This window comes from Achromobacter mucicolens (assembly GCF_902859725.1).
GTDB classification, from domain to species: Bacteria; Pseudomonadota; Gammaproteobacteria; order Burkholderiales; family Burkholderiaceae_B; genus Achromobacter; species Achromobacter mucicolens.
In genome coordinates, this window is the sequence record NZ_CADIJP010000011.1 from 113,520 (window position 1) to 226,871 (window position 113,352).

The following is a 113,352-nucleotide window of genomic DNA, read 5'->3' on the forward strand; positions in this document are numbered from 1 at the left end:
GTCGAACGAGGTGCTTTGCGAAGACTGCGTCACCCCTTGCAGCACCCCGCCGTCCTGCGCCGGGAAGAAACCCTTCGGCACCGCGAAATACAAGAGCCCGGTGAGCGCCACGGTCGCCAGCATCGCCAGCAGCGTCAGCCGCTGATGACGCAGCGTCACGTCCAGCCAGCCTGCATAGCGCGCCTGCAGGCGATCCAGCAGTCCGGGCCTGGACGGCGCGTGCGGCGGCAGGAGCCGGGCGCACATCATAGGCGTGAGGGTCAGCGATACGGCCAGGGATATCAGGATGGCAACGGCCAGCGTGATGGCAAATTCGCGGAACAGCCGGCCCACCACGTCTTCCATGAACAGCAGCGGGATCAGCACTGCGATGAGCGATAGCGTCAGCGAAACGAGCGTGAAGCCGATCTGCCCGGCGCCCTTGAGTGCGGCCGCCATCGGGCTGTGCCCCTGTTCCCGGTAGCGTGCGATGTTCTCCAGCATGACGATGGCGTCGTCCACCACGAAGCCCGCGCCTATCGTCAGCGCCATCAGCGTGAGGTTGTTGGTGGAAAAGCCGGCCAGATACATGAAGCCGAAGGTCCCGATCAGCGACAGCGGCACGGCCAGGCTGGGGATCAGCGTGGCGGGCAGGTTGCGCAGAAAGAGGAACGTCACCAGCACCACCAGCCCCACCGCGAACCCCAATTCCCACTGCACGCCGCGGACGGACGCGCGGATGCTTTCGGTGCGGTCGGTCAAGATGCGCACCTCCACGGCGGCGGGCAGGCTGGCGGTCAATTGGGGCAGCAATGCCTTGACCTGGTCGGCCACCGCTATGACGTTGGCGCCGGGCTGGCGCTGGATGTTCACCAGCACGGCGGGCTGCCTGTCGACCCACGCGGCCAGGTAGCGGTCCTCGGCGCCGTCCTCCACCGTCGCGATCTGGCCCAGCCGCACCGGCGCGCCGTTCTTCCAGGCGACGATCAGGTCGCGGTACTCCTGCGCGCTCTGCAATTGGTCATTGGCATCCATGATGACGGACCGCACGGGGCCGTCGAAGCTGCCCTTGGGCTGATTGGAATTGGCCTTGGCGATCGCCTCCTGCACGTCCGACAGCTTCAGGCCGCGCGCGGCAAGCGCCATCGGATTGACCTGTACGCGCACGGCCGGACGCTGTCCGCCGGCCAGGCTGACCATGCCCACGCCCGACAACTGCGACAGCCGTTGCGTCATGCGCGTGTCCACCAGATCGTAGACCTTGGGCAGGGGCAGCGAATTCGACGTGACGGCCAGCGTCAGGATCGGCACGTCGGCGGGGTTGACCTTGCGGTACACGGGCGGAGTGGGCAGATCGCCTGGCAGCAGCGAATCGCTGGCGCTGATCGCGGCCTGCACTTCCTGTTCGGCCACGCCCAGCGGGACGTCCAGGGCGAACTGCAACGTGATGACCGAGATGCCGCTGCCGCTGGTGGACGACATCTGCTTCAGTCCCGGGATCTGTCCAAAGCGCCGCTCCAGCGGCGCGGTGACCGCGCGTGCCGTCACATTGGGGCTGGCGCCCGGATACTGCGTGGTCACCTGGATGATCGGGTAGTCCACCTGCGGCAACGCGGCCACGGGCAGAATGCGCCAGGCCAGGATGCCCGACAGCAGCAGGGCAATCATCAGGAACGACGTCGCGACCGGACGCAGGATGAAGGGGCGTGACAGGCTCATGCGGACTCCTCGTCGTGGCCGGGCGGGTCGACGATCTGCACGTCGCGTCCGTCGTGCAGGCGGTCCACGCCTTCGACGACCACGCGCTCGCTTGCGGCCAGGCCCGTCAGCACCACGATGCGGCCGGCGTTGGCCGGGCCCAGCGTCAGCACGCGGCGGGTGGCGCGGTTGTCGTCGCCGATGACGAACACGAACGCGCCTTGCGAACCGTATTGCACGGCTGCAGCCGGAATGGTCACCACGTCATCTTCCTGCACCACGGCCAGCCGGATGTTCACGAACTGATTGGGAAACAGCGATTCGTCGGCATTGTCGAAACGGGCGCGCAGCCGTACCGTGCCGCTGGCGGCCTGGATTCGGTTGTCCAGCGCCTCGAGCGTGCCTTCGGCAAGCATGTGGCGGTCGTCGGCATCCCAGGCCTGCACGCGCAGCACGGCGGTCTTCGCCTGCGCCTGCCGCAAAAGAGCCAGGCGCGTTTCCGAGATGCTGAAAAGGGCCGAGATGGGGGCCATCTGAACCACGGTGGTCAAGCCCTCCGCGTCCGTCGCGCGTACGTGGTTGCCCGCGTCGACGCGCCGCAATCCCACCCGGCCGGCATGCGGCGCCACGATGCGCGTGTGACCGAGCAGGCGCTGGGCATCCGCGACTTGCGCCTGGTTTCGTTGACGCCGCGCGGCGTAGGCTCGCACCTGGGCCTCGGCGGTATCGAGCTGCTGGCCCGCCACCGCGTCCTGCCGCGCCAGCTTGCGATAGCGCCGCAGGTCGGCTTCGGCGTTGTCCAGCAGTGCCTGTGTCTGCGCCAGTTCGCCCTCGGCCAGCGCCAGCGCGGCCACGAAGGGGCGCGGATCGATCTCGGCCAGCAACTGGCCTTGCGTGACGGCCTGGCCTTCCCGGTAGTGCAGCTTGATCAGTTCGCCATCGACCTGGCTGCGCACGGTCACCTGCGCCAGCGGCGTGATGGTGCCCAGCGCGTGCAGGTCGCGCTGCAGCGGACCGACGCGCGCAGCGGCGACGCTCACCGCGACGGGGAGCTTTCCGTAGTTCGGGGGAGGCGGAGCGGCCGGGCCTTTGTTGCCCGCCAGCCAGAGCGCCACACCAATCAGCAGGGCCAGCGCCAGGGCGGCCGCGATCAGGATCAGGCGTTTGCGTGAGGGGGTGGGGCCCGCAAGGAAGCGCAGGGACATCAGGGCTGCCAGGCAAGGGGATAGCGGACAGCCGAGATTCTATATTAATAATAATGATTAGCGTTATTGACGCCGATATTCAAGAAGGGTTTGCGCGTATCGTTTAGAGTGGCGGCTGTTTTCAATACCCCGGTTTGCAACAGGAGTGGGTCCATGAGCGAAAAATCCCTCGAAAGTCCGCGTGAATTATGCGAACGCCTGCAGGAACGATTGTCGGCCGAACGGGCCCGGCTGGCGCAATGGCAGTCGATCGAGGCCGATTACCACCACAAATACACCGAGACGCTGCGGCCGCTCGAAGATAAGCTCAACCAGCTGCGCTACAAGCTGGTGCTGTGCTTTGACCACGCCTACAAGGAAATGGGTCTGTCCAAGGCCGAACGCGAGTTCGTGTCCGAACTGGTCACGGAGTTCTCGGAAGAACTGCTGGTGCTGTCGGCCAAGTCGGCGCTACCGGCCGGTTGCGACACCGCAAGGCTCAAGACGCTCTACAAGAAGCACCGCGGGGCCGATTACGACGCCAATCTTGCCGAGCTGACCGAAAGCGCGCGGCAAGAGCTGGCCGATGCGCTGGACCTGGATGTTGCCGACCTGGACTCGATGTCGCCCATGCAGTTGCTGCAGGTCATCCAGGATCAGTACGACGACGAAGACGCGGAAGAGCTGCTGGAATACGCTCGCGTGGTCCGCATGCCGACCGTAACGAACGCCGTCGCCTGGGACGCATTGCAAGCGGCCGAGCGGGAGCGGCTGGCCCAGGCCGCCCAGGATCCCAACCTGCGCGCCTCAGTGCAGGCCGCCGCCGACATCCCCGACGATCAGCTGGAAGCGGCCAATGCGGTGCTGGCCGCTCAGCTCGACGAGATCCTTACCCAGGTTCAGTTTGCCGAGGAAAGCTTCACGCTGCGCTATGAGCTGGACCCGTTCGCCACCTTCGATCCGGAAACGGTGATGCAAGAGCTGGATGACGACATCAAGGACATCCAGGAGTACATCCAGGAACTTGAACACGAAGTCATGCAGTTCTCGGACGAATCGCTGCTCAAGGCTTGGCTCAAGGCCATGCGGCGTGAAGTTGCCGCGATGGAGCGGCGCGAAGGCCGGTCCTGAAGCCTCAACCCTTGGGCCGCGACACCGGCATCACCCGCATGACGGGCGCCGCCTGCTTGGCCGCCGCGTCCGCGCGCGGGCGGATCATCATGGGGAAGAACCGCCACAGGTACAGTCCCAGCGCCAGCGCCCACGCGCTGGCCGACGCATGCAGCAGACCCAGCGTTGCAGCGGTCGGTAGCAGGGCCGCCAACCGCAGCAACGCCGCCAGGATCATCAGCGCGTAGCTCAGGACCATGCTGCGGTCCGTGTGCAGAGGACGGCCCAGATGGCCGAGTGCGGTGCGGGTCACCATGCCCAGGATCAATACCGAGAATCCGGCCACGCCGATGACGTGCGCGGGCCAAGCCTGCCGGACCACAATGCCCGCCAGTTGCGCCGCGCCCACCAGCAGGCCGATCCCCAGACCCAGATACCCCGCATAGAGAATCCACAGGAGCGGCACGCGCCGCACGGCCCACGGCTTCCAGGACACCCACTGCACCAGCGCAATCGCGCCGCTTGCCGCAAGCGCCAGCGCGGCAGCCTGCTGCACGTCGGCCAGCAGGCAGGCGATGGCGACGATGCCAAAGCCAAGCTGCCAATGACCGCTCTTGGTATGGGGAGGAATGTCCAGGCCCGCAACTGCGCGCTTGGCGAAGAAGGGCATGACCCGCCGGGCGATCAGCAAGGTCAGCACGGCCATCGACAGCAGCCCGGCATTGAAATAGCGCATCAGCGTCACGTAGTCGCCCTGGACCGTCGCCCACAGGTACAGCCCGTTGGTTGCGCCCAGCGCCAGCAGAAGGAACGGGACGCCATAGTTGCGCTGGTTCCGGGTGACCACGACGGCGCGTCCCAGTGCCCCGGCCGCCCACAGGAAAAACAGCAAGTCCGCCGCCGCCGCGACGGCGAAGGCAGTGCGCCCGGGGACCAGATACCCCACGCGCGCCGCGATCCACAGCCCGCACAGCGCGGCAAGCGGATTGCCTTTCAGGGGATTCTTGCCCGTCCAGTTGGCGCCCGCCGTCAGCAGGAAGCCCACCGCAATCGTGGCTACGAAGCCCCACAGCATTTCATGCGCATGCCAGAACATGCCGTTCAGCACGCCAGTCAGCCGCGCGGGTGCGTGCACCCATAGCAACACCGAAAAAAGCGCCCAGAAGCAGCCCGCCAGATACAGCGGGCGGAAACCCATTTCAGTGAACGCGCCCCACTCGGGCGGGGCGGGGCGTGGCTTCTTTGCGGGTTCGTCGATGGAAAGCAGGGTGGTCATGGTGTGGCCCGTGCGCGCGGGGCGCGCGCCGTTGCGGTTTTGAACGTGTATTTGAAATACATATTACATCTGGCCGCATCGCGACGCGATCCGGGCACTTGATCCAGCGCAAGGCTGTCCGGAACACCCGCATGACTAGGCACTTCGGAAATAGCCCTTTGGTCGGCTGGGGAATGGTTGCAACAGGGAGGGCTGCTTAGGCTACCGACATACGTATTTGTCAGCAAAAAGCGAGACTAACCATGGCAGCACATCAATCCTCGGCCGGTGCGCCGATGCGGGTCCTGATATCCAGCACGTTTGCCTTCACCATCTGTTTTGCGGTGTGGATGATCTTTGCCGTGCTGGGGATTCCAATAAAGGCGCAGCTCGGCCTGTCCGAAACGCAATTCGGCCTGCTGGCCGCCATGCCGGTCCTGACCGGCTCCCTCGTGCGCGTGCCGCTCGGCATCTGGACCGATCGCTACGGCGGCCGTCCCGTGTTCTTCGTGCTGATGCTGCTGGCGGTGGTGCCGATCTGGCTGCTGTCATACGCCACGGAATATTGGCAGTTCCTGGTGCTGGCGCTGTTCGTCGGCCTGACCGGCGGCTCGTTCTCCGTGGGCACGCCCTATGTGGCCCGCTGGTTCCCGCGCAACAAGCAAGGCCTGGCCATGGGCGTCTTCGGCGCCGGCAACTCGGGCTCGGCCATCACCAAGTTCGTGGCCCCCGCGCTCATCGCGGCTGCCGGCGGCGCCTGGGTCATCGTGCCGCAGGTCTACGCCGTGGCGCTGCTGGTCACCGCCATCCTGTTCTGGATGTTCTCGTCGTCCGATCCGTCTCACCGCGTCGCGGGCGGCGCCTCGTTGTCGGCCCAGTTCGCCATGCTGAAGGATCCGCGTGTGTGGCGCTACTGCCAGTATTACTCGGTCGTGTTCGGCGGCTATGTGGCGCTGGCCCTGTGGATGACCAAGTACTACATCGGCGAATACGGCTTCGACATGAAGCTGGCCGCGCTGCTGGCCGCGTGCTTCTCGTTGCCCGGCGGCGTGCTGCGCGCCGTCGGCGGCTGGATCTCCGACCGCTACGGCGCCTACAAGACCACGTGGTGGGTGATGTGGGTGTGCTGGGTTGCGTTCTTCCTCCTGAGCTATCCGCAAACCGAATTCACCGTCATGACCGCCGGCGGCCCGCGTTCCTTCGGCATCGCGCTCGGCCCGGTCACCTTCACCATCCTGCTGTTCGTCGTCGGCATCGCCATGGCGATCGGCAAGGCCTCGGTCTTCAAGTTCATCTCCGATGAATTCAGCGACAACATCGGCGCCGTGTCCGGCATCGTCGGACTGGCTGGCGGCCTGGGCGGCTTCGTGCTTCCCATCATGTTCGGCGTCCTGCTCGACCTGACCGGCATCCGCTCCAGCGCGTTCATGCTGCTGTACGGCACGGTCTGCGTCTCGCTGATCTTCATGCACTTCAGTTTCCGGCCCGAAAGCGCGGCCATCGCCCGGCAGCAAGCCGCCTGACCCACCCACCATCCTGAGAGAACCTCATGTCCACTCAAGTCCTTGCGCGCTGGGAGCCGGATAATCCCGGTTTCTGGAAACAGACGGGCGCGCGCGTCGCCAACCGCAATCTGTGGATCTCGATCCCGGCGCTGATGCTGGCGTTCAGCATCTGGATGCTCTGGAGCGTGGTCGTCGTCAACCTTGACCGCGCCGGCTTCATGCTGTCCAAGAACCAGCTCTTCTGGCTGACGGCGCTGCCCGCGCTGTCGGGCGCGACGCTGCGCATCTTCTACTCGTTCCTAGTGCCCGTGTTCGGCGGGCGCAAATGGACGGCCATCTCCACTGCCTCGCTGCTGATTCCGGCGCTGGGCATGGGTTTCGCGCTGCGCGATCCCACCACCTCGTTTCCGACCCTTCTGGTGCTGGCGCTGCTGTGCGGCCTGGGCGGCGGCAACTTCAGCTCCAGCATGGCCAACATCAGCTTTTTCTTTCCCAAGGAAAAGAAGGGGCTGGCAACGGGCCTGAACGCCGGCATCGGCAACCTGGGCGTGTCGTTGGTGCAGTTCGTCGTGCCCGTCGTCATCACCATGGGCGTCTTCGGCGTTGCCGGCGGCGAGCCGCAGGTCATCAACGCCAATGGCGCGCAGCAAAATCTGTGGCTGCAGAACGCGGGCTTCATCTGGGTGATCCCCATCGCGCTGGCGTCCATCGCCGCGTGGTTCGGCATGAACGACATCGCCGATGCGCGCGCCTCGTTCGCCGACCAGGCCGTCATCTTCAAGCGCAAGCACAACTGGCTGATGTGCTGGCTTTACGTGGGCACGTTCGGGTCGTTCATCGGCTTCTCGGCGGGCTTCGCAATGCTGACCAAGACGCTGTTTCCCACCGTCAACCCCATGGCATACGCCTTTCTGGGACCGCTGGTCGGATCGCTGACGCGTCCCGTGGGCGGCTGGATCTCCGACAAGCTGGGCGGCGCCCGGGTCACGCTCTTCACCTTCGCGGCCATGATCGCCGCGGTGGCCGGCGTCGTGACGTTCCTGCCGGGTGAGGGCCGCCTGGGCGATTTCAACGGCTTTTTGGCCATGTTCATCGTGCTTTTCGCGCTGACCGGCCTGGGCAACGGTTCCACGTTCCGCATGATTCCGGTGATCTTCCTGCGCGAACGCACGCAGGCGGCGCAGGGCAAGGGTCCGGCCGCGCAGAAGCAGGCCATGTCGGAGGCGGCCAAGGAATCGGCCGCGGTGCTGGGCTTTTCCGGCGCCATCGGGGCCTACGGCGGTTTTTTCATCCCGCGCAGCTTCGGCACGTCGCTCGAAATGACGGGCAGCGTCCAGACCGCGCTGTTCTGCTTCATCGCCTTCTATGCCACCTGCATGCTGATCACGTGGTGGTACTACGCACGCCGCAACGCGCCCATTCCCTGCTAAGGAGCGTTCGCCGGGGCCCGGCTGCGCACTCATTGCGTGGCCGGGCCCCGGCGGCCTTGCGCGGCACGACTAGTTCGGCCTACCCGGGTAACTAGTCACTCTGCCGAACCCGGGTTGTGCCACCGGCGAATGGTCGGCCAGACAGCCCAGCCCTAAAGTTGTTTCATCAGCATTGATCGCAGTACGCGCCGGCCAGGCCGGCGTTCTTGGAGAAACACAATGAGTCATTTTCTGGACCGGTTGAAGTTCATGTCGCGGGTGAAGTCCACCTTCGCGAACGGTCACGGCGAAACCGTCAACGAGGACCGCAAGTGGGAGAACGCCTACCGCGCCCGCTGGCAGCACGACAAGGTGGTGCGTTCCACCCACGGCGTGAACTGCACCGGCTCCTGCTCCTGGAAGGTGTATGTCAAGAACGGCCTGATCACCTGGGAAACCCAGCAAACCGACTACCCCCGCACCCGTCCCGACCTGCCCAACCACGAGCCGCGCGGCTGTCCTCGTGGCGCGTCGTACAGCTGGTATGTGTATTCGGCGCAGCGCGTGAAGTACCCCATGATCCGCGGCCGCCTGATCGAAATGTGGCGCGAAGCCCGCAAGACGATGGACCCGATCGCGGCCTGGGAATGGATCAGCCAGGATCCCAAGCGCGCCAAGCGCTACAAGTCGGTGCGCGGCCTGGGCGGCTTCGTCCGCGCCGATTGGGACACCGCCACGGAAATCATTGCTGCGGCCAACGCGCTCACCATCAAGAAGTACGGCCCGGACCGCGTGATCGGGTTCTCGCCGATTCCCGCCATGTCGATGGTCAGCTACGCCGCCGGCGCCCGCTACCTTAGCCTTTTGGGCGGCGCCTGCCTCAGCTTCTACGACTGGTACTGCGATCTTCCCCCCGCCAGCCCCCAGATCTGGGGCGAACAGACCGACGTGCCCGAATCGGCCGACTGGTACAACTCCACCTACCTGATGGTCTGGGGCTCGAACGTCCCGCAGACCCGCACCCCGGACGCGCACTTCTACACCGAAGTCCGCTACAAGGGAACCAAGACCGTGGCCGTGTCCAGCGACTTCGGCGAAATGGTCAAGTTCGGCGACATCTGGCTGGCGCCCAAGCAGGGCACCGACGCCGCGCTCGCCATGGCCATGGGCCACGTCATCCTCAAGGAATTCCACCTGTCGGGCAAGTCGGCCTACTTCACGGACTACGTGCGCCGCTACACCGACATGCCGATGCTGGTGCAGCTCAAGGAACGCGACGGCTTCTACGCCCCTGACCACTTCCTGCGCGCCTCGCAGCTGGACAACGCGCTTGGCGAACAGAACAACCCCGACTGGAAGACGCTGGTGCTGGACGAGTCCACCGGCGATCTGGTGGCGCCCAACGGCAGCATCGGCTTTCGCTGGGGCGAGGGCGCCGTCAACGGCGGCGAAAAGGTCGGCCGCTGGAACCTGGAATCCAAGGATGGCGGCTCGGGCCGCGAAATCCTCCCCACGCTCAGCCTTCTGGACAAGTCCGACGAAGTGGTCGGCGTGGGCTTCCCGTACTTCGGCAGCGAACACGACGAGCTGCTGGTTCGCAACGTGCCCGCCCGCCGCATCCGCCTGGCTGACGGCACCGACGCGCTGGTAGCCACCGTGTACGACCTGCAGATGGCCAACTACGGCCTGGATCGCGGCCTGGGCGGCGGCAACGTCGCGTCCTCGTACGATGACGACGTTCCCTATACGCCCGCCTGGCAGGAAAAGCACACCACCGTGCCGCGCGCGCAGGTCATCCAGGTGGCGCGCGAGTTCGCCCAGAATGCGCACGACACCGAAGGCAAGTCCATGGTCATCGTCGGCGCCGGCCTGAACCACTGGTACCACATGGACATGATCTACCGCGGCATCATCAACATGCTGATGATGTGCGGTTGCGTCGGCAAGAGCGGCGGCGGCTGGGCGCACTACGTGGGCCAGGAAAAGCTGCGCCCGCAGTTCGGCTGGGCCCCGCTGGCGTTTGCCGCCGACTGGGTGCGCCCGCCGCGCCAGATGAACGGCACCTCATTCTTCTACGCGCACACCAGCCAATGGCGCCACGAAAAGCTGAACGTGCAGGAAGTGCTCGGCCCCACCGCCGACCGCGCCAAGTACAGCGAACTCAGCATGATCGACCTGAACGCCCGCGCCGAGCGCATGGGCTGGCTGCCGTCGGCGCCGCAGCTGCGCACCAATCCACTGGACGTCGTGGCGCAGGCCGACAGCCTGGGCAAGGATCCCGTCGCGCACGCCGTCGAACAGATGAAGTCGGGCGAGCTGCGCATGTCCTGCGAAAACCCGGACGATCCCGCCAACTTCCCGCGCAACATGTTCGTGTGGCGCTCCAACATTCTGGGCTCCAGCGGCAAGGGTCACGAGTACTTCCTGAAGTACCTGTTGGGCACCCAGAACGCCGTGTTCGGCGATGAGGCCGACGCCATCAAGCCGTCCGAAGTCACCTTTGAGGACGACGCGGCCGAAGGCAAGCTGGACCTCCTGACCGTGCTGGACTTCCGCATGAGCACCACGTGCCTTTACGGCGACATCGTGCTGCCGACGGCCACCTGGTACGAAAAGGACGACCTCAACACGTCCGACATGCACCCCTTCATCCATCCGCTCAGCGAAGCCGTGCAGCCGCTCTGGGAAAGCAAGACTGACTGGGAAATCTACAAGCTGCTGGCCAAGAAATTCAGCGAAATCGGTGGTCCCTACTTGGGCAAGCGCCGCGACCTGGTGCTGACCCCGCTGATGCACGACACCCCGGGAGAACTGGGCCAGGCCTTCGAACCCAAGGACTGGAAGCTCGGCGAATGCGACCTGATTCCGGGCAAGACGGCCCCGTCCATGACGGTGGTCGAACGTGACTACAACGACATCTACCGCAAGTTCACGTCGGTGGGTCCGTTGCTGGACAAGCTGGGCAACGGCGGCAAGGGCATCAACTGGAACACCCAGCACGAGGTCCACGAGCTGGCCGGCATCAACGAGAGCGTCACGGAATCCGGCGTCAGCCAGGGCCGTCCGCGCCTGGATACGGCGATCGACGCGGCCGAGATGATCCTGACCTTCGCACCTGAGACCAACGGCCATGTGTCGGTCAAGGCTTGGGAAGCGCTGGGCAAGATCACCGGACGCGACCACACGCACCTGGCGGTCGGACGCGAGCACGACAAGATCCGCTTCCGCGACATCCAGGCGCAGCCGCGCAAGATCATTTCGGCGCCCACCTGGTCCGGTCTGGAAAGCGAAGAGGTCAGCTACAACGCCGGCTACACCAACGTCCATGAACTGATCCCATGGCGCACCCTGACCGGCCGCCAGCAGTTCTACCAGGATCACCGCTGGATGCTGGACTTTGGCGAGGGCTCGTGCGTGTACAAGCCCGCCATCGACACCAAGACGGTTGCGCCCATGCTGGGCAAATACCCGAACGGCGAAAAGGAGCTGGTCCTGAACTGGATCACGCCGCACCAGAAGTGGGGCATCCACAGCACGTACTCGGACAACCTGCGCATGCTGACCTTGAGCCGCGGCGGCCCCCACGTGTGGGTGTCCGAAGCCGAGGCCAAGCAGGCCGGACTGGTCGACAACGACTGGGTGGAAGTGTTCAACGTGAACGGCACGCTGACCGCCCGGGTGGTCGTGAGCCAGCGCGTTCCGGTCGGCATGTGCCTGATGTACCACGCACAGGAAAAGATCGTGAACGTGCCGGGCGCTGAAACCAGCGGCAAGCGCGGCGGCATCCATAACTCGGTCACGCGCACGGTGCTCAAGCCCACGCACATGATCGGCGGATACGCGCAGCAGGCCTACGGTTTCAACTACTACGGCACCGTGGGCGCCAACCGCGACGAGTTCGTGGTCGTGCGCAAGATGAAGAAGGTGGACTGGCTGGAAGGCCCGCTCGTCGAAGAACTGCAACAAGAAGAGAAGCAATCATGAGGATACGCGCCCAAATCGGCATGGTGCTGAACCTGGACAAGTGCATTGGCTGCCACACTTGCTCGGTCACCTGCAAGAACGTCTGGACCAGCCGCGACGGTGTCGAGTACGCGTGGTTCAACAACGTCGAAACCAAGCCCGGCATCGGCTATCCGAAGGAATGGGAAAACCAGGAAAAGTGGAAGGGCGGCTGGAGCCGCACGGCCGCCGGCAAGCTGGAGCCGCGCCAAGGCGGCAAGCTGCGCATCCTGGCCAACCTGTTCGCCAACCCGAACCTGCCCGCCATCGACGACTACTACGAGCCGTTCACTTACGACTACGAGCACCTGAAGAACGCGCCGCTGTCGCAGACGCCGCCCACCGCGCGTCCGGTGTCGGTGCTGACGGGCAAGAAGATGGACAAGATCCATTGGGGCCCGAACTGGGAAGACGACCTGGGCGGCGAGTTCAGCTCGCGCAGCCGCGATGCACTCTTCGAAGGCGTGCAGAAAGAGATGTACTCGACGTTCGAGAACACCTTCATGATGTACCTGCCGCGCCTGTGCGAACACTGCCTGAACCCGGCCTGTGTCGCCAGCTGCCCGTCCGGTTCCATCTACAAGCGCGAAGACGACGGCATCGTCCTGGTCGATCAGGACAAGTGCCGCGGATGGCGCATGTGCATCTCGGGTTGCCCGTACAAGAAGATCTACTACAACTGGAACAGCGGCAAGGCCGAGAAGTGCACGTTCTGCTATCCGCGCATCGAGGCCGGCCAGCCGACCGTGTGCTCGGAAACCTGCGTGGGCCGCATCCGCTACCTGGGCGTGCTGCTGTATGACGCCGACCAGATCGAAACTGCCGCCGCCACCGCTAACGAGCAGGATCTGTATCAGTCGCAGCTCGACCTGTTCCTGGACCCGCATTCGCCCGAGGTAATCGCCGCGGCGCGCGAGCAGGGCATCCCGGAATCTTGGCTGGAAGCCGCGCGCAATTCGCCCGTCTACAAGATGGCCGTCGAATGGAAGGTGGCCTTCCCGCTGCACCCGGAATACCGCACGCTGCCCATGGTCTGGTACATCCCGCCGCTGTCGCCCATCCAGACGGCCGCCGAGTCCGGCAAGATGCCCCAGCGCACCGTGGGCAAGAGCGGCATGATTCCCGACGTGTCGACGCTGCGCATCCCCGTGCGCTACCTGGCCAACCTGCTGACCGCCGGCAAGGAAGCGCCGGTGCTGCAAGCTCTGGAACGCATGCTGGCCATGCGCGCGTTCAAGCGGTCCGAGACCGTCCACGGCGAACGCGACACGGCCCTGCTGGATCAGGTGGGCCTGTCCGAGGAAACGGTGCAGGACATGTACCGCATCATGGCCATCGCCAACTACGAAGACCGCTTCGTCGTGCCCAGCAGCCACAAGGAAGTGGTCGAGGACAGCTTCAACGAGAAGGGCAGCTGCGGCTTCACCTTTGGCAACGGCTGCTCGGGCGGCGTGTCGGAAGGCACCTTGTTCGGCCGCAAGCCGCAGGGCAGCGAGATCTTCATTGAAATGCCCAAGTCGCGCAAGAAGGCCGTTTCGGCCTGAGGAAAGGAGAACACCATGAGCCTGTACCGACTGCTTTCCGCCATGCTGTGCTACCCCGAGCCGGAGCTGCTGGACTACCTGGGCGAACTGGAAGAGGCCCTGGCGGCCTATCCGGACGCCGAGGAAACCCTGCAGCCCCTGGTCAGCTACCTGGCCTCGAACGACCTGATTCCCCTGCAAGAGAACTACGTCGCCACCTTTGACCGCAACCGCTCGCATTCGCTGCACCTGTTCGAACACGTCCACGGCGAAAGCCGCGACCGCGGCCAGGCGATGGTGGACCTGCTGGAAACCTACCGCGCGCACGGCTTCGAGCCGATGGTGTCGGAACTGCCGGACCACGTGCCGCTGTTCCTGGAATTCCTGGGGGTCATCGATCCCGACACGGCCCAGGAGCTGCTGGACGAAGCCATCCACGTGCTGGCGGCCATCGGCGCGCGCCTGGCCAAAAGCGAAAGCTCCTACGCCTGCGTCTTTGCTGTGCTGCGCGCCCAGTCCCGCGTGATTCCGCGCGTGCAGACCGAGGCGCCGGTGCGCGACATGGACGAGGCGATGGAGGCCTTCGGCGCCGGGCCCGACGGCGTGGAACCGCTGCTGCGGCCGTTTGCGGGAGGCGGGGTGCAGACCGTGCACTTCCATCCCCGTTCCGCCGCGACTCATTAATGCCCAGGACGACGCATCATGAACTCCCTGAACCAGTTTCTTTTCGGCATCTATCCGTACATCGCACTGACGATCTTTCTGCTCGGCAGCCTGGCGCGTTTTGAGCGCGAGCAGTACACCTGGAAATCCGACAGCTCGCAACTGCTGCATCGCGGCCAGTTGCGGCTGGGGAACATCCTGTTCCACATCGGCATCCTGGGCCTGTTCTTCGGGCATCTGGTCGGCCTGCTCACCCCCGTCATCGTGTGGGACACGCTGGGCGTTTCGCACTCGCTCAAGCAGATGGTTGCGATGGTGGCGGGCGGCGTGATGGGCGGGCTGTGCCTGATCGGCCTCTTGATCCTGATCCACCGCCGCCTGACCGACCCCCGCATCGCCCACGCCACGCGGCCTGGCGACAAGATCCTGTTGCTGTGGATTCTGGTGACGCTGCTGCTGGGGCTGTCCACGATCGTGCTGTCGGCTGGCCACATGGACGGCGAAATGATGGTGCACCTGATGACCTGGGCGCAGCACATCGTCACGTTCCAGGGCGACGCTGCCAGCTACATCGCCGGCGTGCCGCTGCTGTTCAAGGCGCACCTCTTCATGGGCCTCACGCTTTTCGTGATCTTCCCGTTCACCCGTCTGGTGCACGTCTGGAGCGGTTTCGCGTCGGTGGGCTACCTGGGCCGCGCCTGGCAACTGGTCCGTCCGCGCTGATTCCCCGTCTTAGGAGCCGAACATGCCTGTCATCGTCAACGGCGTCGAACTGAACGACGCGGATCTGGAACGTGAACTGCCCTTGCACGCAGAAGCCGGCAACCCCATGCGCGAGGCCGTCACGGCCCTGGTGCTGCGGCGCGTCCTGCTGGACGAGGCCGGCCGGCAGGGCCTGGATGTATCCGACGAGGAAAGCGCCATCGGCGCCTTGCTCGCCAGTCAGGCCCCGGCGCCCGAAGCCGACGACGCCGCTTGCCGGCGCTTCTACCAGATGCACCCCGAGCGCTTCATGGTGGGCGAACTGGTCGAGGCCGACCACATCCTGTTCCAGGTCACGCCCGACGTGAACCTGGACATGCTGAAGGCGCATGCCAACGTGGTGCTGGCCGAGCTGCTGGCCGACCCGTCCCGGTTCGCCGAGGTGGCCCGCGAACAATCCAATTGCCCGTCCGGGGCCGTAGGCGGCAATCTGGGCCAACTGGGGCGCGGCGACACCGTGCCGGAATTCGAACGCGCGGTGTTCGCGCTGCCTTCGGGCGGCTTGCTGCCGCAGTTGCTGCAGACGCGGCACGGCCTGCACATCGTGCGCGTGGTTCGGCGTGTCGAAGGGCGGCTCTTGCCCTACGAACACGTGGCCAAGCAGATTGCCACGGCGCTCACGTCCATGAGCCGCGATACCGCCTGGCGGCAATACACCAAGCTGCTGGTCGGGCGCGCCAAGATCTCGGGCATCGATCTGGACGACGGCGAACCCGAACGGGTCTTCGCCGGGAGCGCCGCATGATGGACGAGCCAGCCCCTGCTGCCCTGGCGGACGGCTTTGGCCGCCGCATCGACTATCTGCGCGTTTCGGTCACCGATCGCTGCGACCTGCGTTGCAGCTATTGCCTGCCCAAGGATTTCAAGGGCTTTGAAACGCCGGCCAACTGGATGACCCACGACGAAATGGTCCGGCTGGTCGGGCTGTTCGTGAGCCTGGGCGTGGCCAAGGTCAGGCTTACGGGCGGCGAGCCGCTGCTGCGCAAGGGCGTTGCCGGGCTGGCCGCCACCATCGCCGCCATGCCCGGGCTGCGCGACCTGTCCGTGTCCACCAACGCCACGCAGCTATCGCGCCATGCGCAGTCGCTGCGCGCGGCGGGGGTGGACCGTCTGAACATCAGCCTGGACACGCTGGACGCGGCAGCGTTCTCGCAGATCACGGGACGCGATTGCCTGGACGCCGTGCTGGCCGGATTGTCGGCCGCGCGGCAGGCTGGCTTTTCCCCAATCAAGCTCAACAGCGTGGTGCATGCGGCCACGCCGGAATCCGAAGTTCGCCGCCTGCTGTCCTATGCGGTGGAGCAGGGCTTCGTGCTGCGGCTGATCGAACCGATGCCGATGGGCGAGTGCGGCCGCGGCTTTACGCACACCGACCTGAACGCGATGGGCGCGCGCCTGGCCGCCGACGCCGGGCTGGTGCCATCGCTGGCCGAATCACGCAACGGCCCGGCGCGCTACTGGACCAGCGGACAGGGCGCGCCCGTGCTGGGCGTCATCACCCCCATGTCGCGTCATTTCTGCGCCACCTGCAACCGCGTGCGGCTGGGCGTGGACGGCACCTTGTATCTGTGCCTGGGCCAGGAAGACCAAGTGCCGCTCGGACGCTTGCTGCGCGCGGGCGCCAGCGACGCCGATCTCATCCAGGCCATCCGGGCGGGCATCGCCGCCAAGCCGGAGCGCCACGAATTCAATGCCCGGCCCGAACGCATCGTGCGCTTCATGTCGCAAACGGGAGGCTGACATGCAGGATCTTGAACGACTGGTGGGCGGCTTCCAGCGCTTTCAGCAACAGTATTACGAAGACGCGCCGTCGCTGTACCGCAACCTGCGCGACGGCCAGCATCCCAGTACATTGCTGATCGGCTGTTGCGATTCCCGCGTGGACCCGGCCATGCTGCTAGGGTGTGATCCCGGCGACATCTTTACCGTGCGCAATGTGGCCAATCTGGTGCCGCCGTGCAGCAAGGACCGCGGCCTTCAAGGCGTTCTGGCGGCAATCCAGTTTGCCGTCGAACAATTGCAGGTCAGCCGCATCATCGTGCTGGGACACGCCCAATGCGGCGGGATCCGCGCACTGATGGAGCGCGGCATCCGCCGCGACGGCGAGACCGACTATCTTGGGCGCTGGATGGACATCGCCGAACCCGCGCGCGAACAGGTGCTGCGGCAGATGCCGGACGCCACCAAGGAAGAGCGCCGGCGCGCCTGCGAGCAGGCCTCCATCCTGATCTCGCTGCGCAACCTGGAGGACCTGCCTTTCGTGCGGCGGGCGGTCGACGCGGGAAGCCTGTCCCTGCATGGGTGGTATTTCGACCTGGTGGCGGGCGCTTTGCTGGCATACTCCCCGCGGGCGGACACGTTTTTGCCCATCGTATGTCCCTTGCTGACGGAACCCGCACTCGTATGACTCCCGTATTCGGTATCGCCGGCCGCTCCGGCAGCGGCAAGACCACCCTGATCGAGGCCATGCTGCCGCTGCTTGGCGCGCGCGGCCTGCGGGTGAACGTCATCAAGCACAGCCATCATGATTTTCAGATGGAGCCCCCCGGCAAGGACAGCGCGCGCTTTCGGACCGCGGGCGCGCAGGAAGTCATGATTGCCTCGCCATACCGGTATGCCATCGTGCATGAACTGCGCGACACGCCGGAACCCACGCTTGAGGCGCAACTGGCGCGCCTGTCGCCCGCCGATCTGGTGCTGGTCGAGGGCTTCAAGCAGGCCGCGATTCCGCGTATCGAGGTCTACCGCCCCGCGCTGGGCAAGCCGCCGCTGCACGCCGAAGATCCTTCATTCCTGGCCGTCGTGACGGATGCGCCGCTTGAAATCGCTTTGCCCTGCCTGCCCCTGAACGACCCTGCCCAGGTTGCCGATTTTCTGTGCCGCACCCTCGGTTTGGCCTGATCGCATGGGGCTAAAACGCGCGCAATCGCGCCGGAAAGCGGGCGGGAAGCGACTACACTGATACCCGATCCGCGCTTTTCGCCCCGACACCCATGAAGTCCTCGAATACCGCCACTCCCTCCGACGCGCTGCCGTCGCCCCGGCACCGCCTGTCCACGCGCATCGTGGCAAGCTCGCTGCTGGCGCTGGTCGTGGTGCTGTCCATGGTGAGCTGGACGCTGTGGCTGTCCTGGCAACTCGAAGGCGCGGGCGCGGCCATCAACGATACTGGCAGCCTGCGGATGCGGGCCAATCGCGTCGCCGTCGAACTGATGCGGCCGCAGGCCGGGCGCGAAGTGCGCACCACCGAACAGATTGCCATTCTGGACGACACCATCGCGCGCCTGGCACGGGGCAACCCCGCGCGGCCGCTCTTCATTCCCAACGACAACGCGATCCGCGCCCAATGGCACGACGTGGCCGCTTACTGGCGCGACATCATGAAGCCGGCGGCGCTGCGCGCCATTGGCCAGCCGGACGCATCAAGCTACCTGGAAACGCTGCCCGAATTCGTGGCGCGCGCCGATACGCTGGTCCGGATGATCGAACAGGACAATGCCGGCAAGACCACGTCCCTGCGGCTGTCGCAGGGCGTGTTGGCGGCAATCGCCAGCGCGGGCACGCTTGCCATGATCTACCTGCTGTATCTGTGGATCATTTCACCGGTGCTGCGTCTACGCGACGGCCTGCAGCGCATGGCCGACCGCGAGTTCAGCAGCCGCCTGCCGGTCGAAAGCCAGGACGAGTTCGGCGTGCTGGCCCGCGGCTACAACCGCATGGCGGACGAACTGCAGGACTTGTACACCAGTCTGGAGCAGCGGGTGGAACAGAAGACGGCGCAGTTGGCCGCGCAGAATCGCGACATCGGGGCGCTGTATGACATGGCGGCGTTCCTGAACCAGCCCAATGAAATCGAGGCCATGTGCGATGGCTTCCTGCGCCGCGTGATGCTGCAGTTCGATGCCGAAGCAGGCAGCATCCGGGCGCTGGATCCCAACAACGAAAAACTGAACCTCGTGGTGTCCGTGGGCCTGTCCGAAGAATTGGTCGAGTCCGAACACTGCATGAAGGTCGACGACTGCTATTGCGGTGTCGCCACCCGCAAGGCGGGTGTGATCGTCATTCAGGACTTCCGCCAGTCGCCGCCCGAACTGGATCTGAACTGCCAGCGCGAGGGCTTTGCCAGCGTGGCGGTGTTTCGCATCGTGACGCGCGACGAAGTGCTGGGTTCGTATTCGCTGCATTTCCGCACGCACCGTCGGCTGGCCGCGTCCGAGTCGCAGTTGCTGGAAACGCTGGGCCAGCACCTGGGCGTGGCGCTGGACAACCGGCGGCTGAGCGCGCAGGCGCGTCAATTGGCTGTGGTCCAGGAGCGCGGACTCGTGGCGCAGGGCCTGCACGACAGCCTTGCCCAAGGCCTGAACTTCCTGAACCTGCAATTGCAGATGCTCGATGCCGCGATCAAGCGCGGCGACGAGGAAGAGGTCAGCGAGATCCTGCCGCTCTTGCGCACCGGCGTGGACGAAAGCTACCAGGACGTGCGCGAACTCCTGACCAACTTCCGCAGCAAGTTGTCGCAAGGCGACCTGCAAGCCGCCATCGAGGACACGGTTTCCCGTTTTCGCCGCCAGACCGCCATCGACACCGACCTGACGTTTACCCAGGGCGAGGGCGCGCCGTTGCAGCCGGAGCAGCAGTTGCAGGTGCTGTTCATCCTGCAGGAAGCGCTGTCCAATGTGCGCAAGCACTCGGAAGCCAGCCGCGTGCGGATCGCCGTTGAGAATGGCCGGGATTTCACCTTGCTGATTTCGGACGACGGCCAGGGCTACGACCCGGCCGACGTCGCCGAACGGGGCGAATCCCATGTCGGCCTGCACATCATGCGCGAGCGCGCCGCCCGCATGCGCGCCGTGATAAAACTCGAATCGCAGCCCGGCGCCGGCACGCGCGTGGCGCTCACCTTGCCTGGCGCCGAACGCCAGGCAGCCTGACATCCTGGCCCATCATGACCATCCGCATCCTGCTCATCGACGACCACACCCTGTTCCGCTCCGGTGTCCGCCTGCTGTTGCAGCGCCAGCCCGACTTCGAGGTCGTGGCCGAGGCGGGCGACGGCGTCGAAGGCTTGAAACGCGCCAAGGAGCTCAAACCCGACGTCGTGCTGCTCGACCTGAACCTGCCCGGCCTGTCGGGGCTGGAAACGCTGCAATTGCTGACGCAGGACCTGCCCAATTGCGCGGTCATCATCCTGACAGTCTCGGAAGAGGCCGATGAGCTTGGCCAGGCGCTTCGCGACGGCGCCCGCGGCTATCTCGTCAAGAACATCGACGCGGACGCGCTGGTGTCCGCCATCCGCCGCGCCGCCAACGGCGAAGCCGTGATTGCTGACAGCATGACGGCCAAGCTCGTCGAACAGTTCCGCGGCCAGGCCAGCCAGACGCCGCCGCCACCCGGCTCGGCCGAGCGCCATCGTCTTACCGCGCGTGAAACCCAGATCGTGCAATGGCTGGCGCGCGGGGCCAGCAACAAGGTCATCGCGCGCGAACTGGACGTGAGCGAAAGCACCGTGAAGATCCATGTGCAGAACGTGCTGAAGAAGCTCAACCTGACGAGCCGTGTGCAGGTCGCTGTCTATGCCGTGGAGCGCGGCCTGTACACCGAGGAATAGGCCGCACAAAAAGGCGCCGCGCGCGCCACGCCGTTTGATTTTCGACAAGGCCCGGGGGACGGGCGGCCCATAGACTGGCCGTCATGCAAACTCGAACCTCTCCCATAGAGCTCGTGGCCCCAGCAGGCAGTCTGGCCGCCTTGAAAGCGGCGATTGAAGCGGGCGCCGACACCGTCTATCTCGGGCTCAAGAACGCCACGAACGCCCGCAATTTCGCCGGGCTCAATTTCACCGAAGCCGACATCCGCGCCGGCGTCGAACTGGCGCATCGCCACAACCGGCATGTGCTCTTTGCCATCAACACCTTCGTGCAGGCGGGCCGCATGGCCGAATGGCAGGCCGCCGTCGATGCCGCCCACGACCTGGGCGCCGACGCCGTCATCATGGCTGACCCGGGACTGCTGGCCTACGCGAGCGACCGTTATCCGGACCTGCGGCTGCATCTGTCGGTGCAGGGCTCGGCCACCCACGCGGACGCCATTGAACTCATGAAAGAGCAGTTCGGCATCCGCCGCGTGGTCCTGCCGCGCGTCCTGACGCTGACGGAGATTGCCCGCATCTGCGCCAACGTCAGCGTCGAGGTCGAGGTCTTTGGCTTCGGCAGCCTGTGCGTGATGGCCGAGGGCCGGTGCCTCTTGTCGTCGTACGCCACCGGCGATTCCCCCAACAACAAGGGTGTCTGTTCGCCCGCGCACGCCGTGCGCTGGGTCGAAGAAGACGGCCGCATGGATGCGCGCCTGTCGGGCATCCTCATCGACCGCTACGAACCGGGCGAGCCCGCCGCGTATCCCACGTTGTGCAAGGGGCGTTTCGAAGTTGACGGGCAAGCCGATCACGCCCTCGAAGAACCCACCAGCCTGAACGCCATCGGCTTGTTGCCCAAGCTGGCGGAGATGGGCGTATCGGCCATCAAGATTGAAGGGCGCCAGCGCAGCCCGGCCTATGTCACGCAGGTGGTGTCCACGCTGCGCGCCGCGCTGGACAGCGTGCACGCGGACGCGTCGCGCTTTTCTCCGCGCCCCGAATGGAACGCCATGCTGGCGCGCCATGCCGAGGGTTCACAAGTCACACAAGGCGCTTTCGAACGTCCATGGAAATGACCCCCATCCCATTCCAGATTTCTGTCGGCCCCTTGCTGTACTACTGGCCGCGCCAACGCACGATGGATTTCTACGCCGCGCTGGCCGAAAGTCCCGCGGACATCATCTACGTGGGCGAGACCGTCTGTAGCCGGCGTCACGAACTGCGCGCCGACGATTGGCTTGAACTGGCGCGCGACCTGCGCGCAGTGGGCAAGACGGTCGTGCTGTCGGGCCGCACCTTGATCGAGACCGGCGCCGAGGCCAACGCCTTGAAGAAGCTCTGCGACCAGCAGGATTTCATGGTCGAGGCGGGCGAGTTGGGCGCGGTGCGCCACCTGAGCGGCCGCGGCTTTGTCGCCGGTCCGCACATCAACGCCTACCACGGGGGCACGCTGACCTGGCTGGCCAATCGCGGCGCCGTGCGCTTCGTCGCGCCGCTTGAAATGGACGGCACCACGCTCGAGCGCCTGCTGCAAGAGCGTCCTTCCGGCATGCAAGCCGAAGTGATGGTGTGGGGCAGGATGGCGCTGGCGTTTTCCGCCCGCTGCTTCACGGCTCGCCACTTCCGCCTGAAAAAGGACGATTGCGGTTTTCGCTGCATCGAGCATCCCGATGGCCTGGACATGCGCACGCGCGAATCGCGCGAGTTCCTGGGTATCAACGGCATCCAGGTTCAGTCGGCCGCCTGCCTGGACCTGCTGGCCGAAGCGCCCGAACTGGCGGGCATGGGCGTCGATGTGCTGCGCGTCAGCCCGCAATCGGCTGGCACGCTTGAGGCCATTGCCGCATTGGATGCGATGCGTCAAGGCTCCAGGCCCGAGCCGGTGTCGCCGCCCGCGGGCATCGGCCGCTGCAACGGTTACTACTACGGCAAGGCCGGCATCGGCCTCGAGGAGGCCGTCGCATGAGCGCCGCCCTGAATTTGCCGCCTGTGCTCGCCAAGCTGGGCCGCCGCGTGCCAGGCCCGTTCGTGTCGCTGCATTTCGTCGCGGGGCTTGAGCTTGCACGCCAGCTCAAGTGGCTTGAGCCACCCGCGGAACTGAACGGCCGCAGCTTTGCCATCACCGTCGAAGACCTGGGTCTGCGCAGCAGCTTTGTCGTGCGCGATGGTGCGTTCCGGCCCCTCTGGAACCGCGGGTCCACCGGCGCCGCGGAGCTTGAACTCGGCGCAAAGCTCGCGGACTTCCTGGCGCTCATGCGCGAGGAAACCGATGCCGACACCTTGTTCTTCCAGCGCCGCCTGCGTATCGCCGGCGACACCGAACTGGGGTTGATCGTCAAGAATTGGCTGGACGCGGCGCCCCGGCCGGCGTGGCTGCAACGCATGACTGCCGCAAACAGCGGCATGGCGGGCGGGGCAGGCGGCTGATCTCCCCGCTGTTCAAGCACGCCGGCCTTCCATGCGGCGTGCCACGCGCGATAGCCCCAGGCTGGCGGCCAGATACAGCAGCGCCACGGCCAGATAAACCTCGACGTGATACGGGCGCCAGTCGGTGCCCGCCACCACTGCCTTGGCCGCGCCCAACACGTCAAACACACCAATAATGCTGACCAGCGACGTGTCCTTGACCGCGCCCACAAACACGCCCAGCGCGGCGGGCGAGGCGATGCGGCGGGCCTGTGGCCAGATCACGCACGCATAGGCCAGCGCGGGCCGCATGCCCAAGGCGCGCGCAGCCATCATCTGGCCGGGCGGAATCGCCTGCAGCGCGCCGCGCAGCACTTCGGCCAGCACACAAGCGGTATGCAGGGTCAGCGCCGCCAGCGCCATGCTGAACTTCGACACGCCACCACCCAGCAGCATGGGCAACACAAAGGACGCGAACAGCAGCTGAGTCACCAGTGGCACGCCGCGTACCGCTTCGATCAGACCGGCGGCGGCCAGTGAACCGGCCGGGCTGCCGGACCGGCGAAGCAAAGCGAGCGCGAAGGCGAGCGGCACGGCCGTAACCAGCGCTGCTATCGCCAGGATCAACGTGACGAGCAGTCCGCCCCAGCGTTGCGGGCCGATGAGGTCGCCGCCCCACGGCCAGCCCGTCAGCGCTGCCACGGTAATGCCTGACAGCGCAGTCAACAGGGCAATCCGCATGCGCGCCGGTACGTGACGTGCGCCCAGGAAGACGGCGATGGCGGCCAAAAGCGCCAGGCACGCGATCAGCGCCGGCCCCCGGTGCGCTTCGGACATGGTGCCGTAGAACAACAGCGGCAGGTTTTCGCCCACGGCGGCCCAGCAGGCGCCCGCCGCATTCGCGCAGGCCGCCGGACCGCCCGACCACACGGCGCGCAGCACTGCCCAGTCGAGCAGTGACCAGGCCACGGCGGCCAGCAGCAATGTCAGAACGGCCGACATCGCTTTGCGTCGAAGCGTCCTGGCCTTACCCCCAGCGCCATCCCAGCACGCCCGGTCACCCAGGCGCGCCCCGTGCGTGTCGCCCGGGTCGTGTCGGGTATTGCGCGCATTCCAGGCGGAGAGCCCGCCGCCCAGGCAGACCGCCAACGTCAGGTAAATGGCCATGGCAAGCGCAATGCCTTCCAGTGCCAGTCCGGTTTGCGTGATGGCGGTGTTGATGACGGCCATCAGCTCCTGGTAGCCGATTGCGATGGCGAGCGTGCTGTTCTTGACGAGCGCCAGGCATTGACTGGCATAGGGCGGGAGCGCGACGCGCGTGGCGTAGGGCGCGATCACCAGCCGCAGCACCTTGTAAGGCGTGAGGCCAATGGCCTGGCCGGCTTCGACCAGGCCAACGGGAACCGCGCGCACCGCACCGCGCACGATGTCGGCGATGTAGGCGGCGTGAAAGACCACGAGGCCGATGGTCAAGGCGGCGAACTCGATGCTGGGTTGCCAGCCGCCGTGCAAGCCGAGCCCGCGCTTGACGGGAAGGTCGATCTGCATGGCCGGCAATAGTGCCCACGCGATTCCGGCGGCGGTCAATATTGCAGTCAACGCGGCGGCCAAGGCAGCATTGGTCCACCGGCGGCGGGCTTGCCATCCCAGCGCCAGCGTGGCCAATGCCACACCCGCATAAGGCAGCCAGCCATGCAGCGCGGGTAAGGCCAAACCGCGATTGGACAGCAGCACGGACGGCAGCGGCGACCATGCCTGCCGCAAGTCAGGCAGGCGCAGCAGCAACCCGTACCAGACGAAGAGCTGCAACAGCACAGGCGTGTTTCGCAAGGGGGCAATGACGAGAGCGGCGACGCGCGCCGCCAGCGGGTTGGACGACAACCCCATGAATCCCAGGCCCGCGCCCAGGACGGTCGCCAGCGGTATCGCCACGAAGGCGACGGTCAGTGTATTGACCAGTCCCGCCGCAAGGGACATCCAGTAAGGATCTTCGGGCGTGACATTGAGCAGGCTTTCCGAGATGCGGAATCCTGCTGGTTGAAGCAGGAAGCCGAACCCGCCCTGGATACCGCGTGCGGCCTGCACCGATTCGATGTGCCGCACCAGCATGGCGGCCATTGCGCCCAGTCCCAAACCCCACGCCAACGCAGGCAGCCAGCGGCGCCAGGGCGCAGTCAACGGGAAGGGGAGCGTGGTGGCGGTCATGGCGGGGCGTGCGGCAAAGGAAAGAACAAGAAGGGCGGACCCGGCGGCCCGCCCGCGAATCATCATGAAGTGCGCATCAAGCAATGCGCATCGAGCGATGTGCATCAAGCGATACGCATCAAGCGACACGCATCACTGGAACGGCGGCGAATACAGCAGGCCGCCCTTGTTCCACTGCGCATTCAGGCCGCGTTCCAGCTTGAGCGGCGTGGCAGCGCCCAGGTTGCGGTCCCACACCTCGCCATAATTGCCCACGGCCTTGATGGCGTTTCGTGCCCAGGTTTCTTCCAGGCCGAAGCTCTTGCCAATGCCGGGATCCACGCCCAGCAGGCGCCGCGCCTGCGCGTCGCTGCTTTGCGCCTGGCTGTCGGCGTTCTTGGCGGTGATGCCCAGCTCTTCGGCGGCGACCAGCGCGTTGACCGTCCAGCGCACGATGGCGGCCCAGTTCGGGTCGTCCTGGCGCACGAAGGGTCCGAGCGGCGACTTGTTGATGCGCTCGGGCAGGATGACGAAGTCGTCCGGCTTGCTGGCGCGCGCGGCGCGGCTGGCGGCTAGCGTGGAGGCATCCGACAGGTAGACGTCGCAGCGGCCGGCGTAGAAGGCCTGCTCCAGTTCGACCAGGTTTTCGATGACGACCGGGCGGTAGGTGAGCTTGTTCTTCTTGAAGTAGTCGACCAGGTTCTGTTCGTTCACCGTGCCGGGCTGCACGCAAACCTGCGCGCCTTCCAGTTCGGTGGCGCTCTTAACGCCCAGTTTGCGCGGCACCAGGAAGCCCTGTCCGTCGTAGAACACGATGCCGGCGGACACGATGCCCAGCCCCGAGTCGCGGCCCGAGGTGATCGTGGTGTTGCGGTTCAGCACGTCGATCTCGCCGGACTGCAGCGCCGGAAAGCGCTGCTGCGAACTCAGCGGCACGAAGCGGGTCTTTTCCGGATCGCCCAGCACGGCGGCCGCCAGCGCGCGGCACAGGTCCGCGTCAAGGCCGGTCCAGCGGCCTTGCTTGTCCGCGATCGACAGGCCTGCCGAGCCCTGGCTGACGCCGCACACCAGTTCACCGCGCTTCTTGATGGTGTCCACCGTGCCGGCTTGCGATGTGCCGGCAAGCGTCATCGCGGCGGCCACGCCCGCGGCCTTGAATAGATGAATCAAACGCATGCTGTTCCCAGGGTTGTTGTGTGCAAGAGAGGCACGAATTCTATGGGCGGGGCGCGGTTTGCCGAGCGACTTAATACGCATATCAATATGAAAACTAAGCCTTATCCAGATTCGCGTCATATACCTAGAATGCCCGCATGCCGGATGGTCTGGCGGAGTAGGTTGCGCATGGCTTGGCAGGACGAATTCAGACAGTTGTTTCCCATCACGCGCGACAAGGCCTACGCCAACATCGCGTACACCAGCCCCTTGTCGCCGCGCGTGTCGGCGGCGGTGGGGGAATTCTTCGACAGCATCACGCATGCCCGCAGCGACAAGCCGCAATGGCTGCGCGACGCCGACGCGTTGCGCGTGCGGTTGGCGCGGCTGATCGGCGGCGACCCGCACCGGCTGGCGTTCACCAAGAACACCACCGAGGGATTGAACACGGTCGCGCAAGGACTGGCCTGGAAGGACGGCGACAACCTGATCGTCGACGACCAGGAGCATCCGTCGAACGCCTTGCCATGGCTGAATCTGCGCCGGCGCGGGGTGCAGGTGCGCGTGGCGCAGGCACGCGCCCATCGCTTTACGGTGGACGACCTGTGGCAGCACGTCGACGGCCGCACGCGTTTGATCGCGGTGTCGTGGGTGCAGTACGGCACCGGACTGCGAACCGACATCCGGGAACTGGGACGCCGCTGCGCCGAACGCGGCATCTGGCTGGTGGTCGACGGCATCCAGGGTGCGGGCCTGCTGCGCGCCCGGGTGGACGAATGGCACGTCGATGCGTTTGCGTGCGGCGCGCACAAGGGCATGCTGGGACCGCTGGGGGTGGGGCTGCTGCACGTGTCGCCGCGGCTGCTGGCGGCGCTGGATCCGCGTTACGTCGGCCCGTCCGGCGTGACCACGCTGGACAAGTCCGGCCTGCAATGGCAGGTGGCGGTGTCTGACGCGACGGATGCCCGCCGGCTGGAAACCGGCAACCTGAACTATCCCGGCCTTGCGGGCTGGGCGGGCGCGCTGGACCTCATCGAACAGGCGCGGCCCGAGCGCATCGAACCCTGGGTGCTGGCGCTGTCGCAGGCTTTGAGCGATGGACTGCGGAGTTTGGGCGCCCAGGTGGTGTCGCCGCCGGGCGACGACGTGCGCAGCACCACCACGGCGCTGCGCGTCGCCAACCCCGCCGCGGCGCTGGCGCACCTGGCGCAGGCAGGTGTCGTGGCGAGCATCGTGGAGTATGGTTACGTGCGCCTGTCTGTCGGCGCTTACAACAACCATGAAGACATCGAACGCATTCTGCGCGCCGCGCGCGCGTTTGCCGCCTGATCTGAATTTTCAATCACTTATTTACCGGAGAGACTGATGACTGAAGCGAAGAAGCCCAACTGGCGCCTGGAAACCGTGGCTGTCCACGGCGGCTACCGCCCCGATCCGACCACGCGCGCGGTAGCCGTGCCCATCTACCAGACGGTGGCCTACGCGTTCGACGACACGCAGCACGGCGCGGACCTCTTCGACCTGAAGGTCGCGGGGAACATCTACACCCGCATCATGAACCCGACCACCGACGTGCTGGAGCAGCGCGTGGCGGCCCTGGAAGGCGGCATCGCCGCGCTGGCGCTGGCCTCGGGCCAGGCCGCCGTGACGTACGCGATCCTGACCATCGCCGAAGCTGGCGACAACATCGTGTCGTCCAGCACGCTGTATGGCGGCACCTACAACCTGTTTGCGCACACGCTGCCGCAGTACGGCATCACCACGCGCTTTGCCGATCCGTCCGACCTGGCCGCCTTCGAGGCGCAGATCGACGACCGCACCAAGGCCATCTTCGCGGAATCGGTCGGCAACCCGCTGGGCAACATCACCGACATCGCCGCGCTGGCTGAGCTGGCGCATCGCCACGGCCTGCCGCTGATTGTCGACAACACCGTGCCGTCGCCGTACCTGCTGCGTCCCATCGAGCATGGCGCCGACATCGTGGTGCAGTCGCTGACCAAGTATCTGGGCGGACACGGCACCAGCCTGGGTGGCGCCATCATCGACTCGGGCAAGTTTCCGTGGGCCGAGCACAAGGCGCGCTTCAAGCGTCTGAACGAGCCGGATGTCAGCTACCACGGGGTGGTGTATACCGAGGCCTTCGGACCGGCCGCTTACATCGGCCGCGCCCGTGTGGTGCCGCTGCGCAACACCGGCGCCGCGATCTCGCCGTTCAACTCGTTCCAGATCCTGCAGGGGATCGAAACGCTGGCCCTGCGCGTGGACCGCATCGTGGAGAACGCGGTCAAGGTCGCCAGCTACCTGCGCGAGCATTCGAAGGTGGAATGGGTGAACTACGCGGGTCTGCCGGACCATCCCGACCATGCGCTCGCCAAGAAGTACCTGGGCGGCAAGGTCCCGGGGCTTTTCACGTTTGGCGTGAAGGGCGGCCGCGAGGCCGGCGCGCGCTTCCAGGATGCGTTGCAGCTGTTCACGCGCCTGGTCAACATTGGCGATTCCAAGTCGCTGGCGACGCATCCGGCGTCCACCACGCACCGCCAGCTCAATGCCGAGGAACTGAAAAAGGCCGGCGTGCGCGAGGAAACCGTGCGCCTGTCCATCGGGATCGAGCACATCGACGACCTGATCGCCGACCTGGACCAGGCGCTGGCGCAGGTGTAAGCAGCATGACGATGATTCCCCGCAGAACCCTTTTGAAGTTGGCGGCCGGGCTGCCGGCCCTGGCGGCAGGGGCCTCGGCCCTTGCCGCCGCGCCCGTCAAGAAAGCAAAGACCTACGTCCTTGCGCACGGATCGTGGCACGGCGGCTGGTGCTGGCGTCCCGTGGCCGACCGCCTGCAGGCGGCGGGCCATCGCGTCTATGCGCCCAGCTACACCGGCATGGGCGACCGCGCGCACCTGCTGAGCAAGGACATCACCATCGACACCTTCGTGGAAGATCTGGTGCAGGTCATCCAGACGCAGGAGCTCTCCGACGTGATCCTGGTCGGCCACAGCTTTGGCGGCATTCCCATCACGGGGGTGGCCGACCGCATTCCGGATCGCCTGGCGCACCTGGTCTATTTCGACGCCATCGTGCTGCAGAACGGCCAGAACGCGTTTTCCGTCTATCCGAAGGCCGATGCTGACGCGCGCATTGCCGCAGCCTCGAAGGCGACGGGCGGCCTGGCCGTGCCCATCCCCGATCCGCTTCCCGCCGCATGGGGCTTTGCCCCGGGCAGCGCGGATTACAACTGGGTCAAGCGCCGCCTGACGACGCATCCGCTGGCCAGCTACACCACACCGCTGAACCTGAAGCACCCCATCGGCAACGGACGGCCGCGCACGTACATCCACTGCACGCAGCCTGAACTGGCGGTGCTGGACGATTCGCGCAAGCTGGTGAAATCGCAGCAGGGTTGGAACTGGGTGGACATCGCCGCGCCGCATGAAGCCCACATCACGCATCCGCAGTTGCTGGCCGATCTGCTGCTCGGCCTGGGTTGAAAGCTGGGGCGGCCATCATGGCAGTCAGGTCCTGCGGTCACGCTCCCGGATTCAAGCTCCGGCGGGCAGGCCGCGGCAATCAGGCGGATGCGGGACGGCGTCGCCGCAAGGCGGACGGCGCCACGCCTTCCGTGCGCTGGAATACCCGGCTGAATGCGGCCTGGGATTGATAACCCACGCGTTCGGCGGCTTCCTGTATGCCCATGCCCTGATCCAGAAGCCGCCGCGCCACGCGCATGCGCAGCAACTGCAATAGCTGCGCTGGCGTCGTGCCGCTTTGCAACGTGAAGCGGCGGTGGAAGGTGGCCTTGGACATATGGACGCGGTCGGCCATGTCCTGCATGCTCCAGGGCGCGGCAGGCTCGGCCAGTATCGCCTGCAGCAATCCAGCCATTGCGGGATCGCGCGACAGCACGAAAAGACCGTGCGCCTGGCGGTCCTGAATGGCCAGGTGGCGCAGCATGAAGAAGATCAGCAGATCAGTCAGGCGCTCCAGCACGACAGGCGAGGCAGATGGCTCACGTGTGGTCTCGTCCAGAATCAGGTCGAACACGCCGCGCGCGGCGCGAAAGCGGTCGTCGTCCGCGCGCAGCAGCAGATAGTCGGGCAGGGTGTCGGCCAGCAAATCGGCAAGCCCCGGGCGGAACTGGAAGAACCCGCACGCAAGGCCGGTGCCGTCAGGCTGACGCGGTGACAGCGGCTGCATCGGGCCACTAGCGACGCTGGCGGGCGGCTGCAAGGGCGTCAGCACGTGGGCGATGTCGCGCAGAAAGAAGATGCCGTCGCCTGCCGCCAGCGTGTGCGATTCCTGGCGCGATGCGATGTCCGCGCGGCAGCGGCCGTGCAGGATCAGGTGGAAACTGGCGCGGGCGCGTCCGCTGGTGCTGGCGGTCCAGTTACCGCAGTACTGGCCCAGATGGTAAAGACTGGATTGCACTTCCAGGCTGGACAGCAGCACGGCGTCCACGGCAGCTTGATCGGTAAGGGCGGGATCGAGGGTCAAGGTAGGCAACAGTTATAAGCGCATAGCTGAAAGTCGATAAGATCGAGCATCAAGTTGCGATCCTCGTGCATTGTCGCTTGCGGGGCGCTGCACGCAAAATGGTGGTTTCAATCGATAGCCCAACGGAGATTTTCATGGCCCGTCTGACCGTGCACACCGCGCAAAGCGCGCCCGAACCCACCCAGGCGGCGTTGGCCGCGGCCGAGAAGGGCGCGGGGTATCTGTCCAACCTGCTTGGCGTGCTGGCCAGCGCGCCCGCCGCGCTCGAGGCCTATCAGACGCTGTCGCAGATCAATGCACGCGCCGGCCTGACGCTACAGGAGCGCGAGGTCGTGCAACTGGTGGCCGGCACGCTGCACGGCTGCACCTTCTGCGTGGCGGGCCACACCGCGCTGGCGCGCAACAAGGCCAAGCTGTCTCCCGAAGTCGTGGACGCGCTGCGTGCCCAGGGCACGCTACCCGACGCGCGGTTGCAGGCGCTGGCGGCATTCACGCAAGCCGTGATCCGCACGCGCGGCCGTGTCGACGACGCGGAACTCAAAGCCTTGCGCGATGCGGGCTACACCGAGGGCAATGCGCTCGAGGTGATCCTGGGCGTGGGCCTGGCCACGATCTGCAACTTCGCCAACAACCTGGCGCAGACGCCCTTGAACGAACAGCTGAGCGAATACGCCTGGAGCGGCGCGCAATGACGGCACAGACCGCGACCCCGCATCATGACGCCACCGACCCGGCCGGTGGTCCGATCCTGCCGCAGGACTTGCGGGACTGGCTTGCGCAACATGCCGAGGCGTTGGATGCGGGCAGCCTTGACGCCGTCACGGTGCTGCCGCGGCTGGCGTCGGCGGGGCTGTTCCGCGTTGGTGTACCCGAGGCGCAGGGCGGCCTGGCCGGCACCGATATCGGCGATGCGATCGAGGCGGTGTCGCAGGTGGCCGAACTGTCGGTCGCCAGCGCATTCGTCGCATGGGGCCAGCGTGTCTTCATCGAATACCTGCTGACCAGCCCCAATGCGGCGCTGGCCGAGCGCTGGCTGGCGCCGTTGCTTGCCGGCGAACTGGCGGGCGCCACGGCGCTGTCGAACGCGATGAAGTTCCTGAGCGGCATCGAATCGTTGCAGATTGCCGCGCAGGGCGATGACGTGCAATGGACGCTGGACGGCCGCATGCCCTGGGTGACGAATCTGCGGCCGCAGGGCTTCCTCGTCGCGGCGGCGGTTACGGCTCCCGATGGCACGCCCGCCGTCGTCGCGTTGCCGCATGACATCGCCGGACTGGAACGTAGTGCGGACCTGTCATTGCTGGCGCTGCAGTCCAGCAACACCGCAGCGCTGGACGTGCGCGGCGTGCGCATCGGACCGGAATGGCTGATCCACCCCGACGCGCGGCAGTATCTGCCGGGCGCGCGTCCCGCATTTGCCGGGTTGCAGTGCGGCCTGTCGATCGGTTTGGCGCGAAGGGCCTTGCAGGCCGCCGGTCAAGTGGGGCAGGGCCACGCGTCGCGCGGCCTCCTTGCCCAACCCTTGCAGGCGCTGTCCGCGCAGCTCGAGGACCTGACAGCCCGCCTTATCTCCGGCGTTCGCAGCCAGCGGTTTGTGGCCGAACCGTGGGCCTTGTTCGAGATTCGCATTGCGCTGGCCGATGCCGCTAACGCGGCGGTACAGCTTGAACTGCAAGCCAGCGGCGGCGCGGCCTACCTTAAGCCCGGGGGCGCAGGCTTTGCGCGGCGCTGGCGCGAAGCGGCGTTCCTGCCCATCGTCACGCCGAGCCTGGTGCAGTTGAAGACCGAACTGGCCAAGCGCCAGGCCCGGCTTGCCGCGCAGGGCGCGTCATGACGGCGGCGCCGCGGCCGGTGCTGCAGGCCCGGGGCCTGGCGTTGCGGTACCCCGGCGCGGAGAGCGCCGTCTTTGACGCCGTCGACCTGGATCTGGCGCGCGGCGAAGTGGTCGCGGTGCTGGGCGCCAGCGGAGCGGGCAAATCCAGCCTGCTGCGCGTCCTGGCCGGCCTGCAGCCCGCCACCGCCGGCACGCTGCTAATGGAAGGCGTGCCGCTCACGGGCGTGCACCCGCGCGTGGCGGTGGCGTTTCAGGATTCCAGCCTGTTGCCCTGGCTGTCGCTGGAACGCAATGTCGCCTTCGGGCTGGACTTCAAGCATCAGCCGGCGCTGACGGATGCACAGCGCCGCGCGCGCGTGACGCAGGCCATCGATGAAGTGGGACTGGCGCACGCGCGGCATCTGCGTCCCGCGCAGTTGTCGGGCGGCATGGCGCAACGGGCGGCGCTGGCGCGCTGCCTGGCGCGCCAGCCGTCGGTGCTGCTGCTGGACGAACCGTTTGGCGCGCTGGATGAGGTCACGCGCGGTGACATGCAGGTGCTGCTGCGCAAATTGGTGGCCGACTTCCAGACGGCGGCCGTCTTGATCACGCACGACATCGACGAAGCGCTGCTGCTGGCCGACCGCATCGTGCTGCTGGGCGGCGCGCCTGGGCGCATTCTGGGCGTGTGGCAGGTCGACCTGCCGCAACCGCGCGCCGACCTGCTGCCGGAAATGGGCGCGCTGCGCCTGGAAATCCTTACCCGCCTGCGCGCCGCGCTGCGGAACGCGCGCGGCGCCGCCGTGCTTGCCTGACCAACTTCGCTAGGAGCTTTCTGATGTGCCTTGAACACATGTCGCGTCGCGACTGGTTGAAACTTTCGGCCCTGCTGACCGCCGGCGGGGCCGCATCCTTGCTGTCGGCCTTCAACGCGCGGGCGCAGTCCGAGCCCGACGCGCCCGTGCGCATCGGCTACCTGCCCATCACCGACGCCGCGCCGCTGCTCGTGGCGCATAACAATGGCCTCTTCGACAAGGCCGGCGTCAAGGCCGAAAAGCCCGTGCTGCTGCGCAGCTGGGCGCAGGTGATCGAAGCCTTCATCTCGGGTCAGGTGAACGTGGTGCATCTGCTATCGCCGATGACGGTGTGGGCGCGCTTTGGCAGCAAGGTGCCCGCCAAGGTGGTGGCCTGGAATCACGTCGGCGGATCCGGGCTGACCGTGGCGCCCGCCGTCAACACCGTGAAGGAACTGGGCGGCAAGACGGTGGCGATCCCGTTCTGGTATTCCATCCACAACGTCATGCTGCAGTACCTGCTGCGCGAAAACGGCCTGACGCCGGTGGCGCGCAAGGACGGCGCGCCGGCCGCCAATGAAGTGAATCTGGTCGTCATGGCGCCCGCGGACATGCCGCCCGCGCTGGCGCAGCAGCGCATCGCGGGCTATATCGTGGCCGAGCCGTTCAACGCGGCAGCAGAAACCCTGGGCGTGGGCAAGGTGTTGCGCTTTACGGGCGACATCTGGCGCAATCATGCGTGCTGCGTCGTCTTCATGCACGAGCGCGACCTGACGCAGCGGCCGGAATGGTCGCAGAAGGTAGTGGACGCCATCGTGCAGGCGCAGCTCTGGATCCGCGACAACCGGGCTGAGACGGCGCGGCTGCTGTCCAAGGAGGGCATCAACCGCTACACCCCGCACACCCTGCCGGCGCTGTCCAAGGTGCTTGCGCCGCCGCCCGAGGACCGCGAGCAGTACCTGGCCAGCGGTGCGATCCGGCATGCCGATTGGGACGAACGCCGCATCGACTTTCAGCCGTATCCGTTTCCCAGCTACACCGAGGAACTGGTGCGGCGGCTGCGCGACACCCTCATCGAGGCGGACCGCGGATTCCTGGATGACCTGGATCCGGCGCGCGCGGCGGCCGAGCTGGTGGACGATCGCTATGTCCGGCGGGCAATCGAATCGGCTGGTGGCCTGACTCGGTTCGGCTTTCCCGACGCGTACAACCGGACCGAGCTGGTGCAGGCGTGACGGAGCGCGAGTTTGTGGTGCAGCAGGCGCCGCCGGAGGCGCAGCGGCAGCCCGCGGCGCCTCTGCGCGCCAAGACGGCCGCGGGAGTGGGCCTGGGCGCGCGCTACGCGCTCGGCCTTGGCGGGTTGGGGCTGCTGCTGGCGCTGTGGTGGCTGGGTACGGAAGTCCTGGCGCCTGCGGGCGGCATGGCGAGGCGTTTTGCGCCCGGGCCCACCTTCGTCAGCCTGGGCGAACTGCTGTCCGGCTCGGACCTGCCTCACCACATCCTGGTCAGCCTGCGGCGGATCGCGGTTGGATTGGGCTTGGCCTTGGCGATCGGCGTGCCGCTGGGCCTGGCGATCGGCAGTTGGCGCCGGCTGGAAGCGGCCGCATCGCCCGCGATGCAATTCCTGCGCATGATCTCGCCGCTGTCGTGGATGCCGATCGCGGTCATGGTGTTTGGCGTGGGCGACGATCCCGTCTACTTCCTGCTGGCGTTCGCGGCGGTCTGGCCGATCGTGCTGAATACGGCTGCTGGCGTGCAGCAGCTTGATCCGCGCTGGCTGCAATTGGCGCAAAGCGTGGCCGCGACCCGCTGGGAGACGCTGCGCAGCGTCATCCTGCCTGGCGTGATGGGCCACATCCTGACCGGCGTGCGGCTGGCGATCGGCATTCTGTGGATCGTCCTGGTCCCGTGCGAAATGCTGGGCGTGTCGGCCGGCATGGGGTACTTCATCCTGGACACCCGCGACCGTCTGGCGTATTCGGAACTGATGGCGATGGTGCTGATGATTGGCGTGCTGGGCTTTTTGCTGGATGCCAGCGCCCGGGCGCTGTACCGGTACTGGCGCGGGCAGTAACGATCCTGGCTACTCCGTTTCGCCAACCGCTACTTGCGCGCGCTCTTCCCGTTGGCCGCGCACACCAGGTCGCGCAGCCGCCGCTGCACCGGGTCGCGCGTGACGGGGGCGTTGCGGATGCCCGCCACCGGAATCGATTCGACGATCGCCCCGGTGGCGTCGTTGCCCGCGTGGTGCAAGACCTCGGTGACGGTATACGTGTTGGCGCTGCAGTTCATCGTCACCGGCTGGGTGACCGAGCCGTAGGGCTGCCCGTTGGCCTCGGAAATCCGGGGCTGGGCGTAGAACCAGGCCACGGTCACTGCCCTGACAGCCGGATTCTCCGACACGGTGCGGATCGAATGGCTGTCATAGAACACCCCCGGCATCGCCTGCGGGTCGACCGGCACCCAGGCCGGATCGTTGGCCGCGGCGCCGTGCGCGATCGGGCTGCCGCTTGCCGCGACAAACAGGGCCAGGGCGAATAGGGCAGAGGGAGGCCTTGCGGTCATGGGCGGTTCCGTGGTGTCGGGGCAGGGGCGCGCGTCCGGCAAGACGTGAGCATGCGTTACGCCAGTATAGAGAACCGGGCGCAACGCGCTATAGTTTCGTCCGTTCGATAAATGGCTGGCGGCGCGGGGGGCTGGCATTATGCCCAGCATGCCTGGACCCAAGACCATCAGACTCGTGGCCGTCGGCCTTGCGGTCATCACCGCCGCCGTGCTGGCCCGGGGCATCTATCAGATCATCCCAATGGGCGATCCGCTGGCGCGCAGCGAGTTCGTGGGAGAGCTGAACGGGCCCGCGCTGGCCTCATACTCGCGGGTTGCCATCCAGCGTTTCGGCGAGCGCCAATTGCTGACCGGCCAACTTCTGGTCACGGCCAAGGACATCGAAGGCCTGGCGCAGGCGCCCGTGCTGGATACGCAGGTTCCGGCCCTGAAGGAACGCCTTCAGAAGCAGCGGATCCGGCTGGCGCAGGCCGGCGCGATCACCACCCTGGCCCACGGCCAGGGCGATCTGGCCCTGACCATGCTGCAGACCGGCCGCACCACCACCGATGCCCGCAACCTCATTTATGGGGGCCACGGCACGGGTGTGTTCGAGCTGCTGGGCTCCATCAGCGGCGATACCGGCGTGACCCTGATTGGCGCGCCGGGCGGCCAGCCGCTGTACCTCATCACCAGCACGCTGCGCAGTTCGGGAGAAGGCGATCAGCCGCCCGCCTGGGACACCCTGCGTTCGGACGACCTGGGCGCGACCTGGACCTATGATCCCGACGTGACGCTGGGCGTGCCGCAGCAGCACACCGCCTTTCTGACCGACCAGCTGGCGATTGCGCTGGAGCACCACGAGACGGGCGTGCGCCTGCTCTACAGCTGCGACGGCGCCAAGCGTTGGGCGGCGACCCGGCTCAAGGAACAGGTCTGGCCGGATTCGGCCGCCTTTGAACGCAAGTTTGCCGAGACGGCGGAGCGGGATCGCAAGGCCTACGGCGTCGAGCAGCTTGGCTATGGCTGGTCGTTGTACCCGCTGGACGAGACGCGCGCAGTGGGCTGGAGCTGGCGCACGCGGGTGCGTCCTGAAGGCCAGGAGGCGCCCCAACTGATCGAAACGCGGCGCTTCGAGGTGCAATTCCAGGAGGGCGCCTCGCCTGCGTTCCGCATTACCCCGGAGGTGCCCCGGGTTCCGTCGCAGGATGCCCATGCGCTTTTGACGCGTGACCAGCCGGTGTTCGAGACCGAGGGCGACAGCATCTACCAGCTCGACAAGTCGGGAATGGCCTGGGTAAAGCGGTCGCGGTCGCCCAATGTGCGCGGCGCCTCGTCCTGGATCGGGCAGGCGTGGTTCGGCCGCAATGCGTGGGTCATCAAGACCTATGCCGAGCACCTATTCTCCGGCGCCGACTACACCAAGACCTACTTCTACAGCCGCGACAAGGGCCGCTCCTGGCGGCCGTTCCAGTTGTCGCATGCGCAGGAGCGCGGGCTGCTGGGCCTGGACCAGACGGGCGACGCGCTGTTGACGCTTGCCGAGCGCGGCGGCAAGACCATCATCCTGCGCTATCCGCTGGACTGAGGCGAAACGCGGGTCCCGCGCCGGCGGCTAGTCGGCCACCACGTACTCGGGATAGCGCTTGCAGATTTCCGCGACCTGGCTGAGCGTGCCGGACAGGTGCTCGCGCAGCACCTGCTGCGCCCGTGGCGGGTCCTGCGCGGCGATGGCATCCAGGAGGCGCTGATGATCGTCCAGGATGCGTTCGGCCTTGCCGGTCTCGGGCAGATGCAGCCGGCGCAACCGGTCCAGATGGCCGCTATAGCGCTGCGCCATCTCCCATAGGCTGGCCACGCCAGCGGCTTCGTGCATGTCGCGGTGAAATGCCTGGTCCGCGTTGATGAACTGCTGGTATTGCCCGCTGGCATGGGCGGCGCGCTGCAGGTCGATGGACGACTGCAGGCGCTGGAGCAGCAGCGGGTCAGTCCGCTGGGCCAGCAGGTGGACGATTTCCAGTTCCAGCGAGCGACGCAGGAAATGCGCCTGGCGCGCGGCGGCGATGTCGATCCTGCTGACCACTGTGGTGTGCTGCGGATAGATTTCGACCAGGGCTTCCTCGGCCAGGCGCATGAGCGCGTCGCGGATGGGCGTCTGGCTCAGGCCGTAGCAGTCAGCCAGCGTGACGCGCGACAGCGGCGCGCCGGGCGCGAGCTCCAGCGAGATGATCTGGCGGCGCAGATGGTCGAAAACCTGGGGCGCCGCATGGCGGGAGCGATCCAGTCTGAGCTTTTGGCTTTGCATCAGGTAAGCGTGTCCGGGTCCCGCGTGGGGAAAGGCTGATAACGAATGTCGCAGTGTAGCGGGTTTTCACCTAGCTGACGCACTAATGTATTAGTGTTTAAATGCCTTGACTCCGACTTCCGCATCCCTCGTATCTCTCATGAAACGCACCTACGAAAGCTTGCGCAGCGCCGCCTGGATGGCCAAGGACGACCTGCGTTCATTCGGCCACCGCTCCCGCATGATGCAGATGGGCTATGGCCCGGACGATTGGGCCGGACGCCCGGTCATCGCCATCATCAACACCTGGTCCGACCTGAATCCCTGTCACAGCCATTTCAAGCAGCGTGTCGAAGACGTCAAACGCGGCGTGTTCCAGGCCGGCGGCTTTCCCGTGGAGCTGCCCGCCATTTCGGTGTCCGAATCCTTCGTCAAGCCCACCACCATGCTGTACCGCAACTTCCTGGCGATGGAGACCGAGGAGTTGCTGCGCAGCCACCCGGTGGACGGCGCGGTGCTGATGGGCGGCTGCGACAAGACGACGCCCGGCCTCATCATGGGCGCCATCAGCGCCGGCCTGCCTTGCGTCTACGTGCCCGCGGGCCCCATGCTGCGCGGCAATTGGAAGGGCAAGATCCTGGGGTCCGGATCGGATGCCTGGAAGCTCTGGGACGAACGCCGCGCCGGCAAGATCACGCAGGAGCAATGGACGGAAGTGGAAGGCGGCATTGCCCGCAGCTACGGCACCTGCATGACGATGGGCACGGCCAGCACCATGACCGCCATCGCCGAGGCCATCGGCATGACGCTGCCCGGCGCCTCGTCGATCCCGGCGGCGGACGTGAACCACATGCGCATGTCGGCCGAATGCGGCCGCCGCGTGGTCGAGATGGTCTGGGACGACCTGACGCCGCAGCGCATCCTGAGCGTGGCCTCGTTCAAGAACGCCATCAACGTCGCCATGGCGATGGGCTGTTCCACCAATGCCATCGTTCACCTGGTCGCCATGTCGCGCCGCGCGGGCTGCGCGGTGGGGCTGGACGACTTCGATGCGGCCAGCCGCAAGGTGCCCGTGATCGCCAACATCCGGCCCAGCGGCGACACCTACCTGATGGAAGATTTCTACTACGCGGGCGGGCTGCCCGCGCTGATGACCCGGCTGCAGGATGATCACCTGGACCTGTCGGCCATGACGGTCACGGGCAAGACGCTGGGCGAAAACATCGCGGGCGCCGAGGTCTACAACGACGACGTGATCCGCAAACTGGACGAGGCGATCTACGACGAGGGCGCGCTGGCTGTGCTGCGCGGCAACATCGCGCCGGACGGCTGCGTCATCAAGCCCAGCGCGTGCGCGCCGCAATACCTGCGCCACACGGGCCCGGCGCTGGTGTTTGACGACTATCCCAGCATGAAGGCCGCCGTCGAGGACGAAAACCTGGACGTGACCGCGGACCACATCATGATCCTGCGCAATGCCGGCCCGCAGGGCGGTCCGGGCATGCCGGAATGGGGCATGCTGCCCATCCCGACCAAGCTGGTCAAGCAGGGCGTGCGCGACATGCTGCGCCTGTCCGATGCGCGCATGAGCGGCACCAGCTACGGCGCCTGCATCCTGCACGTCGCGCCCGAAAGCTACATCGGCGGGCCTTTGGCGCTGGTGAAGACGGGCGACACGATCACCGTCGATGTGCCCGCCCGCAGCATCAACCTGAACATCAGCGACGAGGAACTGGCCGCGCGCCGCGCCGCCTGGACACCGCCGCCCAAGCGCTACGAGCGCGGCTACGGCTGGATGTACTCCCGGCACATCCTGCAGGCCAACGACGGCTGTGACTTCGATTTCCTGGAAACGGAATTCGGCGCGCCCGTGCCCGAGCCCGCGATCTTCTGATTCTTTCGTTACCCAACATCCGCCCCAAACTCCCGGAGCCATCGTGTCCCAAATGAATCCCGAAACCCGCGCGCGGCTGGCCGGCGTCAGCACCGCCACGCTGTGCACGGCGCTGTTCAAGCGCGGCCTGCGCAACCAGTTCATCCAGGACGTGCGGCCGCTGAACGCCAACCTGCCCAACATGGTGGGCCCGGCCTTCACGCTGCGCTACATCCCGGCGCGCGAAGACCTGAACACCATCAAGGTCTTCGAGGATCGCGCGCATCCGCAGCGCGCCGCGGTCGAGACCTGCCCGGAAGGCGCGGTCTTCGTCATCGACAGCCGCAAGGACGCGCGCGCCGCGTCCGCGGGCTCCATCCTGGTCACCCGGCTGATGAAGCGCGGCGTGGCGGGCGTGGTGACGGACGGGGGCTTTCGCGACTCTCCTGAAATCGCCGAGATGGGCTTTCCCGCGTATCACCAGCGTCCGTCCGCGCCCACCAACCTGACCTTGCACCAGGCGCTGGACATCAACGCGCCCATCGGCTGCGGCGACGTGGCGGTGTGGCCGGGCGACATCGTCGTGGGCGACCGAGAGGGCGTGGTGGTCATTCCTGCGCACCTGGCCGACGAGATCGCCATCGAAGCCGTGGAAATGACGGCCTTCGAGGACTTCGTGACCAGTCAGGTGCAAGGCGGCGCTTCCATTCTTGGCCTGTATCCGCCGACCGACCCGGGCACCAAGGACAAGTTCGCCGCCTGGCGCAAAGAACAAGGCCGCTGAGCCTTGCCGCCGGCGCTGCCGGCACCCCCCATACGCATACCTATAAAACAAGGCAGGAGACACATGATGAACACGCATCGACGCGGCGCGCTTGCCGCGCTACTGGCCGGCGCCGTCCTTGGCACGCTGGCCTTGCCCGCCAGCGCCGCCGACTGGCCCACGCAAAAGCCGATTTCCTACGTCGTCCCGTTTACGGTTGGCGGCTCGACCGACGTGGTCGGCCGGGTGCTGGCGCAGAAGCTGGGCGACCGCCTGCATCAGAACGTCATCGTCGAGAACAAGCCGGGGGCCGCGGGCGGCATCGGCGCCACCTACGTGGCCAAGGCGCCGCCCGACGGCTACACCCTGTTCGGCGGCACGATCAGCACGCACGCCATCAACGCCAGCCTCTACAAGAACCTGAAGTACGACCCGGTCAAGGACTTCGAGCCGGTGTCGCTGATCGCGTTCCTGCCCAACGTGCTGCTGGTGGATCCGAACCTGGGCGTCAATTCGGTGGCCGACCTGATCGCGCTGCTCAAGCGCGACCCCACCAAACGCACGTTCGCGTCCTCGGGGGCGGGCACCTCGACGCACCTGGCCGGCGAGCTCTTTTCCGGCATGATCGGCGTGCCCCTCACGCACGTGCCCTACAAGGGCACGCCGCCCGCGATGGTGGACGTATCGTCCGGCGCGGTGACCTTCATGTTCGACCAGATGACGGCGGCGCTGCCGCTCTTGCAGACCGGCAAGCTCAAGCTGCTGGCCGTCACCACCAAGGACCGCATTGCGCTCGCGCCCGAGGTGCCGACCATGCAGGAAGCGGGCGTGCCCGGCTTCCAGATGGCGTCCTGGCAGGCGGTTTACGCGCCCAAGGGCACGCCCAAGCCCATCCTGGACAAACTCGCCGCCGAGATCGCCCTGATCCTGAAAGAGCCCGACGTGCAGGAAAAGCTGGGCAAGACCATGGGCATGGAGCTGGTGGGTAGCACCCCCGAACAGTTGCGCGACCTGATGGCGACCGAGATTCCGCGCTGGGCGGAAGTCGTCAAGAAGTCGGGCGCGTCGGTGGAGTAAGGGGCGCGGCTAGTGTAGGCGAGGCGGGTCGGCGCTAAGCTGGGGGCTGTGGACGTCTGTGCGTCCTTGCTCGACTCGCCTCGTGCTGATGTCGGGCATCGGCAACGCCGTTAAAGGAGCCGCATCATGGCCGACTTCGACAAGGTGTTCGCGGGATCGATTCCGGCGCTTTACGACACGCTCATGGTGCCGCTGATCTTTCAGGGTTACGCCGACCACATGGCGGCGCTTGTCGCAGGGTTTGCGCCCCAGGCCGTGCTGGAGACCGCGGCAGGCAGCGGGGCGGTGACGCGGGCGCTTGCGCCTCTGCTGGACCCCGGGGCGCGTTATGTGGCGACCGACCTGAATCAACCGATGCTCGATTACGCGGCCGCCCGGCAGGGTGCCGGTTGCGCGGTGCAATGGCGCTGGGCGGATGCGCTGGATCTGCCGTTCGACTGCGCGTCGTTTGACGTGGTGTGCTGCCAGTTCGGCGTCATGTTCTTCTCGGACCGGGCCGCGGGCTTTGCCGAAGCGCGCCGGGTGCTGAAGTCCGGGGGGCGCTTCGTCTTCAGCGTGTGGGACCGCATCGAGGAAAATGACTTCGCCCACGACGTGACGCGCTCCATGGCGGCCGTGTTTCCGCAGGACCCGCCACGCTTTCTTGCGCGCACGCCGCACGGCTACCACGACGTGGAAAAGATCCGCGACGACCTTCGCCGGGCAGGCTTTGACGATATTCGGGTGGAAACCCGTGCGGACGTCAGCCGGGCGGCGGGGCCACTGGAGGCGGCGACCGCCTACTGCCAGGGCACGCCGCTGCGCAACGAGATCGAAGCGCGCGACGCGGGCCTCATGCAGCTGGCCACGGAACGGACGGCTGAGGCGTTGGCCGACCGCTACGGCGCGGGCCCGATCACGGGTAGGACCCAGGCGCACGTGATCGTCGCGACAAAGTAAGGCGGACTCCGGACGCTAGCTGGCGGGAGCGCGTTTGACCAGGTCCACGATGATGCGGAACAACTCGGCTCGCGCGGTTTCCTGGGTGATTTCGCCCGCAACGACGGCTTGCGAGAGCGCGTCGGCGGCGCCGAGCATGCCCCACATGCCGGCCAGGGACACGCCTTGCCGGCCGGCGAACGGGGCAAGGATGGCCTGGCATTTCGTGATGAATGCGTGCTGATACTGCCTTTTGACGGCCGCCAGTTCCGGCGAGCCGTTCAGCGCCGCAAGTACCCCGGGAATCTCGCGCCCCTGCACCGACACGCATTCCACGTACTGGGTGGCTATGGCGTCTGCCTTGCCCGCGAGGGTCGGCTTGCTGGCGGCGATGGCGCTGTCGATGATCGCGGTCTGGCGCAGGTCGAAATCCTGGTAAAGCGCCGCCAGCAACCCGTTGCGGGTGCCGAAGTGGTCGTAGACGACGGGCTTTGAGATGCCCGCGTTCTCGGCAAGCCGGCCCAGGGTCAGGGCATCCGTGCCTTCATCGCGGATCAGCGCCCAGGACACCTCGATGAGCTGGCGTTGCCGCGCGTCCTTGGACAGCCGACGGCGGGGGGGAGGGGCAGGGTGGGACGTCATCAGGGCGGCTATCGAGGTCGGTTTCAGGGTTGCGGGGCAAAGATGCGTTGGCCGATGGCCCGGGCGGTGGCCAGGTGCGCTTCGGGATAGCCGGCGTCGGACGCCATCAGCAAGTCGGATGTTGCCACGCGCGCGCCGCAATAGCCGAAGATCCCGTGATCGATCTGGGTTTTCATCGCGCCGAAGTAGCCGTGACGGGCATAGGTGCGCATATCCGCGCCGCCGCTCGCGATCAGGTGCACCTGCAGGCGTTGCAGCCGCTTGATGACCTTGCCGTCGGGATTGGCATCGTAGGCCCAGCCGTTGGTGAACACGCGGTCGATCCACCCCTTGAGCAACGCGGGAAACGACCACCAATGCACGGGATACACCAGCACCAGCGCGTCGGCCCGATCGATGCGCGCGTGTTCGGCGGTGACGTCGGCAGGCGGGTTGGACCGGGTCAGGTGCAGGGCGACGTCGGCCTGAGAGAACCGCGGATCGAAGCCTTCGGCGGCCAGATCCGCAAGCTCGAAGGAATGCCCGTGCCCAGCGGCGGCGACGCCTTTCGCGACATGATGCGCAATGGCGTGCGTGAGGGACGCCGGGTCGGGGTGGGCAACGACGATGAGGGTGTGCATGGCGAGTAGTCCTGTTGGCGCGACAATAACCTACCAATCGTAGACTACGTTTAGTAGGTTACGACCAAAGACCTTTCGCGCCGAGGGGGATCCCCTGCGCGGCGTCGTTGACCAAAACGGGGGCAATACGGTTATCGTGAGCGCCACGGCAGTCCCCTCGGAGGAACCATGACCTCAGGCACGGCATTGTTCGACTTGCGCACGGAGCAGGGCGTGTTGCGGATCTCGATTGCGGTCACGCTTTGCATCGCCGTCATCGGTATCGGTTTTGGGGTGGCTTCCGGTTCGTTCTCGATCGTGTTCGACGGCGTTTATTCGCTGGTGGACGCCAGCATGAGCGCGCTGTCGCTGGTGGTGGTGCGGCTGATCACGTCGTACGCCACGGCCCGTGGGCTGCCGCGCAAGCTTCGCGAACGCTTCACGATGGGCTTCTGGCATCTGGAGCCCATGGTGTTGGCGCTGAACGGGATACTGCTTAGCGGGGTGGCCGTCTACGCCCTCATCAACGCGGTGAGCAGTCTGCTCAAGGGAGGCCGCGAACTGGAGTTCGGCCTGGCGCTGATCTATGCCGTGCTGACCCTGACCGCCTGTGTGGCGATCGCGCTGGCCGAGGCGCGCGCCAATCGCCGGATCCGCTCGGCATTCCTGCACATGGACCTGAAGGGCTGGATCATGTCGGCCAGCATCACGGCCGCGCTGCTGGTGGCCTTTTGCATCGGATACGGCGTGCAGGACACCCGGTGGGAGTGGATTTCGCCCTACATCGACCCGGCCGTGCTGGCGGTCGTGTGCGCGGTGATCATCCCCTTGCCGCTGTCGGTCATCCGCCAGGCGTTGTCCGAGATGCTGCTGGTCACGCCTGCCGACCTGAAACAGCACGTGGACACGGTGGCGCAGGCGTTCGTGGAACGCTATCGCTTCGCGTCCTATCGCGCGTATGTCGCCAAGGTGGGGCGCTCGCAGGAAATCGAACTGTATTTCATCGTTCCTGCCGATATGCCCGCGCGCACCGTCGCGGCATGGGACAGCCTGCGCGACGAGATCGGCAACGCGCTGGGCGCCGACAGCCCGGACCGCTGGTTGACGGTGGTGTTTACCGGCGACCCGGAATGGGCGGAATAGCGTTGCCGCCGGAATATCCGGCGCGCCGTAGTGGCGTCACGCCGGCGGCCTTGTCCAGACCATCGAGTGGTCCGCAGCGGGAGGGCGAACTGGGCTTGCATCGAGTATCGGTGGCCCAGCCAGGAACAGCACTTGCTCGCGCGCTTACTACCCTAGATGTATTGAAGCCGACCCATGAGCAATCGGCGGAGGAAGAGAAATGATCGTCGAAGTCTTTCAACGTGCGGATGGCCATTGGGGCTTTCGGGGCATCGCCTTGCTGGGCGTCCAGGAGGACGCCGGCGCTTATCCGACGCGCGATGCCGCCGCGGCCGCGGCGCGCGTCGCATATCCTGGCGAGACGATCTCCGAGGTCGATGCGTCGATCGACACCCCGCCGCAGCCGCACTCGGATTGACGCACGGTGCGTCAATATCGCCCGACTGGCCGCATCGCTTGCACATGGCCTGCCGGGTCGGGCCGTGACGTCAGCGCGCGCCGCTCCCACGGACCGTGTTTCTTAGCCTCCGCGCGCCCAGCATGATGCCGGTGGCGGATATGGCCAGCCCGCCCAGGCTCAATAGAATGATTGCCAGGTCGCGGCCCACGCCGGCATTCAACAAGACGGGCATATCCCAGCTGTGCAGGAAGTAAAAGAGCCAGCGTCCGGCGCGCTGCGCGCGCGACAGGCTGAGCGCCGGCTCGCCGGTGCGCAGGTCCACGTAGACGCGATCCCCTGCTGCGTTATCGAAGTCCAATTGCAGCACGGGCAGGCCACGCGGCGCGCCGCCGTTCATGGCTTCGGCGTGGCGGGCGTAGTAGTAGGCATCGTAGTGGTCTAGCACCTGCGCCTGCATTGGCGCGCCGGGAAACAGCGCGCGGGCGGCCTCGATGACGGCTTGCGGCTGCCAGTCCGCCTGCACGATGAGCGCGCGGTCCTGCCGGCGGATGATCCGGCTGTCGGCCGATGCGTCGCGCGCCAGCACGTAGGGGTGCCCGGCCATCCACCGCCATTCGAGCTGGACGGCATGAAAGCCCGCGTCATGCAGCGCTTTCAGCACCGTCAATGGCGCCAAGCTTGCCGTGCCTACCGCCGTGCCTACCGCTGCGCCTGCCGCCATGCCTGCCTGCACGCCCGTCATGGCTTGCCGGTCTGGCCCCGCGTGGGGCGCGGAGAAAATCCCGCCGGGATTCATCGACATGAGGCCGCTGAAGATCCATGTGCACACGAACGCGCTGAAGAGCAGGCCCGCGACGTGGTGCCAGCGCATCCAGGCCTCGCGGTATGGCGTGCCTGCGCCGGATTTGTAGCGCCCGCGAAAGCGCCAGCGCCACACGCCGACCACCGCGCCGCTGATAGCCAGCACCGTGCATAGCGCGGACAGCACGATCACTGTCCAGCTCCAGACCGGATCCACGGACCGGTCGCGCGCCATGTACAGCCAATGGAGCCACGCGCCCACGTAGTTCCAGCGTTGCTGCGCAAGGGGCGCGTCCAGGACGACTTCGCCCGTTGCCGACGAGACATACAGCGTGCCGGCCGCGTCCCCCGACATGCTCACCTTATGCAGCGGGCGATGGCGGTCCAGCCCGCGCGAATGCGTCCAGCGGTCCTCATCGACCAGACCCGCATGGCGCGCGGCGCCGGCCGGCCAGAACGCGCTGGCGGCGGCCACCGCCATGTCCGCCGTCACCGTCCCGTCAGGATTGCCTGTCGACGCGGACCATGCGCGCGGACCATCCGGGGTCGGCAGGATGAACGTCGCCTCGCCGCGCACCGACGTCAGCACGGCGGGGCCGGGCGCGGCCTGCGCCGCGTCGGGCATACGGTAAGCGTCCACTGCCAGCACGGGCAGGCTGGCGAAACGCTCTTCAGGCGTCAGCTTCGGGTAGCCGACATACAGCATGACAATCCCGCTGAGAAACCACGCAAACATCAGCAGGCAGCCGGCCACGCCCAGCCAGCGATGAGCCAGGTAGGTCAGCCTGCGCAGGCGCGCCTTGGCGTCCATGGGCGGCGCCCCTTAGAACCGGTGGTTCAACGTCAGCTCGAACCGGCGGCTAGGCCCGTAGAACCACTGCGTATTGGTGTAGTACGCGGTGGTGAAGTAGGCGCGGTCAAAGACGTTGAACCCCCGGGCCGTGATGGCGGTGTCCTTGTTGACGTCCCAGCGCAGCGCGAGGTCGGTGGTCGTATAGGAGGGCAACTCGATGGTGTTGGCGCTGTCCGCATAGCGCTTGCCCACATAACGCAGCCCGCCCATTGCCGTCCAGCCCGGCTGGAAGTTCCAGCTCAGCCACAGGTTTGCCAGGCGTTGCGGCACGTTGGGCGGCACATTGCCCGCGCGCGACACGGCTGCGCCGCCGACGGACTCGGAGAAGTCGTCGTATTTGGCCCGCAGCACGGTGGCATTCGCATCGATCGTCCAGCCGGGCGCCAACGCCAGCGACAGCGACGCCTCCAGCCCCCGAGACGACTGCTCGCCCACCTGCACCCGCAGGCTGGGATCGTCGGCGTCGCGCGACAACAGGTTGGTCTTGCGGATCTCGTAGGCCGCCAGCGTCCACTCGCCGCGTCCGTCCAGGAAATTCTGCTTCAAGCCGATCTCGATCTGCTTGCCGCGCGACATGTCGAACCCCGCGTTGGCCGGGCTGAGCATCAGCAGGCCGCTGACGGGATCGGCCGCTTCCGCGTACTGTGCGTAGACGGCCAGATCCGGCGTCAGGTCGTACACGGTACCCACGCGCCAACCCACGTCGGCATACGTGTTGGACAGGGCGCGTTGGCCGGTGACCAGATCGTCGCGCGTCACTTTCGCATGGTCGTAGCGCAGACCGCCGATGAGGGACCACTTGCTCGTCAGCGCGAGGCGGTCTTCCACGAAGAGGGCGAACTGGTCGGCCTCGTTGCGGTAACGCGGGATGAACGGCACGTTGCTCTGATAGTGGCCATGTGCCGGATCATACGGATCCACGGGGCCCGAACTGCCGGTGTACGTGTTGTTGATGTGCTTGAAGGTGGCGTGGTTGACGTCAAAGCCCACGGATACCGTGTTGTCCAGGCCGGCCAGTTTGCCCTTGAACACGGCGCTGGTTGTCAGGCCGGTCTGGGTCTGGTCGTGCGTGATCTGCGTGTTGTCCGAGCGGTCGATGAGGCTGGTTGCGGGGTTGTACACGTACCGCTCGGCATTGCGCCAGTCGCGGTCGCTTTGCACGTGGTACAGGCGCGCGCGCACTGTGGTCGCGTCGTTGGGCGTCCAGACCGTGTCCAGTTGCGTCCACTGATCGCGAAAGCGCATGAAGCTGTCGGACACGTTGTAGTTCTGCTTGCGCAGCGCGTCGTCCTGCTCGCCGTTGATGAGCGGCGTGCCGAAATACCGCATCGGGCGCTGGTAGCCGTAGGCGTAGCTGAGCGTCATGTTCAGGTCCGGCGTCGCGTCCCAGCGCAGCGCGCCGGAGAACGTGGCATCGCCCGCCTGGCCCCGGTCCACATAGCCGTCCGTGTAGTTTCCGCTCACGTCCAGGCGATACGACAACGTATCGCTGAGCGCGCCGCCGCTGCCCAGGCCCAGCCGCGCCGTGTCCTGCGTGCCGATGGTGGCCTGCACCTCGTTCTGGATGGGCCCGCGCGTCGGACGCTTGGGGATCACGTTGACGACGCCGCCGATTGCGCCGTCGCCATAGATCACGGACGCGGGTCCGCGCAGCACCTCGATGCGCTCGACCGACCACGTATCGAACGGAAACGTCAGGCCGACGCCGCCGTACTGGCGCAGCCCGTCGTACAGGCGCATGACCGACGTGCTGTCGGTAAAGCCGCGCACCGACAGGGCGCTGTTGCCGTTGCCCGGATGGGGCGCGGCCGAAAAGCCTGGCGCGCGGGTGATGGCTTCGATCACGCTGGCGTCGCCGCGGGACTCGATCTGTTCCCGCGAAATGATGTCGACGCTGGCCGGCGTCTGCATGGGTGTCAGGCCCAGATTGGAGCCCGTGGAGGCTTCGGTAGTAAGGGCGGTTTCGGCGCCGCCCACCACGGTGATGGGGGCGAGGGTGGCGGGGGAGGTCTGGGCGGCGGCGTTGAAAGCGGCCAGGAGCAGGGACGTGCCGAGGCACGCGTGCGAACGAGCGATGGTCAAGAGGGGCCCTCTTCTTCAATGTCTTCGACAAGATCTGCCGACAGCGGGAAAGCCGGTCGGCAAGGCGCGGCCGCGCCCGGCGCTAGGCGCGGGCGCGGCGGATCAGGAAGACAGGGAAGGCGGGGCGCGTGAACCGAGAGGCGGCCCCAGGGCGGGCAGGGGCGGCGTGGCACGATGGACGGGAATTGCTGAGGCTGCGTAGGCCGCCTGCGCTGTCAGCACGGGCGCAAGACCCGTCTCAGGCAGAATGGCATGCGCGGCCAGCGCGCCAAAGGCGCAGGCATCGCTTGCCGCATGCTTGGACTTCGGCTCTGCCGGCAGATCGAAGGTCACGTTGATCGCGCCGCCCGCATCGCACAACGACAGCATCAGCGAGGTCGAGGACGGCGCCGCCATGAAGCCGCTCGGGATCAGCGCGCGCAGCACAAAAGCGGCCATTGCCAGGCAGACGAGAAACCGCCAAGGCAGGCCGCGGGGCTTTTGCGCAGAGTCCCGGTGAGTAGGCATGGGCGGGATTCTATTACAGAACCTCACGCATTCTGACGGATTGGAAACGCGTGCGGCGTTCTGTCGCAGGGGCGCGTCGGCGTGCCGTCAACGCTTGCCCGCTGAAAGCCGCTGGCGACACCCGCCCGCTAATCCCGCCGATCGAACACCATGCACGTGGTGCTGGCGTGCGCGTACAGCTTGCCGTTTTCGTCCTCCACGCGCGCCTGCGCCGTCGCGATCTGTTTGCCGTTATGCACCAGCGTGGCCGCCGCGCGAAGCGGACCGGTGGACGGCGATGCCGCGCGCACGATGTTGACGCTGAGTTCGACCGTGGTGTAAGTCCGGCCCTGCGCAAGCGCGCTCTGGATCGCACAACCCAGCGCGGAATCCAGAAGGGCCGAGAACCAGCCGCCATGGATGGTGCCGAACGGGTTGCAATGCCGCAACTCGGGAAGGCCGATAAACACGGCCCAGCCTGCGTCCGCTTCCGCCAACGTCATGTTCATGGTGCCGTTCATGGGCGGGTAGGGCAGCTCGCCGGCCATCATGGCATGCAGGATCTGCAATCCGGTCATGCCGGCGATCTGATCCGGACGGGCGATATCCGGCTTTCCTCCGCCTGCGGCAAGCCGATCGAGTGCAGCCTTGTGCTGGGCCGCCCAGCCCGTCTGTTGATTCCTGTACATGCGAAACCCCTCGTCGTGAAGCCCCCGGCGGGCGGTTGCCACGCCGGATGCGGCGTGAATCAACCGGTCATTACCCGGGAAGCCAGGGGTTCAGGATCATCCTGTTCGCCGGCCGGACGGATCTTGAACCAGATTGCATACATGGCCGGCAGGAAGACCAGCGTGATGATCGTGCCTGCGAACGTGCCACCGATCAGCGTGTAGGCCAGCGTTCCCCAGAACACCGAATGCGTCAATGGGATGAAAGCCAGTATCGCGGCCAGCGCGGTCAGGATGACCGGCCGCGCCCGCTGCACTGTCGCCTCGACCACCGCGTCGAAGGGCGCGAGGCCTTCCTGTTCATTCTGGTGGATCTGGCCGATCAGTATCAGCGTGTTGCGCATCAGGATGCCGGACAGAGCGATCAGTCCGACCAGCGCATTGATGCCGAAGGGCTGCTGGAACAGAAGCAATGTCGGCACGACACCGATCAGGCCAAGCGGGCTGGTCGCAAACACCATCACCATGGCGGCGATGGATCTCACCTGCAGGATGATGATGAGCAAGGTTGCGGCAATCATCAGAGGAAAGAGCGGCAGCAGGGCAGCGTTTGCCTTGGCGGATTCCTCGATGGAACCGGCTTGTTCGATGCGATAGCCCGCGGGCAATTCGTTGATGACCGGTTGCAGCTGCTTGAGGATCGCGGTGGAAACGTCAGGCGGCTGAAGTCCTTCCGCGATGTCGCCGCGCACCGTAATGGCGGGCGTGCGGTCGCGGCGCCGCATGATGGGATCCTCCATGCGGACTTGCACCGTGCCAACCTGCGACAGCGGCACGCGTTGGCCTTCGGCCCCGGCGAGTGTCAGGCCGGCGATCTTGGCGGGGTCCAGACGGACATCGCCTGCCGCTCGCCCGACCACTTCCACCGAGCGGATGTCTTCGCGGACATTCGTCAGGGGCACGCCACTGAGCAGAAATTGCAATTGCAGCGCCACCGAACTGGAGCTCAATCCCACCGCTTGAAGCCGGTCCTGATCCAGCGTGAAATGCAGAGCGGGAACGCGCGCGCCCCAGTCGGTGTTCACGGTGCGCATCATGGGATCCGCTCGCATGATGGACTGGACGCGTGCGACGATCGCACGCAGGGTGTCGGCGTCAGGACCCATGACGCGAAAGGCGACCGGGAACGGAGAGGGCGGCCCAAACACGATTTGCGTGACACGGACCTGCGCCTGCGGGGCCAGGCCGTCCGCGATGGCCTGGCGAAGCCGGACCTTGAGGGCTTCACGTTCCTTGTCGTTGCCCGTCAGGATGACGATCTTGGCGAAGGATGGGTCGGGCAGCTCGGGCGACATGGCGAGAAAGAAGCGCGGCGCGCCTTGGCCAATGTACGCGGTGACGATCCGGGCCTCCGGCTGCGTGGCAAGCCACGCTTCGACTGCCGCTGTGGCCTGGCTCGTCTGTTCGATGGACGTGCCGTAAGGCATTTGCACTTCGACGAGCACCTCGGGGCGATCTGAAGTGGGAAAGAACTGCTTGTTGACCAGTCCCATGCCGGCCACGGCCAGCGCAAAGACCGCGACCACCGTGCCCGCCACCAGCCATTTGCGGCCGATGACGCGCCGGAGCAGGCGCCGGAACCGGTTGTAATGGCGGGTGTCGTAGATGGCGTGGTGCCCGCCTTCGATCCTTTTGATGTCCGGCAGCATCTTCACGCCCAGGTAAGGCGTGAAGACCACCGCCACCACCCACGACGCGATCAGCGCAATGCCGACGATCCAGAACATGTTGCTGGTGTACTCGCCCGCGGTCGAGCGCGCGAAGCCGTTCGGCATGAAACCGACCGCCGTGACCAGCGTGCCCGACAGCATGGGGGCGGCCGTGTGGCTCCACGCATAGGCCGACGCCGCGATACGGCTGTAGCCTTCCTCCATCTTGACCACCATCATTTCGATGGCGATGATGGCGTCATCCACCAGCAGGCCCAAGGCCAGGATCAATGAGCCGAGCGTGATGCGGTCGAAATTCTTGCCGGAGGCCGCCATGATGACGAATACCGCCGCCAGGGTCAGAGGCACGGCGGCGGCCACCACGACGCCCACGCGCCACCCCATGCTGATGAAGCACACCAGCATCACGACCAGCAGCGCGACGAAGAACTTGACCATGAATTCATCCACGGCCGCGCCGATGTTGACCGCCTGGTCGGTGACTTTGGTCAGGCTCATGCCTAGCGGCAATGCGGCATTGATCTTGCCGACTTCCTTCTCGAGCGCGCTGCCCAGGTCCAGCCCATTCCATTCGTCACGCATTACCACGCCCAAGATCAGCGCCGGTTCGCCGTTGTTGCGTACCAGAAAGGTGGCCGGGTATTCATAGCCGCGTTCCACGGTCGCCACGTCGGCCAGCTTCAGCGTGCGACCCTGGGCAACGATGGGCGTCTGGCGGATCTTGTCCAGGCTGTCGAATGCGCCGTCCACGCGCAGGAACACCTGAGGCCCGTTGGTTTCGATGGACCCGGCAGGCGTAAGAACGTTCTGTGCGTTGAGCGCGGCAAAAATGGCTTGCGGATCGACGCCGAGCGTGGCCAGGCGATCGTGGGAGAACGACACGAAGATGCGCTCGGGCTGTTCGCCGATGATGTTCACCTTCTTGACGCCCGGCACGTGAAGCAACTGTTGACGCAGCGCCTCGGCGTCGCGAACCAGCAGGCGCTGGGGCTCGCCCTTTGCCTTGAGGGCATACAGGGCGAACGTGACATCGGCATACTCGTCGTTGACGATGGGACCGATGACGCCGGGCGGCAAGCGCTTGGCTTCGTCGGCGAGCTTCTTGCGCGCTTGATAGAACTCTTCCTGTACGTCTTTGGGCGGCGTGCTGTCCAGCAGCGACACCATGGTGAACGCCAGGCCCGGCCGCGTGAAGGTCTCGGTCCGGTCATACCACCGCAGTTCCTGCAGCCGCTTTTCCAGCGGTTCGGCAACCTGGTCCTGCATTTCCTGCGCGGTCGCGCCGGGCCACGCGGTGACGACGGTCATCTGCTTGATGGTGAAGGGCGGATCTTCGGCACGGCCCAACTGGAAAAACGCCAGGATCCCGGCGACGGAGACGAGAAGAATCAGGAACAGCGTGATCGAGCGCTCGCGCACGGCGATCGCGGACAGGTTGAAGCGGCCTTCGCTCATCAACGCGCTCCCACGACGCCGGTGGCGTGCGGATCGCCGAGCCTGACTTGCTCGCCTTCATGCAGCAGATGCGCGCCCAGGGACACGACGCGATCCCCGGCCTTGAGGTCGCCGGCGACACGCGCCACATCGTCGCTCAGGCTGTGCACCTGGACAGGCCGCCGCGCCACCTGGGCGGGCGCGCCGTCCACGAGCCAGACGCCCGGGCCGCCGCCGTCATCGAACACTGCGCCGATCGGCACCTGCAACATCGGCGCGCCGTCCTGCGATTGCGGGATGTCGATCGTGACGGTGGCCCCCAGTGGCGCGTGGGCCAGCGCGCCTTCCAACAAATACCTGGCCTCGAACGTACGTGTGACGCGGTCCGCGGCATCGGACAATTGCCGCAATGTGGCGGGGGCTGGAGACTGACGGTCGCCGTACAACACCGCCTGGGCCGTAGAACCCACGGCCGGCCGTAATGTCTCGGGCAGATGTACAACGGCCTCCCGCTGGCCGGCGCGCGCCAGGCGCACGACGGACTGCCCGGCGGCCACCACCTGTCCGGGTTCGGCCAGCGTGTCGACGACAACCCCGTCGGCATCGGCCAGCAGCACGGCGTAGCTCGACGCGTTCTTTGCAACGTCGGCACGGGCCTCGGCCGCCTTCAAATCCGCACGAGCGGTATCTGCTGCGGCTTTGATCTGCGCATACGCGGACGCCGACACGGCGCCTTCCGCAACCAGGCCGCGATAGCGGGCCTCGTCGTCGGTTGCCTGTCTGGCGCGGGCCCGCGCAGCCGCCACGGCTTCACGCTGTGCCCGGGCTTGCAGGCCAAGGTCCTCAGGATCCAACCGCATGAGCGCCTGGCCGCGGGTGACCGGCTGACCCGTATCGACCAATCGCTCCAGGACTTTGCCCGACACGCGGAACCCCAGGTCGCTTTGAATGCGCGCCGCCACGACGCCCGAAAAGGAGCGCGCTGACGCTGAGGCGTTTTGCGCCACGCCAACTCTGACGAGCGGGGGATCGACGCGGGGATCTGGCGGGGAAGTATCGCCGCATGCCGCAAGAGCGAGAGGCACTAGGCAGAAGGCAAACGGGACAAGCTGACGCCGAACCATGGAAGACCATCCTCACAAAGAAGGTCCCCATTCTAAACAAGTGACCAAAAAGGTCAATGGTCACAAATAAAATTTATGGCGCCAGACTTCGCAGGATCAGGTTCGACAATTGCACGGTGGCCTGCGCCCCGTTCGCCAGGTTGTGCTGAAGGAGCAGGGGGTTGATGTACGGCCGCATGACGAGATAGATCGCATCGGCCGTTTCATCCAAGGGCGTCTTGCGTTCGAAGTCGCCCGTCTCGCGGCCTTCGCGGATCACTTGCAGGATGAGGCCCTTGATATGCGCTTCGTAGGCCTGTGCCGAAGGCCACGACTCGCTGGCCGAGGTTCGCGCAATGTCGTAGAGCTTGCTGTCTTGGAAGAAGAGCTGGCTGCCGGCTTCCACCAACGCCGTGAACATGCGCCGCAGCCGGTCCGGCGCGGAACGCGCGTCGGCGACGGCGGTGTCCACGGCGACCATGATCGCGTTCAGGCGGTTGGCGCAGATGACCTCGCCGATCGCCTGTTTGGAGTCGAAGAACTTGTAGATGTAGGCCTTGGAGAAGCCAATGGCCTTGGCCAGATCAGACACGGTCGTCTTGTCGAAACCGTAAAGGCCGAAATATTCGGTGGCGGCTTGGACGATCTGATCGCGGACGTCGTGATCGGAGGGGCCGCGCGGCTGAAGGGCGGGGGATGTTGCTTTCGTCATGCGAGGAGCTTAACCCGAGGCAATTTAGTTGACAACGAGTGACTAAACCGTATTATAGTCACACGAAATTGACTGTCCTAAGGACGCCCATGCATGCCCGCCATTCTCTTGTCCTGCTCTGCGCCAGCATGCTGGCCGGGTGCGCGGCAGGTCCTGATTACCACCGCCCCGAGGCGCCGCTTCCCAGCCACTATACGCAGGCTCCAGACCGTCAGTCGGGACCGGGGCCCGTGCAAGGCCTTGATACGTGGTGGCGCCAGTTCGACGACCCGCTGCTTGCACGCTACGTGTCGTTGGCCATCGAGCAGAACCTGGACGTAGCGCAGGCAGCGGCGCGCGTCACGCAAGCCCGTGCGGGGCTGGGCGCGGCGAACGCGGCCTTGTTGCCGTCTGCCTCAGTGCGCGGCACGGCTGCGCGGTTGCACCAGTCGGTGGAGACCCCGCTGGGACAAGTTGCCAGCGCCATGCCGGGGTACGACCGATGGGGCAACCAATACGAAGCCAACCTCGAGGCGAGCTGGGAAATCGACCTGTTCGGCGGCCTGCGGCGTGGCCGTGAGGCGGCCATCTCTGAACTGCAGGCCACGGATGCGGCTGCGATCGCCACGCGGCTTGCCGTGGCGGCGCAAACCGCGGACATCTACATCGCCATTCGCAGCCTGCAGGCGCGGCTGGACATCGCCCAGCGGCAGGTCAAGACGCAGCAGGATCTTGTCGCCAAGGTAGGGCTGCTGCATGAACGAGGGCTGGCGGCCGAATATCAGGTGCGCCAGGCGGATGGCGCGCTGTCGCAGGTGCAGGCCACCATTCCGGTCCTGCAGACGGGGCTCGATGCGGCCATGAACGCGCTGGACGTCATGCTGGGCGTGGTTCCCGGAACCCATCGCGAGGAATTGGCGGCGCACGCGCCGATACCCCCTGCGCCCCGCATCGAGGACATGGGCTCCCCCGCGGATCTGCTGCAACGCCGGCCGGATCTGATCGCGGCGGAACGCCGCCTGGCGGCCTCCAATGCGCGGATCGGTGAAACCATCTCCGAGTTCTACCCGAAGTTTTCGTTGAGTGGCTTGCTGGGCAGCGCAACGACCGTATCCAGCGGCAATCTGTTTTCCGCTGGAGCAAGCCAGTCCGCGGGCGTGCTGGGACTGCGCTGGCGGCTCTTCGACTTTGGCCGCATCAATGCGCAGATCGAAGGGGCAAAGGGCCAGGAGGCCGAGGCGCTGGCGGCATATCGCCTGGCGGTTTTGCGGGCGACGGAAGATGTCGAGAACGCATTTTCGGCGTTGGTTCACCGCACCGAGCAGTCGACGGTGCTGACCCGGGGCGAGGACGCGCTGACCCATGCGCGGGCGTCGTCGTTCGCCGCCTACAAGCGCGGCGCCGCCAGCCTGATCGACGTGCTGTATGCGGATGCCTCGCTCCTGCAGGCCTCGGACGCTCGGGCCCAGGCACAAGCCGAAGCGGCGCGGGCAGCGGTGGCGGCGTACAAGGCGCTTGGCGGCGGATGGCGCCCGGATGCGCCGGCGCAGATAGCCAAGCGGTGAACCCCGGCGAGGATCGCGTCGTTTCAGGTACAGGCATGCCACTTGCTGCGCCGCCCGCCACGGGCAGCAGGTCGTGCCCGCAACCCACGAGGCGATTCCCGTGACCACACTCATCGAAAACCGGTATGCCCTTACCGTGCGCCGCTTCCCCGCGGTGTTCCTTGCCGGGATGTTCCCGTTGTTTCTTGGCGCGGCGCTCGCGGACGCTGCGTATGCGCAGACTTTTCACATCCAATGGAATAATTTCGCGTCCTGGCTGCTCGTTGGCGGACTGATATTTGGGGCGATTGCGCTGCTGGTTGCCATCGTCGACCTGTTCAGGGCCACGCAGCGGGCACGCGGTGTGGTTCCCTATGCCGTGGTGCTGCTGGCGGCCTGGCTGGTGGGGCTGTTCAATGCGTTCATTCATGCGCGCGACGCGTGGGCCAGCATGCCCAACGGCTTGATCCTGTCTGTCGTGGGCGCGGTGCTGGCCCTCGTTGCCCTCTGGCTGGGCTTTCGCACGCCGCAGATCCGGGGGCCGCTATGAAGAAGACGAGAATGCTGGCCGGCGTTTCGATGCTGGTGGTGGCGGGTGTTTGCGGCGCGCAGACCGCAGGCCAGTATGGACCGTCGCCCGATCTGCCCAAGCCCGAACGGGGGCTGTTGCCGGACATGGTGATCGCCAAGCCCGCCAAATGGGGCGACAAATTGCCGACGGTGCCCGAGGGCTACAAGATCTCGGCCATCGCCACGGACCTGAAGATTCCGCGTCAGACGCTTGTGCTGCCCAACGGCGACATTCTGGTCGCCGAGGGCCGTGGCGGCAGTGCCCCCGACCTCAAACCCAAGGACGTGATCGCGGGCATCATCAAGGCCCGGGGCACGAGTCCGGTCAAGGGTGGAAACCGGCTGACGCTGCTGCGCGACACCAAGGGCGATGGCACCTACGAGGCCTCCGTCTTTGCGGAAAACCTCAACGCGCCTTACGGCCTGGCCCTCATTGGCAACCAGCTCTATGTGGCCAATCAGGACGCGCTGGTGCGGTTCGAGTATCAGCCCGGGCAGACCAAGGCGAGCGGACCGCCGGAAACGGTCACGCCGCTGCCCTCCGAGATCAACCACCACTGGACCAAGGCGCTGACCGCCAGCGCCGACGGGCAGTATCTATACGTGGGCATCGGTTCGAACAGCAACATCACCGAACGCGGCATGACGGCCGAAGCGGATCGGGCGCGCATCTGGCGCATCAACGCCAGCACGGGCGAATACAAGACCTACGCCACCGGCCTGCGCAATCCGACCGCGCTCACGATTCAACCGGACACGGGCCAGTTGTGGGCCGTGGTCAACGAACGCGATGAGCTGGGCCCGGACCTGGTGCCCGACTACCTCACGACCGTCAAGGAGGGCGCGTTTTATGGCTGGCCATACAGCTATTGGGGCAAGAACGTGGACGAACGCGTGCGGCCCCAGGATCCCGCAAAGGTTGCATCGGCCATCGCGCCGGATTACAGCCTGGGTTCGCACGTTGCGGCGCTGGGCGTGGACTTCTCGACCGCGACGATGGGCGACCGGTTTGCGAGCGGCGTGTTCGTCGGCGAGCACGGCAGCTGGAATCGCGCTGATCCGGTGGGCTACAAGGTGGTCTTCGTGCCGTTCACGGAGGGGCGCCCGTCCGGTCCGCCCGTTGATTTCGTCGCGGGCTTTCGCGACGACGACGGCACGACGCGCGGCCGTCCAGTGGGCGTGACGGTTGACCCGAAGGGCGCGCTCATCGTGGCCGACGATCTGTCGAACACGATCTGGCGCATCACGCCCGCGCAGGCGCCCAAGCCGGTCGCAGCGGTGCGGCCTTAAATCTTATTTACAGAGGGCCTGCCGAGCGTGCGCGTTGCACTGCGCTGCAGCGTTCGCAGGCCCCGCACAGGAGCAAACATGGCAACACTTCAAGACATCAACATCGCAATTCTGGCCGTCGACGGATTCGAGCAGGTCGAACTCACGGGGCCGCGCGATCGTCTGCACGAAGAAGGCGCCCGCACCGTCGTGGTATCGGCGCGCACTGATCCGATCCAGGGCATGCACCACGACAAGCCCGGTGACAAGTTTCCCGTCGATCTCACGTTTCTGCAGGCTGCATCCGAGCCGGACGTATTTGATGCCTTGCTGCTGCCCGGCGGCGTGGTTAATGCCGACGAGATCCGGATGCAGCCCAAGGCCCAGGAGCTGGTGCGCGCCTGCATTGACGCCGGCAAGCCGGTGGCGGTCATCTGCCACGGCGCCTGGCTGCTGATCTCGGCTGGGATGGTCAAGGGGCGCAAGATGACCAGTTGGCCCTCGCTGCAGGATGACCTGCGCAATGCGGGCGTCCAGTGGGTGGATGAGGAAGTGGTCGTGGACGGTGTGCTGGTGTCCAGCCGCAAGCCGGACGATATTCCCGCGTTCAATGACGCCTTCGTTCAGGTGCTGGGCAAGGCGGTCCAAGGGCGCGCGGCGAAGTAGGGCTGGCCGCATCGAGCAAAGCCGGGGAGCGGCGCACCCCGGCCGCATGCGCTACGCGCGCTTGAGTGCCACGGTCACCAGCACCGACGCGTTTTCCAGCGCGAACAGCGCGTGCGGCGCGCGGCCCGGCAGGTACATCAGGTGGCCGGGGTAGAGGACGTGCGTGGCGCCGTCGGCGGATATCTCGATACTGCCCTCCAGGCACTGAAGGGTGATCTCGCCGGCGACGTCATGCGAGGCCATGGTCTTGCCGGCGAGCAGCACGAGGCGCATGACCTCAAGGTCTTCGGACTTGAAAAGCGCGACCGACTGCTTTTGCGCTAGCGCGGCGCCATAGGGCTTGATGTCGATGACTTGCCCGGGATCCGCATGTTTGAGGGCCATGATGCATCCTTCGCAGGGAGGGGAGCTGTCAACGATACCCCATCCCCCCGGCGGCGCCGCGGCCTGCGGTCAATTGATCTTGATGCCGCGTTCCTTGACCAGATCCTTCCACTGCGCCGTTTCCTTGGCCAGGTGATCGCGCAGCGCGTCCGGCGTGCTGCCGATCGGCTCGGCGCCAATCGAATCCAGCGTCGCCTTCACCTTGGGATCGGCCAGCGCGCTGCGCATGGCTTCATTCAGCTTGGCCACCGCTTCCGGCGGCGTGCCGGCGGGCGCAAAGGCAGCGAACCAGGGCATCAGCTCATAACCGGGCACGCCGGCCTCCTGCATCGTCGGCACGTCGGGCAGGGCAGCCGACCGCTTGGTGGTGGTGACGCCCAGCGCGCGCAGCTTGCCGCTCGCGATGTGGGGCTTGGCGGACGTGATGCTGTCGAACATGTAATCCACCTGGCCGCCCAGCAGGTCGGCGACGGCGGGGCCGCTGCCCTTGTAAGGCACGTGCAGCATGTCCACCCCGGTCATCGACACGAACATCTCACCGGCCAGGTGAATGGAGGTGCCAACGCCCGCGGAGGCGTACGTGTAGTGCTTGGGCTGCGCCTTGGCCTTCGCGATCACGTCCGCGACGCTGGTCGCGCCGGTACGCGCCGGATTCGTGACCAGCACATTGGGCACGACCGCCAGCAGCGAGATGGGCGCGAAGTCCTTGATGGGGTCGTAGTTCAGGTCCTGGTACAGCGCCGGGTTGACGGCCATGCCGTTGGCGACGATCAGGATGGTGTAGCCGTCGGGCTTGGCGCGCGCCACGGCCGCCGCGCCAATATTGCCGCCCGCGCCGGCGCGGTTCTCGACGATGAAGGACGTGTTCAACTGCTTGCCCATCGACTCGCCCAGCGTGCGCGCGATGCTGTCCATCGCGCCACCGGGCGGGAAGGGGACGATCCACTTCACCGGGTGATCCGGATAGGCATCGGCCTGCGCGGCGGTTGCCCCGGCCAGCAGCGAGGCGGCCAGCAATGCGCGGGCAAAGGGTTTGAATACATGGCGCATGCGCATGGTTGTCTCCGTGGCTCTTGAATTATTGGTGGCAAGGTCCGCGCGCGATTAATACTCTGATCGACGGTGACTGCCCGATGCGCGCAGTATCGCTTGCCTTTTTTTCGCGTGTCCAAGACTATATGGGTTTCAATTCATACCTTCAGGGTCTTAATCGGCATGGAGCTCAGGCATTTGCGGTACTTCCAGGCGGTGGCCGAGGCGGGTAGTTTCACGCTGGCAGCCTCGCGGCTGCACATTGCGCAGCCGCCGCTCAGCCGCCAGATCAAGCAGCTGGAGGAAGAGCTGGGCGTGCAGCTGTTCGAGCGCACCACGCGGGCGCTGCGCCTGACAGAGGCGGGCCGCTTCCTGCTGGAGCAATCGCGCCTGTTGACCGCCCGGCTGGACGAAGTGCTGGAAGGCACGCGCCGGTTGGGCCAGACGGAGCGGCGCTGGTTCGGCATCGGCTTCGTGCCGTCGACGCTTTACGGTTTCGTGCCGGAATTGATCCGGCTGCTGCGCGGCGCGGATGAGCGCGTCGAAGTGGGCCTGATGGAAATGAACACGTTGCCGCAGCTCGAGGCGCTCAAGGCAGGGCGCATCGATCTGGGCATTGGCCGCATCCTGCTGGACGACCCCGCGATCGAGCGGCGCGTGCTGATGACCGAGCCCCTGATGGCCGCGGTGCCCTTGCATCATCCGCTGGCCGGCCAGGGCAGCGTCGCCGTCAGCCGCCTGGCGCGCGAGCCCTTCGTGCTGTATCCGGCGCGTCCGCGCCCGAACTACGCCGATCATGTGCTGGGCCTGTTTCGCGCGGCCGGCTACTCGCTGCAGGTGGCGCAAGAGGCCAACGAACTGCAGACCGCGATCGGGCTGGTCGCGGCTGGCTTGGGGGTGACCGTGGTGCCCGCCTCCGTGCAGCGCCTGCAGCGCCAGGATGTGGCCCACGTGCGCATCGAGGCCGATGCCTTCGTGTCGCCCGTGATCGTCAGCTATCGCAAGGACGATGCGTCGGCGTTTCTGGCGCGGGCGCTGGAACTGGCGGGGGAGCTTGCCAGGAACTAGGCGCGGCCACGCCGCAGTCGCCTCGCGCTAGGTGCGGCCCGCGGGCGAATACGGGCCCACCAGCTCGACGATCCAGTCGATGAAGGCGCGCAGCTTGGCGCTGACGTGGCGGTTGGGCGGGAACGCCACGTACATCGGCATCGGGTCCAGGCGCCAGTCCTCGAAGACCGGAACCAGCTCGCCTTTGGCCAGGTGCGGCGCGGACATGTAGTCCGGCAGCCACATCACGCCCATGCCGGCAAGTCCCGCCGCCAGGTAGGCATTGCCGTCGTCCACCGCCAGCACGTAGCGGCCATGCACATTGACGACTTCCTTGCCGCGCCGCATGGCATAAGGCAGCGCGCGCCCGGTGCGTTGCCACAGAAAACCCACGATGCGGTGGTGCGTGTCTTCAAGCTCGCGCGGGTGCGCGGGCTTGCCGGCCAGCTTCAGGTACGAGGGCGCGGCGTAGACGCCCAGTTGCAGGTCGCCAACGCGGCGGGCCATCAGGGACTGGTCGGTCAGCTCGCCGCCCCGCACGACACAATCGATGTTTTCGCCAATCAGGTCGACGATGCGATCGCTGACGCCCATGTCGAGCTGGATGTCGGGATAGCGCGCGTGAAAGTCCGGCAAGGCGGGCACGAGCACCATGCGCGCCAGCGGACTGGGCACGTCCACGCGCAGCCGGCCGCGCGGCGCTTCCGCGGCGCTGGAAAGACTGGTTTCGGCATCGTCCATGTCGGCCAGCAGCTTGATCACGCGCTCGTAGTACGCCGCGCCATCGGCCGTGACATTGACCTTGCGCGTGGTGCGGTTCAACAGGCGCACCCGCAGGCGCGCCTCAAGCTGCTGGACAAGCTGCGTCACGCTCGTCTTGCTCATGTGCAGGGTTTCGGCGGCCTTGGTGAAGCTGCCGGTTTCCACCACGCGCGCAAACGCGGTCATTGCGTCGAATCTGTCCATGGCTGCTCGAAGAGAATTGGGATTGTTTGGATTCTACAAATAGTGATGGATGCAGTTGACCGTTTATCCGCGCGGCGGGCGCTTTTACAGTTTGCCCATGTCAACGCGGGTTGTCGGACAGCCCACCACCTGGAGAACGCCATGACCAAACGCGACGTTGTTTTCCCTCCCAATCGCCATGCGCTCTACGAGCGCAACCGTTATTCACCGGCGGTTCGCTCCAACGGCTTTCTGTTCGTGTCCGGCCAGGTCGGCAGCCATGACGACGGCTCACCTGAACCCGACTTGCGCGAGCAGGTGCGGATGGCCTTCCGGAATCTGAACGCCATCCTGCACGCGGCGGGTGCGTCGTTTGACGACGTCGTCGACGTGACGGTCTTCATGGTCGATCCGCAGTCGCAGTTCGAAACCATGTGGGAAGTCGTGCCCGAATTCTGGGGCGAGGCGCCGTATCCGAACATTACGGCGGTGGGCGTCACCTGGCTGTACGGATTCCAGTTCGAGATCAAGGTCATCGCCAAAGTGCCTGACGCCGCGGCTGCTTGATCGGGCGGCGCTGCGTCTTATCAAGGCTTGCGGAAGACGACGACCTTGCTCGTCAGCTTCTGCAAGGCCTCCTCGCGCTGGTTCGACGTGATCGATTCCACGACCACGATGGCGCGATCAGGCTTGGAGCGCGACGGCGTGATGCTGAGCACGGTGCTCGTCACCTTCACGACATCGTCCGGTCGCGTAGGCTGCGGCCATGCCAGTTCGGCGCCTGCGCCGATGACCCCTCGCGCCACGGGAAAACTCTCAACCAGCAGCTTCATGGTCAGCGCCGCCGTGTGCCAGCCGCTGGCCGCCAGGCCCTGGAACAGCGTGTCTTGCGCCGCCTCCGGATCCAGATGAAAGGGTTGCGGGTCGAACTGCGAGGCAAATTCAGTGATCTGCTCGGCGTCCAAGGCATGGGTCTTGCTGACGAAGACGTCACCGACGGACAGGTCTTCAAGGTAGATCAGCGGCGGGTTGGGGGTTTCTGGCATCGATGGCTCCGGCGAGTATCTGGTGGGTGGGGCATTATGGGCGCGCGTTCCCGCCTCGCGCAATGCAGCGGGCGATGACCGTCGCCGAAATCGGGTCCATAATCGGCATGTCTAGTTTTATGGATGTCGCAACATGGCAGAAACCCCCACGTCGTCGCAAGAGATCCGTCCGCTGGAGATCGGCGACATCACGGTCATCGACAACACCAAGCTCAAGAAAGCCGTCACGGCGGCGGCGCTTGGCAATGCAATGGAATGGTTTGACTTTGGCGTCTACGGTTTCGTGGCGTTCGCACTGGGCAAGGTGTTCTTCCCGGACGCTTCGCCCGCCGTGCAAACCATTGCCGCGCTCGGCACGTTTTCCGTGCCGTTTCTGGTGCGACCGTTGGGAGGCGTGTTCTTCGGCATCATGGGCGATCGCTTCGGGCGTCAGAAGGTGCTGTCGCTCACCATCATCATCATGGCCATCAGCACGTTCTGCATTGGCCTCATTCCCGCATATGCCACGATCGGCCTGTGGGCGCCGATCCTGCTGCTGCTGTGCAAGCTGGCGCAGGGCTTTTCCGTCGGGGGCGAATATACCGGCGCGGCCGTTTTCGTCGCGGAGTACGCGCCGGACAGGCAGCGCGGTTTTCTGGGCAGCTGGCTGGACTTCGGCTCGATAGCCGGCTTTGTCGTGGGCGCGGGCATGGTCGTGCTGCTGCAGACCATGCTCGGCGAGCAGACGTTCCTGGACTGGGGCTGGCGCATTCCGTTCTTCGTGGCGGGGCCGCTGGGCCTGTTGGGCTTGTATCTGCGGCATGCGGCCGAAGAAACCCCGGCCTTCACGCAGCAACTGGAACGGATGGAAAAGGAAGACCGCGACGCCGTGCAGGAAAAACCTTCGGTGTCGTTCCGCGAGATCTTCGCCAAATATCGCCGCGCCTTGCTGGTCAGCATCGGCATGGTGCTGGTGACCAACATCACCTATTACATGCTGCTGACCTATATGCCGACGTACCTGTCGGGCAGCCTGGGCTACACCGAAGGCCACGGGGTGCTGATCATCGTCGTGGTGATGGTGGGCATGCTGTTCGTGCAGCCGGTGGTGGGTTTCGTCAGCGACAAGATCGGGCGCAAGCCGTTTCTGCTGGTCGGCAGCCTGGGGCTCCTGGTCACCGCGATCCCGTCGTTCTTCCTGATCGGCAGCGACAACACCGCGCTGATCTTCGTGGGACTGCTGCTGATCGCCATTTTCCTGAACTGCCTGATCGGCATCATGGCCTCCACGCTGCCGGCGCTGTTTCCGACGCGCATCCGCTATAGCGCGTTGGCCAGTGCGTTCAATGTGGCCATCATCTTCGCCGGGCTTACGCCCACCGCAGCCGCGTGGCTGGTCGAAGAGACCGACAACCTGATGATGCCGGCGTATTACCTGATGGCGGCGTCGCTGATCGGGCTGATCACCTCGTTCTTCCTGCCCGAGACCGCCAACCGGCCGCTTCGCGGCGAGACGCCAACCGCTTCCAGCCGCAAGGAAGCCAAGGTGCTGTTGCAGCAGGCGTACGAGCACATCGAACAAAGTGTGCAGGACGTGGATGCCGAGATCGCTGCGCTGGAAGAAAAGCTGGATGCGCTGCGTGTGCGCCGCCAACGGCTGGCGGACAGGCATCCGGGTATTGAATGAGAGCGGCCGCCCGGCCCGCGCGCGGGCGGCGCTTCAATTAAGGAGCAGGTCATGAGCGTGCCATTCAAGCAGGTGGATGTATTTACCAGCGAACCCTATCGCGGTAATCCGGTCGCGGTTGTGCTGCAGGCGCAAGGCATGACCGACGAACAGATGCGGCGCATCGCCAACTGGACGAATCTGTCGGAAACTACCTTTGTGCTGCCGCCAACGCAGTCCGGGGCCGACTATCTGGTCCGGATCTTCACGCCGCAGGCCGAGCTGCCCTTTGCGGGGCATCCCACGCTGGGAACGGCGCACGCGCTGCTGGAAGCCGGCATCGTCCAGGCGCGCGGCGGCAGGCTGGTGCAGGAATGCGCCGCGGGCCTGATCGACCTGTCGGTCGCCGAGATCACGGGCGGCAGTCCGCGTATTGCCTTCACGCTTCCAGAGGCCCAGTTGACCGAGCTGAGCGCGGACCTTGTCGATGAGATGGAAGGGATATTGGGTTCGGCGGTGCTGCACGATCCCGCGCCCAAGCTCGTCAATGTGGGCCCGGTGTGGACGATCGCGCAGTTGCCCAGCGCGCAGGCCGTGCTGACGCTGCGCCCGGACTTTGCCCGCATGGCCGAGTTCGACCGCCGCAATCTGGCCGCTGGCATCGTGGTGTATGGGGCGTACGGCGAAGGCGCGGAAAGCGCCATCGAAGTGCGCGCCTTTGCGCCCAGCCTGGGCGCAAACGAAGACCCGGTGTGCGGCAGCGGCAACGGATCGGTGGCGGCGTTCATCCGCAATGCGGGGCAAGTGCAGCAGTTCGGGACGGAATACCTCAGCACGCAGGGCGCGGCGGTGGGGCGGTCGGGCAGGCTGAACATCGCGTTCGGTACGGACGGGGCCATTCGCGTGGGCGGGCAATCCGTGACGTGCATCGACGGCCGCATTGCGGTGTGAACGCGCGCCGGCATGCGGGGCGGCCGACTCAGGCGCGGCCGGCGCAGGCGCGGACGGCTCAGGCGCGATCCGTGCCCGGTTTTCGGCCGGCGCCGCGTGCACTATGCTTGAACGTCGCGCATTGCAGCAAGGGTTGAGCGCATCACTTTCCTGCCAAGGAGGAGCAAGATGGCCAGCAAAAACACGATTTGCCTGTGGTACGACGGCGACGCGCTGGACGCGGCGAATTTCTACGCCCGGACGTTTCCGGACAGCGAGGTGGGCGCCGTCCATCGCGCGCCCGGCGACTACCCCTCGGGTCAGCAGGGCGACATCCTGATGGTCAACTTCACCGTCATGGGCATTCCCTGCGTGGGGCTCAATGGCGGCGACGCATTTCAGCACAACGAATCGTTTTCCTTTCAGGTCGCGACCGACGATCAGGCCGAAACCGATCGCCTGTGGGACGCGATCGTCTCGAATGGCGGCCAGGAGAGCGATTGCGGCTGGTGCAAGGACAAATGGGGCGTGTCCTGGCAGATCACGCCACGGGCGCTGCTGGCTGCAGTCACGGACCTTGACCAAGCGGCTGCCAAGCGTGCATTCGAGGCGATGATGACGATGAAGAAGATCGACATCGCGACCATCGAGGCCGCGCGCCGGGGATGATGCCGCGGTTTGCAAGCGCTGGCTGCGGGCGCGCTGAAACGGCAGGCAAGTTCCGGGATTGGAAGCCCCGGTTTTGGGGGCCGTATCAGCAAGAATGACCTGTCGATAGAACAAAAATCCGGGGTCGGATGACGCGCCCCGGTAAGGGTGTTGCACGCGTGGGAAAGCCCCGTAAAATCCCGCAGCCGCCGCGATATTTCGGCGAAATCTCCTGACTTTCGAGATGTACGTCGATCTTCTCACTCTTTACCTGTTGGCAGTCGGAACACTGCTTGTCAGCGCCGGCCTGATGTTCTGGGAGCAGCGGGCCAATCCCAAACGCAGCAAGGAACTGCGCATCCTGGCATCAGGATTCGCCACGCTGGCTGTCGGCTGCGCGGCAGCGCTGTATCGCCGCGACTTGCCTGGTGTCAGCGGCGCGGCGATCAGCAATCTGGTCATCCTGGGTGGCTACCTGCTTGTGCTCAATGGCGTTGCCGCGCTGAGCGGACGGCGTTATGTGCGCACCGCCGTCTGTGTGCTGGTGGGCATGGGGCTGACCTGGGTGATCGGCGGCGTGCGCTGGCTGGACGTGATGTGGACGCACGTAAGCTCGGTGCCAATTGCGCTCGTCAGCGGACTGACGGCCTGGGAGCTGTTGCGCTGCCAGGCGCTCAAGCCACGGCGCTCGCGGTACATCGTGGTTGCGGTTGCCGGGGTGCATACCGCCGTGTATGCGGCACGTGCGCTTGTCCTGCCGTGGTTCGCGACCGAATCCGGCGGCCAGGTGCTGGCGCTGGCCGGCAAGCTCACCATCTATGAAGGCGTGTTGTATTCCGTGGTGCTGCCGATGATGCTGCTCAAGCTCATCCGCGACGAAACCCACAGCCAGTTGCTGATGGAATCGCAGACCGATTACCTGACGCGCCTGGGAAACCGGCGCTGGTTCGTCGAGCAAGGCGCGCGCATCCTGAACGGCAAGGAAGGGCGCGGCACGGTCGCGGTGCTGGCGTTCGACCTGGATCACTTCAAGTCCGTCAATGACCGCTACGGACATCAGGCGGGCGATCAGGTGCTGAAATCATTTGCCGAAACCGCGCGCGAGGTCCTCGGTGACGACACCATTCTTGCGCGCATCGGCGGCGAGGAATTTGCCGCGCTGCTCTGGGGGGATGACGCGAAGGGCGCCCACACGTTGGGCAAGGCCATGGCCGAGCGTTTCGCGGTCACCGTCTCGAACCGGATGGACGGCATTGGCATTGCCGCCACGGTGAGCATCGGGTTGGCCCGCTTCGAGGGCGAGACGCCCACCATCATGGACGCGCTGGCCATCGCGGACCAGGCGCTCTACCGGGCCAAAAAAATGGGCGGCAACCGGCTGGAACTGGCCGGCGAGCCCGCGCCGGTCACGGCTTGATCGGCAGGGCTCCTGGGGTCATTGCTGCGCCACGTAGGCCTTGCGCGTTGCGTCGTAGGCGTAGATGACGGCGTCGGCCGGACCCAGCTTGCGGGTCTTGCCCGGGCCGGAAATGGTGTTGCCGGAGAACTGCACGGTCACGCGCGGCAGGTCGGCAGTGCCGGTGGCGCCAAAGACCAGTTCGCCCTCGCTGCGCGTGCACGGCATGACGTCGCCGTCCGCACAGGCCGGACCGTTGTCCTCGCCTGCAATCACCTCGCCCGCATACGCCCACACCTTGTCCTTGGCTTCGTCCTGCCGCTTCTCCGGTGGCGTGAAGACGAGCAGCGTGTAGCCGCTGATCGTGATGCCGTTGTCGAACGTCTCGGTGGGTACTGCCAATAGCAGCTTGCCGGCTGCCGTGCGGTATTCCCGCGGCTTGCGCCGCGTGTCGACTTCCGGCGGCCGCTCGTACGCGCCGAACTCGCCGATGGTCGGTTCCATGCCACGGAACTTCCAGGGGCTTGAAGGCGATGCGGGATCGCGGATGAAGGTCGCCTCGGCAAGATTCACCGTCGTCATCGGACCGACATCGTCCTCTCCCGGCTTGCCATAGCGCTCGGCGGTCTCCCACACGAAGCCCGTGTAGTACGGCGTGCCATCCAGTTCGAAGGCGTGGCCGAACCAATAGGTGGCCACGCTGCCGTTGGCCACGTCGGCGGAGTCGGCGCCTTTGCTGTCGACCTGGTGGATCGCGTAGAGGACCGATGCGGCGTCGGGCAGGGCGGCCTGCGCGCTGGCGGCGGGGGACGGCGTGGGCGCAGACGTGGCCGAGGCTGGGTTAGCCGGTTCCGCGGCAGCCGATGCTGCGGCAGCCGGTGCTGCGGCAGCCGGTGCCGCCGGCTTCTCTTGCGCTGCATTGCCCGGCGTCGGGCTCATCGCCGCGAACGCGGCGGTGATCGCCGCCACCAGGAGGGCGGCCGCTGCCGCGTTGCCCGTCCGCAAACCCTTTCCTTCCGACTTGCGTGTAGACGCCATGTCCTTCTTCTCTCTCTCTATCGCGATATGCAGCCATCGCCGGTCGCCGCCGGCGCGCCATCAGGTCGCGCGCGGGTGGGCGCGCCGCAAGACGGGCTGCATGGGGAATTAATAGTGCCAAATCGACCGGCGGGCTCGACCATAGAAGGGGGGCGAGAAGGGTGTCAAGGCAACTCTTGCGCGGCATAGAGGGCGGCGCATGCCGCCGGCGCCCGCGGCCAGGGCGGGCGCCGGCGTGTGTATGCCCAGGAATTGCGGGTATTCGCGACGGAAGGGACGCGGCGGGCAGGGGCAAAAGGTCCTTAACGCCCTGTTACCTTGGCAATACTCAGGGTTACGGGAAAGGCCGGCTAAAGGTCACTCGGCCTCGATCTTCGCCTCTTTAACGACCTTGCCCCACTTGTCCAGGTCCGACTGGATCACCGCCGCGTATTCCTGCGGCGTGCCGCCCTGGACTTCGATGCCCGCGGCTTCCAGCTTGGCGCGCACGGCCGGCTGCTTGAGCACCGCGTTGATCTCGGCGTTGAGCTTGGCGACGATCTCCTTCGGCGTGCCCGCGGGCGCAAGGAAGCCGCCGTTGGTGTTGGCGTCGTAGCCCTTCAAGCCTTGTTCCTGCGCAGTCGGCACGTCCGGCAGCGCCTTGGTGCGATTTGCGGTGGACACGGCAACGGCGCGCACGTTGCCGGCCTTGACCTGCTCCTGCATCGCGCTCAGCGTGTCGATATACAGCACGGTGCGGCCCGCCAGCAGATCGGGGTGCGCGGCGGAAGACCCCTTGTACGGGATCAGCAGCATGGGCGCGCCGCTGACCATGCGGAACATTTCGGCCGCCATTTCCTGCGCGCTGCCACGGCCGGACGTGGCGACCTTGGCGTCATCGGGATGCGCCTTCATCCAATCCACGAGTTCAGGCAGGGTTTTGGGCGGGATCTTCGGATACACGGCGAACACGAGCGGGATTTCGTGGGTGTAGACGATCGGCTCGAAGCTCTTTTGCGGATCCCAGCCCAGGTTCTTGAAGAGGTACTTGTTGATGTTGTGGCTGCCGCCCACGATGCCGATGGTGTAGCCATCGGGCTTGGCGTTGGCGAGCAGCGCGGTGCCCAGGTTGTTGGAGGCGCCCGGCCGGTTGTCGACGATGACGGGCTGGCCCAGCGACTGCGACAGCTTTTCGCCGACGACGCGCGCAATCATGTCGATGCCGCCGCCCGGCGGCGCGGGCACGATGATGCTGATGGGACGGGCGGGGTAGTTCTGCGCCGCGGCCAGGCCGGGCACGGCGGCAAGGACTGCCGAAAAGGCCAGGGTTTTGGCCAGCGTGGTGAAGGTCATGCTTGTCTCCTCGGGGTGGTCAACTTCTGTCAACTCTGTGAGGCGCCCCGGCGTGCTGCACCCGGGGCGCGGGTTGGGGGCGCAGTCAGGGCCTTAGCCGCGCCCGGTAAAGGGCATGGCGCTGGCCATGACGGTCATGGTCAGGACGTTGGCGTCCAGCGGCAGCGACGCCATGTGGCGTACCGCCTTTGCAACGTGCACGGCGTCCATCATGGGCTCGGGCGCGACCGTGCCATTGGCTTGCAGCACGCCGCGCGTCATGCGTTCGGACAGTTCCGTCATCGCGTTGCCGATGTCGATCTGCCCGGCCACGATGTTGAAGGCGCGGCCATCCAGCGCGAGCGACTTGGTCAGGCCCGTTACCGCATGCTTGCTGGCGGTGTAGGGCGCGGTGAAGGGGCGCGGCGTGTGCGCGGAGATCGACCCGTTGTTGATGATGCGGCCGCCCTGCGGCGACTGGCGGCGCATCAACCCGAAAGCCGCGCGCGCGCAAAGGTAGACGCCCGTCACATTGGTGTTGATGGCGTTGAACCACTTTTCCAGCGGCAGTTCGTCCATGGGCACGGCGGGAGCGTTGACGCCGGCGTTGTTGAACAGCAGATCCAGCCGGCCGAAGCGGCTTTCAATGGTGTTGAACAGGGCTTGAACGCTTTCCGGGCGGGTGACGTCGGTGGGCACGGCCAGCGCGGTCTGGCCGCGTGCGGTGGCCTCTGCCTGCAGGGTCTGCAAAGGGTCTGCGCGCCGGCCGGCCAGCACGACGGTCCAGCCGTCGTTCAGCAGCGCGATGGCGGTGACGCGGCCGACGCCGCTGCCGGCGCCGGTGACCAGCGCAATCTTCTGGGTGGTGCTTTCGTTCAAAGCGTGACTCCTGGGACGGATGGAATTGCGATTGGTGGTGGAAGGAATCGGCGTGCGCCGTCAGGCGGCGCAAGGGCGGGCAACGGTCATGGTCAAAGCCCCGATATCCGCCACACCCGCGCTGACGACGTCGCCGGGCGCCAACGGGCCAACGCCCGCAGGCGTACCGGTGTAGACGAGATCGCCGGGCGCCAGCGCCACCGACCGCGACAGCATCGACACCAGCTCGGGCACGGACCACAGCAGCCCGGACAGGTCCGTGCGCTGGCGGTCTTGCCCGTTGACCGCGAGCCACACCGTGCCTCGGCGAGGATGGCCGCACACGGTGGCCGGCACGATCGGCGTGCAGGGCGCGGAATGATCGAAGGCCTTCGCCGGCTCCCACGGACCACCCGCGCGCTTGGCCTGCTGCTGCGCGTCGCGCCGGGTCATGTCCAGCCCTGCCGCATAGCCCCAGATGTGCCGCGTTTCGACGTCCTTGGGTTCGATGTCTTTCCCGCCGCGCCCAATCGCCACGACCAGTTCGATCTCGTGGCAGAAATCCGCCGTGTCGGCGGGATAAGGCAACGCGCCGCTGGCCGGAAACACCGCGCTGGCGGGCTTCATGAACCACGCCGGCATTTCGGTTGGACGCGGCTCGTCAGGCAGCCAGCGATAGTTGCGTCCGATGCAGAAGACCCGCGCGACCGGAAAGCGGGCCGCGCTGCCGGCGATCCGAAGCAGGGTGGGTGCGAGCGCGGGAAAGACCAGGTCCGTCATGACAGTTCTCAACGCGTACCTTGCGGCTCAGGTTGTCAGGCTCATCGAAGGACGTTCGCCGGCCAGGGCCTGCGCGATGCTGTCCAGCACCATCTGTCCCATCGCGGCGCGCGTCTCCCACGTGGCGCTGGCGCGGTGCGCTTGCAGCGTGGTGCGATCCGACTGGCGCAGGGCCGCCGGCACACGGGGCTCATCGACAAAGACATCCAGCCCTGCACCCGCAATGCGCCCGGCCACCAGCGCCTCGGTCAGGTCGGCCTCGTTGACCAGACGCCCGCGCGCCACGTTGACCAGGAAGCCGCGCGGGCCCAGCGCATCCAGCACCTTGGCGTTGACGATGCCCTCGGCCTTGTCGGCCGCGGCGCTCAGCACCAGGGCGTCTGACCCGCGCGCCAGTTCGATCAAGTCCGGCACGAATTCATGCGGCAGGTCGTCCATGGCGCGCAGGTCGGTGTAGCGGATCTGGCATCCGAAGGCCGCGGCGCGCGTGGCGACGGCGCGGCCCACGCGGCCCATGCCGACAATGCCGACGCGCATGCCGCTGAAGCGGCGCGCGAGCGGGATGGCGCTGGGTGAGGGGAATTGTTCCCACAGGCCTTCCCGCACAAAACGGTCACCCGCGCACAGGTTGCGGCAGGCGGCGATCAACAGGCCGATCGCCAGGTCGGCCACGTCCTCGGTCAGCGCGCCCAGCGTGGCGGTGACCGGCAGGCCGCGGCCGCGGCAATAGGCCAGGTCCACCGCGTCGGTACCCACGCCATTGACCGCCACCACCTTTACGCCCGGCAGCTGTTCCAGCATGGCCCGCGAGATGCCGGTGTGGCCGCCGGTGATGACGGCCTCGATGCCGGCGCCGTGCTCGCGCAGCCAGGCAGCCTGATCCGGAATCTCGAAGAACTTGTGCACCTGATACAGCGAGGCCAGCTCGTCGTTGACCGCCGGGATCAGGATGGGGTTGAGTTGCAGGACCTGGGGCTTCATGTCGGTTCGGCTCTGTTGGGGGACCGGCTGCGGGTCCGCGTTGAACATGGGTCCCATGGTATTTAATGATTGATTTGTAAAGCAATATTGATCTATAAAATCAATATATAAACTTTGCTACAGAAGATCATGGGCACCTGGATAACGATGGCCGAAGCGTGCACCCAGCTTGGCGTGCGGCCGCAAACCATCTACGCCTACGTCAGCCGCGGCAAGCTGGAAGTCATGCCCGATCCGGCCGATACGCGGCGCAGCCTGTATCGCGCCGAAGACGTTGCTGGGCTGGCCAAGCGCAAGCAGGCGGGCCGCAAGCACGAAACCCTGGCGACCAACACGCTTTTCGGCGCCGAGCCCAGCATTCCCACGGCCATCTCCACCTTTCACCGGCAGCGCCTGTACTACCGCGGGCAGGATGCCGTCGCGCTGGCCGCGTCGGCCAGCCTGGAGGAGGTGGCCCAATTGCTGTGGAATTCCGATCAGCTGGCAGACTTTTCGTGCGCGGTGCGCGTGTCCTCGCCCGGCCGGGTCGCGGCCTTCACGTCGCTGGCCGCGCTGGCAGCCACCGGGCATTCCACCCGCGGCCGCATGACGCGCGTGCTGCACACCGAGTGCCAGAGCCTTGTCGGCCAATTGGCCAATGCATTTGGCGCGCAGCTCGGCAAGCGCCCGCTGCACCTGCGTTTTGCGCAGGCGTGGAAGCTTTCGCCGCAGTCCGCGGAGCTTTTGCGCACCGCCATGGTCCTGCTGGTGGACCACGAACTGACCAGTTCGGCATTCGCCACGCGCATCGCGGCGTCGACGGGCGCATCGCTGCCGGCATGCCTGCTGTCCGGCCTCACCACCTTGTCCGGGCCCCTGCACGGCGACGCGTCCGGCCGCGTCAAGGCGCTGTTCGATGACGTGGCGCGCCAGGGCGAGGACCACGTGATCGCCCATTACCTGTCCACCGGTCTGCCGCTGGCGGGCTTTGGCCATCACCTGTATCCCGACGGAGATCCGCGCGCAGCCGCGTTGCTGGCGCGCTTCGAACCGCCCGAGGTCATCACGCGCTTCATTGGCAAGGCCACGCAACTGACGGGTCTGCATCCCAACATCGACGTCGCCCTGGCCGCGCTGGCGGCGCATTGCGGCCTGCCGGACGATGCGGCATTCGGGCTATTCGCCACGGCGCGCAGCATTGGCCTTCTGGCGCACGGCCTGGAACAACTCAGCGTGGCGCAGGTCATCCGGCCGCGCGGCCGCTACGTGGGTGTCTTGCCGCAAGCAGCGTAGCGGCACGGCAATGTTCGGTATGCTGCAACGTACCGGACAGGAGACTGCCATGACACGCACGCAGAAAGAGAGGATGTTGGCCGGAGAGCTGTACACGGCCGCCGACGCCGAGATCCAGTCGGATCAGCTTGCCGCCAGCGCCTGGATGAAGCGGTATAACGCGCTGCTGGGCGAGCCGCCCGAACAATGGCATGCGCTGCTCTGCGAGCGCCTGGCCAGTGTCGGCGAGGGCGCGCTGATCCGCCCGCCGTTTCATTGCGACTACGGCTACAACATTTCGCTGGGCACGAACGTCTTCATGAACTTCAATTGCGTGATCCTGGACGTCGTGCAGGTCACCATCGGCGAAGGCACGCAAATCGGCCCGGCCGTGCAGATCTACACGGCAGACCACCCGCACGACCCCGAGCAGCGGCGCGCGATGCTGGAGTTCGGGCGGCCCGTGCACATCGGCAGGCAGGTGTGGATCGGCGGCGGGGCGATCATCCTGCCCGGTGTGACGGTGGGGGACGACGCGATCATCGGCGCGGGCAGCGTGGTGACGCGGGACGTGCCCGCGGGCGCCAAGGTCGTGGGAAATCCGGCTCGGGTGCGCGGATAGCGCATGAGCACGCCACGCGTCTCGCCGAAAGGCGCGGCGCCAATCTCAAGGAGAAGACCATGCCCATGTTCATCACAATCGGCTACGGCGATCAGGCGGGCTACGACAGCACCCCGGTGTCCGTGCGCGAGGCTGCGCATGCGCACGACGCGGCATTGCAGCATGCGGGCGTGCTGATGGGGATCGCGGGCACGCCGGTTCAGGTGCGCAATCCGGACGCCTCCGGTGTGGTGACGGCGAAGGGGCCGTTCATGAATGCGCCGCTGCCGATTGCCGGTTTTGCCGTCATCGAAGCGGCCGATATGGCCGAGGCCATAGAAAAGGTGTCCCGCACGCCCTGCGCCGTGGCGCACGGCGTGGTGGAAGTCTGGCCGCTTGAGCGCCGGTAGCGCGGATTACTGGTCGACCGAGCGCATGTCGCAGGTGGTCTCGGACGATGCGCACACGCCGCGAAACCACGCGCGACCGCGCGTGCGGTCCTTGTCGGCCAGCCGTTCGAACGTGGCGCTGTTGCGCATCTCGTAATCCAGCAGCAGCCATTCGCCATCGCAGGCCACGATGCCGCGCAAGGTGGCGCGTTCAGTCAGCCAGTCGCCGCCCAGGTCAAGCAGCCGTTCGCTGGCGGCGTCGGGGCGCGCGTATCCGCGCGCCGACTGGATGCCGACCTGCGCGTCCGCGGCGGCGATCCAGCCTTCGCCTTGATAGACGGGGCGCGGCGGGTGGCGGTCGCTGCCGCTCATGGCGTCGCTGGCATTGCGGATCCTGAGCCAGCCGTCGCGCGCCTCGGTCACGTCGAAGGTGACGCTGTACAGATCGACCTCGGGGTCGGGACTGTCGCCGCGCGTGGTCGGCAGCGCGCCCAACTGCCTGGCGCTGTAGGAGGCTGCCGCGCGCACCGGGATGGCGGGCTTGTCGTTGGTGGTCCAGCCCGAAAAGCGGCATGCAGTCGGGCCTGTCGGCGTCCAGGCGGCGCCGTGGCCAGCCGGTTGCGCATGAAGCGCAGGGGGCAGGGCCGCCGCGGCAAGCAGCAGGGCGAGCGTTCTGAGCGTCATGGTGCGTGTCGTCGTGAACGTGTGGGTGGGTAGGCAATCCGGCTGGCGGAAAGCCTACCATGATGCCGCTGTTCGCGATGCACGGACCGGCTACTGCGCCCCGGTCGCGCCCGACACGTACTTCGCCAACGCCTGCACCTGCTCATCGCTCAAGGCATCGAAGGCCGGCATCACGCCGATTCCGTTGCGCACGGCCTGCGTGACACGGTTGGCATCAGGCTTGAGCTCGTCGAGGTTGGGACCAATGGTGCCGGCCGCCCCGGCGTCGGCCAGCGTGTGACAGACGGCACAGGCCGGGGTTGTCGCTTTCAGGAACAAGGCCCGGCCCGCTTCGGCATTGGGCGGTTCGGCCGCCCACGCCTGCGCGCCCGCCAGCAACCAGACACCTGCCGCGAGCGCGAAAGAAGCCCGCCACCCGATCGGGCGGCGGGTTGCTGCGTGCTGCATGACTTGACTGTTGTGCATCGATGCTGCCTCGATCAGGACACGTTGATGGCCAGACCGTGGTCGCGCCAACTGCTGTTGATATAGCCCGGCGCGTTTTCGAACCGGTTCTCCACCTGCACATTGCCTTCCGTGTCTTCGACGCGGCTGACCAGCATGTGCTGGCCGGCGGACAGTTCCACCGGCAGCGCGAACTGGCGCCAGGCGTACTTGCCAAGATCCGGTCCGATCAACGCGGCCTGTTTCCAGGTCTTGCCGCCGTCAATCGACACGTCCACGCGCTTGACCGCATGCATGCCGCCAAAGGCCACGCCGCGCACCACCACCCGTCCGGCCTTCACCGGCTGGCCGTTTGCGCCCGGCGCGTTGATCCAGGATTTGGGTTCCATGGCCCAGACCGACGGTTGATCGGGGCTGGGCTTGGCGTTCATGGGCGTCAGGCGATAGCCGGTCTGCTGGATCTTCGCGGGGCTCTGTTCGGCGGTGAACGCCAGCCGCTTGATGTATTTGACGTTGTTCACGCCGGTGTAGCCCGGCACGATCAGGCGCAATGGGCCGCCGTGCGCCAGCGACAGCGGCTCGCCGTTCATCTCCCAGGCCAACAGGGCGTCCTGCATCGCCTCGCGCGGCACCGAGCGTTCCACCAGCAGCGATTTGGGATCCAGACCTTCGGGCAGCACTTCGCCGCCGGTGCCGGTCATGAAGGCAGGCGTGCCCGCCAGGCCGCCCAGGTGTTCGACAAGGGTGCGCACCGGTACGCCCGTCCACATCACGCAGCCGGCCGCGCCCACTTCCCACGGCGTGCCGCTGGGCTTGTGGGGAAAGAACCCGCGGCCATTGCCCGAGCACTGCAACACGGTCGCCAGCGTTTCCATGCCCAGCGTCTTCAGTTCGCCCACGGTGAACGTGCGGGGCTGCTTGACGCCTTCGATCTCGACCTTCCATGCATCGCGGTCGTTCAGGATCGCGGCGTCGGGCGGCGGCAGGTTATTGCGCACGTACAGCTGGCGCGACGGCGTGATGACGCCATCGCCAAACGCGCTGCGGCGGGTCTCGATGGTGTTGGCGCTGTGCACGATGACACTGTCGGCGTCTTTCCACGCCGCGTAAGGCGGCAGCGGCTTGGCGGCGGGGGTAGCGGGGGTAGCGGCGGGCGTAGCGCCGGGCTTGGCGGGCGCATCGCTGGCGCGCGCGATTCCGGCGGCGCCCAGCCCGGCCGCGGCCAGGGCGCTGGCGCTGCCGGCCAGCATGCGGCGCCGTGCGGGGTTGCGTGGGGTTGTCTCCATTGCTTGCCTCTCTGGTTGCCGCGTCCCGCGGAACAGGCGCGGTGTTGTGCTTATGGGCGGCCCAGCGCTTGCGGCCTTCCGCATCATCGGCAATGCCCCTCTTTATGTCAACGGGTTCTAAAGAACTATAGGTTTGTGGACATTTCAGATATAAGAGTTTTGGATATTTGGTCGAGCATGCACGCGTCAAGCTGCGCGAAGGCGCGCATGCAAGCCTCGTAACCCATGTTGCGCCGGCTCAGAACCCAGCGCTACGCTGGTGACTCAGGGCTCTGACTTCCATGGAGGTTGTCATGAATACGATCATCTTTCCCTGCGTTGCCATCCTGGCCGCTGGCGTCTGCCTGACTGCTTCCGCGCAGACCGTCACGCCGCTCAAAGGTCAATCCCCCGAACTTACCCAGCAAGACATTGCCGCATGCCAGTCGCAGACCGGCAGCGCGGCCAGCACCAGCCCGGACACTCCTCAGGCTGGCGGCCGTGCGCGTGGCGCGGCGGCGGGCGCGGCGGCGGGCGCCGCAGTGGCCGGTGCGCGCGGACGCCAGCACGAGGAGGTCTACGACCGCATGGACGACGACACCAAGCAGGCGTACCGGCAAAACCAGGCAAAGGACGCGGCGGCGGCGGGAATGGTGGTGGGCGGGTCGCGGCAGCGGCAGGATCGGCGGCAGGACCGCGCCGACCAGAGCCAGCAGACCGCGGCCGCGTCTTCCGCGTATGCCGCCTGCATGCAGCAGCGGGGGTATCAGGTGACGCCTTGAGCGGCAGGAGCGCGTTGACGGTCCAACGCGGCAACAGGGAGCCGGATCTAGGATGCGTGTTCGCCTTGCAGGTAATCGTCCACCGCGCTGCCCACGGTCGGATGAAAGCGGTCGTCGCTGAATAGCCGCGACAGCTCGAAACGCTTGAGCTTGTCGCGCACGGGATCCTTCATTTCCGCGAAGTGCAGCGCGATCCCTTCGCGCGACAGGGTTTCGCACAGTTCGCGCAGCATGTCGGCTGAGGTGACGTCCACGCTGGTGACGGGTTCGGCGGCCACCACCACGCGCCGTACGGGCGTGGGCGACGCCTCCACGGCTTCAAGCAGGCGCTGCTGGAAAAGTTCGGCGTTGGCGAAAAAGAGCGGGGCGTCCCAGCGGAACAGGACCAGTCCGTCGATCAGCGTGGCATGCGGATAACGCTTCAGGTCGTGATAGCCGCGCAGGTTCGGCACGCGGCCCAGCACCGCGAAGTGCGGACGCCAGCCGTCCCACAGGAACTCGATGACGGCGATGACGACCGCCAGGCAGATGCCGGGGATCGCGCCGAAGACGGCAACACCCGCAAAGCAGAGCATCGAAAGCCAGAACTCCCATTGCTGGATGCGGTAGATGCGCCGCAGATCCCTGAATTCAAAGAGGCCGATGGCGGCGGCGATCACCACCGCGGCCAGCGCGCTGTTGGGCAGGTGGCGCAGCAGGTTAGGCGCGGCGATCAGAAGCAGGGCGACGGCCACCGCGCCGACCACGCCGGTCAGTTGCGTGCGCGACCCCGCCGCCTCGGCCACCGGGGTGCGTGATGCGCTGCTGCTGATCGGAAAGCCCTGGAAGAAACCGGCTGCCAGGTTCGCCACCCCCAGTCCCACCATCTCCTGATTCGGATCCACACGCGTGTTCGTGCGCGCGGCGTAGGTACGCGACAGCACGCTGGTGTCGGCAAAGGCAATCAGCGCCACCGCGCAGCCGCCCAACACGATCTTGACGAGGTCGGCGTTGCTGAGCCACGGCCAAGCAAAGCTGGGCAATCCTTGCGGAATCTCGCCCAGCACCTTGACGCCCTGGGCGTCCAGTCCGAAAAGCTTGACCGCCAGCGTGGCAAGGATCACGGCAATCAGGATGCCCGGCACGCGATCGAAGCGCTTGAGCAAGAGGATCACGGCCAGGCTTGCCGCGCCGACTGCCAAGCTTGGCCAATGGGCCTGGCCATCGGCCACGGCCAACGCCAGCTGTTGCATCTCGCGCAGCGGGCCGGCGTCATCGATGGAGATGTCGAATAGCTTGGGCAACTGGCTGACCAGCACGGTCAGCGCGATGCCGTTCATGTAGCCGTAGCGGATGGGTTTGGACAACAGCTCGGTGATGAACCCCAGGCGCATCAAGCCCATCACGATGCAGAACAGCCCCGAGACAACGGCCATCATGCTTGCCGCGGCGATGGCGCGCATGGGGTCGCCGTTAGAGACGCTGAGCACGACAGCCAGGATGGGCGCCGCCAACGCGGAATCCGGTCCCAACACCAGGATCCGGCTTGGACCGAACAGCGCATACGCCAGGAGCGGGATGATGGTGGCGTACAGTCCGTAGACGCCGGGCACGCCCGAGGCTTCGGCGTAGGCGATGCCCACCGGCACCAGCATGGTCGTCAGGACGAGGCCGGCGGCAATGTCCTTGGGCAGCCACGCCGCCTGATAGGACTGCAACAACGCCAGACCGGGCAGCCAGCGCAACCAGCGCGGCGCATTCTGGACGGGGCGGCGGGGCGTTTCGGTAGCCATGGAATCCCGGTAGGAAAGCGTGCGCTACAGGTTGGGGCCTTATCCGCGATTCATTGCGGGCAAGGGGGGGCGGAAGCTTCCAGCATCTCGCGCAGCCGGGCGCGGCGACGCTCCAGGTCGGCGATCTGGCGTTCGACGGATGCCAGCCGCCGGCGCTGCACCTCTGACGTCTCCGGGCATGCGGCAGCGCCCTCGATCAGCCGCATGCAATCGGGAAACCCGCGGATTTCCGCCAACGAAAAGCCGGCAGCGATGAGGCGCTGGATTTGCCTGACTTGCGTGACGGCGGCTGCGGGAAAGGTACGGTATCCATTGTCCGCCCGGGCCGAGACAAGCAGACCCTGGTCGTCGTAATGGCGCAGCGACCGCAGGCTTGCGCCCGTTCTGCGGGCAAGCTCGCCGATCGACATGGGAGGGGCAGGCGCGGGCGTTTTCATGCGGGAAAGATTAGCAGATGGGCGCTTGACCTTGACATGGATGTGAGGGTTGAGACCTGGCGGCGTTTGTGGACAGCGTCGTCGCCCGCTGACGGGGCCGGGCGCGCCTGGAATGCTTGCCAAATGTTGCTTGTTGCGAAGCAGCATCGCCTGCTATCTTCGAGCCCGTTAGCGCGTTCGCCCCGATCTGGACATATCCGATGCCCGCCACTCAACCCCTGATTTCCGGCTCGCAACCGGCGCGGCCCACCGACACGCTGGGTTGCTCGGCCAGCCAATTGGCGTTGGACCAGGAATTCCATGGCGGCGGGCTGACGCTCTATCGCAAGCGCACTCACAACGATTACTTCGGCAGCGTGCAGACGCCCGCGTCCGATCGCGGCTTTCTCGTGGGCGTGGCGCTGCAGGGCGGTCATCGCCGTCGCATCCTGCACGGTCATCACGCGTCCACGCATGATTTCGATGCGGGTTCGATCTACATCCGCGACTTCACCGACGATTACCGCGCCGACATGCTGGGCGGTTTCGACTTCCTGCTGGTCGAGCTGTCGCGCGCCTTCATCGAGCGGATCAACGACGAGAAGGGCGGGACGCGCGTCAGCAGCCTGACGCCGCGCGCCGGGCAGCAGGATCCGGTGCTGGGCCATCTTTCGCAGGTGCTGGCGAACGTCGTGGCAAATCCCGCGCAGACCAGCAGCCTGTTCGTGGAGCATCTGAACCTGGCCCTCGGCACGCACCTGCTGGCGCAATACGGGGCGGGGGCAACCAGCGGATGGGCAGCGTCGGGCGGCGCCCGCGTGCTGTCGCGCAAGCTGGAGGCGCGCGCCAAGGACATGCTGCTGGCGTCGCTGCGGGAAGACGCGTCGATTGCGGATATCGCCGAGGCCTGCAATCTGTCGCGCAGCTATTTCATCAAGGCGTTCCGGCAAACGGTCGGCACCACGCCGCATCGGTGGCTCCTGGAGCAGCGGGTGCAAAAAGCGCAGGCGTTGCTGCGCACGCCGGGCCGGTCGATCACCGATATCGCGCTGTTGTGCGGCTTTGCGGACCAGGCGCACATGACCCGGGTGTTCACCAGCGTGGTGGGCGTGGCGCCCGGTGCGTGGCGCAGGGAACACGGCGGTTGACCCATTAGCCGGCCCGCGACAGGTCATGCAACGCGCATGGCGCTTTCATACAAATCAGGACGCAAGTGCGCAAGACGCGGGCGCTGCCCGGCGGTAACGTCATCGCTATCCCGCCAATTCTCCCGGATGATCCGATAGCGTCCCCATGAGTCGACTTGCCGCCGGCGCCGCACCGGCCAATCCGCCCGCCGATCTGGCCGCCTTGCATGCACAGGCCTTTCCCATGCTGCCCAGCGCCATGATCGAGCGCGCCGCGGCGTACGGCGACGTGGTTTCAGCCGAACCGGGCCGCGTGCTGCTCAACAGCGGCGACCGCGAAGCTGCCTTCTACATCCTGCTGCACGGGTACATCGAGGTGCTGGAAGCGCAAACGGGCGGCATCCTGCGCAGTCTGCTTGTGCATCGTGACGGCGAGTTCACGGGCAGCCTTGACCTCTTCACGGACCGGCCGAACTCGGTCACCGTGCGCGCCAGCACCCCAAGCCGGCTGTTGCGCCTGAGTCGCGCGGCGCTCGAGTCGCTGATATTGGAAGACCGGCCGATGGCGGAAATCATCCTGCGCGCATTCATGCTGCGCCGCATCGGCTATCTGCGCCAGCGGCCCTATGGCGGCGCGATCCTGCGATCGACAGCGCGGGCAGGGCAGGAAGACCCCGTGATGGATCTGGCGGTGATCGGAGGCGGCCCCGCAGGCCTGGCCGCCGCGGCCTACGCCGCGTCCGAGGGCTTGCAAACCCTGTTGGTGGGCGGCTCGCTGTCCTGCGGCGACGCGCCCGGGCTGGACATACTGAACGGGTTTCCCGGCACGATCACGGGATTGTGCGACGGCCCGCTGCTGCGCCGAGCCGAGGACCAGAGCAGGCGCTTTGGCGCGCACCTGCTGCCGCTACGCACCGTCAGCCGCTATGACGGCGGGTGTTATCCCTACCGCGTGTGGCTGGACGACGGCCAGATGATCGAGGCGCGCAGCCTGATTGTGGCGACGGGAACGCAGGCTGGCGATGGCGCAGAGATGAGCGTTCAAGCGAATACCGCGTGGCTGGATGGGTGGCTCGATACGGACGACCAGGGCTATATCCATACGGGCATGGCCGCAGCGGGGTCGATGCAGGCGCGCGATTATGAAAGTTCGCAGCCGGGCGTATTTGCGGTGGGCGCGGCGCGCGCGGGGTCGGTGAAACACGTGTTGGCGAGCATCGCAGAGGGCGCCGCCGCGGTGCGGATTGTTCATCGGTTTCTGGATGCGTCGGCGCATTGACCGCCGGTCTCTCGTCCAAAAGCCCTAATACCCGCAAGGATTTTTTAGTCAGACCATAATTATTTTTCCCTTTTCGCAGCCGGTAGTTTGCGAACATGCGCTTAAAGCTTTCAAGCCAGAAGAGCGCATCGGGAGACAACCATGATCTGTAAGCACGCCGCGCGCAAGCGCGTCCATATCGTCGCGGCCGGCTTTATCGCGGTTGCCGCGTTCGCCTTGCCCGGTCAGGCTTGCGCGCAGGCCGCCGACAGCTATCCCAGCAAACCCATCCGTCTGATCATTCCTTACCCGCCGGGCGGCGCGACCGACGTGATCGGGCGCATCGTGGGCCAGCGCCTGAGCGAAGAGATCGGCGGCCAGGTCGTTATCGAGAACCGGGGCGGGGCAGGTGGCAACATCGGCGCCGCCGAGGTGGCGCGCGCTCAGCCCGACGGCTACACGCTGCTGATGGGCGCCTTGACCTCGCACTCGGTCATGGCGACCCTGGAGAAAGACAGCATTGCGTACGACTTGCGCAAGGATTTCGTGCCGGCGGGGGTGGTCGGCTTCGTGCCGCTGGTGGCCGTGGTCAATCCCAAGCTGCCCATCAAGTCGCTGGCCGAACTGGTGACCTACGCCAAGGCCAATCCGGGCAAGCTCAACTTTGCCTCTTCGGGCGCCGGCGCGCCGCAGCGCATGGCCATGGAGCTGTTCAAGCAGATCGCGGGCGTCAACATTGTGCATGTGGCCTATCGCGGCAGCGGGCCGGCCATGACCGATCTGGTCGGTGGGCAGGTCGAGACGATGACCGAGACGGTGCCCGCCGCGATCTCCTTCATCAAGTCGGGCCAGCTGCGTCCGTTGGCCGTGCTTACGCCGCAGCGCATCTCGATGCTGCCGGACATTCCGACGGCCGAAGAACAGGGCTTCAGCGGCTTCAACGTCAGTTCGCTCTTCGGGGTGATGGCGCCTGCCGGCACGCCGGCGCCCATCGTGGCCAAGATCAACAAGGCGCTGACCACCGCGCTGGCAAAGGACGACGCCAAGGCCCAGATGCTGCAGCAAGGTGTTTACGCGGACCCGCTTGATGTGGACGCTTCCAAGGCGCGCCTGAACGCCGAAATCGAGCAATGGGCAAAGGTCATCCGCGAAGGGGGAATCACCGCCAAGTGACGGTTCAGGCGTAACACACGCGGCCGAGGGGGGTGACGCCTCGGCCGCGTGATGCGCCCCTATACCGCCCAGCAGGCGCAGCCCAGGGCGCCCCAGAATCCTTTCAGGTCGGAGACGGGCAGTTTGCTGGCCCAGGCGCCAGCGTGCTGGTGGCCGTGGACATTGCAGTCGTTGGCGCAGGCGCAGGCGGCCGCGGCTTCGCGCAGGGTGGTCTGCAGCGGCTTGCCTTCGCTGTCGCCCCAGGCGCCGTAGCCGCCGAACAGGCGTGTGGGCGACCAGTCGGGCATGGCGGGCGGTGGTGCGGCCTCGTCATGCGCCGCGAATTCACCCGCGCCCCAGACTACTTTGCCGCCCACGACGGTGAGCAGGCTGCTGGTGTCCGCAATATCGGACTCGGGGCACGAGAAGAAGTCGCGATCCGGCACGACAAGATCGGCCAGTTGGCCGACGGCGATGCGGCCCTTTTTGCCTTGCTCGTTGGAAAACCAGGTGACGTTCTCGGTCCACATGCGCAGGGCGGCATCGCGGTCCAGGCAGTTGCGCTGCGGCGTCAGGCGCAGCCCGCCCACCGTCTTGCCGGTGATGAGCCACGACAGCGACACCCACGGGTTGTAGGAAGCCACGCGGGTGGCATCGGTGCCGGCCGACACGTTGACGCCTTTTTCGAGCATGCGCTTGACGGGCGGCGTCGCTTCGGCGGCGCCCGGGCCGTAGCGTTCGACGAAGTATTCGCCCTGGTAGGCCATGCGATGCTGCACGGCCACGCCGCCGCCCAGGGCGGCGATGCGGTCGATGGAGCGTTCGGAGATCGTCTCGGCGTGGTCGAAGAACCAGTTCAGCCCCGCCAGCGGCACGTCCTGGTTCACGCGCTCGAATACGTCCAGCGAGCGCGAGATGGTTTCGTCGTAGGTGGCGTGCATGCGCCACGGCCAGCGGTTCTGCGCCAGGATGCGCACCACTTCCTCGAGTTCGCCTTCCATCTCGGCTCCCATTTCGGGGCGCGGTTGGCGGAAGTCCTCGAAGTCGGCGGCGGAAAACACCAGCATTTCGCCCGCGCCGTTGTGGCGGAAATAATCGGTGCCTTGCTTGTACTGCGAAGTGGCCGTCCAGTTCAGGAAGTCTTCCTTTTCCTGCTTGGGCTTTTGCGTGAACAGGTTGTAGGCCAGGCGGATCGTCAGTTGGCCGGCGTCGGCCAGTTGCTGGATGACCTGGTAGTCCTCTGGGTAGTTCTGGTTACCACCGCCCGCATCGATGGCGCCGGTGACGCCCAGGCGGTTCAGGTCGCGCATGAAGTGGCGCGTGGAATTGAGCTGGTATTCGAAGGGCAGCTTTGGACCCTTGGCCAGCGTGGCGTACAGGATCGACGCGTTGGGCTTGGCAAGCAGCAGCCCGGTCGGATTGCCGGCCGAGTCACGCACGATCTCGCCGCCGGGAGGCGCGGGGGTGTTCTTGTCGTAGCCGACCGCGCGCAGGGCGGCGGCGTTGAGCAGGGCGCGGTCATACAAGTGCAGGATGAACACGGGCGTATCGGGCGCCACGGCGTTCAGTTCTTCGATGGTGGGCAGGCGCTTTTCCGCGAACTGGTGTTCGGTGAAACCGCCGACCACGCGTACCCACTGCGGCGCGGGCGTGATGGCCACCTGGCGGCGCAGCATGGCCATGGCGTCGGCCAGGCTGGTCACGCCGTCCCAGCGCAGTTCCATGTTGTAGTTCAGGCCGCCGCGGATGATGTGCAGGTGGTTGTCGATCAGTCCAGGCAGCACGCCGCGTCCGCCCAGCGCGATGATGCGGGTGGCCGGGCCGGCCAGCGGCAGAATGTCGCCAGCGGCGCCCACGCGCGTGAACCGGCCGTCCTTGATGGCGACGGCGTCGGCGATGGGATTGGCGGGGTCCAGGGTGGTGAACCGGCCCTGATGCAGGATGAGGTCGGGGGTGCCTTGGGGCGCGGGGTCCAGGGTATCAGCCATTGCGCTTGTCTCCACATGCGTCGGCGGGTTGGCGGGAAGTGTCGGCGGACGGTTTGGGGCAGCTTGGCAGTTCGCCGAACATATGCGGTTTTACCTGTTCATGGATGAAGGACGTGCGGGTGGGCTCGTCCGCCAGCAGGCGCTTGACCAGCAGAGGAATCTGTTCTCCCGCCAGGATGCCGAGCAGTCCCACCAGGGCGATCACGGGCGGCGCGGGCGAGCGCACATTGAACAGGGCATAGATGATACCGACCAGCAGGCCGAGTCCCAAGGACACAAGGTAGACCTTCATGGGTATGCTCCTGTCAGCCTTCGTGGGCATTGAACATGGACTTGGCGTAGATGATGCCCAGGCCGTAGGCGCCGCCGAACTTGCTTGCGATGCCGGTCGTCATGTCGTAGGTATCGATGCGCGCCCAGTCGCGCTGCATCTCCAGCAGGTATTGCAATGCCGTGATGGGCTGGCCGCCTGCCTGGACGATACGCTCAATCGCGCGGTTGTGGGCTTCGGCGGACACGTCGCCGCAGGCGTCGGCGATGACATAGACCTCGAAGCCCTGGTCCAGCGCGGACAGGGCCGGGCCGACGATGCACACGCTGGTCCACAGGCCCGCCAGCACAATGCGCTTCTTGCCGATTTCGTTAACCTGCTTGATGACGGCGGCGTCTTCCCAGGTGTTCATGGAGGTGCGGTCCATCAGCGGCCGGCCGCGGAACGGGACGGTGACTTCCTCGAACATGGGGCCGGAAAAGCGCTTTTCGGCAACGGTCGTCAGGATGGTGGACACGCCAAAGCCGGCGGCGGCATGGGCCACCAGCGCGGCGTTGCTGCGCAGCGTGACGGCATCGATCGAATGGGTGGCAAACGCCATCTGCGACTGGAAGTCGATCATGATGAGCGTGTGGTCGTGCGGGGACAGCAGCTTGGCGCCGGGCGTGGGGGTCGCATTGATGGGCATGGATGACTCCTTCGGTTGCCATGAATGTGGGACCCGCGCAATGTGCCAGCCGGCCGGCCTGCCGTATTGAACGATAGTCCGCCGGTTTGTAGATTGTGATTGCGGCGGCGTTGCCGTCCTGACTCAGGAGAAACCCATGGGCCTGGCTTTCCAGAACGAACTGCATGACGATTTCGGCACGCGGCCGGTCGCTTACATGTCCTACGGCGGGGCGGATCTGGGAGAAATCCTGGCGGTGGGCCGCGCGGTGGGTAGCGGCGACGACACCGCGTTCTTCGAGGCCTGGATGGCGGCGGGCGACCGTCTGGCCGCCGAGGCGCAAGACGCTGAACGCCGCAACCTGCTTGCCAGCGCGCGTGAACTGCATCTGCGCGCCAGCGCCTTCTATTCGACGGCTTACCGGCCCTTGTACGGCGCGCCCACGGACGCGCGGCTGCTTGCGGCCTTTCGCAAGCAGATGGCGGCGTTCGACCGGGGACTGGCGCTGTCCGCGCATCCGGTCAGGCCGATGCGCATTGCGCTGGACGGTGCGCACATGCCTGCCTATCTGGTGCCGGCTGCGGGTCAAGAGTCCGAAACGAGGCCGCTCGTCATCTTCACCAACGGTTATGACGCCACGGTGACCGACATGTACTTCGCGAGCGCCGTCGCCGCCGCACGCCGGGGCTACCACGCGCTGGTGTTCGACGGCCCCGGCCAGGGCGGCATGCTTTACGAACAGGGCGTGCCCATGCGTCCCGATTGGGAGACGGTGGTGAGGGCGGTGGTCGATTGCGCCGTCGCGCTGCCCATCGTCGACGCAAGCCGCATTGCCCTCAGCGGCTGGAGCCTGGGCGGGCATCTGGCGCCACGCGCGGCGTCGGGCGAACCGCGGCTTGCGGCCTGCATTGCGGACCCCGGGCAATGGAGCGTCGCGGGCCTGTTCCGGCCGCTGGCGGTCAAGCTCGGCGCCAGCCCGGAAAGCGCGGCGAACATGGGTGAACTGGAAGCGCCCGTGATGGACCGCCTGTGGCAATTCGTCTCGTCCAATCCGGCGCTCACGTGGAAGGTGGTGCAACGCGGTTTCTGGGTGCACGGCGTGGACAATCTGCGCGACTACCTGCGCGCGGTGGAGCGATTCACCCTGGACGGCCGCATCGAGGGCATCACCTGTCCCACCCTCATGACACTGGCCGAAAATGACCCGCTTGCTGCCGGCACCCAGCAGTTCTTCGATCAGTTGCGTTGCCCCAAGACCCTGCTGCGCTTCACGGCGCAAGAGGGCGCCGGCGACCATTGCGAATCGGCGAACCGGTCGCTCTTGAACCGCCGCGTGCTCGACTGGCTGGACGGGGTCTTATAGGGCGCGAAGGCGGGCTGCCTATAATTGCATCCGATCCCCGCTTTCTGACGGCAGCCCTGCCGTGCCTCATGTCGACTTTGCCCTTGCGCGTGCTGTCGGTGATTCCACCGATGACGCAGCTGAACACTCCCTATCCGTCCACCGCCTATCTGACCGGCTTCCTGCGGTCGCGCGACGTCACTGCGTTCCAGGAAGATCTGGCGCTGGCCCTGGTGTTGCGCCTGCTCTCGGCCGACGGCCTGCGGGCCGTGGCAAGCCGCATCGACACGCTGCCCCTTGAAAAGCACACGCAGCCCATCCAGGCATTCGTCGCCATGCAGGCGCGCTATCTGGCCACCATCGGCCCGGTGATCGCCTTTTTGCAGGGCCGCGATCCCACGCTGGCGCATCGCATTGCGGGGCGCAACTACCTGCCCGAAGGGCCGCGCTTTGCGACGCTGGACGTCTACATGGACGAGGACGGCGGCGATCCGCTGGGCTGGGCGTTCGGCGCGCTGGGGTTGCAGGACCGGGCCAAACACCTGGCCACGCTGTACCTGAATGACCTGGCCGACGTGCTGCGCGACGCGATCGATCCGCGCTTCGAGTTCGTGCGCTATGCCGAATCGCTTGCGGGCAGCCAGCCAACGTTCGACCCGCTGGCCGAGGCGCTGGACGCCCCGCTGAACCTGGTGGACGAGACGCTGCGTGAACTTACCGAGGCCGCCCTGGCGCGCCATACGCCGACGATGGTCCTGTTGTCGGTGCCGTTTCCGGGCGCGGTGTACGCTGCCTTCCGTATCGCGCAGGCCATCAAGGCGCAGGACCCCAGCATCGTCACCGTGCTGGGCGGCGGCTTCGTCAACACCGAATTGCGCGAACTGAAAGACCCGCGCGTATTCGATTACTTCGATTTCGTCACGCTGGACGCTGGCGAGCGTCCGCTGCTGGCGCTGCTGGAACACGTGCAGGGCAAGCGGTCGCGCCAGCGCCTGGTGCGCACCTTCGTGCGCGATGCCGACAGCGGCGCGGTGCGCTACATCAACCTGGTCGAGCCCGACGTCGCATTTGCAGAAGTGGGCACGCCCACGTGGGACGGCCTGCCGCTGGACCGATACCTGTCGCTGCTCGACATGCTGAACCCGATGCATCGGCTCTGGAGCGACGGCCGCTGGAACAAGCTGACCGTCGCGCACGGCTGCTACTGGAAAAAGTGCAGCTTCTGCGACGTGGGGCTGGACTATATCGGCCGCTATGAGGGCGCGTCGGCCTCCGTGCTGGCCGATCGCATCGAAGCCATCGTGGCCGAGACCGGGCAGACGGGTTTTCATTTCGTCGATGAAGCTGCGCCGCCCAAGGCGCTCAAGGCCCTGGCCGCCGAGCTGATCGAACGCAACACCGGGATTTCCTGGTGGGGCAACATCCGCTTCGAAAAGACCTTCAGCCCGGAACTGTGCGAACTGCTGGCCGACAGCGGCTGCATTGCGGTTTCCGGCGGCCTGGAAGTTGCCTCGGACCGGCTGCTGAACCTGATGAAAAAGGGCGTGTCGATCGACCAGGTGGCGCGCGTGACGCGTGCGTTCAGCGATGCCGGGGTGCTGGTGCACGCCTACCTGATGTACGGTTTTCCGACGCAGACCGTGCAGGACACCGTCGATGCGCTGGAGTACGTGCGCCAGCTATTCGAAAACGACTGCATCCAGAGCGGGTTCTTCCACCGTTTCGCCTGTACGGTGCATTCGCCGGTGGGCCAGAATCCGGACGAATACGGCATCAAGCTCAAACCCTTGCCCGAGGTCACGTTTGCCAAGAATGACGTTGGCTTTCATGACCCCACGGGCGTGGATCACGACGCGCTGGGCAAGGGCCTGAAGAAGGCCATCTACAACTTCATGCACGGCATCGGGCTGGAAGAGGACGTGCGCAGCTGGTTCCCGTTCAAGGTGCCACGCACGACGGTCGCGCGGAACCGCATTGCGCGTGCGTTGAACCAGCGCGGCTGATGCCGCCGCCGGTCAGGCCGCCGGCGGGGCCTCCTGCACGGTGGAAAGCACGGGCTCGGCCGCCTCGGCGCCGGGCACCGCGTGGGTCAGGTCCTCGGTCATCTCGTGGTCCAGCGCGCCCTGGAACAGGTCTTCGGTCACGCGCAGTTCCACCCCCACCGGCGACATCTGCGCGGCCGCTGCAAAGGGCGCCACCGGCGCCGGCGCAGGGCGCTCGTTGCGGCGCCAGACGAAAAAGGTGACCAGCCCAAGGTTGAGCAGCGCAAAGCACCAGAACAGACCCGCTTCGCCGAACTTCGTCATCACGGGCGAGATGGCCAGCGGGCTGAGCGCCGAGCCCAGCGAATTGATGAGCAGCAACCCCTGGATCATGCGCACCAGCGCGTCGGCGGGCGCGCGATCCGCCGCATGGCTGACGGCCACCGGATAAATGGCAAAGACGCCGCCGCCCAGCAGGAACAGCAGCGGCATTAGCAGCGGCGAGGCGGGCGGCAGCAACAGGATCAGCACGCTGAGAACGGCGCAGAACACGGCCAACGCAATCAGCACCACCTGCCGGTCGCGCCGGTCCGACCAGCGCCCCACCGGATACTGCAGGACCATGGCGCCCAGGATCACGGCGCCCATCATCTTGCCGACCTCGGCAACGTCCAGCCCAATGCGCTGCAGATACAGCGGCAGCAGCGTGTAGACGGCGGCAATCGCGACACCCGACCCAAAGCAGCCCATCACGCCCGTGGGCGTCATGCGCGCCAGGTGCTGCGGCAGCAGCGGCTCGACGCGCTCCACCAGGGGCGAGACGCGCGGAATGATGACCATGGGCATCACGGACAGCGACGCCAGCAGGCCGGCCACCATGAACGGCGGCATGGGGCCCAACTGGGTGATGGCGCCCAATTCCAGCTGGCCCAACATGCCCGAGCCATACAGCGCGATCATGTACAGCGCCAGCAGCCGCCCGCGCACCTTGGCGTCGCCCGCCAGCAACAGCCAGCTTTCCACGACCAGGAAGACGCCCACGCTCGCCCAGCCGTTGATCAGACGAAGCACGAACCAGGCTTCGCGGTTGAAGATCAGTCCCTGCAGCAGCACCGTCACGGCGATGAGCGAGGCAAAGCTACTGTAGGCGCGGATATGGCCGATGCGCAGGATCAGGCGGTCATTGAAGATCGCGCCCAGCGTCAGGCCGATGAAGTACGACGACGAAATGATGCCGATGACGGTGGCCGACTCGCCGGCCGCATCCAACTGCAAGGTCGTCAGGGAAGAAATGAAGGCGTTGCCGATGCAGACAACGAACAAGCCAAGAAGGGGCCCGAGCACCAGGCCCAACAACTGCCGAGACATGAAATCCTCGATTTCCAGAACAGCACAAAGCATCCGGTGCGACCGGACAAACGATCAATGGGGGGTGGGGGGATGCGTCATGGTTCGCCTGGCTTGGGGAGGGCAATGCCATGCGCTTGGGCGCGGGCCGGGCGTCGCTGGGCGCGCGCGGCGGGAATCCGGCGCGGATTGTAGCGCTGAATGCGGCGGCGTCCCGGCGCGCCCGGTGGGGGGTGACCGGTGTTGTCCGGTCGGCGCGATGCGCCCTGCATCAAATCCTCGATAGAAAGACGTGAATATCGGATTGATCCGAGTAAATCAGAGTATTTGTGCTCGATATTTACTCGGAAGAGTTTTCTAGCATGAACCCCCTAATGCGAACGTCCTGCGTCGACTGCGACCGACTGGAATTGGCCGCGCCGCTTCCCGTCCACTCGCAGCGCGTAATGACGTTGCAGGTTTATCAGCCAATCCATGCAAGGGGGGCAAATGCGTTCAGGGTGCGATTCTGTGGAAAGCGGCGTGCAGGCGGTTTCAAAGGCAACCGGTCAAGCCAAAGTAAAAAATTCCATATTCACCGATCGCGGAAACTCTGGACCAAGTGCTTTCAAACGCCGCCGCCGGCACCGAGCAAGGTATCGGCAGCCGCCAGTCCAGCACCTACCACCTCAACGCCGGGATCAAGATCATTTTCTAGCGATTCAGGATCAACACGTCCGGTGATTAGTTCACCACGTAATTCTTGGCCTCGGCCTCGCCGGCCCATTTGCGCAGGGCCGAAATGAATTCCGGGCACACATTGCCGTCCACGCTGGTATCGACAATGACGCTGTCTTTCATGCGCATCAGCACCTTGCATTCGTATACGCGCGTGCGGTTGGCATAGTGGCCCGTGGTGTTGGTCTGAAATACCGGCGTGGGCGCCGCATTTCTGTTGCCGGGGATCATGCCCACGACCTGTTGGCTGCTGCTGTCCACGACCCATTCCGTGTACGGAGCGGACTGGAAGTCGGACCATTCCAGTTCCATGGTGTTACCGACCGCACGAATCTTGGAGGGCTCGCCCAGCGCCGCGATCGCGTCGTCGATGGAGCGGCCTTCCATGTTCTTGGCCACGTTCACGCTGGGCGAGAACGACAGCCCGGACTTGAACACCTGACTGAGCGAGGGCAGGGTGGAGCTTCCGCCTGTCGGCATCGGCGCGCAGCCGGCCAGACCCACCGCGGCAAGCATGCCCGTGAACAGGAGAATCGGTCCGCAGTTTCGGTTGGAATGCTGAGGCGACTTCATGTGTGTTGTCCAGGTTCCCGAGCCGACCGGCCTCGATCGGACGAGGGGCGGGCCGCTTGTTTCTGTTCGTGACGGAGCGCCGGTGAAGCGGCGCCCGCTGCGCAGGGTGACGCAGGTCGAGGCAACGATCCCCCGCGTCGTGAAGTGCGACATTTTTACCGAAAAAAGGGGCCAGATTTCATCAGGCCATGTGTGAATTTTGTTACCTAATATGCCGCAACGTCGCTGCATACAGGGACGGAACCGGTGCAGCCTGCGCTAAGATCGTCCCCGCCTAATCCACTGGACTTCGTGACGATCATGCTCGCTCGCTTTCAATTCCTGATCCGCGCCGCATTTGCCGCCCTTGCCCTGGTGGCGGGGCTGGCCTCACCGACGGCGCATGCCGAAAAGCTCTACGGTGGCATTGCCACCGACGGCAAGCATTCGCGGATTTACTGGGTGTTGCCCGAAACCGGCGGCAAGGCGGCGGAAGCGGCCGCGCTTGCCGAATGCCGCAAGGCGGGCGGCAAGGAGTGCAAGGTGCTGAGCTGGTTTTCCGACAGCTGCATGGTATACGCCCGCAATTCCGTCCAGGATCTGTTTCCGGGCAACAGCGTGTCGCCAGAGATGGCGGCCAAGAAGGCGATACGCCGCTGCACGGCCGGCAGCCCCGACGGGAAGTGCCGGTTGACCACCATGCCGCTGTGCGTGGGCCCTGGCTACAGCGCCGCCGACATGCGGGCGCCCCTGCGGGCCTCGAAAGCCGAGCTGGAAAGTCTGTCCGCGAAGTTGAACCAACGAGAATACTGGGGCGCCATCGCCGAAAACGACACCGGCGGACTGGTGTACTCGGATGGCTATCCCAACGAAAAGGACGCCCTGTCCAAACTGTTGGAATGGGAAGACTGCAAAGACTGCCGCAAGGTGCTGACGTACACGGACAGCTGCGTGGGGATGGCCTGGGCCAAGGGGGCCAAGGGCCGCGGCACCAGCTTCACGGCGCTCAATCCCGATCCGAAGGCCGCCCGCGACGAGTCGCGCGCGACGTGCACGGCCAAGACCGGCAGCCCGGCCTGCGTCGCCATGGTGCGTTGTTCGGGCCGCGCCTATATCGATGGCTATGCCGGCGAGGACGAAAAGCCGAACTAGGCGCCGTGGCCAAGGCTGCTCGCGGCCAGGCAGCCCGAAGCGACAGGCAAAAAAAAGGAAGGCGGCGCCTTCCTTTTTTTGTTTTCACCGGACGATCAGCCCTTGATGAACGCCAGGAGGTCGGCGTTGATCACATCCGCGTGGGTCGTCAGCATGCCGTGCGGAAAGCCGGGATAGACCTTCAGCGTGCCATTCTTGAGCAGCTTGACCGCCAGGCGCGACGAGTCGTCGATGGGCACGATCTGGTCGTCGTCGCCATGCAGCACCAGCGTGGGTACCGTGATGGCCTTCAGGTCTTCGGTCTGGTCGGTCTCGGAGAAGGCCTTGATGCCTTCGTAATGCGCCTTGGCGCCGCCGTTCATCCCTTGGCGCCACCAGTTGTTGATCACGCCCTGCGAGACCTTGGCGCCTTCCCGGTTGAAGCCGTAGAACGGGCCGGCGGCCACGTCCAGGAAGAACTGCGCGCGGTTGTCGGCCAGGGCCTTGCGGAAGCCGTCGAACACTTCGATGGGCGTGCCGCCGGGATTGGACTCGGTCTTGACCATGAGCGGGGGGACGGCGCTGACCAGCACGGCCTTGGCGACCCGGCCCTGCGGCTCGCCATGGCGGGCGACGTAGCGGGCGACTTCGCCGCCGCCGGTGGAGTGGCCGATGTGCACGGCGTTGCGCAGATCCAGGTGCTGGGCGACTGCGGCAGCGTCGGCCGCGTAATGATCCATGTCGTGGCCGTCGCTGACCTGGGCGGAGCGGCCGTGGCCGCGGCGGTCGTGCGCAATGACACGAAAGCCCTGGGCGAGGAAGAACAGCATCTGGGCGTCCCAGTCATCGCCGGACAGCGGCCAGCCATGGTGGAACATGATGGGCTGGGCCGTCTTGGGGCCCCAATCCTTGAAGAAGATTTCAACGCCGTCGGGGGTAGTGATCGTGCTCATGTCGGGTTCTCCGGGGTTAGTTGGACCGCAGGGATAGACTAGGGCCTTATGCGCTGCCGGGAAATCCTACGCTGGGCTTGGCGTGTCATACGAAGGTATAAGCGGGGTTTGGCGCCGGATGTGTCCAAACCGCCACCACCGGCTATCGGGCGGGCTGGCAGCCTTGCAATGCGTGCGCCACGCACCGCGCCATCGCTTCGCCGTCAACCGGCTTGTCCAGGTAGGCACACGCGCCCAGCGCGAGCAGCCGCTGGCGCGCCGCCTCGGTGGGAAAGGCGGTCATGAAGATCAACGGGAACCGGCGCCCGGCCGCGATGAGCTCGGCCTGGAGCTGATCGCCCGTCATGGGCGACATCTGGACATCGGTGATCATGCAGTCAGGCTCTTGGGCATGCGCGTCGTTCAGGAATTCGGGGCCCGACCCGTAGGCCCGAACCTCGTAACCAAGCGAGCGCAGCAGGCTGGAGAGCGCGATCCTGACCCCATCGTCGTCGTCGACAACCGCGATAGTGGGAATGTGGTTCATATCAGAAAATCCTTCGGGCCGGTCGGGTCACGATACGCATCCGATGTCCGGCATGTTCCGTTATGAACCTTTGCGCCTGCCGCGGAAATCATACAGAGGTTTGTCCCAAGCGCGGGTCAGGGCGCGGAAATGCCCAGCGCCTCGGCGTGGCGGACCAGGTCGGCCAGCGACCGGACCCCCATTTTGCGCATGACGTGGCCACGGTGAATCTTGACCGTGATCTCGCTCAGGCCGATCAGGCCCGCCACCTGTTTGTTCATCAGCCCGGACACCACATGCGCCATCACCTCGCGTTCGCGCGGGGTCAGCGTCTCGTAGCGGGCGCGCAGGCCGTCCATGGCGGCATCGCGCGAACGACGCTGCGTGTCGCGTTCGATGGCGGCGGAGACGGCGTCCAGCATGTCCTGTTCGCGAAAGGGCTTGGATAGAAAGTCCACCGCGCCCGCTTTCATGGCGCGCACGGTCATGGGGATGTCGCCGTGCCCGGTGATGAACACGATGGGCAGATCGATGCCTTGGCGCACCAGCTGATCCTGGAAATCCAGGCCGCTGATGCCCGGCAGGCGCACGTCCAGGACGATGCAGCCCGGCGCGTCGGGAATCTGGGTCTGCAGCAGTTCGGCGGGCGAGGCGCACAAGGTGGTGCGCAGGCCAATCGATCGGAACAGGCTGTCGAGCGAGGCGCGGACGCTGGCCTCGTCGTCGACGACGATGACTTGCGACTGCGGGGCGGCGGCTGCGGCGCCGCTGGCGGTGCGGGTGTTCATGCGGAAGGATCCCCCTGGGTGGCGGCGAGTGTCAGCGTGAATGCGGCGCCCGCGCCGGGCGTGTTGTCGACGGTAAGGCTGCCGCCATGAGCCTGCGCCGTGGTGCGGCAGATCGGCAGGCCCATGCCCATGCCTTGCGGTTTGGTGGTGAAAAATGGATCGAACAGGCGTTCCAGGTCGCCAGGCGCGATGCCGGGGCCAGTGTCGCGCACCGTGACCGCGACGCGCCCGTCCTCGTGGCGGCGCGCGCCGACGGATAGCTGGCGGGCCTGAAACTGGCCGGCCATGGCCTGGCTGGCGTTGACCATCAGATTGACCAGCACCTGCTGCAGCTGGATCCGGTCGCCCATGACGGGCGGCAGGCCCGGTTCAATGTCGACGTTCAGCGCCACACGCTCGCGGCTGAGCTCGTGCGCGACCAGGCGCGTGGCTTCCTCGATGACGGCGCCGATGTCCAGCGCGGCCTGCTGCACCGGCGCCTTGCTGAGGAACGCGCGGATGCGCTTGACGATTTCGCTGGCGCGCCGGCCTTCGGAGATGATGCGCTCCATGGCCAGCTCGACCTCATGCAAGTCGGGCTGCGGACGGCGTAGCCATCGCATGCCCGCGTCGCCGCTGGTGACGACCGCCATCAGCGGCTGGTTGACCTCGTGCGCGATGGACGCGGTGAGCTCGCCCAGGGTGGCAACGCGCGCGGCGTGCGCGAGTTCGGTCTGCGCCAACAGCAGCGCGTCCTGCGCCTGCCGGCGTTCCGTGTTGTCCACCACGAAAACCAGCACGGCGCCGTTCACGTCGTCGGCGGGCGGAAACGTGATGGTGAACAGCACCGGCACGCGCGCGCCGTCCGCATGCACGACTTCGGTTTCGCCTTCGTGAAAGGCGTCGCCCTGGGCAAACGCCGTCAGCGACCGCGCGAACATGCGGTCGTCCTCGCAGAGAATGTCGTCGACCGAGTACGGTCCGGGCTCGCCGGCCGGGCGGCCCACCATCGCCAGGAAGGCGGGATTCATGTCGTCGACCTTGGTCAGCTTGCGGACCTGGCCGATGAATTCGGGATGGCGCGCCAGATGGGCGGTGAGGGCGGAGCCGTCCATGAGGCCCAAGGCGGTCAATTCGGCGCGCACGGCGCGCCAGTCTTCCTGGATGACGCCAATGCGGCTGGCGTCGAACATGCGGCGGTAGCGCCGTTCGCTGCTGACCAGCGCGGTGTAGGCGGCCTTGCGGTCGGTGACGTCGCGGTGCGTTTCCATGACGCCGGTGACGCGTCCATGATGATCGCGCTGAAGCACCCAGCGGCTTTCCAGCACCAGCGTGGCGCCTGCCTGCGTCTTCTGTTCAAGCGTGCCGTCCCAGCTGCCGGTGGCAAGCAGTTCGGCCTCGATGGCTTCGCGCCGGTCCGGATAACGCGTCTGCAGCAGCTCATCGGCGACGCGGCCCAGGGCCATGCTGGCGGGCCAGCCATAGGTGTCTTCGGCGGTGCGGTTCCAGAACGTGATCACACCCTGGTGGTCGCGCACGAAGATCATGTCGTGCGACAGGTTGAGCAGCCGCGCCTGCGATGCGAGCCTGCGGGTGGCGCTTTGGTTTTGCAGCGCCAGCAGCGCGGTGATGCCGATGGCGGCCAGGCTGACCAGCGCGCGGGCGGTGGGCGAGCCCACGTGGTTCAGGCCGTGGGAATTCAGATAGGCCGCGATGGTGAGCAGGATGCCGCCCGCGCCCGCCACGATGATGTCCAGGCGCCGCGAGGTGCGCGCGGCAAGCAGCACGACCACCACATAAAGCACGGCCACGGCGCCGTCAAAGTCGGTGAAGGTGTCCACCAGCGCAATGGCCAGCGCCAGCAGCAGGGCGGCGGCACGGAACAGGAACTGCATGCGGCGCATGCCCGTGGTCTGCGGCGCGCCGGGACGCGCCGGTTGCGGCGGCTGGCCTGACGCGCTGCCGAGTGTCGACGTGAGCAAGATCCACCTCTGGGTAGGGGCGCGCGGGTCGGGCGGAAATCCAGGGGCGCGCAATGAGACCCGCACATTATCAGCCATCTTTGAAAGAAAACACCCGTATTTCCTGGGTAAACCTTCGTATGGCTGGAGAAAACGATGAGCCGATTTTGCCGGCGCGGCGCCGTGGCTATTCTGGTTTCCATCGGGAATCGATACCCGATTCGTGAAGCCAACCCGGAGAATTCCATGAACGATCTTTCGCTTCAAACCCGCATCACCGCTCCCCTGCGCACGCCCACCGATCTAGGCGCCGAGGCCAGGGTCGACATCGCCGCCGCCCTGACGGGCCTGCTGGCAGACATGTTCGCGTTGTATCTGAAGACCAAGAACTTTCACTGGCATATGTCGGGCCCGCACTTTCGCGACTATCACCTGATGCTCGACGAGCAGGGCGACGAGATCTACGCCACCACGGACGTCATTGCCGAACGCGCCCGCAAGGTGGGCGGCACCACGCTGCGTTCGATCGGCCACATCCAGCGCCTGCAGCGGCTTGCCGACAACGACGCCGACTACGTGACCCCTGAGGACATGCTGGCCGAACTGGCCGACGACAACCGCCGCCTGACGGGCTTTCTACGCGCCACCCACGCCGTGTGCGAGGCCCACAACGACGTCGCCTCGACCAGCCTGATCGAGAACTGGATCGACGAGGCCGAACGCCGCACGTGGTTCCTGTACGAGTCGACGCGCGCACAGCGCTGATTCCGAGCCGGCCCGCGGCCGTCCAGACCCTTGCGCCGCGTACGGCGCGTCCAGGAGACGATTCCATGTCACACGACTACCCCGCGGCCGCCTTGCCAGCCGGCACGGCCGCCCCGTCCTTCGCCTTGCCGGCCACGCCGGACCAGACGGTTGCGCTGGAAGAACTGCGCGGCCGGCCGCTGATCCTGGCGTTCTACCCCGCGGACTGGAGCCCGGTCTGCGGCGACCAGATGGCGCTTTACAACCAGATCCTTCCCGAATTCCACAAGGCGGGCGCGCAGCTCGTCGGCATCTCGGTGGACGGCGTCTGGTGCCACGCTGCGTTCGCGGCCGACCGCAGGCTTCATTTCCCGCTGCTGGCCGATTTCGAACCGAAGGGCGAGGTTGCCCGGCGCTACGGGGTCTACCGCGAACCGGAGGGCATCGCCGAGCGCGCGCTCTTCGTGATCGATGCAGAGGGTGTCATCCGGTGGAGCTACGTGTCGCCGCTGGGCATCAACCCGGGCGCCGACGGGATCCTGGACGCGCTCGACAAACTGGCCCCCGCCTTGCAAGGAGTGCAATCATGAGCCGCTTGTTCATTCCCGTGAATGCGCAGGACCACATCCAAGGGCTGGATACCGCGCCCGTGACGCTGGTGGAGTATGGCGATTACGAATGCCCGTATTGCGGCGAAGCCTATCCGGTCTTGAAGGCCGTGCAGCGCGCGCTGGGGGACCAGATGCGCTTCGTGTTCCGCAATTTCCCGATTTCGGAGCTGCATCCGGACGCCGTCGCGGCCGCTGAGTTTGCCGAGGCGGCCGCGCAGGCGGGCAAGTTCTGGCAGGCGCACGACATGCTGTACGAGCGCCAGCATGCCCTGACGCAAAACGACCTGTTCGCCTACGGTCAAGAAATAGGCCTGTCGGCCCAGGTGCTTTACCGCGCCTTCGGCGGCGCGTTCGATTCCAAGATCGAGGTGGACTTCAGCGGGGGCGTGCGCAGCGGCGTGAACGGCACGCCGGCCCTGTTCATCAACGGCGTGCGCTATGACGGGGCAAGGGATGCCGACACGCTGGTCGCCGCGCTCACCGCGGCGGCACGAGAGGCCGCGGTCCACGCGTGAGTGAGGCAAGGCCCCGCATCCGGCGGTCTCGTTGCCCGCCCGGGGCTTAAGTCTGGCGTTTCCGTGCCGTTACATTTCTCAAGGAAACCCGGCCGGGCGGGCGAACATGCCGCACGGCCGCCAAGAGGAAGACACGCCATGACATCCGTTGCCTCCGTAGGCGCCGTGACCACGATCGGCCTGACGCCGCCTGCCACGGGCGTGACCCGCGCGGGCGATTCGCCCGGGATTGCTGCGGCGCCGGCCTCCACGACAGTGACGCTGGGGCAGGGCACATCCCCCGCGCTGACCTATACGCCGCAGCCGGCTGCGACGGGCGTCGTCTGGGAGCACGAGGCGTCGGACAAGGTGTCGGCCGTCATGGCCGAAACACTCTCGGCCCGCACGCTGGCTGGCCGGCTTGAGGGCGTGGCCTCGGCGCTGCTGGAGCGTTTCACGACCGATGGCGGCAATTACCTGCAATCGGCGCGGATGCTGCCGGGCGCCGGACAGGTGGGCGCCCTGGGTGCCGTGCAGACCGGTTCGGCCGGTCAACCCGAAGACGCGTACACGCTGCGCATCACCACCGCCAGCGGGGTGAAGGTGGAGGTGGGCCTGCGCAACAGTGCGGACGGTCTGGAAGTGCAGATCGACGTGGCCGAGGGCGAGCTTTCGGAAACCGAGCGCAAGGCGATTGCGGGTCTGTCCAAGGCGTTCCAGGACGCGGTGGATGGCCTGGCGTCGGTGCCGCCGCGCATGGCGTGGTCCAGCCTGGCCAAGTTCGATACTGCCGTGCTGTCGTCGGTCTCGCTGCAAGCCACGACCACGGCCAATGGCGTCATCTCGCAATCCGTCGAGTTTTCCGCAGACAGCAAGCAGCGCTCGCTGGCCATCAAGAGCGCCGACGGCGTGGTGAAGGTCGACGTCGACGTGAGCAAGTCCGCGCTCTTTGGCAACGCCCAGCAGCGCGCGGCGGCCGTCAGCGACTACTTGCAGCAATTCGACGCCGCGCGCACGCGTGGCCGGGGCAACGAGGCAATGATGTCGCTGTTCAAGGACGCCTTCGCCGAACTGCACCAGAGCTACGAAGCGGGCGCCGCGCCCTCCAGCCAGGCGCCTCGCATCGCTGCGGCCGGCTACACGTACCGCAGCCTGCTGTCGGGCGTGGCGGACTTCTCGGCCTCGATCTCGCAGAATGGCGACGCGAGCAATCCGTACAAGACCAGTGAAGTCGACCAGTTCACGTATCAGGTCTCGCAAAGCAGCAGCGTGAGCGGCCGGCCGTTGTTCGATCTGGGCGTCAGCCAGGAGCAGCGCGCCAATCTGTCCGCCAGTTATCACACCGCGCTGGCGCCGCAGCAGACGCTGGACTTGACGCGCGACAAGGATTCGCAAAACTATCGGTTCTTTCAAATCAGGGACGAGGTCAGGAGCCAGACCAGCATCCGCTACGAAGCGGGCATGCTGGCCGAGGCGAACCTGACGCACACGCGCAATCTGTCGACCCGCATGCAGGCCTACGTGAAGGGCGAGCTGATCGAAGACACCCTTACGCCGGTGCTTGAGACCACCACGCGCGACCTGATGTCGCTGGTGCGTTCGGCAGAGCTGGAACCGTCGGAAAGCGAGCGGCTGCAACGCCGCGATCCGGCCGCCGCGGACGCGTTGCTGCTGAGCAAGCACCTGGCGCTGGCGCGTGCCGTGGCCAGGGACCGGCAGCCTTAATCCAGGGCGCAGCCGCGCGCTTACTTGAACAGCGCGGCGTTTTCTTCCAGCACGGCATCGGCGCATTGCGCGTCCAGATTGCCGCCCGGCGCCCCGGCCACGCCAATGGCGCCGATCACGCTGTTGCCGGCCTTGATCGGCACGCCGCCGCCCAGCAGCAGAAAGCCCGGAATGTCGGTCAGGTTGGCCGCGCCGGGATTCTTCTGCGCGTTTTCCATCATGGTGAGCGTGGGCGTCTTGGCCGACACGGCCGTGAAGGCCTTGGCGCGGCTGGCTTCGATGGTGTGCGGGCCAGCGTTGTCGGCGCGCGCAAACGCCTTGAGCAGGCCGGCGCGGTCCACGACGGCGGCGCTGACGTTGTAGCCCTTGGCCTGGCAGGCGGCGACAGTGGCAGTCGCCAGCTTCTGTGCGTCGGCCATCGACAGGTTGCTCTCGCTCAGCACGGCGGCATGGGCGGCGCCGGCAAAAGCCAGCGTGGAAATCAGGGCGGCAAGCGAAAGCTTCTTCATGGTCTGCATCCTTTGTCAGGTGTTGCGGTAGGAGCAGACAGTGTGGCCAAAAGGCCGCCAACCCGGTATACGCCCGACTACGCGCACGCCTCCGTAGCGCTACGGAGGCGCATCAGTCGAGCAGGGTCGCGTATTGGCGGATCAGCTGCGCGAGCGATTCGGCTTCCAGCTTCGCAAAGACGTTGGCGCGGTAGGTTTCGACCGTGCGCGGCGACAGGTCGAACTCGCGCGCGATTTCCTTGTTGCTCATGCCGCGCACGATGCGCGCCAGCACCTCGTGTTCGCGCGCGGACAGACGCGCCAGGCGGTCCGCCGCCGCCTGCGTGACGGCCAGGCGTTCACGGCTGGCGATGTGCGTGCGCACGGCCGCCTGCACCGCATCCAGAAAGACATCGTCGTCGACCGGCTTCTGCAGAAACTCCATGGCGCCACCCTTGAATGCACGGCGGCAAAGGTCCACGTTGGCGTGCCCTGTCAGCATGACGACGGGCAGGTCGGACCGGTCGGCAAGCTGGGCAAGCACGTCCAGGCCGCTGATGCCGGGCATGCGGATGTCCAGCACAACGCAGCCAATCACGGGCTGCGCCAGGGCATCCAGAAACGCCATTGGGTCGGCGTAGCCCGCGCTGCGCAAGCCGACGCTGCGCAACAGCAGTCCAAGGCCATCGCGAACCGCGTCGTCGTCATCGACCAGGTACACGAGCGGGGAATGGTCGTTGGGATTCATGCGGCGGCTCCGGCTTGCGGCAGGCTGACGGTGAAGCAGGCGCCGGCGGGGCTGAGGTTGCGCGCGGCGATGCGGCCGTCCATCGACCCGGCCAAGGTATCGCACAGGGCAAGACCCAGGCCCATGCCCTGGTCGCGGGTGGTGTAGAACGGCGTGAACAGGCGCGGCATGGCGTCCGCGGCGATGCCCGGGCCGGTGTCGCTGACGCTGAACTGGTACTGGCCGTCCACCACGCGGCCTTCCAGGGCGATCTTGCGCGCGCCGGTGGCGCCATCCAGTGCGTCCGCCGCGTTCTGCACGAGGTTGTGCAGGATCTGTTCGAGGGCCACGCGGTCACCCAGCGGGCGCGCGCCGGGACTGGCGTTGGTCCAGGTCAGCCGAATGCCTTGTCTAGCCAGCTCCGGTTCGCGCAGGAAGCGAAGCGACGCGATCATCGCATCCGGATCGATCGCTTCGCGCCGGGCGGGGGAACTGGGCTGCACCAGCGCGCGCATGCGGCTGATGATGTCGGCGGCGCGCTTGGCTTGCTCGGCGCTGGCCAGCAGCGCATGGCGCACGGCGGGGCGCTCGTCCTCGTCATCGAGCAGGCGCTGGGCGGCACGGGTTTGCGCCAGGATGGCGGTCAGCGGCTGATTGAGTTCATGGGCGATGCCAGCGGCCATTTCACCCAGCGTGCTCAGGCGCGCCATGGCCGAAAGCCGCACCTGCTCCTGCTGCCGGCGCGCTTCGGCGCGCGAGCGTTGCCACGCGGCGGCGCCGGCCACCAGAAGGCCGCTGGCCGCGGCCCACCCAAGCCAGAGGGCCCAGGGCCAGGATGCGGGCGTCAGCGTGCGCGTGCTGCGCATCTGGAACGGCTGGCTGGCTGCGCCCAGCGGCTTTTGCAGCGTCAGTGTCCAGCCGGCCAGTGACGCCTCGGGTTGCTTATCCAGAAGGGGTAGCGGCTTTCGGTCCACCGTAAGGGTCAGATTGCCCAGGCCCGGGGGAAAGTCAGCGGCCGGCACGAGGTGGCGCGCGTCGATCAGCAGGCTCCACCCCGACGGGGACACCAGCCAGTAGCGCGCGTCGTCCACGGCGATGGTGACGGGGCGGTCCAGTTGGCGCGCGCGTTGCACCGCTGCAGTCAGGCCGGTGGGCTCCGGCAGGCTGCCCGACCACACGCCGCCCGGCAGATAGCCCAGGCCCAGAAGCTGGGGCATGGCGGGCTGCAGGCTGGGAAAAAGACGCTCGGGGGCGGGCGGATGCGACAGCGCGGCCAGCGTGGCGAGGACGGCTTCGTGCTGCACCGTCTTCTGGCTCAGCATGCGCTGGGCGATGCTGGTGCTTTGGAAGAAGCGCTCGTACTGATCCGCGTATTCCTGGCGCGCGATCCAGATTGCGCCCAGACAGAAGAGGACCAGCCAGCAGAGAAAGGCGCGCGCGCGGGATAGGGGATTCACGCCGGCCATTATGCCTTGCGGCAAACCCGCGCCGGAATCCGTAGGGCTACGGAGGCTCAGGCGGCCAGCCTGTGCGTGCCGGCGGGCTGGGAGTTGGCGGAAACAGCCATCTGATACAGCGCGGCCACCAGATCGGATTGCGTCACCAGCCCCTGCAGGTGGCGGCCCTCATCCAATACGGGCACGCAATGCAGGCTGTCCGACATTGGCCGGGCCAGCTCGATCACGGGCAGGCCCGGCGTGGCGAAAGGCACTTCGCTGCGCATGCAGTCGGCCACCAGCAGATCGGGCGTGAAGGCGGCATCCGTGGCGACGGGCGCCGGGCGGCTCTTGCGCGCCAGCACATCGCCCTGAGCAATCATGCCCGCGTAGCGGCCCGCCGAATCCAGCACCGGCAGCGCCTGCAAACGGTGCTTGTCAAAGAGCCGCACCGCGTAGTCCAGCGGGTCCTTTTCCAAGACGGTCACCACGTCGCGCGACATGATGTCGGCGCATCGCACGTCGCCAAAGCGGCGCACGCTGGCGCGCAGTTCGGCGGCGAGCACGATGTCTTCCAGATCTTCCTTGCTGATGTCCAGCAGCTCGCCGCGCTGGCTCAGCGCCTCGTCAAGGTCGGCGCGCGAAAAGCCCAGCCGCGCGCTGGGGATGGGGTCGCGCGTGTGGTGACCGGCGGCCGGTTCGGCGTGGCGGCGGGGGTAGTTGCGTTTGAGCGCGCCGTTGAAGACCACGGCGATGGCAAGAAGAATGACCGAATTCAGCGCCACGGGCCACAGCGCGAAACCGTACCCGAGCTTCGCGACGGCCGGTCCCCCCAGCACGGCGGTCAGCGCGACGGCGCCGCTGGGCGGATGCAGGCAGCGCAGGGAAAACATGGCGCCGATCGCCAGCGCTACGGCGACGGCGGCGGCAACGCCGGGCAGGGGAATGAATTGCGCGCAGAACACGCCGATCAGGGCCGACACGAGGTTGCCGGCCATCAACGACCAGGGCTGGGCGAGCGGACTGGCAGGCGCGGCGAACAGCAGCACCGCCGATGCGCCCATCGGCGCAATGAACCACGGATTGTCCGCGCCCAGCGCGTGACGTCCCACCCACTCGGTGCAGAACAGGCCAAGCAGGGCGCCGACCGCGCCGTACAGTTTTTCGCGTCCGTTGACGCCCACGGGCGCTGGCGCGAACGAGCCCAGCCAGCGCTTGATTGCAACACCCAAGACAATCTCTCCTCGCGACGCATTGATATGTCGCGGGGCGACAATTTATCACGAGGCGCATTACCTGACGGCATGAGCTTATGCCGGACAAGCGTGAAGGAGGGGGATCAGTCCTTGCCGTTGTCGGCGCCCATGCGCGCCAGCAATCGCGTCAGAAGCGGACGCATGGCGTGCAGTTCTTCGAGATGTGAGGCAGAGAGGTTTTCCAGCATGCGCTCGCCCTTGGCGGTCAGCACGACCTCGACGCGGCGGCCGTCTTCGGGGTCGGCTTCGCGGCTGACCAGATCCAGCCGGGCCAGACGCCCCACCAGTTCGGCCGCGGTGTGTGGGCGGATCAGCAGGCGGTCGGCAATTTCACCGACGTAGAGGCCCCGGCGTCCGGGAGCGCCTTTGCGCGTGCCCTTGATGGCCAGCAACGCCTGATGCTGCTGCGGCATCAGGTCCAGGCCCGCGGCCGCGCTTTCACTGAACGCCGCGAATTTTCGCAACGCATAGCGAAAGTCCGCGAGCAGTTCGTAGTCGGCGGGAGACAGGCGAGTGGGTGTCTTGGAGGCGTTCACCGCGCGATTCTAATATATGTCGTGTTACGATATAGATGACTTTTCGCAAACTCCGCGCGAATACTTCCCAAATTGCTTCGACCATGCCTTCCATTTCCTCTTCCGCCCGGCCCGGACTGCGGCTCGGCGACTTCACCACGGACCGGCGCGTCGTCCTGTTGATGGGCCTTGCCATTCCGGTCGGCCTGGCCAGCGTCGCGGCCGCCTGGATCCTGCTGCGCCTGATCGCACTTTGCACGAACCTGGCCTATCACGGCCTGTTTTCCTTCGCCGACCTGCCCATCACCACCGGCCGTCTCGGGTGGGGATCGGTGGCCATCCCGGTGATCGGCTGCCTCATCATCGGCCTCATGGCGCGCTACGGCTCAGAAAAGATCCGCGGCCACGGCATCCCCGAAGCCATGGAAGCCATTCTGATCGGCAAGAGCCGGATCCAGCCGAAGGTGGCGGTGCTAAAGCCCGTGTCGTCGGCGGTGTCCATCGGCACGGGCGGCCCGTTCGGCGCCGAAGGACCCATCATCATGACGGGCGGTGCGATCGGGTCGCTGCTGGCGCAGACCATCCACCTGGACGACGGCGAACGCAAGACGCTCCTGGTCGCCGGCGCGGCGGCCGGCATGACGGCCATCTTTGGAACGCCCCTGGCCGCGGTGTTGCTGGCGGTCGAACTGCTGCTCTTCGAATGGAAGCCGCGCAGTTTCCTGCCCGTGGCGGTGGCCGCGCTGGTGGCGGCTGCAACGCGCGCTTTCGTCATGGAGCCCGGCCCGATCTTTGCGTATGCCGGCACGTTTGCCTTCACGCCGTGGCATCTGGTGGCGTGCGCCGCGGTCGGCGTGCTGGCGGGCCTTGGATCCGGCGTGCTTACGTCGCTGGTGTATGCGGCCGAAGACCTGTTCGAGAAGCTGCCCATCCACTGGATGTGGTGGCCGGCCATCGGCGGACTGGCCATCGGCATCGGCGGCCTGATCGAGCCCGCCGCGCTGGGCGTGGGCTATGACAACATCCGCCACATGCTGGCGGGCGATCTGGCGTTCCAGGCGGTGCTGGTGCTGCTGGTGGTCAAGGTTGCGATCTGGTCTATTGCGCTTGGGTCGGGCACGTCCGGCGGCGTGCTGGCCCCGCTGCTGATCTTTGGCGGCGCGTTGGGCGCGCTGGCGTCGCCCGTGCTGCCGCAGGCCGACCCGGGGTTCTGGGCCCTGGTGGGCATGGCGGCGATGATGGGCGGCACGATGCGCGCGCCGCTGACGGCAACGCTTTTTGCCGTGGAGCTGACCGGCAACCTGCAGGCGCTCTTGCCGGTGCTGTCGGCGTGCGTGTTTGCCTATGGCGTGACCGTCCTGCTGCTCAAGCGGTCGATCCTGACCGAGAAGATCGCACGCCGCGGCCACCATATCAGCCGCGAGTACCGTGTGGATCCCTTTGACCTCTTGCGCGTCGCCGACGTGATGACCAGCCCGGTGCAGACGCTGCCCGACACGATGACGGTGGCGCAGGCCGTGACGCATTTCACCACCGCGCAGCCCGTCCACACGAGCTATCCAGTGCTGGACGCGCAAGGTGTCGTGGTGGGCGAGGTCACGCGCGCCGACACGCTGGCGTGGGCATTGCAAGGCGAGCCGGATGACCGGACGCTGGCGCAGGCGATGGACGGGCGCGAACTGGTGTTCGGCCATCCGGATGAGCTGGCCAGCCAGATCGCCGACCGCATGGCGTTGTCCGGGGCGGGGCGCGTCCCGATCATCGACCGCGATTCCGGCCGGTTGGTGGGCATCGTGGGCCGTAAGGACCTGTTCCGCTCGCGCGCGCGCCGGTTGCGCGAGGAAAGCCAGCGGGCGGCGTTTTTCCGCCCGGCGGCGTCGGGCGCGCTGCGCAAGACGGGCTGAGGCGGTTCGATTACGCCGCCGCGGCCTTGCCGCCCGATGCGCGCAATTCCCACAACACGTCCAGCACGTGCTGCGTGGCCGCTTCCACTTGCCCGGCGCGATGCGCGATGCCCAATGGGCGCCACAAGGTGGGCCGAACCGGCCGCATGATGACGCGCGGATCGGGTTGCGGCGCGGTCGCCTCATGCGGCAACAAGGTCGCGCCATAACCGGCAGCCACCAGGCTCTTGATGGCGTCGTTGTAGTTCAACTGGATGCGCGCGCGGGGGTTCAGGCCGGCGGCCATGAACCATTCGCCCGTCAGCCGCGACAGGCGCGTGCTGGCGTCGTTCAGGATCAGCGGCCGCTCGGCCAGCCACGCGGGCGTGAGGCGCGCGGGCGCTTTCCAGGAAGCGGGCAGAAAGGCCATCACCGGATCGCGGCGCCACGGACGCAGCACGAGTCCCGTCATGGGCGGCTGTGGCAGCGCGACCAGTCCCACGTCCAGTGTTCCTTCGGCCAGCCTCAGCAGCGTCTCCTGCGAGGTCAGCACCGCCACCTGCACGTCGATGCCGGGATGATCGCGGCCCAGCGTTTCCAGGGCTTGCGGCAGCAGATGCGCGATGGCGCCGGTCGAGGCCCCGAGCCTCACGCGGCCGGCCAGCCCTTGAACCTGCCGCTGCACGTCGTCCAGCGCCTGGTCCGCCTCGGCGAGCAGGCGGCGCGCCCGTTCCAGCAACGTTTCGCCGATGGGCGTGGGCCTGACCTGACCGCGTTTGCGCGTCAGTAGCGGGGCGCCGACGCGGGCTTCCAGGTCTGACACGTGCAGGCTCACGGTGGGCGGCGCCAGGTGCAGCGCACGCGCGGCGTCGGCAAACGATCCGAGGTCGGCGATGGCCACGAGGGTGCGCAGACGGTCCAGGCTGATTTCGCGCATGAGGGATTCCGGGATGGGTTTCGGTGTTGGCGCCGGCGCGCCTGCAACGTTCAGGGAACCTGAATCAAACGGTCATGATATTCGACTTTTCTTATCTGACGGCGGGATCGAAGATGACGTTCATTCCTGAGCAGATCGGGCAACGCTGAACCATCCGGACCGCATCATGACCCAACCTCTAGTTTTCATCGACGGCGACCAGGGCACGACAGGCCTGCAGATCCACGAGCGGCTGCACGGCCGCACCGACCTGCGGTTGCTGACTTTGCCCGAGACCGACCGCAAGAATCCGCAGCGCCGCGCCGAGGCGATCAACGCCAGCGACGTTGCGATTCTCTGCCTGCCCGACGAACCGGCGCGGCAGGCCGCCGCCTCCGTCGTCAATCCCAAGGTCCGCATCATCGATGCCAGCTCCGCGCACCGCACGGACGCGGGCTGGGTCTATGGTTTTCCGGAAATGCGCGCGGGTCAGGCTGAGCGGATTGCGCACGCGCTGCGTGTCAGCAACCCTGGCTGCTATCCCACCGGCGCCATCGCGCTGCTGGGGCCGCTAGTGCAGGCCGGGCTGGTGCCCGCCGACTATCCGGCGGTCATCAACGCCGTGTCCGGCTATTCGGGCGGCGGGCGCGCCAGCGTCGATGCCTACGAAGGCCCGGAAGGCGCGCGCGGGCCCGCGTTCCAGGTCTACGGCCTGGGTTTGGCTCACAAGCACACGCCCGAGATCGAGCGGCATGCGGGCCTTACGCAGCGCCCAGTGTTCGTGCCGTCTTACGGCGCATTCCGCCAGGGCATCGTCCTGACCGTGCCGCTGCACTTGCGCCTGCTGCCCGCAGGCGTGGACGCCGCCGCGCTGCACGATTGTCTGCAACAGCACTACGCGGGCGCCGCCCACGTCCAAGTGGTGCCGCGCGACGAGGCGGCCACGCACGCGAACCTGGATCCCCAGGCGCTGAACGGCACGAACGACCTGCGGCTGGGCGTGTATGGCAATGCAGCGCACGGTCAGGTGCTGCTGACCGCCGTGTTCGACAACCTGGGCAAGGGCGCATCGGGCGCGGCAGTGCAGAATCTGGATCTGATGCTGGCCGCGATGCGGTGATGGGGCTCGTGCAAGCCGGGCAAGGCCATGCGGCCCTTGCCCGGCCGGTTTACTTGTCGAGCCAGGGCGCTTCCTTCCAGAGCTGGCGGAATTGCGCTTCGCCGGCCGACAGTTCCTTGGCGTATTCCGCTGGCGGCAGGTAGCGCAGCGGCGCAAACATCTCCCGGGCCTTGGCCTGGAATTGCGGGTCTTGCACCGTGTGCTGGACGGCCGAGACCAGCTTCGTGCGGACCTCGTCCGGCAAGCCCTTGGGTGCGGCCAGGCCGCGCAGCGAAGCCAGTTCGAAGTCGAACCCCTGTTCCGTGAAGGTGGGCACGTCGGGCAGCGCGGCAGACCGGGTATTGCCCATCTGTCCTAAAAAGCGCAGCGGCGTGCCGCCTTTCCGGTACTGAAGCGCCTCGCCCACGTTGATGGCGCCGATCGTGATCTCGCCGCTTGCCAATGCGCCGCGCACCTCGCCGGCGCCCTTGTACGGGATATGGCTCAGTTTGGTGCCTGACGTGCGTTCGAAGCGGAGCATGGCCAGGTGGTCGTCCGAGCCGGTGCCCGTGGTGCCGACGGTGACCTTGCCGGGATTCTGCTTTGCATAGGCAGCCAATTCCGCCAGGTTCTTGATCGGGTTGTCGTTCAGCACCGAGAACGCGCCCGGATCATCGATCAGGTTGCCGAGCAGATCGTAGCTTTGCCACGTGAAGTCCGTCTTGCGCTCGATGGGAATCGTCAGCAGATTCGGCGTGTTGATGAAGCCGATGGTGTAGCCGTCCGGCTGAGCGCGCGCCAGTTCCGCAAAGCCGATGGCGCCGCCCGCGCCCGGCCGGTTCAGCACCACGATGCGCGCGTCGCCGCCCAGGTACTTTTGCAGGAAGGGCGCCATCATCCGGGCGACCAGGTCGGTGCCGCCGCCCGGTCCGTAAGACACGATCAGGTTGATCGGCCGTTCGGGATAGCCGGCCGCCTGCGCGGCGCCGGAAAACAGGGCGGCGCCTGCAAGCAGGGTAGCCAGGGTGCGCAGCGTGCGGCGCTTGGTCTGTTGTTGCATGGTTGTCTCCTTTGGATGTTTTGGCGGTCACGGCCTGTCGCGTGCCTTGCGGCGCCGGCAGGCACGAATGCCGCGTTGTTATGTCAGGCTGGCAATGCGCTCGGCGGCCCGGGGCCAGACCTCCGGGTTGACGAGTTGCGGCGGCCGCTCGCCGCGCAGCATGGCGGCAAGCTGTGTTGCCGAGGAACGGGCGACGCTGCGGCGCGCTTCGTGCGTGACGCCCGCGGTGTGGAAGGTGGCCACGACGTTGTCCAATGCCAGCAGCGGGGCCGACCGGTCGGGCGGTTCCTGCTCCCACACGTCCAGCCCGGCGCCTCGCAGGTGTCCGCCCCGCAACGCGTCATGCAGCGCGCTTTCGTCATGAATGCCGCCGCGGGCAGTCGAGATGAACACCGCGCCGGGTTTCATCGCCGCAAAGGCGCGCGCGCCGAACAGACCGCGCGTGGTGGCGTCCAGCGGGCAATGCAGCGAGACGATATCGGACTGCGACAGCAGTTCGTCCAGCCCAACCGGTTCAGCGCCGCGAGCGCGGATGGTCACGGCATCCAGCAGCGGATCGTGGGCGATGACGCGCAGGCCAAAGCCTTGGGCAATGCGGGCCACGCAGGTGCCGATCTTGCCAATGCCCACCAGGCCGATGACCGCGCCGTGGATCTCGTGGCCCATCAGATCTTCGCGCGAAAAGCCGGTGTCATGGCGCAGGCGGTTATGAGATTCGACGATCCGGCGTTGCACGGCCAGCAGCAGCGCGTAGGTGTGTTCGGCCACGGACTCGGCGTTGCCGCCGGCCTGGTTCACGACAGCGATGCCGGCCGCTGTGCAGGCCGGCACATCGATGGTGTCGTAGCCCGCGCCGCCCGACGACACGCACACGAGGTCCGGGCACTGCGCGATCAATGATTCGCCGACAAACCACTGGCGCGGCAGCTCGTCCCTGGCCGCGGACACATGGTAGGCATGAGCGGATTTCAATCCGGCAAGCGTGCGGGCGTCGTCGCCCTTCGCGGGAAGCACCGACAATGCGATGCCGGGCGTGGCGCCGATGATTTCGTCAAATACAGGGTTCAGCCACAGGTCCAGGCGGACAAGCCGGGCGGGGCGGTCGTGCGGGGTGAATCCGGAATCCGGCATGTGGCCTAATCTCCAAGTCAGTCCGACTGGACTCTACGCCCGCCAAAAGGGGAGATAAAGCGAATAATTTTCTGCTTAATAGAACGCTTTTGTGAAACTGTGGGGACCCCCACGAAGGGGCGGTTGCGCTCATACCATCCCCGAGGGCGCATGAAAATCCAGGCAGGCCTCGGCGTGCGCGCGCAGCGTTTCCAACATGGGCCGCGTGTCGTCGCGGCGCC

105 protein-coding genes and 1 pseudogene (2 of these 106 running past the window's edge) are annotated in these 113,352 nt (G+C 66.4%); 57 read left to right on the forward strand and 49 right to left on the reverse strand.

Translation table 11 applies throughout. From position 1 onward, the window contains the following. On the reverse strand, positions 1–1,698 hold the 5' portion of the coding sequence (locus HV786_RS15855; RefSeq protein ID WP_175211249.1) for a multidrug efflux RND transporter permease subunit. Its footprint begins 1,383 nt before the window's first position; the window shows 1,698 of its 3,081 coding nt (coding positions 1–1,698); it begins with the start codon at positions 1,696–1,698; its stop codon lies off the left edge, out of view. Continuing rightward, positions 1,695–2,882 carry an efflux RND transporter periplasmic adaptor subunit gene (locus HV786_RS15860; RefSeq protein ID WP_175211251.1) on the reverse strand — a complete coding sequence of 396 codons (1,188 nt, stop codon included), beginning with the start codon at positions 2,880–2,882 and terminating at the stop codon, positions 1,695–1,697. The genes HV786_RS15855 and HV786_RS15860 overlap by 4 nt, the downstream gene beginning before the upstream one ends. 153 nt (positions 2,883–3,035) lie before the next feature. On the opposite strand from HV786_RS15860, the gene HV786_RS15865 reads away from it, so the two are divergent. Continuing rightward, positions 3,036–3,992 carry a molecular chaperone DnaJ gene (locus tag HV786_RS15865; RefSeq protein ID WP_128828237.1) on the forward strand — a complete coding sequence of 319 codons (957 nt, stop codon included), beginning with the start codon at positions 3,036–3,038 and terminating at the stop codon, positions 3,990–3,992. 4 nt (positions 3,993–3,996) lie between these two features. Here the strand turns inward: HV786_RS15865 and HV786_RS15870 are convergent, their stop codons facing one another. Then, positions 3,997–5,247, reverse strand: a complete 1,251-nt coding sequence (locus HV786_RS15870) for an NnrS family protein (RefSeq protein WP_128828238.1) — start codon at positions 5,245–5,247, stop codon at positions 3,997–3,999. 242 nt (positions 5,248–5,489) lie between these two features. On the opposite strand from HV786_RS15870, the gene HV786_RS15875 reads away from it, so the two are divergent. The 15 genes from HV786_RS15875 to ubiT all read left to right on the forward strand — a co-directional run bounded on the left by HV786_RS15875 (position 5,490) and on the right by ubiT (position 23,149). Beyond that, the gene (locus HV786_RS15875; RefSeq protein WP_056318336.1) at positions 5,490–6,749 is read left to right on the forward strand and encodes an MFS transporter; all 1,260 of its coding nucleotides are present in this window, start codon (positions 5,490–5,492) and stop codon (positions 6,747–6,749) included. Between the two features lie 26 nt (positions 6,750–6,775). Continuing rightward, entirely contained in the window at positions 6,776–8,161 is a 1,386-nt protein-coding gene (locus tag HV786_RS15880) for a NarK family nitrate/nitrite MFS transporter (RefSeq protein WP_128828239.1), read from the forward strand. Positions 8,162–8,380: 219 nt separating this feature from the next. Beyond that, positions 8,381–12,124 carry a nitrate reductase subunit alpha gene (locus tag HV786_RS15885; RefSeq protein WP_128828240.1) on the forward strand — a complete coding sequence of 1,248 codons (3,744 nt, stop codon included), beginning with the start codon at positions 8,381–8,383 and terminating at the stop codon, positions 12,122–12,124. Then, positions 12,121–13,686: a nitrate reductase subunit beta gene (gene narH, locus HV786_RS15890; RefSeq protein WP_128828241.1), complete on the forward strand. Its 1,566-nt coding sequence runs from the start codon at positions 12,121–12,123 to the stop codon at positions 13,684–13,686. Before HV786_RS15885 ends, narH begins: the two co-directional genes overlap by 4 nt. A 15-nt stretch (positions 13,687–13,701) precedes the next feature. Then, on the forward strand, positions 13,702–14,349 hold the full coding sequence (gene narJ / locus HV786_RS15895; protein ID WP_056318347.1) for a nitrate reductase molybdenum cofactor assembly chaperone: 648 nt from the start codon (positions 13,702–13,704) through the stop codon (positions 14,347–14,349). An 18-nt stretch (positions 14,350–14,367) separates the two neighbouring features. Further along, complete coding sequence (gene narI, locus HV786_RS15900; protein WP_063951844.1) at positions 14,368–15,051, forward strand: respiratory nitrate reductase subunit gamma; 684 nt, start codon at positions 14,368–14,370, stop codon at positions 15,049–15,051. Between the two features lie 22 nt (positions 15,052–15,073). Further along, the gene (locus HV786_RS15905) at positions 15,074–15,835 is read left to right on the forward strand and encodes a peptidylprolyl isomerase (protein ID WP_128828242.1); all 762 of its coding nucleotides are present in this window, start codon (positions 15,074–15,076) and stop codon (positions 15,833–15,835) included. Then, complete coding sequence (gene moaA / locus HV786_RS15910) at positions 15,832–16,830, forward strand: GTP 3',8-cyclase MoaA (RefSeq protein ID WP_175211253.1); 999 nt, start codon at positions 15,832–15,834, stop codon at positions 16,828–16,830. The genes HV786_RS15905 and moaA overlap by 4 nt, the downstream gene beginning before the upstream one ends. Position 16,831: 1 nt before the next feature. Then, positions 16,832–17,497: a carbonic anhydrase gene (locus tag HV786_RS15915; RefSeq protein ID WP_056318361.1), complete on the forward strand. Its 666-nt coding sequence runs from the start codon at positions 16,832–16,834 to the stop codon at positions 17,495–17,497. Beyond that, the gene (mobB, locus tag HV786_RS15920; protein WP_128828264.1) at positions 17,494–17,991 is read left to right on the forward strand and encodes a molybdopterin-guanine dinucleotide biosynthesis protein B; all 498 of its coding nucleotides are present in this window, start codon (positions 17,494–17,496) and stop codon (positions 17,989–17,991) included. The genes HV786_RS15915 and mobB overlap by 4 nt, the downstream gene beginning before the upstream one ends. A 92-nt stretch (positions 17,992–18,083) precedes the next feature. Next, positions 18,084–20,021, forward strand: coding sequence for a type IV pili methyl-accepting chemotaxis transducer N-terminal domain-containing protein (locus HV786_RS15925; protein WP_128828265.1), 1,938 nt, complete (start codon positions 18,084–18,086; stop codon positions 20,019–20,021). Between the two features lie 14 nt (positions 20,022–20,035). Then, positions 20,036–20,698: a response regulator gene (locus HV786_RS15930; protein ID WP_128828266.1), complete on the forward strand. Its 663-nt coding sequence runs from the start codon at positions 20,036–20,038 to the stop codon at positions 20,696–20,698. Between the two features lie 83 nt (positions 20,699–20,781). Next, complete coding sequence (gene ubiU / locus HV786_RS15935; protein ID WP_056318371.1) at positions 20,782–21,798, forward strand: ubiquinone anaerobic biosynthesis protein UbiU; 1,017 nt, start codon at positions 20,782–20,784, stop codon at positions 21,796–21,798. After that, entirely contained in the window at positions 21,795–22,688 is an 894-nt protein-coding gene (locus HV786_RS15940; RefSeq protein ID WP_175211283.1) for a U32 family peptidase, read from the forward strand. Before ubiU ends, HV786_RS15940 begins: the two co-directional genes overlap by 4 nt. Next, positions 22,685–23,149, forward strand: a complete 465-nt coding sequence (gene ubiT / locus HV786_RS15945) for a ubiquinone anaerobic biosynthesis accessory factor UbiT (protein WP_128828267.1) — start codon at positions 22,685–22,687, stop codon at positions 23,147–23,149. Before HV786_RS15940 ends, ubiT begins: the two co-directional genes overlap by 4 nt. A 12-nt stretch (positions 23,150–23,161) precedes the next feature. Here ubiT and HV786_RS15950 read toward each other — a convergent pair whose 3' ends face one another. After that, on the reverse strand, positions 23,162–25,333 hold the full coding sequence (locus HV786_RS15950; RefSeq protein WP_175211255.1) for an ABC transporter permease subunit: 2,172 nt from the start codon (positions 25,331–25,333) through the stop codon (positions 23,162–23,164). 132 nt (positions 25,334–25,465) lie between these two features. Beyond that, positions 25,466–26,488, reverse strand: a complete 1,023-nt coding sequence (locus HV786_RS15955; RefSeq protein ID WP_175211257.1) for an amino acid ABC transporter substrate-binding protein — start codon at positions 26,486–26,488, stop codon at positions 25,466–25,468. A 168-nt stretch (positions 26,489–26,656) separates the two neighbouring features. Between HV786_RS15955 and HV786_RS15960 the strand changes: the two genes are divergently transcribed. Genes HV786_RS15960 through HV786_RS15970 form a run of 3 tightly spaced genes read left to right on the forward strand, consistent with a single transcriptional unit; the run spans position 26,657 to position 29,952 of the window. After that, positions 26,657–27,796, forward strand: a complete 1,140-nt coding sequence (locus tag HV786_RS15960) for an aminotransferase class V-fold PLP-dependent enzyme (protein WP_128828268.1) — start codon at positions 26,657–26,659, stop codon at positions 27,794–27,796. 36 nt (positions 27,797–27,832) lie between these two features. Continuing rightward, positions 27,833–29,128, forward strand: a complete 1,296-nt coding sequence (locus tag HV786_RS15965; RefSeq protein ID WP_128828269.1) for an O-acetylhomoserine aminocarboxypropyltransferase/cysteine synthase family protein — start codon at positions 27,833–27,835, stop codon at positions 29,126–29,128. Positions 29,129–29,133: 5 nt separating this feature from the next. After that, positions 29,134–29,952, forward strand: coding sequence for an alpha/beta fold hydrolase (locus tag HV786_RS15970; protein ID WP_254599486.1), 819 nt, complete (start codon positions 29,134–29,136; stop codon positions 29,950–29,952). 79 nt (positions 29,953–30,031) lie between these two features. Here the strand turns inward: HV786_RS15970 and HV786_RS15975 are convergent, their stop codons facing one another. Beyond that, positions 30,032–30,964: an AraC family transcriptional regulator gene (locus tag HV786_RS15975; protein WP_252870125.1), complete on the reverse strand. Its 933-nt coding sequence runs from the start codon at positions 30,962–30,964 to the stop codon at positions 30,032–30,034. 125 nt (positions 30,965–31,089) lie between these two features. Here HV786_RS15975 and HV786_RS15980 point away from each other — a divergent pair, with 125 nt between their 5' ends. The 5 genes and pseudogenes from HV786_RS15980 to HV786_RS16000 all read left to right on the forward strand — a co-directional run bounded on the left by HV786_RS15980 (position 31,090) and on the right by HV786_RS16000 (position 35,636). Continuing rightward, positions 31,090–31,647 carry a carboxymuconolactone decarboxylase family protein gene (locus HV786_RS15980; protein ID WP_063951832.1) on the forward strand — a complete coding sequence of 186 codons (558 nt, stop codon included), beginning with the start codon at positions 31,090–31,092 and terminating at the stop codon, positions 31,645–31,647. Further along, positions 31,644–32,789: an acyl-CoA dehydrogenase family protein gene (locus HV786_RS15985; RefSeq protein ID WP_175211259.1), complete on the forward strand. Its 1,146-nt coding sequence runs from the start codon at positions 31,644–31,646 to the stop codon at positions 32,787–32,789. Before HV786_RS15980 ends, HV786_RS15985 begins: the two co-directional genes overlap by 4 nt. 50 nt (positions 32,790–32,839) lie before the next feature. Next, positions 32,840–33,583 (forward strand): annotated as a pseudogene (locus HV786_RS15990) (ABC transporter ATP-binding protein); the annotation flags it as partial. 23 nt (positions 33,584–33,606) lie between these two features. Continuing rightward, positions 33,607–34,797 (forward strand): ABC transporter substrate-binding protein, encoded by a 1,191-nt coding sequence (locus HV786_RS15995; RefSeq protein ID WP_128828271.1) that lies wholly within the window; start codon positions 33,607–33,609, stop codon positions 34,795–34,797. A 62-nt stretch (positions 34,798–34,859) separates the two neighbouring features. After that, on the forward strand, positions 34,860–35,636 hold the full coding sequence (locus tag HV786_RS16000; RefSeq protein ID WP_420809643.1) for an ABC transporter permease: 777 nt from the start codon (positions 34,860–34,862) through the stop codon (positions 35,634–35,636). A gap of 29 nt (positions 35,637–35,665) precedes the next feature. Here HV786_RS16000 and HV786_RS16005 read toward each other — a convergent pair whose 3' ends face one another. Beyond that, the gene (locus HV786_RS16005; RefSeq protein ID WP_252870126.1) at positions 35,666–36,127 is read right to left on the reverse strand and encodes a surface-adhesin E family protein; all 462 of its coding nucleotides are present in this window, start codon (positions 36,125–36,127) and stop codon (positions 35,666–35,668) included. Between the two features lie 148 nt (positions 36,128–36,275). On the opposite strand from HV786_RS16005, the gene HV786_RS16010 reads away from it, so the two are divergent. Beyond that, complete coding sequence (locus tag HV786_RS16010) at positions 36,276–37,694, forward strand: hypothetical protein (protein WP_128828272.1); 1,419 nt, start codon at positions 36,276–36,278, stop codon at positions 37,692–37,694. Positions 37,695–37,721: 27 nt separating this feature from the next. Here HV786_RS16010 and HV786_RS16015 read toward each other — a convergent pair whose 3' ends face one another. Continuing rightward, positions 37,722–38,411 carry a GntR family transcriptional regulator gene (locus HV786_RS16015; protein ID WP_128828273.1) on the reverse strand — a complete coding sequence of 230 codons (690 nt, stop codon included), beginning with the start codon at positions 38,409–38,411 and terminating at the stop codon, positions 37,722–37,724. A 139-nt stretch (positions 38,412–38,550) separates the two neighbouring features. On the opposite strand from HV786_RS16015, the gene araD reads away from it, so the two are divergent. From araD to HV786_RS16035, 4 genes are all read left to right on the forward strand, one after another. After that, positions 38,551–40,284 carry an L-arabinonate dehydratase gene (araD, locus tag HV786_RS16020; protein WP_056318391.1) on the forward strand — a complete coding sequence of 578 codons (1,734 nt, stop codon included), beginning with the start codon at positions 38,551–38,553 and terminating at the stop codon, positions 40,282–40,284. 52 nt (positions 40,285–40,336) lie between these two features. After that, positions 40,337–41,047, forward strand: coding sequence for a ribonuclease activity regulator RraA (locus HV786_RS16025; protein WP_062841452.1), 711 nt, complete (start codon positions 40,337–40,339; stop codon positions 41,045–41,047). 66 nt (positions 41,048–41,113) lie between these two features. Continuing rightward, a complete protein-coding gene (locus HV786_RS16030) occupies positions 41,114–42,103 on the forward strand; it encodes a Bug family tripartite tricarboxylate transporter substrate binding protein (protein ID WP_128828274.1) in 990 nt (329 codons plus the stop codon). Positions 42,104–42,229: 126 nt separating this feature from the next. Further along, the gene (locus tag HV786_RS16035; protein WP_128828275.1) at positions 42,230–43,042 is read left to right on the forward strand and encodes a class I SAM-dependent methyltransferase; all 813 of its coding nucleotides are present in this window, start codon (positions 42,230–42,232) and stop codon (positions 43,040–43,042) included. Positions 43,043–43,057: 15 nt separating this feature from the next. On the opposite strand, the gene HV786_RS16040 is transcribed toward HV786_RS16035, so the two are convergent. Then, the gene (locus HV786_RS16040; protein ID WP_128828276.1) at positions 43,058–43,663 is read right to left on the reverse strand and encodes a TetR/AcrR family transcriptional regulator; all 606 of its coding nucleotides are present in this window, start codon (positions 43,661–43,663) and stop codon (positions 43,058–43,060) included. A 23-nt stretch (positions 43,664–43,686) separates the two neighbouring features. Next, positions 43,687–44,283: an NAD(P)H-dependent oxidoreductase gene (locus tag HV786_RS16045; RefSeq protein ID WP_128828277.1), complete on the reverse strand. Its 597-nt coding sequence runs from the start codon at positions 44,281–44,283 to the stop codon at positions 43,687–43,689. Between the two features lie 168 nt (positions 44,284–44,451). Here HV786_RS16045 and HV786_RS16050 point away from each other — a divergent pair, with 168 nt between their 5' ends. Further along, positions 44,452–45,405 carry a cation diffusion facilitator family transporter gene (locus HV786_RS16050; RefSeq protein WP_128828278.1) on the forward strand — a complete coding sequence of 318 codons (954 nt, stop codon included), beginning with the start codon at positions 44,452–44,454 and terminating at the stop codon, positions 45,403–45,405. 199 nt (positions 45,406–45,604) lie between these two features. Continuing rightward, a complete protein-coding gene (locus HV786_RS16055) occupies positions 45,605–45,802 on the forward strand; it encodes a hypothetical protein (protein ID WP_128828279.1) in 198 nt (65 codons plus the stop codon). A 70-nt stretch (positions 45,803–45,872) separates the two neighbouring features. On the opposite strand, the gene HV786_RS16060 is transcribed toward HV786_RS16055, so the two are convergent. The 7 genes from HV786_RS16060 to HV786_RS16090 all read right to left on the reverse strand — a co-directional run bounded on the left by HV786_RS16060 (position 45,873) and on the right by HV786_RS16090 (position 55,653). After that, on the reverse strand, positions 45,873–47,396 hold the full coding sequence (locus HV786_RS16060) for a PepSY domain-containing protein (protein WP_128828280.1): 1,524 nt from the start codon (positions 47,394–47,396) through the stop codon (positions 45,873–45,875). 12 nt (positions 47,397–47,408) lie between these two features. Next, positions 47,409–49,520, reverse strand: coding sequence for a TonB-dependent receptor (locus HV786_RS16065; RefSeq protein ID WP_128828281.1), 2,112 nt, complete (start codon positions 49,518–49,520; stop codon positions 47,409–47,411). 102 nt (positions 49,521–49,622) lie between these two features. Beyond that, positions 49,623–50,027, reverse strand: a complete 405-nt coding sequence (locus tag HV786_RS16070) for a DUF2946 family protein (protein ID WP_128828282.1) — start codon at positions 50,025–50,027, stop codon at positions 49,623–49,625. 128 nt (positions 50,028–50,155) lie between these two features. Beyond that, entirely contained in the window at positions 50,156–50,695 is a 540-nt protein-coding gene (locus tag HV786_RS16075) for a PaaI family thioesterase (RefSeq protein ID WP_128828283.1), read from the reverse strand. A 59-nt stretch (positions 50,696–50,754) separates the two neighbouring features. After that, a complete protein-coding gene (locus HV786_RS16080; protein WP_128828284.1) occupies positions 50,755–53,859 on the reverse strand; it encodes an efflux RND transporter permease subunit in 3,105 nt (1,034 codons plus the stop codon). Beyond that, a complete protein-coding gene (locus HV786_RS16085) occupies positions 53,859–54,962 on the reverse strand; it encodes an efflux RND transporter periplasmic adaptor subunit (protein ID WP_128828285.1) in 1,104 nt (367 codons plus the stop codon). Before HV786_RS16085 ends, HV786_RS16080 begins: the two co-directional genes overlap by 1 nt. A 73-nt stretch (positions 54,963–55,035) precedes the next feature. After that, positions 55,036–55,653, reverse strand: coding sequence for a TetR/AcrR family transcriptional regulator (locus tag HV786_RS16090; RefSeq protein WP_056318437.1), 618 nt, complete (start codon positions 55,651–55,653; stop codon positions 55,036–55,038). An 89-nt stretch (positions 55,654–55,742) separates the two neighbouring features. On the opposite strand from HV786_RS16090, the gene HV786_RS16095 reads away from it, so the two are divergent. The 4 genes from HV786_RS16095 to HV786_RS16110 all read left to right on the forward strand — a co-directional run bounded on the left by HV786_RS16095 (position 55,743) and on the right by HV786_RS16110 (position 59,681). Beyond that, positions 55,743–57,197, forward strand: a complete 1,455-nt coding sequence (locus HV786_RS16095) for an efflux transporter outer membrane subunit (protein ID WP_128828286.1) — start codon at positions 55,743–55,745, stop codon at positions 57,195–57,197. A 100-nt stretch (positions 57,198–57,297) separates the two neighbouring features. Then, positions 57,298–57,726 carry a DUF2231 domain-containing protein gene (locus HV786_RS16100; RefSeq protein WP_128828287.1) on the forward strand — a complete coding sequence of 143 codons (429 nt, stop codon included), beginning with the start codon at positions 57,298–57,300 and terminating at the stop codon, positions 57,724–57,726. Continuing rightward, entirely contained in the window at positions 57,723–59,036 is a 1,314-nt protein-coding gene (locus tag HV786_RS16105; RefSeq protein WP_128828288.1) for a PQQ-dependent sugar dehydrogenase, read from the forward strand. The genes HV786_RS16100 and HV786_RS16105 overlap by 4 nt, the downstream gene beginning before the upstream one ends. Positions 59,037–59,114: 78 nt before the next feature. Continuing rightward, positions 59,115–59,681: a type 1 glutamine amidotransferase domain-containing protein gene (locus HV786_RS16110; protein ID WP_128828289.1), complete on the forward strand. Its 567-nt coding sequence runs from the start codon at positions 59,115–59,117 to the stop codon at positions 59,679–59,681. A 51-nt stretch (positions 59,682–59,732) separates the two neighbouring features. Here HV786_RS16110 and HV786_RS16115 read toward each other — a convergent pair whose 3' ends face one another. Both HV786_RS16115 and HV786_RS16120 read right to left on the reverse strand, forming a co-directional pair. After that, positions 59,733–60,065, reverse strand: coding sequence for a cupin domain-containing protein (locus HV786_RS16115; RefSeq protein ID WP_128828290.1), 333 nt, complete (start codon positions 60,063–60,065; stop codon positions 59,733–59,735). 69 nt (positions 60,066–60,134) lie between these two features. Continuing rightward, on the reverse strand, positions 60,135–61,121 hold the full coding sequence (locus HV786_RS16120) for a tripartite tricarboxylate transporter substrate binding protein (protein WP_128828291.1): 987 nt from the start codon (positions 61,119–61,121) through the stop codon (positions 60,135–60,137). A gap of 159 nt (positions 61,122–61,280) precedes the next feature. Here HV786_RS16120 and HV786_RS16125 point away from each other — a divergent pair, with 159 nt between their 5' ends. Then, positions 61,281–62,165 (forward strand): LysR family transcriptional regulator, encoded by an 885-nt coding sequence (locus tag HV786_RS16125; RefSeq protein WP_128828292.1) that lies wholly within the window; start codon positions 61,281–61,283, stop codon positions 62,163–62,165. A gap of 27 nt (positions 62,166–62,192) precedes the next feature. Here HV786_RS16125 and HV786_RS16130 read toward each other — a convergent pair whose 3' ends face one another. Continuing rightward, a complete protein-coding gene (locus HV786_RS16130) occupies positions 62,193–63,110 on the reverse strand; it encodes a LysR family transcriptional regulator (RefSeq protein WP_128828293.1) in 918 nt (305 codons plus the stop codon). A 141-nt stretch (positions 63,111–63,251) separates the two neighbouring features. On the opposite strand from HV786_RS16130, the gene HV786_RS16135 reads away from it, so the two are divergent. Continuing rightward, positions 63,252–63,656: a RidA family protein gene (locus tag HV786_RS16135; protein ID WP_128828294.1), complete on the forward strand. Its 405-nt coding sequence runs from the start codon at positions 63,252–63,254 to the stop codon at positions 63,654–63,656. A gap of 20 nt (positions 63,657–63,676) precedes the next feature. On the opposite strand, the gene HV786_RS16140 is transcribed toward HV786_RS16135, so the two are convergent. Then, entirely contained in the window at positions 63,677–64,135 is a 459-nt protein-coding gene (locus HV786_RS16140; protein ID WP_128828295.1) for a MaoC family dehydratase, read from the reverse strand. A 133-nt stretch (positions 64,136–64,268) separates the two neighbouring features. Between HV786_RS16140 and proP the strand changes: the two genes are divergently transcribed. The 4 genes from proP to HV786_RS16160 all read left to right on the forward strand — a co-directional run bounded on the left by proP (position 64,269) and on the right by HV786_RS16160 (position 68,775). Beyond that, entirely contained in the window at positions 64,269–65,801 is a 1,533-nt protein-coding gene (gene proP / locus HV786_RS16145) for a glycine betaine/L-proline transporter ProP (RefSeq protein ID WP_128828296.1), read from the forward strand. A 51-nt stretch (positions 65,802–65,852) separates the two neighbouring features. Continuing rightward, positions 65,853–66,731, forward strand: a complete 879-nt coding sequence (locus HV786_RS16150; RefSeq protein ID WP_128828297.1) for a PhzF family phenazine biosynthesis protein — start codon at positions 65,853–65,855, stop codon at positions 66,729–66,731. Positions 66,732–66,899: 168 nt separating this feature from the next. Further along, positions 66,900–67,379, forward strand: coding sequence for a VOC family protein (locus HV786_RS16155; RefSeq protein ID WP_062841431.1), 480 nt, complete (start codon positions 66,900–66,902; stop codon positions 67,377–67,379). 223 nt (positions 67,380–67,602) lie between these two features. Beyond that, positions 67,603–68,775: a GGDEF domain-containing protein gene (locus HV786_RS16160; protein WP_128830173.1), complete on the forward strand. Its 1,173-nt coding sequence runs from the start codon at positions 67,603–67,605 to the stop codon at positions 68,773–68,775. 18 nt (positions 68,776–68,793) lie between these two features. Here HV786_RS16160 and HV786_RS16165 read toward each other — a convergent pair whose 3' ends face one another. The 5 genes from HV786_RS16165 to HV786_RS16185 all read right to left on the reverse strand — a co-directional run bounded on the left by HV786_RS16165 (position 68,794) and on the right by HV786_RS16185 (position 73,722). Continuing rightward, the gene (locus tag HV786_RS16165) at positions 68,794–69,693 is read right to left on the reverse strand and encodes a hypothetical protein (RefSeq protein ID WP_217472115.1); all 900 of its coding nucleotides are present in this window, start codon (positions 69,691–69,693) and stop codon (positions 68,794–68,796) included. A 456-nt stretch (positions 69,694–70,149) separates the two neighbouring features. Next, positions 70,150–71,124, reverse strand: coding sequence for a Bug family tripartite tricarboxylate transporter substrate binding protein (locus HV786_RS16170; RefSeq protein ID WP_056318489.1), 975 nt, complete (start codon positions 71,122–71,124; stop codon positions 70,150–70,152). Between the two features lie 93 nt (positions 71,125–71,217). Beyond that, the gene (locus HV786_RS16175) at positions 71,218–71,982 is read right to left on the reverse strand and encodes an SDR family oxidoreductase (RefSeq protein ID WP_128830273.1); all 765 of its coding nucleotides are present in this window, start codon (positions 71,980–71,982) and stop codon (positions 71,218–71,220) included. Between the two features lie 60 nt (positions 71,983–72,042). After that, on the reverse strand, positions 72,043–72,741 hold the full coding sequence (locus HV786_RS16180; protein ID WP_128830272.1) for a fumarylacetoacetate hydrolase family protein: 699 nt from the start codon (positions 72,739–72,741) through the stop codon (positions 72,043–72,045). Positions 72,742–72,768: 27 nt separating this feature from the next. Further along, positions 72,769–73,722 carry a 2-hydroxyacid dehydrogenase gene (locus tag HV786_RS16185; RefSeq protein WP_175211263.1) on the reverse strand — a complete coding sequence of 318 codons (954 nt, stop codon included), beginning with the start codon at positions 73,720–73,722 and terminating at the stop codon, positions 72,769–72,771. A gap of 129 nt (positions 73,723–73,851) precedes the next feature. On the opposite strand from HV786_RS16185, the gene HV786_RS16190 reads away from it, so the two are divergent. Genes HV786_RS16190 through HV786_RS16200 form a run of 3 tightly spaced genes read left to right on the forward strand, consistent with a single transcriptional unit; the run spans position 73,852 to position 75,984 of the window. Further along, on the forward strand, positions 73,852–74,994 hold the full coding sequence (locus HV786_RS16190; protein WP_128829277.1) for a citrate/2-methylcitrate synthase: 1,143 nt from the start codon (positions 73,852–73,854) through the stop codon (positions 74,992–74,994). A 49-nt stretch (positions 74,995–75,043) separates the two neighbouring features. Beyond that, entirely contained in the window at positions 75,044–75,595 is a 552-nt protein-coding gene (locus tag HV786_RS16195) for a sugar O-acetyltransferase (protein WP_128829278.1), read from the forward strand. Positions 75,596–75,654: 59 nt separating this feature from the next. Further along, positions 75,655–75,984 (forward strand): YciI family protein, encoded by a 330-nt coding sequence (locus tag HV786_RS16200; protein ID WP_128829279.1) that lies wholly within the window; start codon positions 75,655–75,657, stop codon positions 75,982–75,984. A 6-nt stretch (positions 75,985–75,990) separates the two neighbouring features. Here HV786_RS16200 and HV786_RS16205 read toward each other — a convergent pair whose 3' ends face one another. The 3 genes from HV786_RS16205 to sorT all read right to left on the reverse strand — a co-directional run bounded on the left by HV786_RS16205 (position 75,991) and on the right by sorT (position 78,377). After that, the gene (locus HV786_RS16205) at positions 75,991–76,647 is read right to left on the reverse strand and encodes a hypothetical protein (protein WP_128829280.1); all 657 of its coding nucleotides are present in this window, start codon (positions 76,645–76,647) and stop codon (positions 75,991–75,993) included. Between the two features lie 90 nt (positions 76,648–76,737). Next, positions 76,738–77,112 (reverse strand): SorU family sulfite dehydrogenase c-type cytochrome subunit, encoded by a 375-nt coding sequence (gene sorU / locus HV786_RS16210; protein WP_418910190.1) that lies wholly within the window; start codon positions 77,110–77,112, stop codon positions 76,738–76,740. A 14-nt stretch (positions 77,113–77,126) separates the two neighbouring features. Next, entirely contained in the window at positions 77,127–78,377 is a 1,251-nt protein-coding gene (gene sorT, locus HV786_RS16215; RefSeq protein ID WP_175211265.1) for a SorT family sulfite dehydrogenase catalytic subunit, read from the reverse strand. A gap of 293 nt (positions 78,378–78,670) precedes the next feature. On the opposite strand from sorT, the gene HV786_RS16220 reads away from it, so the two are divergent. Beyond that, positions 78,671–79,138 (forward strand): YMGG-like glycine zipper-containing protein, encoded by a 468-nt coding sequence (locus tag HV786_RS16220; RefSeq protein WP_175211267.1) that lies wholly within the window; start codon positions 78,671–78,673, stop codon positions 79,136–79,138. Between the two features lie 47 nt (positions 79,139–79,185). Here HV786_RS16220 and HV786_RS16225 read toward each other — a convergent pair whose 3' ends face one another. Both HV786_RS16225 and HV786_RS16230 read right to left on the reverse strand, forming a co-directional pair. Then, positions 79,186–80,910: a SulP family inorganic anion transporter gene (locus tag HV786_RS16225; RefSeq protein WP_128828303.1), complete on the reverse strand. Its 1,725-nt coding sequence runs from the start codon at positions 80,908–80,910 to the stop codon at positions 79,186–79,188. 50 nt (positions 80,911–80,960) lie between these two features. Then, positions 80,961–81,347, reverse strand: coding sequence for a MerR family transcriptional regulator (locus tag HV786_RS16230; RefSeq protein ID WP_128828441.1), 387 nt, complete (start codon positions 81,345–81,347; stop codon positions 80,961–80,963). A 200-nt stretch (positions 81,348–81,547) separates the two neighbouring features. On the opposite strand from HV786_RS16230, the gene HV786_RS16235 reads away from it, so the two are divergent. From HV786_RS16235 to HV786_RS16245, 3 genes are all read left to right on the forward strand, one after another. Beyond that, complete coding sequence (locus tag HV786_RS16235) at positions 81,548–82,474, forward strand: helix-turn-helix transcriptional regulator (protein ID WP_128828304.1); 927 nt, start codon at positions 81,548–81,550, stop codon at positions 82,472–82,474. 145 nt (positions 82,475–82,619) lie between these two features. Next, a complete protein-coding gene (locus HV786_RS16240; RefSeq protein ID WP_128828305.1) occupies positions 82,620–83,732 on the forward strand; it encodes a cyclic nucleotide-binding domain-containing protein in 1,113 nt (370 codons plus the stop codon). Between the two features lie 141 nt (positions 83,733–83,873). Beyond that, positions 83,874–84,884 carry a Bug family tripartite tricarboxylate transporter substrate binding protein gene (locus HV786_RS16245; RefSeq protein ID WP_128828306.1) on the forward strand — a complete coding sequence of 337 codons (1,011 nt, stop codon included), beginning with the start codon at positions 83,874–83,876 and terminating at the stop codon, positions 84,882–84,884. A 59-nt stretch (positions 84,885–84,943) separates the two neighbouring features. Here the strand turns inward: HV786_RS16245 and HV786_RS16250 are convergent, their stop codons facing one another. Genes HV786_RS16250 through HV786_RS16260 form a run of 3 tightly spaced genes read right to left on the reverse strand, consistent with a single transcriptional unit; the run spans position 84,944 to position 87,810 of the window. Then, a complete protein-coding gene (locus tag HV786_RS16250) occupies positions 84,944–86,851 on the reverse strand; it encodes an amidohydrolase (protein ID WP_128828307.1) in 1,908 nt (635 codons plus the stop codon). Next, positions 86,844–87,143, reverse strand: a complete 300-nt coding sequence (locus tag HV786_RS16255; RefSeq protein ID WP_128828308.1) for a XapX domain-containing protein — start codon at positions 87,141–87,143, stop codon at positions 86,844–86,846. The genes HV786_RS16250 and HV786_RS16255 overlap by 8 nt, the downstream gene beginning before the upstream one ends. A 13-nt stretch (positions 87,144–87,156) precedes the next feature. Further along, positions 87,157–87,810, reverse strand: a complete 654-nt coding sequence (locus HV786_RS16260; protein WP_128828309.1) for a hydrolase — start codon at positions 87,808–87,810, stop codon at positions 87,157–87,159. A gap of 136 nt (positions 87,811–87,946) precedes the next feature. On the opposite strand from HV786_RS16260, the gene HV786_RS16265 reads away from it, so the two are divergent. After that, entirely contained in the window at positions 87,947–89,152 is a 1,206-nt protein-coding gene (locus tag HV786_RS16265) for an alpha/beta hydrolase family protein (RefSeq protein ID WP_128828310.1), read from the forward strand. A gap of 68 nt (positions 89,153–89,220) precedes the next feature. Further along, positions 89,221–91,134, forward strand: a complete 1,914-nt coding sequence (locus HV786_RS16270; protein ID WP_128828311.1) for a B12-binding domain-containing radical SAM protein — start codon at positions 89,221–89,223, stop codon at positions 91,132–91,134. Positions 91,135–91,146: 12 nt separating this feature from the next. Here HV786_RS16270 and HV786_RS16275 read toward each other — a convergent pair whose 3' ends face one another. Next, the gene (locus HV786_RS16275; RefSeq protein ID WP_128828312.1) at positions 91,147–92,481 is read right to left on the reverse strand and encodes an MFS transporter; all 1,335 of its coding nucleotides are present in this window, start codon (positions 92,479–92,481) and stop codon (positions 91,147–91,149) included. 702 nt (positions 92,482–93,183) lie between these two features. Next, a complete protein-coding gene (locus tag HV786_RS16280) occupies positions 93,184–93,750 on the reverse strand; it encodes a hypothetical protein (protein WP_128828313.1) in 567 nt (188 codons plus the stop codon). A gap of 300 nt (positions 93,751–94,050) precedes the next feature. Between HV786_RS16280 and HV786_RS16285 the strand changes: the two genes are divergently transcribed. Further along, complete coding sequence (locus HV786_RS16285; RefSeq protein WP_218895186.1) at positions 94,051–94,881, forward strand: DUF4189 domain-containing protein; 831 nt, start codon at positions 94,051–94,053, stop codon at positions 94,879–94,881. Between the two features lie 95 nt (positions 94,882–94,976). Here HV786_RS16285 and HV786_RS16290 read toward each other — a convergent pair whose 3' ends face one another. From HV786_RS16290 to HV786_RS16305, 4 genes are all read right to left on the reverse strand, one after another. Beyond that, on the reverse strand, positions 94,977–95,813 hold the full coding sequence (locus HV786_RS16290; protein ID WP_056318536.1) for an alpha/beta fold hydrolase: 837 nt from the start codon (positions 95,811–95,813) through the stop codon (positions 94,977–94,979). A gap of 142 nt (positions 95,814–95,955) precedes the next feature. Beyond that, a complete protein-coding gene (locus tag HV786_RS16295) occupies positions 95,956–96,339 on the reverse strand; it encodes a response regulator transcription factor (protein ID WP_128828314.1) in 384 nt (127 codons plus the stop codon). A 116-nt stretch (positions 96,340–96,455) separates the two neighbouring features. Continuing rightward, complete coding sequence (locus HV786_RS16300) at positions 96,456–97,106, reverse strand: response regulator transcription factor (protein WP_128828315.1); 651 nt, start codon at positions 97,104–97,106, stop codon at positions 96,456–96,458. Then, positions 97,103–99,067 (reverse strand): PAS domain-containing sensor histidine kinase, encoded by a 1,965-nt coding sequence (locus HV786_RS16305; protein WP_217284663.1) that lies wholly within the window; start codon positions 99,065–99,067, stop codon positions 97,103–97,105. The genes HV786_RS16300 and HV786_RS16305 overlap by 4 nt, the downstream gene beginning before the upstream one ends. Before the next feature lie 225 nt (positions 99,068–99,292). Between HV786_RS16305 and HV786_RS16310 the strand changes: the two genes are divergently transcribed. The 4 genes from HV786_RS16310 to HV786_RS16325 all read left to right on the forward strand — a co-directional run bounded on the left by HV786_RS16310 (position 99,293) and on the right by HV786_RS16325 (position 102,620). Next, a complete protein-coding gene (locus HV786_RS16310) occupies positions 99,293–99,811 on the forward strand; it encodes a Dps family protein (protein WP_056318539.1) in 519 nt (172 codons plus the stop codon). A 65-nt stretch (positions 99,812–99,876) separates the two neighbouring features. Beyond that, positions 99,877–100,380 (forward strand): redoxin domain-containing protein, encoded by a 504-nt coding sequence (locus HV786_RS16315; protein ID WP_128828316.1) that lies wholly within the window; start codon positions 99,877–99,879, stop codon positions 100,378–100,380. After that, the gene (locus HV786_RS16320) at positions 100,377–100,916 is read left to right on the forward strand and encodes a DsbA family protein (RefSeq protein WP_128828317.1); all 540 of its coding nucleotides are present in this window, start codon (positions 100,377–100,379) and stop codon (positions 100,914–100,916) included. The genes HV786_RS16315 and HV786_RS16320 overlap by 4 nt, the downstream gene beginning before the upstream one ends. Before the next feature lie 138 nt (positions 100,917–101,054). Beyond that, complete coding sequence (locus HV786_RS16325; protein ID WP_128828318.1) at positions 101,055–102,620, forward strand: hypothetical protein; 1,566 nt, start codon at positions 101,055–101,057, stop codon at positions 102,618–102,620. A gap of 20 nt (positions 102,621–102,640) precedes the next feature. Here the strand turns inward: HV786_RS16325 and HV786_RS16330 are convergent, their stop codons facing one another. The 5 genes from HV786_RS16330 to HV786_RS16350 all read right to left on the reverse strand — a co-directional run bounded on the left by HV786_RS16330 (position 102,641) and on the right by HV786_RS16350 (position 107,063). Continuing rightward, positions 102,641–103,129, reverse strand: coding sequence for a GlcG/HbpS family heme-binding protein (locus HV786_RS16330; RefSeq protein ID WP_056318547.1), 489 nt, complete (start codon positions 103,127–103,129; stop codon positions 102,641–102,643). A 112-nt stretch (positions 103,130–103,241) separates the two neighbouring features. Further along, a complete protein-coding gene (locus HV786_RS16335) occupies positions 103,242–103,856 on the reverse strand; it encodes a response regulator transcription factor (protein ID WP_062840131.1) in 615 nt (204 codons plus the stop codon). Beyond that, on the reverse strand, positions 103,853–105,292 hold the full coding sequence (locus HV786_RS16340) for a sensor histidine kinase (RefSeq protein ID WP_175211273.1): 1,440 nt from the start codon (positions 105,290–105,292) through the stop codon (positions 103,853–103,855). Before HV786_RS16340 ends, HV786_RS16335 begins: the two co-directional genes overlap by 4 nt. Positions 105,293–105,348: 56 nt before the next feature. After that, on the reverse strand, positions 105,349–106,503 hold the full coding sequence (locus HV786_RS16345) for an HPP family protein (protein WP_128827185.1): 1,155 nt from the start codon (positions 106,501–106,503) through the stop codon (positions 105,349–105,351). 107 nt (positions 106,504–106,610) lie between these two features. Further along, a complete protein-coding gene (locus HV786_RS16350) occupies positions 106,611–107,063 on the reverse strand; it encodes a MarR family winged helix-turn-helix transcriptional regulator (protein ID WP_128828319.1) in 453 nt (150 codons plus the stop codon). A gap of 83 nt (positions 107,064–107,146) precedes the next feature. Between HV786_RS16350 and HV786_RS16355 the strand changes: the two genes are divergently transcribed. After that, positions 107,147–108,946 (forward strand): chloride channel protein, encoded by a 1,800-nt coding sequence (locus tag HV786_RS16355; RefSeq protein ID WP_128828320.1) that lies wholly within the window; start codon positions 107,147–107,149, stop codon positions 108,944–108,946. A 10-nt stretch (positions 108,947–108,956) separates the two neighbouring features. Here the strand turns inward: HV786_RS16355 and HV786_RS16360 are convergent, their stop codons facing one another. Further along, positions 108,957–109,862, reverse strand: a complete 906-nt coding sequence (locus HV786_RS16360) for a LysR family transcriptional regulator (RefSeq protein WP_128828321.1) — start codon at positions 109,860–109,862, stop codon at positions 108,957–108,959. A gap of 166 nt (positions 109,863–110,028) precedes the next feature. Between HV786_RS16360 and argC the strand changes: the two genes are divergently transcribed. Beyond that, positions 110,029–110,961, forward strand: coding sequence for an N-acetyl-gamma-glutamyl-phosphate reductase (gene argC / locus HV786_RS16365; RefSeq protein WP_128828322.1), 933 nt, complete (start codon positions 110,029–110,031; stop codon positions 110,959–110,961). Positions 110,962–111,010: 49 nt separating this feature from the next. On the opposite strand, the gene HV786_RS16370 is transcribed toward argC, so the two are convergent. The 3 genes from HV786_RS16370 to HV786_RS16380 form a co-directional block, all read right to left on the reverse strand. Beyond that, a complete protein-coding gene (locus HV786_RS16370) occupies positions 111,011–112,000 on the reverse strand; it encodes a tripartite tricarboxylate transporter substrate binding protein (RefSeq protein ID WP_128828323.1) in 990 nt (329 codons plus the stop codon). 78 nt (positions 112,001–112,078) lie between these two features. Next, positions 112,079–113,131: a hydroxyacid dehydrogenase gene (locus HV786_RS16375; RefSeq protein ID WP_128828324.1), complete on the reverse strand. Its 1,053-nt coding sequence runs from the start codon at positions 113,129–113,131 to the stop codon at positions 112,079–112,081. A gap of 129 nt (positions 113,132–113,260) precedes the next feature. Next, on the reverse strand, positions 113,261–113,352 hold the 3' end of the coding sequence (locus HV786_RS16380) for a LysR family transcriptional regulator (RefSeq protein WP_175211275.1). Its footprint extends 808 nt past the window's final position; the window shows 92 of its 900 coding nt (coding positions 809–900); the start codon falls outside the window, past its right edge; the stop codon is at positions 113,261–113,263.

Coding starts and splice junctions, on each gene's coding strand:
- HV786_RS15880 (WP_128828239.1), top strand. CDS start 6,776: ATGTCCACTCAAGTCCTTGCGCGCTGGGAGCCGGATAATCCCGGTTTC.
- HV786_RS15950 (WP_175211255.1), bottom strand. CDS start 25,333: ATGACCGCCACCACGCTCCCCTTCCCGTTGACTGCGCCCTGGCGCCGC.
- HV786_RS16320 (WP_128828317.1), top strand. CDS start 100,377: ATGAGCCGCTTGTTCATTCCCGTGAATGCGCAGGACCACATCCAAGGG.
- HV786_RS15980 (WP_063951832.1), top strand. CDS start 31,090: ATGGCCCGTCTGACCGTGCACACCGCGCAAAGCGCGCCCGAACCCACC.
- HV786_RS15995 (WP_128828271.1), top strand. CDS start 33,607: ATGTGCCTTGAACACATGTCGCGTCGCGACTGGTTGAAACTTTCGGCC.
- HV786_RS16315 (WP_128828316.1), top strand. CDS start 99,877: ATGTCACACGACTACCCCGCGGCCGCCTTGCCAGCCGGCACGGCCGCC.
- ubiT (WP_128828267.1), top strand. CDS start 22,685: ATGAGCGCCGCCCTGAATTTGCCGCCTGTGCTCGCCAAGCTGGGCCGC.
- mobB (WP_128828264.1), top strand. CDS start 17,494: ATGACTCCCGTATTCGGTATCGCCGGCCGCTCCGGCAGCGGCAAGACC.
- HV786_RS16095 (WP_128828286.1), top strand. CDS start 55,743: ATGCATGCCCGCCATTCTCTTGTCCTGCTCTGCGCCAGCATGCTGGCC.
- HV786_RS16235 (WP_128828304.1), top strand. CDS start 81,548: ATGCCCGCCACTCAACCCCTGATTTCCGGCTCGCAACCGGCGCGGCCC.
- narI (WP_063951844.1), top strand. CDS start 14,368: ATGAACTCCCTGAACCAGTTTCTTTTCGGCATCTATCCGTACATCGCA.
- HV786_RS16150 (WP_128828297.1), top strand. CDS start 65,853: ATGAGCGTGCCATTCAAGCAGGTGGATGTATTTACCAGCGAACCCTAT.
- HV786_RS16120 (WP_128828291.1), bottom strand. CDS start 61,121: ATGCGCATGCGCCATGTATTCAAACCCTTTGCCCGCGCATTGCTGGCC.
- HV786_RS16155 (WP_062841431.1), top strand. CDS start 66,900: ATGGCCAGCAAAAACACGATTTGCCTGTGGTACGACGGCGACGCGCTG.
- HV786_RS16110 (WP_128828289.1), top strand. CDS start 59,115: ATGGCAACACTTCAAGACATCAACATCGCAATTCTGGCCGTCGACGGA.
- HV786_RS16295 (WP_128828314.1), bottom strand. CDS start 96,339: ATGAACCACATTCCCACTATCGCGGTTGTCGACGACGACGATGGGGTC.
- HV786_RS16025 (WP_062841452.1), top strand. CDS start 40,337: ATGAATCCCGAAACCCGCGCGCGGCTGGCCGGCGTCAGCACCGCCACG.
- HV786_RS16160 (WP_128830173.1), top strand. CDS start 67,603: ATGTACGTCGATCTTCTCACTCTTTACCTGTTGGCAGTCGGAACACTG.
- HV786_RS16035 (WP_128828275.1), top strand. CDS start 42,230: ATGGCCGACTTCGACAAGGTGTTCGCGGGATCGATTCCGGCGCTTTAC.
- HV786_RS16070 (WP_128828282.1), bottom strand. CDS start 50,027: ATGCCTACTCACCGGGACTCTGCGCAAAAGCCCCGCGGCCTGCCTTGG.
- HV786_RS16330 (WP_056318547.1), bottom strand. CDS start 103,129: ATGAAGAAGCTTTCGCTTGCCGCCCTGATTTCCACGCTGGCTTTTGCC.
- HV786_RS16375 (WP_128828324.1), bottom strand. CDS start 113,131: ATGCCGGATTCCGGATTCACCCCGCACGACCGCCCCGCCCGGCTTGTC.
- HV786_RS16090 (WP_056318437.1), bottom strand. CDS start 55,653: ATGACGAAAGCAACATCCCCCGCCCTTCAGCCGCGCGGCCCCTCCGAT.
- ubiU (WP_056318371.1), top strand. CDS start 20,782: ATGCAAACTCGAACCTCTCCCATAGAGCTCGTGGCCCCAGCAGGCAGT.
- HV786_RS15955 (WP_175211257.1), bottom strand. CDS start 26,488: ATGCGTTTGATTCATCTATTCAAGGCCGCGGGCGTGGCCGCCGCGATG.
- HV786_RS16325 (WP_128828318.1), top strand. CDS start 101,055: ATGACATCCGTTGCCTCCGTAGGCGCCGTGACCACGATCGGCCTGACG.
- HV786_RS16005 (WP_252870126.1), bottom strand. CDS start 36,127: ATGACCGCAAGGCCTCCCTCTGCCCTATTCGCCCTGGCCCTGTTTGTC.
- moaA (WP_175211253.1), top strand. CDS start 15,832: ATGATGGACGAGCCAGCCCCTGCTGCCCTGGCGGACGGCTTTGGCCGC.
- HV786_RS16060 (WP_128828280.1), bottom strand. CDS start 47,396: ATGGACGCCAAGGCGCGCCTGCGCAGGCTGACCTACCTGGCTCATCGC.
- HV786_RS16195 (WP_128829278.1), top strand. CDS start 75,044: ATGACACGCACGCAGAAAGAGAGGATGTTGGCCGGAGAGCTGTACACG.
- HV786_RS16075 (WP_128828283.1), bottom strand. CDS start 50,695: ATGTACAGGAATCAACAGACGGGCTGGGCGGCCCAGCACAAGGCTGCA.
- HV786_RS16370 (WP_128828323.1), bottom strand. CDS start 112,000: ATGCAACAACAGACCAAGCGCCGCACGCTGCGCACCCTGGCTACCCTG.
- HV786_RS16115 (WP_128828290.1), bottom strand. CDS start 60,065: ATGGCCCTCAAACATGCGGATCCCGGGCAAGTCATCGACATCAAGCCC.
- HV786_RS16180 (WP_128830272.1), bottom strand. CDS start 72,741: ATGACGGACCTGGTCTTTCCCGCGCTCGCACCCACCCTGCTTCGGATC.
- HV786_RS16185 (WP_175211263.1), bottom strand. CDS start 73,722: ATGAAGCCCCAGGTCCTGCAACTCAACCCCATCCTGATCCCGGCGGTC.
- HV786_RS16205 (WP_128829280.1), bottom strand. CDS start 76,647: ATGACGCTCAGAACGCTCGCCCTGCTGCTTGCCGCGGCGGCCCTGCCC.
- HV786_RS16015 (WP_128828273.1), bottom strand. CDS start 38,411: ATGCAAAGCCAAAAGCTCAGACTGGATCGCTCCCGCCATGCGGCGCCC.
- HV786_RS16010 (WP_128828272.1), top strand. CDS start 36,276: ATGCCTGGACCCAAGACCATCAGACTCGTGGCCGTCGGCCTTGCGGTC.
- HV786_RS15970 (WP_254599486.1), top strand. CDS start 29,134: ATGACGATGATTCCCCGCAGAACCCTTTTGAAGTTGGCGGCCGGGCTG.
- HV786_RS16280 (WP_128828313.1), bottom strand. CDS start 93,750: ATGAAGTCGCCTCAGCATTCCAACCGAAACTGCGGACCGATTCTCCTG.
- narH (WP_128828241.1), top strand. CDS start 12,121: ATGAGGATACGCGCCCAAATCGGCATGGTGCTGAACCTGGACAAGTGC.
- HV786_RS16170 (WP_056318489.1), bottom strand. CDS start 71,124: ATGACCTTCACCACGCTGGCCAAAACCCTGGCCTTTTCGGCAGTCCTT.
- HV786_RS16140 (WP_128828295.1), bottom strand. CDS start 64,135: ATGCCAGAAACCCCCAACCCGCCGCTGATCTACCTTGAAGACCTGTCC.
- HV786_RS15965 (WP_128828269.1), top strand. CDS start 27,833: ATGACTGAAGCGAAGAAGCCCAACTGGCGCCTGGAAACCGTGGCTGTC.
- HV786_RS16055 (WP_128828279.1), top strand. CDS start 45,605: ATGATCGTCGAAGTCTTTCAACGTGCGGATGGCCATTGGGGCTTTCGG.
- HV786_RS16190 (WP_128829277.1), top strand. CDS start 73,852: ATGGGCACCTGGATAACGATGGCCGAAGCGTGCACCCAGCTTGGCGTG.
- HV786_RS16220 (WP_175211267.1), top strand. CDS start 78,671: ATGAATACGATCATCTTTCCCTGCGTTGCCATCCTGGCCGCTGGCGTC.
- HV786_RS16355 (WP_128828320.1), top strand. CDS start 107,147: ATGCCTTCCATTTCCTCTTCCGCCCGGCCCGGACTGCGGCTCGGCGAC.
- narJ (WP_056318347.1), top strand. CDS start 13,702: ATGAGCCTGTACCGACTGCTTTCCGCCATGCTGTGCTACCCCGAGCCG.
- HV786_RS15865 (WP_128828237.1), top strand. CDS start 3,036: ATGAGCGAAAAATCCCTCGAAAGTCCGCGTGAATTATGCGAACGCCTG.
- HV786_RS16255 (WP_128828308.1), bottom strand. CDS start 87,143: ATGAAGGTCTACCTTGTGTCCTTGGGACTCGGCCTGCTGGTCGGTATC.
- HV786_RS15870 (WP_128828238.1), bottom strand. CDS start 5,247: ATGACCACCCTGCTTTCCATCGACGAACCCGCAAAGAAGCCACGCCCC.
- HV786_RS15905 (WP_128828242.1), top strand. CDS start 15,074: ATGCCTGTCATCGTCAACGGCGTCGAACTGAACGACGCGGATCTGGAA.
- HV786_RS16105 (WP_128828288.1), top strand. CDS start 57,723: ATGAAGAAGACGAGAATGCTGGCCGGCGTTTCGATGCTGGTGGTGGCG.
- HV786_RS15930 (WP_128828266.1), top strand. CDS start 20,036: ATGACCATCCGCATCCTGCTCATCGACGACCACACCCTGTTCCGCTCC.
- HV786_RS16225 (WP_128828303.1), bottom strand. CDS start 80,910: ATGGCTACCGAAACGCCCCGCCGCCCCGTCCAGAATGCGCCGCGCTGG.
- HV786_RS15860 (WP_175211251.1), bottom strand. CDS start 2,882: ATGTCCCTGCGCTTCCTTGCGGGCCCCACCCCCTCACGCAAACGCCTG.
- HV786_RS16360 (WP_128828321.1), bottom strand. CDS start 109,862: ATGCGCGAAATCAGCCTGGACCGTCTGCGCACCCTCGTGGCCATCGCC.
- HV786_RS15960 (WP_128828268.1), top strand. CDS start 26,657: ATGGCTTGGCAGGACGAATTCAGACAGTTGTTTCCCATCACGCGCGAC.
- HV786_RS16275 (WP_128828312.1), bottom strand. CDS start 92,481: ATGTCTCGGCAGTTGTTGGGCCTGGTGCTCGGGCCCCTTCTTGGCTTG.
- HV786_RS16285 (WP_218895186.1), top strand. CDS start 94,051: ATGCTCGCTCGCTTTCAATTCCTGATCCGCGCCGCATTTGCCGCCCTT.
- HV786_RS16165 (WP_217472115.1), bottom strand. CDS start 69,693: ATGAGCCCGACGCCGGGCAATGCAGCGCAAGAGAAGCCGGCGGCACCG.
- HV786_RS16245 (WP_128828306.1), top strand. CDS start 83,874: ATGATCTGTAAGCACGCCGCGCGCAAGCGCGTCCATATCGTCGCGGCC.
- HV786_RS16130 (WP_128828293.1), bottom strand. CDS start 63,110: ATGGACAGATTCGACGCAATGACCGCGTTTGCGCGCGTGGTGGAAACC.
- HV786_RS16300 (WP_128828315.1), bottom strand. CDS start 97,106: ATGAACACCCGCACCGCCAGCGGCGCCGCAGCCGCCGCCCCGCAGTCG.
- HV786_RS16200 (WP_128829279.1), top strand. CDS start 75,655: ATGCCCATGTTCATCACAATCGGCTACGGCGATCAGGCGGGCTACGAC.
- HV786_RS16240 (WP_128828305.1), top strand. CDS start 82,620: ATGAGTCGACTTGCCGCCGGCGCCGCACCGGCCAATCCGCCCGCCGAT.
- sorU (WP_418910190.1), bottom strand. CDS start 77,112: ATGCACAACAGTCAAGTCATGCAGCACGCAGCAACCCGCCGCCCGATC.
- HV786_RS16125 (WP_128828292.1), top strand. CDS start 61,281: ATGGAGCTCAGGCATTTGCGGTACTTCCAGGCGGTGGCCGAGGCGGGT.
- sorT (WP_175211265.1), bottom strand. CDS start 78,377: ATGGAGACAACCCCACGCAACCCCGCACGGCGCCGCATGCTGGCCGGC.
- HV786_RS16030 (WP_128828274.1), top strand. CDS start 41,114: ATGAACACGCATCGACGCGGCGCGCTTGCCGCGCTACTGGCCGGCGCC.
- HV786_RS15940 (WP_175211283.1), top strand. CDS start 21,795: ATGACCCCCATCCCATTCCAGATTTCTGTCGGCCCCTTGCTGTACTAC.
- HV786_RS15885 (WP_128828240.1), top strand. CDS start 8,381: ATGAGTCATTTTCTGGACCGGTTGAAGTTCATGTCGCGGGTGAAGTCC.
- HV786_RS16040 (WP_128828276.1), bottom strand. CDS start 43,663: ATGACGTCCCACCCTGCCCCTCCCCCCCGCCGTCGGCTGTCCAAGGAC.
- HV786_RS16045 (WP_128828277.1), bottom strand. CDS start 44,283: ATGCACACCCTCATCGTCGTTGCCCACCCCGACCCGGCGTCCCTCACG.
- HV786_RS16135 (WP_128828294.1), top strand. CDS start 63,252: ATGACCAAACGCGACGTTGTTTTCCCTCCCAATCGCCATGCGCTCTAC.
- araD (WP_056318391.1), top strand. CDS start 38,551: ATGAAACGCACCTACGAAAGCTTGCGCAGCGCCGCCTGGATGGCCAAG.
- HV786_RS15915 (WP_056318361.1), top strand. CDS start 16,832: ATGCAGGATCTTGAACGACTGGTGGGCGGCTTCCAGCGCTTTCAGCAA.
- HV786_RS16310 (WP_056318539.1), top strand. CDS start 99,293: ATGAACGATCTTTCGCTTCAAACCCGCATCACCGCTCCCCTGCGCACG.
- proP (WP_128828296.1), top strand. CDS start 64,269: ATGGCAGAAACCCCCACGTCGTCGCAAGAGATCCGTCCGCTGGAGATC.
- HV786_RS16080 (WP_128828284.1), bottom strand. CDS start 53,859: ATGAGCGAAGGCCGCTTCAACCTGTCCGCGATCGCCGTGCGCGAGCGC.
- HV786_RS16265 (WP_128828310.1), top strand. CDS start 87,947: ATGGGCCTGGCTTTCCAGAACGAACTGCATGACGATTTCGGCACGCGG.
- HV786_RS16290 (WP_056318536.1), bottom strand. CDS start 95,813: ATGAGCACGATCACTACCCCCGACGGCGTTGAAATCTTCTTCAAGGAT.
- HV786_RS16085 (WP_128828285.1), bottom strand. CDS start 54,962: ATGGTTCGGCGTCAGCTTGTCCCGTTTGCCTTCTGCCTAGTGCCTCTC.
- argC (WP_128828322.1), top strand. CDS start 110,029: ATGACCCAACCTCTAGTTTTCATCGACGGCGACCAGGGCACGACAGGC.
- HV786_RS16335 (WP_062840131.1), bottom strand. CDS start 103,856: ATGAATCCCAACGACCATTCCCCGCTCGTGTACCTGGTCGATGACGAC.
- HV786_RS16260 (WP_128828309.1), bottom strand. CDS start 87,810: ATGCCCATCAATGCGACCCCCACGCCCGGCGCCAAGCTGCTGTCCCCG.
- HV786_RS15985 (WP_175211259.1), top strand. CDS start 31,644: ATGACGGCACAGACCGCGACCCCGCATCATGACGCCACCGACCCGGCC.
- HV786_RS15875 (WP_056318336.1), top strand. CDS start 5,490: ATGGCAGCACATCAATCCTCGGCCGGTGCGCCGATGCGGGTCCTGATA.
- HV786_RS16270 (WP_128828311.1), top strand. CDS start 89,221: ATGTCGACTTTGCCCTTGCGCGTGCTGTCGGTGATTCCACCGATGACG.
- HV786_RS16250 (WP_128828307.1), bottom strand. CDS start 86,851: ATGGCTGATACCCTGGACCCCGCGCCCCAAGGCACCCCCGACCTCATC.
- HV786_RS15925 (WP_128828265.1), top strand. CDS start 18,084: ATGAAGTCCTCGAATACCGCCACTCCCTCCGACGCGCTGCCGTCGCCC.
- HV786_RS16050 (WP_128828278.1), top strand. CDS start 44,452: ATGACCTCAGGCACGGCATTGTTCGACTTGCGCACGGAGCAGGGCGTG.
- HV786_RS16230 (WP_128828441.1), bottom strand. CDS start 81,347: ATGAAAACGCCCGCGCCTGCCCCTCCCATGTCGATCGGCGAGCTTGCC.